The sequence below is a fragment of the Roseateles sp. P1_C6 genome (assembly GCF_056406315.1).
Window position 1 is genome coordinate 1 of record NZ_JBFUAK010000014.1, and the last position, 115,343, is coordinate 115,343.

The following is a 115,343-nucleotide window of genomic DNA, read 5'->3' on the forward strand; positions in this document are numbered from 1 at the left end:
GCACCTGCACCTGCACCTGCACCTGCACCTGCACCTGCACCTGCACCTGCACCTGCACCTGCACCTGCACCTGCACCTGCACCTGCACCTGCACCTGCACCTGCACCTGCACCTGCACCCACGCCTGCGCCCACACCTGCACCTGCACCTGCACCTGCGCCTGCGCCGGCACCCGCGCCCACACCTGCACCCGAACCTTCGCCGGCTCCCACGCCATCGCCCACGCCATCGCCCACGCCTGCACCAACGCCCGCGCCCGCACCTTCCTTGACCAACGTCACGACCGGCCTGGTCTGGGCCAACGACAAAGGCGAAAGCTCATCCGGCGTGATGACAGCCACCGCGCAGTTCAATGCGCAAGGCGGCCTGCTGGAGTTGAACGACGCAGCCGGCAAAAAGCTGATCGAGAAGGGCACGCCCGTCGACGTCGGCGCGAACGGCACTCTTGCCTGGGGCCGTTGGATCGGCGGACAGAGCAAGGTGCACGACTCCAGTGGCCCGGGCAGCGGCGTGGGCAACGGCAACGTCGCCACGCTGCACTACGTCGCCGCCCTGTCCACGCCCACGGGCTCCACCGCCGGGCAGTTCACGTCGTTCGCGTCGACCTCACCCACCGTGGTGAAGTCCAACGGCGACTTGGTCGCGACGGGCACGATCAACAGTGCCGGCGGCACTTTCACGGCGGCCTTGCTCCTGCAGGCCACGGGCGGTGCCACCTACTTGCTGACGGTGCCGGTGTCGGGCCAGATCTTCACGCTCTCCGGAACGGCGAAGCAGACGTCGCAGTCGACGTTCTCCGGCGTGTCGCTCATCGCCAGCACGGGCACGGGCTGTGTGCCTGGCTGCACGGGCAGCCTGGGCAACAATGTCTCGGTCATCGGCCAGATCGCCGGCGCGCAGGGCACCCAAGCCGGCGTGCTCTACGGCTTCGACAGCCGCCTTGGCAACGTGTCTGGCGTCATCGTCTTCAAGCGCTGAGTTCATGAACCCGTCCGGTCTGGATCGCTCACCCCTGAAAGCCGGCCCCTTCGGCCCGGAGTTCACGACTGGGGTGGGCGGTGTCTTGATCGTCCGCGGCCCCGCGCCACGGGATCACCAAGGGCTCGTCGTTGGCCTGCGCCAGGCCCGCTTCGTCGTGCGCGACTGCGATGCGCAGGACGCGCTCGCGCAGGTGGACCGCGGTGACTGGGATGTGGTGGTGCTGGACGCACAGGCCGCGTTCGACGACGCCGTGGCGCTTGCCTCCGCCATCCGCGCGCGCTACCCCGCGGCCGTGCTGCCCATCGTGATGCTCGGCAGCGCGGCCACCGGCAGCGATCAGCAAAGGGCCTTCGACGCCGGCGCCAGTGACTGGATCAGCACCCCTGCGGACACCGCGGACGTGGCCCGGCGCCTGGCGACGCTGGCCGAGCTGCGCCGCCTGCGCCGCAAGAGCGCGATGGAGCACAACCGCTTTGGCGCGGAGCTGTCGTCGCGCGCGCTGCGGCTCAACGGCCTGATCGAGACCTGCATCGCCATGTCGATGAGCCGCGACCGCCAGGCGCTGCTGCAACAGCTGCTGAGCGAAGGCCGGCACCTGCTGAACTGCGATGGCGGCACCATGTACATGGTCACCGAGCAGGAGACGCTGCGCTTCGAGATGCGCACGCGCAACGACGCGCTGCCCACCACGCAGATTCCGCTCTACCACCCCGACACGGGCGAGCCCAACGAGAACTACGTCTCCGTCTACACCGCACTGCACAACCAGTCTGTGCGCATCGACGACGTCTACGCCGAAACGCGCTTCGACCTGAGTGGCACGCGCGCCTTCGATGACGCCACGGGCTACCGCACGGTCTCGATGCTGACGGTGCCCATCGCACCGCGTGGCAGCGCACCCATCGGCGTGCTGCAGTTCATGAACGCGATCGACCCGTTCACGGGCGCCATCGTGCCCTTCGACCCCGAAGCCGGCGGCGTGGTCGAGGCGCTGGCCGCTCAGGCTGCCGTGGCGCTGGACAACATGGAACTGGTGGACGCGCAGAAGCAGCTCACCGAGAGCCTGATCCGCGTGCTGGCCACCACCATCGACGCCAAGAGCCCGCACACCGGCCGGCACTGCGAGCGCGTGCCCGAGTTGGCCCTGCGCCTGGCACAGGCGGCGTGCGACGCCACCGACGGCCCGCTGAAACACTTCGCCTTCCGCTCCGAGCGCGAATGGGAGGAGTTCCGCATCGGCGCCTGGCTGCACGACTGCGGCAAGGTGACCACGCCCGAGTTCGTCATCGACAAGGCCACCAAGCTCGACGCGCTGCACAACCGCATCCACGAAGTGCGCATGCGTTTCGAGGTGATGCACCGCGACCTGGAGATCGAACGCCTGCAGGCCCAGCTGGCCGGCAGCTGGACCGACGCAAGGCAAGCTGCCCACGACGCGGAGCTCGTCCGCCTGAAGCAGGAATTCGAGTTCATTGCCCGCTGCAACGTCGGCGACGAGACGATGGAACCGGAGGCGGTGGACGCGCTGGCCCGCATCGCCGCGCAGCGTTGGACACGGCACTTCGACGACCGCCTGGGCCTGTCGGCCGCGGAGCTGGCCGCACGCGCCAGCGAGCCGCCGCGCGCCCTGCCCTGCAGCGAGCCGCTGCTGGCCGACCGCGCGACCGACATCGTCAAGCGGCCCGACGACGAACAGCCGGACCCGGTGTTCGGCTTCCGCATGGAGGTGCCCGAGCACCTGTATAACCGCGGCGAGCTCTACAACCTGTCGGTGCGCAGCGGCACACTGACTCCCGAGGAGCGCTACAAGATCAACGAGCACATGGTGCACACGGTGATGATGCTGGAGCGCCTGCCCTTCCCCAAGCATCTGCGGCGTGTGCCGGAGTACGCCAGCACCCATCACGAGCGCATGGACGGCCAGGGCTACCCGCGCCAGCTGGGGCCGGAACAGCTGTCGGTGCCCAGCCGCATCATGGCCGTCGCCGACATCTTCGAAGCCCTGACCGCCGCCGACCGTCCGTACAAGAAGCCGAAGGCCTTGTCGGAAGCGCTGGGCGTCATGCAGCGCATGGCCGGCTCGCACATCGACGCGGAGATCTTCAACCTGTTCCTGCGCGAAGGCATCTACCTGGAGTTCGCGCACAAGCACCTGGGCGCGGAACAGATCGACGTCACCGACCCGACGCCGTTCTACGCCCCGGTGAAGCATGGCTGACGCCGCGCCCGGCGCGGCTCTGGCGCCCCTGCACGGCGCGCTGGCGGCCGGGTCGGCGGAGCGTGTGGCGGCAGCGCTGGTGACGCTGTTCGCGCACGTCGAGCCGCTGGCCGACAAGGTGCAGTGGGTCAACCACCAGCTGGCGGTCAGTCTCGCCGGCGACGCGGCCCTCGCGCGCGCCTGCACGGCCGTGGCTGCCGCCATCGACGCCGAGCCCGCCACCTTCGACCGGCATGGTTATCACAACCGCCAGCATTTCTGCGAGGTGGCGCTGACCGCCTACGCGCTGTGCCGGTTGAACGACCTGGTCACGGAGACGACTCAGTTCGTGCTGCTGGCTGCGCTGGTGCACGACGTGGTGCATGCGGGCCGACCGCAGCCCCCCTTCGTGCAAGAGCGCGCCAGCGTCAACCGCGTGCGGCCGTTGCTGCTGGCGGCGGGCGTCACGCCGGCGCAGGTCGACCGGCTGATGCTGATGGTGCTGGCCACCGACCCCGTCGCCGGCACCGCGTTCATGTCGGCGTGCTGTCGTGGCACCCGCCCCAACCCACCCACCGACGCGCCGGAGCTGGCCGCGCTGGCGCACGACGCCGAGCTGACCGAGCTGGCCCGCCTGCTGTGCGAGGCCGACGTGCTGCCCTCCATCGGGCTCGACGCCGCACACGCGCTGCACGTGCAGCGGCGCCTGGCCCGCGAGTGGCAACGCCCGCTGAGCGTGCGCGACAAGCTGGCCTTCCTGGACGGCGTGCTGCAGCAGGGCTACCTCGGCCGGTTCTTCCTGCCGCGCGTGCAAGCCACCCGCGCGGCACTGGCCGCCAGCCTGCATGCGGTCGCCGAAGGCTGAGCCGCGGCTGGCGCGCTGGGCCTGGGCGCTCCCCGTGGCGGCGCTGGCCCTGGCGCTGCTCACATCCTGGGCCGACCCGCCGGCGCTGCGCAGCCTGCGCAACGCCACGTTCGACCAGTTCCAGCGCTGGCACCCGCGGCCGTACGGCGACCCGCCGGTGCGCATCGTCGACCTGGACGACGACAGCCTGCGCCGCGTGGGCCAGTGGCCCTGGTCGCGCGACCAGGTGGCGCGGCTGCTGTCCGAGATCGGCAAGCAAGCCCCCGCGTCGGTGGCGGTGGACATGATGTTCGCGGAACGCGACGGCAGCGCCGTGCGCGACGGCGATGCCGAACTCGCCCACGTGCTGACACAAGGCCGCGTGGTGCTGGGCTTCGGCATGACCCCGCAGCGCCCACCCGGCGCCGACCCGAACGACGACGGCCTGACGCTCAAGGCCGGCTTCTTTGCGATGGGCGGCGATCCGGCGCCCTTCCTGCCCCCCTTCGCCGCCGCCGTCACCAACCTGCCCGACCTGCAGCAAGCGGCCGCCGGCCAGGGTGCGATGACCTTCATCCCCGACGTGGACGGCATCGTGCGCCAGGTGCCGCTGGTGCTGAGCCTGGACGGCCGGCTGGTGCCGTCGCTGACCGCCGAGGCGCTGCGGCTGGCCGCCGGCGTGGGCCACTACACGGTGCACAGCGAGGGCGACCACGGCGGCGTCATCGACGTGCGCATCGGCGAACGCACCATCGCCACCGACGCCAGCGGCGAGTTCTGGGTGCACTACACGCGGCCGCAGCCCAAGCGCTCCATCCCCGCCTGGCAGGTGCTGGCGCACCAGTTGCCGGCCGACGCGCTGAAGGGCAAGGTCGTGCTGGTGGGCACGTCAGCCCAGGGGCTGATGGACCTTCGCTTCAGCCCGCTGGGCGGCATCATCCCCGGCGTGGAGGTGCACGCCCAGGCGCTGGAACAGGTGTTGAGCGGCCAGCGCCTCAGCCGCCCCGGCTGGGCGCCCGCGGTGGAGTGGCTGGCGCTGCTGCTGGGCGGCGCGGGGGTGGGCCTGCTGGCCATGAAGCGCAGTGCTGCGGTGTCGTCGGCCGGCTTCGTCGCGCTGTCGGGTGCCCTGTCCGCGGCCGCATGGGTCGCGTTCGTGCAGGCGCAGGTGCTGGTCGATCCGGTCGCGCCGCTGCTGGGCCTGGCGCTGGTGTTCATCCCCACCACGGTGATGCGCTACCTGCAAAGCGAACGCCGCCAGCGGTGGATGAAGCAGACCTTCTCGCGCTACGTGTCGCCCAACCTGGTCGACTACCTGATCGCCCACCCCGACGCGCTGGTGCTTGAAGGCCGGCGCCAGCGCTGCAGCTTCGTCTTCACCGATCTCGCCGGCTTCACCCAGCTGATGGAAGGCATGGACCCGGCGACCGCCGTGGGCCTGGTCAACGGCTATTTGGACCGCATGATCGCCATCGCCTTCGAGCACGATGGCACGCTGGACCGCATCGTCGGCGACGCGGTGGCCATCATGTTCTCCGCCCCGGTCGAGCAGGCCGACCACGAGCAACGCGCGCTGCGCTGCGCGCTGCAGATGCAGGCGTTCTCGCGCCGCTACGTCGACGAGCTGGCGGCGCGCGGCATCGCGTTCTCGGAGACGCGCATCGGCGTGCACACCGGCGAGGTGACCGTGGGCAACTTCGGCGGCGAGGCCATCTTCGACTACCGCGCGCTGGGCGACCCGGTCAACACCGCCGCCCGGCTGGAGGGCGCCAACAAGCACCTGGGTACGCTGGTGTGCTTGTCCGAGGCGACGCTGGCCGGTTGTCCCGGCGCGCCAGCGCGCCCGATTGGCCGGCTCCGCCTGGCCGGTCGCAACAGTTACCTGATGACCTACGAGCCGCTGCAGGACGGACGCGACGACGATTACCAGCGCGCCTTCGAGCTGCTGCGCGCCGGCAGCGACCAGGCACTGGCCGCGTTCGAGGCACTGGCCAGCGCGCGGCCGCAGGACCCACTCGTGCGCCTTCACCTGGCGCGCCTGCGCGCCGGCAAAACGGACGACGCCATCGAGCTGCTGGAGAAATAGCCCGCGGGTGAGGTGTCCATCGGCACGGCGTACCCCGGCTCCTACAATCCCGGCCACCCTTTTCACGGCTGCGAGCCGACCCGGCACGCGGCCCCATCCGAGGTCCTGACACCATGGACACACGCACCTCCGAAACCCGCCTGCGCATCGAGCGCCTGCGCGATGCCCTGATCGCCAACGACGTGCACGCCGTGCTCGTGCCGTCCAGCGACCCCCACCTGTCCGAATACCTGCCCGGCCGCTGGCAAGGGCGCGAATGGCTGTCGGGCTTCACCGGCTCGGTCGGCAGCCTGGTCGTCACGCGCGACCGCGCCGCGCTGTTTGCCGACAGCCGCTACTGGGCGCAAGCCGAGGCGCAGCTGGCCGGCAGCGGCATCGCGCTGGAGAAGATGAACTCGGGCGCGTCCACGCAGTACATCGACTGGATCGCCAAGGAGCTGCAGCCCGGCCAGGTGCTGGCCGTGGACGGCCAGGTGCTGGGCCTGGCGCTGGCCAACGCGCTGCGCGCGGGCCTGGGCCGCAACGGCGTCACGCTGCGCACCGACGTTGACCTGCTGCACAGCGCCTGGGACGATCGCCCCGAGCTGCCCGGCGATGCCGTCTACGAGCACCTGCCGCCGCAGGCCGCCGTCAGCCGCGCCGACAAGCTGGCCCGCGTGCGCGCCGCGATGGCCAGCATCGGCGCGACCCACCACCTGGTGTCCACCGTGGACGACGTGGCCTGGCTGCTGAACCTGCGTGGCGCGGACGTCGAGTGCAACCCCGTCTTCATCGCCCACCTGCTGCTGGACGCCAGCGGCGGCCGCCTCTTCATCGGTGACGGCAAGGTGCCGGCCGACGTGGCGGCGCGCTTGGCCGCCGATGGCATCACGCTGGCGCCCTATGCGCAGGCCTCGGCGGCGCTGGCCGCGCTGCCGGCGGAGGCCAAGCTGCTGATCGACCCACGCCGCGTGACGCTGGGCCTGCGCGAGGCCGTGCCGGCCGGCGTGAAAGTCGTCGAGCAGATCAACCCCAGCACATTGCTGAAGAGCCGCAAGACGCCGGCCGAGGCGGTGTTCATCCGCGAAGCCATGGCCGAGGACGGCGCGGCGATGTGCGAGTTCTATGCGGAGTTCGAGGCGTCGCTGGCGCGCGGCGAACGCTGGAGCGAGCTGGACGTGGACGCCAAGCTGTCCGCCCAGCGCCGCAAGCGCAAGGGCTTCGTCGGCCTCTCCTTCTCGACGATCGCCGGCTGGATGCCCAACGGTGCCCTGCCCCACTACCGCGCCACGCCCGAGTCGTTCGCGCAGATCGAGGGCAATGGCCTGCTGCTGATCGACTCCGGCGGGCAGTACCTGGGCGGCACGACCGACATCACGCGCGTCTGGCCCATCGGCACGGTGAATGCGGCGCAGAAGCGCGACTACACGCTGGTGCTCAAGGGCACGCTGGCGCTGTCGCGCACGCGCTTTCCGCGCGGCACGCTGAGCCCCATGCTGGACGCGATCGCCCGCGCGCCGCTGTGGGAGCACGGCCTGGACTACGGCCACGGCACCGGCCACGGCGTGGGCTACTTCCTGAACGTGCATGAAGGCCCGCAGAGCATCAGCAAGGCCATCGCCGAGCCGGCCATGGCCATGGAGCCCGGCATGATCACGTCCATCGAGCCGGGCCTGTACCGGCCGGGCCAGTGGGGCGTGCGCATCGAGAACCTGGTGCTCAACGTCGCCATCGACACGCCCGAGAACAACGCCTTTGGCGAGATGCTGGCGTTCGAGACGCTGACGCTGTGCCCCATCGACACTCGCTGCATCGACTTGAGCCTGATGCGTGCCGACGAGATCGCCTGGCTGAACGACTACCACGCCACTGTGCGCGAGCGGCTGCAGCCTCTGGTGAGCGGCCCGGCGCTGGCCTGGCTGCTGGCACGCACCGAACCGTTGGTCGCATGACGCGGCTGGCCGCGCTGCTGCTCTGTGCGGCCGGTGCGGCGGGTGCGCAGACGCGCTACGACGGGCTTTGCGACGCGTCCGCGGCCGTCGCGTTGGACGCGCGTCATTTCATCGTGGCGGACGACGAGCACAACCGGCTGGCCATCTACAAACGCGGCGAGCCGGCGATGGTCGGCCAGGTCGAGCTGGACCCGTTCCTGAAGGCCAAGAAGGAGTCTGACCTCGAAGGCTCGGCCCAGGTCGGCTCGCGCATCTACTGGATCGCCTCGCACGCGCGCAACAGCGCGGGCAAGGTCCGTGAGGACCGGCACCGCTTCTTCGCGACCGAGATCGACGGCACGACGGTCGCGCCCGTCGGCAAGCCCTACACCGCGCTGCTGGCCGACCTGCTGGCCACGGCGGCGCTCGCACCCCTGAAACTGGCCGACGCGGCCCTGCTGGCGGCCGAGGCCGACGGCGGCCTCAACATCGAAGGCCTGGCCGCCGCGCCCGATGGCAGCCTGCTGATCGCACTGCGCAACCCCATCCCGCAGAGCAAGGCCATCGTCATTCCGCTGCTGAACCCGGCCGAGCTGGTCGACGGCCAGGGCCCGGCGCGCTTTGGCACGGTCATCCGCCTGGACCTGGGCGGCCGTGGCGTGCGCTCCATCGAGCGCGTCGGCAGCGGCTACCTGATCGCCGCCGGGCCGCCGGCCGACGTGGGTACGTTCGCGCTGTTCCGCTGGAGCGGCAAGGCGGCCGACGCGCCCACGCCCGTCAAGGCCGAGCTGGGCACGCTGCGGCCGGAGGCGCTGTTCGCCTGGCCCGATGGGCAGGTGACGCTGCTCAGCGATGACGGCGGCGTCATGGTGGGCAAAAAGGCCTGCAAGGACGCCGCACCGGCCAAGCGCTCGTTCCGCGCGCTGGACGTCAGGCCTTAGCCGGCGCCGTCGGGTAGCGCCACACCAGCGCCGCGCTGGCCAGCAGCATCAGCAGCACGCCGGCAAACAACGGCGCCGCGCTGTCGGCCCGGCCCATGAACGGCGCCACGACTTGCGTGCCCAGCGCGCCGGCCGCCAGCAAGGCCAGGATCAACATCGCCGTGGCCCGCCCCATCTGCGCCGGCGGCAGCGCCAGCGCGTCGCCGAAGGTGGCCGGCCCACGGATGGCCAGCGCGCCGCAGAAGCAGAACCAGTAGCCCACCACGGCCGCATAAGGCAGCGGCCCCGATACCAGCGACGCCAGCAGCGCAAGCGAGCAGGCGACCACCTGCACCGCGTTGCCCAGGTGCACAACGCGCGCATGGCCCAGCCGTGCCGCCAGCCGGCCCGACTGCGTGGCGCCCAGCATGAAGGCGCCGACGCCGATGACCTGCTGCAGCGCGAAAGCCCCCGATCCCAGCCCCAGCGAGTGCTGCAGCAGCTGCGGCGAGCTGGCCAGGAAGGTCAGCAAGGCGCCGATGCACAGCGCATGCGACAACGCCAGGCGCAGGAAGCGCGGGTTGCGCGCGATGTCCAGGTAGCTGGCGTGGTGCGCCATGTCCAGCCCGGGCAGGCGGCGTGGTGCGATCTTGACGACCCAGGGCAGCACGAGCAGCGACAACGCCATCAGCACCCAGAAGGTGCCGCGCCAGTCCACCACGTGCAGCAGCGCGGCGCCGATGACCGGACCGGCCGCGGGCACGATGGCCTCGACCATGGAGATGGCCGCGATGCCACGCACGACGTCGGCGTCAGCCAGCGTCGCGCGCACGACGCTGGGCGCCACGATGGTGGCCGCAGCCGCCGCCACCCCTTGCAGCAGGCGCATGAGCAGCAGCGTCTCGATGTTGGGCGCCAGCGCGCAGCCCACGCTGGTCAGCGCCAGCAGCACCAGGCCCACCTCCATGCAGCGCCGCGGGCCCAGGCGGTTCAACAGCTCGCCCCACAGCAGCTGCGCGCCCGCCAGCCCGGCCAGGTAGACGGCCACGGTGGCCTGGGCGAGCGGCACGCTGATGCCAAGGCCAGTCTGCAGCGCCGGCACGGCGGGCAGGTAGAGGTCCATCGCGGCCATGCTGACGCCGGTGACGAAGGCCAGCGGCAGGATGGTGCGTATGGAGGCGGAACTTGAATGCATGGACAACCCTTTTCACAAAGGGCGCCCTTGAACCAGCGTCGCCACCGAGCGTGGCGGAGGCCCCCAAGGCCTTCCGTCGCAGCACCCCTCGGCAGGACGGCACCGCGGGGCTCAAGCCCGGCGCGGCGCGAGGCGGATTCTACGGACCGACGCGAACGTCAGCGCCCTGGTTGGAGCGACGCGTCGGCCGCGGCAAAGCTGGCTGCCAGCTGCGTCTTCACGCCCGCCAGCTCGGCCGCGGGCCGGCCCTGGGCCTGCAGCGCCTGCAGCAGCCCGCGCAGTGCCCAGCCGCTGGTGGGGTGCTCGGCCAGGTCGGCGCGAAAGCTCTGCTCGGCCTGGGCCCAGCGCTGCGCCTTGAGCTGCAGGTCGCCCAGCGCCAGCCGCGAGCCGGCGGCCAGCATCGGCGGCTCCATGCGGTCGACGAACTTCGCGGCCGCGACGCCTTCGGCCTGCAGCTGCAGCGCCGCGTCGGCACGCCCTTCGGCCAGCGCGACCTCGGCCGCCAAACGGGCCTTGGCCACCTGGGCCAGGCCGCGCAGCGTCTTCTCCCTGAAATCGTCACGGGCGTTCTCGCTGATCAGCCGGTCCGCGACGGGCGCGAGCTGCGCCAACGCCTGCTGCGCGTCGGCCAGGCGCCCGGTGCGCGCGAAGGCCACGCCGCGCGCCTGCTGGCCCAGCACGGTCGCCACGCCCAGGCCACCGCTGGGCATGGGCTCAGCCAGCACGTCCTCCCATCGCTCCAGCCGCATCAGCGTCAGCACCGGCCGGCTGCGCAGGTATTCGCCGGAGGGGTGGGTCCAGCTCGCGGCATGCTCGGCGGCGGCGCGCGCGTTGGCCAGGGCCACATCGCCGCGGCCCTGCATCAACGCGGCAAACCACAGGTAGGACCGGTTGTGCATGCGCCAGTCTTTGCCGACGCTGAAGCCCTGGCGCTCCAGCTCGGCTTCACGGGCGTCGTCCAGCGCCAGCGCGCGTTCGTTGACGGCCGCCGCCTCACCGTACCGCCCCAGCAAGCCGAAGGTGTGCGAGGGCATGTGCACCAGGTGGGGCGACTGCGGCGCCAAGCCGCCCAGGCGCTCGGCGGCCCCGACGGCGCGGCTGGCCTGGGTGGGTGTGTCCACCGCGTGGATCAGGTAGTGGTTCACGCCGGTGTGCCGCGGGTGGCGGGCCACGACCGCTTCCAGCCGCGCGGCCAAGTCGCCGACGCGGCCGCGGGGCTGGCCCGTGTCGTCGTCCCACCAGTCACCGCGCGTGGCGACCAACTCGGCCTCGGCCCACAGGGACAGCAGGTCAGGGTCGCCGGGCGCGCGGTCGGCCAGCGCATGCAGGCGGTCGGCGTAGGCCAAGTCCAGCGGGTCGGCGCGCTTGCCGGAAGTCTGGCCGCAGACGGGCGCGCTCAGCACGGCGACTTCCGCGCGCTGGCTGGCATGCGCATAGCGCAGCGCCATCGCGGCGATCAGCTCGCGCTCGCGCGGGCTGGCGTTCTCGCGCAGGTGCACGGCCAGGTCCACGTAGCGCCGGGCTTCGGTCAGGTCGCCACGGTCCGGCGCGTTGATGTTGGGGCCCAGCTGCCAGGCCACACCCCAGGCGCACATCGCGCAGCCGGGGTCGGCTGCCAGCGCGGCCTTGAACATGCGCACGGCTTCGTTCTCGTTGAAGGCATAGGCCTGCGCCACGCCCTGGCCGAACAGCCGGCGAGCTTCGTCGACGCGCGTCGTCGGCGCGAAGTCGACGCTGCCATAGCCCTCCAGCCGCGGCGCACGGGCGCTGCGGTCCACCTGCAGCGGCAGCCCCGAGCAGGACGCCAGCACGCACAGCGACACCAGGCTCAAGCGCCAAGAAGACCGAAGGGCGCGACCGGAAAAAGGCAGGGGCATGCAGGGCTCCGCAGCAGAGGAACGACGGGTTAGCCTAAAGGCGGCCGCGACGGCCCGCCACCGGTCATGCCATCAAGTCAGAGGAACCTGACCTTGCAGCGCACGCCCGCCGGGATCTCGCCGGTCGGGTTGGGCAGCTCCAGCCGCACGCCGAAGGAGCCACTGGCCGAATCGAACACGCTGTCGACGACCTTGATCTGCGCGCGCCACACGCCCTTGAGCGGCGACTCCGGCGTGATCTCGGCGGCGCGGCCGGCCTTGATCTGGCCCATCAGGCCCACCGGCAGCACGACCTCCACACGCAGCGGGTTGGTCTGCGCCATCTTCAGGATGGGGCGGGAGCCTTCGCCCGTGAAGGCCAGCTCGCCCGGGTTCTGCAGCCGGTCGGTGACGACACCGTTGAAGGGGGCCCGCAGCGCCCGCTGCCGGAGCACGGCGTTCAGCCGCTGCGACTCGATGCCGGCCAGGCGGCGGTTGTCGACGGCCAGCGCCAGCTCGGCCTCGGCGACGCGCAGCTCGGCCTGGGCCTCGTCGCGGTCCTGGGCGGTGATGTAGTTCTGCTCGCGCAAGTCCTCACGGCGGCGGAACTTCTCGCGCGCGTAGTCGGCGCGGGCGCGGGCCACGCGCAGCTCGGATTCGGACTCGGCGCGCTGCTGGGCGCCGGCCAGCGCCTCGCGCTCGACGCTGCCGTCCAGCAGCACCAGCGTGTCGCCGGCGCGCACATGGCTGCCGCGCTCGACCAGCACCTTGTCGATCAGGGCATTGGCCGGGCTGCGGATCTCGATGCGCTGGTTGGGTTCGATCAGGCAGTCGTAGCCGGCGGGCGCCGCCGGTGCGACGAGCGCTGGCTTGGGTGCCTGGGCCAGCGCGGCGGACGAGAGCAGCAAGAGAGGCAGGGCTTTCATATCTGGTTTCCGGCGAATCCAAGCAGATTGTCGAGTTGGCGGTCGGCCTTGAGCGTGCGGCGGCGCATGGCCGCGTGCAGCCGGCCGGCATGGCCTTGCGCGGCACGGCGCAGCAGTTCCAGCGCCCAGCCGGGCAGCTCGTCGCGGCCGGCGAAGACGCGACCCAGCAGCGCCTGCAGCGCGGCGGCATGGGCGGTGAAGATCTCGTCGTCCAGCGCGACGATGGCCAGCGCGACGCCGGGGTCGCCCTGGCGCGCGCCGCGGCCGACGAGCTGGCGGTCGATGCGGGCGGAGTCGTGGAACTCGGTCAGCAGCACGGCCAGGCCACCCTTGGCGACGACGCTGTCGCTCAAGTGGATGTCGGTGCCACGGCCGGCCATGTTGGTGGCCACCGTCACCGCGCCGGGCTCGCCGGCGGTGGAGACGATGTCGGCCTCCTCCTTGTCCTGGCGGGCGTTCAGCACACGGTGCACCTGGCGGGCGCCAAGCTCCTCGGACAGCGCGACCGATGCGCGCACCGAGCGTGTGCCCACCAGCACCGGCCGGCCGGCGGCCAGCTCGCCGCTGACGGCTTCATGCACCGCCGCCCATTTGGCCGCCTGCGTGCGCAGCAGCCGCGGTGCGCGCGTGATGCGCTGGTCGGGCTTGTGCGTGGGCAGGCGCACGACGTCCAGCCGGTAGACCTGGTTCAGCTCCCCGGCCACCTCGGCCGCCGTGCCGGTCATGCCGGCCAGGCGCAGGTAGCGGCAGAAGAAGCGCTGGAAGGTGATGCGGGCCAGCGTGCGCGCCGGCTCGGTCAGGTCCAGCCCCTCCTTGGCCTCGATCATCTGGTGCAGGCCGCCTTCCCAGCTGCGGCCTTCCAGCACGCGGCCGGTGTATTCGTCGACGATCTGCACGGTGCCGTCGATGACGACGTAGTGCTGGTCGCGGTGGAACAGATGCAGCGCGCGCAACGCCTGGCCCACGAGGTGTTCGCGCCCGCGCGCGACGCCCCAGACACCGCCCAGGCCTTCGGCAGCCTCGCGCACGGCGGGCAGGCCGGCGGCCTCGAAGTGCAGGCTGTGGCGGGCCGCGTCGATGCCGAAGTGCTCGCCCAGCTTCAGCGTGGCGGCGATCTTCAGCGCCTGCTGGTAGTCGGTCGCGTCGGGCGGCTCGCCCTGCTTCTCGGACAGGATCAACGGCGTGCGCGCCTCGTCGATGAGGATGGAGTCGGCCTCGTCGACGATGGCGAAATGCAGGCCGCGCAGCAGCAGCGGCTGCGGCAGCCGGCCATGCAGCTGGCGGGCCTGCATCTGCGCCGGGCTGACGCGGCCACCGGCGGCGACGCGGTCGCGCAGGTAGTCGAACACCAGGCTCTGGTTGGTGCAGTAGGTGATGGGCCGCTGGTAGGCCTCGCGCTTGGCCTCGTGCTCCAGTGTGGCCCAGACGACGCCGGCCGTCAGGCCGAAGAAGGCGAACAGCGGCGACATCAGCTCGCAGTCGCGACGGGCGAGGTAGTCGTTGACGGTGACGACGTGGGTGGGGAGTCCTGCAGCGCCGGCGATCGCTGCGGCGAGGCCGGCGGTGAGGGTCTTGCCCTCGCCGGTCTGCATCTCGGCCAGCCGGCCTTCGATGAGGACGGCCGCGCCCATCAGCTGGGTGTCGAAGGGGCGCTTGTCCAGCGCCCGGCGGGCGCCTTCGCGCACCAAGGCCATGACTTCGGCAAGGCCCGAGGCGCGGCCGGCCTGCACGGCGGCAGGTGCCGCGGCGAACAGGCGGCGACGCAACTCCTGGTCCGACTGCTGCTGGATCTCGGCTTCGAGTTCGCCGGCCGTCTTGGCCATCGCGCGCAGCGTCGGCACGGCGGGGATGAAGCGGCGCTTCAGCCGCCAGATGACGCCGCGGGCGAAGCGGTCGTGCACGGGCTCGTCGACGTCGCGGCGCTCGGGAAAGATGCCGTGGGCGAGGGACTCGCCGATGTCGAGGGGGAGCGTGGCGGTGGTCATGGCGTCAAGCCGCTGCAGCGCCCGTCACAGCTGGAAACGCGACAGGAACAAACGCCGCAGCCCGTCCCACACCCGCAGCGCCACCGGCTCCGACTCATGCTCCAGCCGCACCAGCACGCGCGCGCCGATCTGCCGGTAAGGCATGTCCTGCCCCAGTTGCAGCTCGTGCTCGAACAGTGTCTGCAACGCCTGCAAGCCCTTGGGGTCGTGCGGGTCCAGTGGAATGTCACCACCCGCCGCCGTCCCCAGCGCCGGGCTGGGCAGGTCGCGCGCTGCCGCCGGCACGCTGCGCGCGAGCTTCGCTTCGTAGCTCTGGCCCGGCTGCTGCGGCAGCCTCACCTCGAAGCCCCGCACCGCCGCGCTCTGCCACTGCGGCAGCACGACGCGCACCAGCGGCGGGCCGGCGGTGTCGATGTGGCCCAGCACCTCGCCGCGCTTGAAGAAGCGGCCGGGCAGATCGTCGGGACGCGTCAGCAGCAGGATGCCGGCGACCTCGGCGCGCACGATGAGCTTGGCGGCCTCACCTTCCAGTGACACCAGCGCCGCCTGCTCGCGCCTGACCTCCTCGGCCAGCAAGGCCGCCCGCGCCGGGGCGATGCCGATGACACCGAAGGCCGCGTCGTGCTTGGCCTGGGCCAGCTCCAGGCGTCCGCGTTGCTCGCTCAGCCGCGCCTGCAGCGCCGGGTCGACCAGCTCGGCCACCGGCTGCCCCTCCAGCACCACGGCGCCCGGCCGCACCAGCAGCTTGGAGAAGAAGCCCGCCGACTGCGAGCGCAGCACGGCGTTGTCGCTGGGCCAGACGACGCCGGTCGCGACCGAATGGTGCGGCATAGGGATGACGAACAAGAGCAGCACGACCAGCGCGCCCGACACCCACAGCACGCGGCGCACGCGGCCGGCCTGCGGCTCCAGTGCCGGGTCGCCGGCCAGCCGTTTCAGGCCGCGCGCCCACGGCAGGATGACGCTGGCGATGATGCCCCAGGCGGCGATCAGCACGCCGATGAAGAAGTAGCGGCTCGCGATGAAGACCGCGATGCTGAACATGACGAAGAGCCGGTAGGCCAGCGCCAGCGGCGCGTAGACGAGGAACCAGCGGCGCTCGCCCGGCGTGGACGGCGGCGGCTCGGCCTGGTGCTGGCCGAACAGGTGGTAGCGCAGCAGCCAGCCCCAGTAGTCGGTGGCGCGCTGGCCGAGGTTGGGGCTCTCGATGGCGTCCGCGAAGATGTAGTAGCCGTCGTAGCGCAGCAGCGGGTTGGCGTTGAACATCAGCGTCGTCATGCTGGCCAGCACGATGACGTTGAAGGCCAGCGAGCGCACGAAGCCCGGCTCCAGTGCCAACCACAGGTAGAAGGCGATGGCCGCGATGAAGAGCTCGGTCAGCATGCCCGCTGCGCCCACCAGCATGCGCGGCCAGCGGCTGCCGAAGGCGCTGGAGCTGCTGGCGTCCACATAGGGCACCGGGAAGAACACGAGCAGCATGACGCCCATCTCGTGCACCTCGCCGCCGAAGCGCTTGGCCGCCAGGCCATGGCCGATCTCGTGCGCCGCCTTCAGCAGCGGGAACAGGATGGCCAGCAGCAGCAGGTTGTCGACGGCCAGCAGGCGCTCGTTGATGTTGCCGGTCAGCTCGCGCCAGTGGCTGGGCGCGAGCAGCACGGCGGGCAGCACCACGGCCAGCCACAGCGCGACACCGACCCAGCCCTTCAGCGGCCCGGCGGCGGCGATGACGCGGCCCAGCCAGGCGTCCGGATCCACCAGCGGGAAGCGCAGCGACACGGGGTTGGCGAAGCGCTGCAGCAGCTTGGAGCGGCGCTGCTTGCCGCCGCGCTCGAACAGCTCCGCCACGTCGGGCGTCACGTCGCACTGGATCAGGTCGGCGGCGTAGAGCTGGCCGAACAGCTGCACCAGCTCGTCCTGGCTGGGCGTGTGCTCGTCCATCGCCGCGGACAGGCGATCCCACACCTGCTGCAGCGTGCGCTCGCCGTCCAGCAGGCCGATGACGCGGTAGCTGCTGGGGTTGAAGCGGTGGTACTTGCCGGAGACGCGATCCTCGACGACATACCAGATCTCGCCGCGGTAGACGTGGCGGTGGATGCGCACATGGCCGCGCAGCCGCGGCTTCAGCGTGGCGACGCGGTACCAGTTGGCCGAGAAGAGCGCGTCGCCCAAAGGACGGTCTTGACGCGCGGGAGGGCCTACGGCGTCCATTGCCACAGGGCCAGCTTGACCCAGTCCGTGAAGCGGTGCGTCCACACCCACAGCAGGCTGCGCTCGCCGACGACGACCTTGGCCACGCCTTCCATGTTGGGCTTGAGCTTCAGGCCTTGCTGGCTCTCCAACTCGGCGATCTGCGCTTCGGCGCGGAAGTAGTTGCGGCCTTCTTCCACCACCGAGACCGGCGTGACCGACTTCAGCTTGAAATGCCAGCGCTGGCCCGGCGCGCCGGTCAGCACCAGCTCGCCGCCCTGCCCCGGCTCCACGCGCGCGATGTCTCGCTCGTCGATCTTCAGCATGACGCGCCAGCTCGCCAGCGGCGCCAGTTCGAACAGTGTCTTGCCCATTTCCAGCGGCGCGCCCAGCTGCTGCGACAGGTCGCCCTTGACGACGACCGCGTCGAACGGCGCAGTCAGCTCCACGCGTGACAGCTTGGACAGCGTCAGGTCCAGCTGCGCGCGCGCCTGGTTGGCCTGGGCGGCAGACAGGCGCTGGTTGACGCGATCAGCCTGCGACATGGCCTCGCGCTCCTTGCGCTGCGCCATCTCCAGTTCGGTCTCCCAGCGCACCTTCTCGAGTTGCAGGTCGCGGTCGTCCATGCGCGCCAGCACCTGGCCAGCCTTGACCGTGTCGCCGGCGCGGGCCGGCGCGTCGCGCAGGAATCCGTCGAAGGGCACGACGGCCGAGCGCTGAACGGCGCCTTCGACGATGGCCGGCGCCGACACGCGGTGGTCCACCGGCACGAGGGCGGCGATCAGCAGCAGCAGGGCCAGCACGGCAGCACCCAGCTTGAGGCCGGGGTGGGAGGCATCGGTCAGCCGCGCGGCCGCGTGGCGCAGGCTGCGCCGCGCATGCTGGGCCAGGCCTTCGTCGCGCGCATGCTTGTGCTCCAGCACCGGCGCGAGCACGCCGGCGAGCAGCGCCATGCCCTTCAGCTCGGCTGGCTGGAAGACCGTGTTGCGTTCGAACAGCAGCACCGCGAACGGCGGCGCGGCGCCGATGGCCAGCGGCTGCGACACCAGGGCCAGGCTGCCGGAGTCGGCCGCGTAGCGCGAATGGGCCATGCGCAGCACGCGGCTGTCCGACGTGTCGTCCTCGGGCCAGACGACGGCACTGCGCTGGTCGAAGGCCTCGGTCATCGCGGCCCGGGCCAGCGCGGTCAGGTTGGCGCGCTCGTCGAACCAGGCGGAGTGCGACACGGCGGCCGTCTGCAGCGTGGGCCCGTCGGCCAGCGCCAGCTGCACCTGGTGGCAGCCGAAGCGCGCCGCGAGCTTGTTGACCAGCGTCAGGCCGGCCTGGCGGAAATCGGGCTCGGCCAGCGCCGCGAGCGACACCTCGAACAGGAAGGCCGATTCGTCCAGCCGCTGACGGGCCTGGGACAGCTCGCGCTGCGCGAACAGGTCGGCCATCCAGCCGGCGCCCCAATGCGTGAGGCGGGCGCACAGGCGGATCGCTTCCGGGCTGGCGTCGAGTAGCTCGATGACGACGGCGCCATGCAAGGCCTCGCCGGCGGCCAGCGGATAGGCGAGCTGCGTCGGGTGGCCGGCATGCTGGCGGCGCACACCCTGGCGCGTACCGAGGCACTCGCGGGCGATGTCGGCCAGGCGCTGCAGCTCGGTGCCTTCGGGCCAGGCGGCGGCGGGAACGTAAGAGCCGCCGGCGTCCTGCAGCAGCAACAGGCCCACCTGGGCGCCCGGCACCAGGCTGCACAGCACGGCCAGCCAGGCGCGGCACAGCGCTTCGGCGGAGCTGGCCTCGGCGAGCGATGCCCAGGCGGCGTCAGCGCCCAGGGCGGGGTTGGATGCGGGGAGGTCTTGGCGGGCGTTCATAGACGGTCAGCGGACGAGCGGCGCGGCACCCGGCCCGCCCGGACGCGACGCACCGCCTCCGGAAAGTTCAACGCGCGCGACGACGGGCGATGCCGCCCACGACGCCAAGGCCGGCGAGCAGCAAGGCCAGCGACGCGGGTTCCGGCACGGCGGAGACGTTCACCAGACCGCTGCCGGTGATGCTGATGGGCGTGTCAGCGTTGGCATCGATCAGGTCGAAGGCGTAGCTCACCGAATGATTACCCGCGCCCAGCAGTTGGAACGACATGCCGACCGTGTAGTTGCCGGCTGGCAGCGTCATGGCTTGTATCAGCATGGCGGAGGCGCCGAACTTCCCGGCCACCGGGTCGATGGTGATCTGCGTGAGCAAGGGATCGGGCTCGAACAGCGCGGCGAATGTGGGCCAGGACATGCCCAGTGCCGTGGATGCCGAAGGGTCCAGCGCCAGGCCTGCAGACGGCCAGTCGATGGTCAGCGTCAGCGCCGACAGGTCGAAGGCGGTGGGCACGTTGAAGCTCAGGCTCAGCACGGCGGTGCCACCCAGCGTGCCGCTGACGGTCGGCGCATTGATCACCTCGGCGCGAGCCGGCAGCGAAAACGCAAGGGCGGTGGCCGCGGCGAGCGTGGCGAGGCGAAAAGTCGTCATGGTGTTCTCCTGATATCCGTTCATCTTCAAAGCGTGACCTTCCAGTCATTGGGCACCGTCTGGCGCGTTCCCGCAACCCAGTCATTCACCCAGACGCTGCTGGGCAACGGGGCCTTCAACCCGAAGTCCAACGCGCCGCTCAACTTGACCACCGGCGCCGGTGCAGCCGCCACAGAGGCGGACGATGCAGTGCCGGCCGACGGCGCGCCACCCGCAGTCGCGGGGGCCGTCGCCTGTGCAGGCGACACGAGTGACGGCTCGGGCACCGCCGTCTGGACCATCGAGGCCTGCTGGCTCAGGCGCAAGGCGAGCAGCGCATCGGCGGCGGTGATGCGGCCGTCGCGGTTCAGGTCGGCCAGCAGCACGGGATCCAGCAGCGGCTGGGCGGCAAAGCCGGTGTCGGCGCGCGCGGCGACGGCCTGGATCAGGCCCACGTCCTCGCGTTCCACCTTGCCGTTGCCGCTGGCATCCCCCAGCACACCCACCACCTGCACGCCCAGGTCGGCGCGGGCGGCGGCGCCGTCCACGCTGACATCCATCAGGCGCAGCAGGCGGCTGCTGCCGGCACTGGAGCCGGCCGGCACGCTGGTGGTGAGCGTGACCAGGGCACGCTGCGTGGCGTCGGGCAGCGCGCTGCCCAGCGTCAGTTGCACGCCCAGACGGCCGGCAACGCTGGTGTCCAGGCTCATGACGCTGCCGGCCGGCGCACCGGCGCCCAGGTTGACGGCGTCGATGTGCAGGGCCGCCGGGTCGTAGGCGAGTTGCAGGTAGACCGTGCGCGCACCGGCCGCTTCGCGGATCTGCAGGCTCAGCGCCTGGTTCGCGGCGCCAGCCGGCATGACGAGGTTGCCGACGCTGACGACGGCGCCGCTGGCGGCACCGACGCTGAAGCCGGCGACGAAGTCGTCACCCGTCGTGCCATCGGCATTGCCGTCCAGTTGCTGGCCGTCGGCCAGCGCCGTGAAGCCGGCGGCACCGGACTTCAGCGTCAGGCTGTAGTTGCCGGCCGGCAGCACACCGCTGGTGACGACAAAGCGCAGGCCCTGGCCGTCGGCGTCGAAGAACACGCTGCCGCCGACCCGGCCGGACGGCCCGTCCAGCCACAGGTCTTGTACGCTGCCGGTGCCATAGGCCTGGATCAGCGCCGTGTTGATGGCGCGGTCGAAGCGCAGGCTGAAGCCATCGGCCTCGGGCGTGACGCGCGAGACGACCGGGCCCACCGGCGGCGCCACCGGGGCCGGGATGGCCGCCACGGCCAGGCCCTTGCTGGCGTTCAGCACCAGCAGCGCATCGGCCGCCGTGAGGCGTCCGTCACGGTTGACGTCCGCAACGCGCGTCGGGTCGATCAGCGTGTAGGCCGCAAAGCCCGTGTTGGTGCGCGCCGCCACGGCCTGGATGAGGCCCACGTCGTCGGTCGTCAAGCTGCGGCTGGCGTTGGCATCGCCCAGGTTGGCCACCACATGCAGGCCGTCGTCGGCACGCAGTGCACCGCCGTTGCCGCTGAGGTTGGCCAGGCGCAGCACCTCGGCCGCGCCGTAACCGGCGGACAGTGGCACCGTGGCCTGCACCAGCACCAGGTTGCGCAGCGCCGCGTCGGCGATGGCCGCGCCCAGCGTGACCTGCACATGCAGCCGACCCGGCTGGGCGAGGCTGCTGGTGATGCTGCTGCCGGCCGGCAGGCCGCTGGCCAGCGTGGCGCCCGTCACTTTCAGCAGGGCCGGGTCGAAGTCGAGGTCGAAGCTCAGCGTCTGGAAGCCGGCGCCGCGCTCCAGGCTGACGGCGAAGGCGCCGAGGGCCGGGTCGTAGCTGGCCGCCTGGCCGGGGCCGCGGGCGAACTCCTGCACCGCCAGCACGGCGGCGCTGGAAGCGGCCACCGTGAAGCTGCGGGTGTAGGCGTCGCCGGCGACGCCGTCGCCGTTGCCGTCCAGGCGCAGGCCGCCCAGGCTGACAAAGCCGTCGGCACCGGCCTTCAACGTCAGCTGATAGCTGCCGGCCTCGAGCAGGCCGCCGGTCTTGACGAAGCTCGCGCCGCGGCCGTCGGCGTCGAACACCAGGCTGCCTGCGACCCTGCCCTGCACGCCGTTGACCGGGCCGGTGAAGTCGACATCGGGCACGAGGGCGCCGACGCCGTAGAGCTGGATGAGGCCCTGGTCGATGGCCTGCTCGAAGCGCAGGCGGAAGCCCGTGTCGGTGGCCTGGAAGCTCTGCACATGCAGCGCCGGCAGTGCCGGCAGCACGTTCAGGTCGACGCGCGCGGTGGTCGTGCCGCCAACGCCGTCAGCCAGGCGGTAGGTGAAGCTGGTCGCGCCGCTGAAGCCCGCCGTGGGCGTGAACTTCATGCGGCCGTCGGCAAAGACCTGCAGCGTGCCCGCCAGGCCGGTCGTGTCGACCGACTGGATGGCCAGCACGTCGCCGTCGGCGTCGCTGTCATTGGCCAGCAGGCCCGGTGCAGGGATGTCCAGCACCTGGCCGGCGATGACGGTGTAGCTGTCGTTGGCGGCCACCGGCGCGGTGTTGGTGACGGCGATGCGGACGATGCCGGTCGCCGTGCCGCCGAAGCCGTCGCTGACCTGGTAGCTGAACTGCGTGTTGCCGATGAAGTCAGCGGTCGGCGTGAACGCCATGCGACCGTCCGCGAAGACCTGCACCGTGCCGTTCAGGCCGGTGGTGTCGACGGACTGGATGCTGAGCGCGTCGCCGTCGGCATCACTGTCGTTGCCCAGCAGGCCCGGTGCCGCGATGTTGAGCACCTTGCCGGCATGCACGCTGTAGCTGTCGTCGGCAGCCACGGGGGTGGCGTTGCCGACCGTGATGCGGACGATGCCGGTGGACGTGCCACCGACGCCATCGCTGAGCAGATAGCTGAACTGCGTGTTGCCGGTGAAGCCCGCCGTGGGCGTGTACTTCATGCGACCGTCGGCAAAGACTTGCACCGTGCCCTGCAGGCCGGTGGTGTCGACGGACTGGATGGCCAGCGCATCGCTGTCGGCGTCGCTGTCGTTGCCCAGCAGGCCCGGCGCCGGGATGTCCAGCGCCTGGCCAGCCCGCGTGGTGTAGCTGTCGTCCTGCGCCACGGGCGCGGCATTGGTGACGGCGATCTTGACGATGCCCGTCGTGGTGCCGCCAAAGCCGTCGCTGAGGCGGTAGGTGAACTGCGTGTTGCCGGCAAAGCCCGCCGTCGGCGTGAAGCTCATGCGGCCATCGGCGAAGACCTGCACCGTGCCATTGAGGCCAGTGGTGTCGATGGACTGCACGGTCAGCGCGTCGCCGTCGGCGTCGCTGTCGTTGCCCAGCAGGCCCGGCGCCGGGATGTTGAGCACCTGGCCGGCGTGCACGCTGTAGCTGTCCTGGGCCGCGACCGGCGCGGTGTTGGTGACGGCGATGCGGACTATTGCCGTGGACGTGCCGCCGACGCCGTCGCTGAGCCGGTAGCTGAATTGCGTGTCGCCGGTGAAGCCCGCCGTCGGCGTGAACGTCATGCGGCCGTCGGCAAAGACCTGCACCGTGCCCTGCGTGCCGGTGGTGTCGATGGACTGGATGGCCAGCGCGTCGCCGTCGGAGTCGCTGTCGTTGGCCAGCAGGCCCGGCGCGGGAATGTTCAGCACCTGGCCGGGGCGCAGCGTGTAGCTGTCGTCCACCGCCACCGGCGCCGCATTGCCGACCGAGATGCGGACGATGCCGGTGGCCTGGCCGCCCAGGCCGTCGCTGAGCTTGTAGCTGAACTGCGTGTTGCCGGTGAAGCCGGCCGCGGCAGTGAACTGCATGCGGCCGTCGGCAAAGACCTGCACCGTGCCTTGCGTGCCGGTGGTGTCGATGGACTGGATGCTCAGCGCGTCGCCGTCGGAGTCGCTGTCGTTGGCCAGCAGGCCCGGCGCCGGGATGTTGAGCACCTGGCCGGCGTGCATGGTGTAGCTGTCGTCGGCGGCCACCGGGGCTGCGTTGCCGACGGCGATGCGGACGATACCGGTGGACGTGCCACCCAGGCCGTCCGCCAGCCGGTAGCTGAACTGCGTGTTGCCGGTGAAGCCCGCCGCGGCGGTGAACTGCATGCGGCCGTCGGCAAACACCTGCACGGTTCCCTGCGTGCCGGTGGTGTCGATGGACTGGATGCTCAGCGCGTCGGCGTCGGCGTCTGTGTCGTTGGCCAGCAGGCCCGGTGCGGCGATGTTCAGCACCTGGCCGGCGTGCATGGTGTAGCTGTCATCGGCGGCCACGGGGGCCGTGTTGGTGACGGCAATGCGGACGACGCCGGTGGACGTGCCGCCGTTGCTGTCCTTCAGCGTGTAGCCGAACTGCGTGTTGCCGACGAAGCCGGCGTTGGGCGTGAAGACCAGCTTGCCGTTGGCATCGATGCTGGCCGTTCCCTGCAGGCCGGTCGTGTCGATGGCGCTGACGGAGAGCGCGTCACTGTCGGCGTCGCTGTCGTTGGCCAGCACACCCGGGGCGTTGATGGTCAGCACCTGGCCGGCGTGCACGCTGTAGCTATCTTGCGCGGCGACGGGCGCCGTGTTCGTGACCGCGATGCGCACGATGCCGGTGGACGTGCCACCGTGGCTGTCCTTCAGCGTGTAGCCGAACTGCGTGTTGCCGACAAAGCCGGCATTGGGCGTGAAGACCAGCTTGCCGTCGGCGGCAATGGTGGCCGTGCCCTGCAGGCCGGTCGTGTTGATGGCGGTGACGCTCAGCGCGTCGCCGTCGGCGTCGCTGTCGTTGGCCAGCACGCCCGGGGCGTTGATGGTCAGCACCTGGCCAGCGTGCACGCTGTAGTCGTCTTGCGCGGCGACGGGCGCCGTGTTGGTGACGGCAATGCGCACGATGCCGGTGGACGTGCCGCCCTGCCCGTCGCTGAGCGTGTAGCTGAGCTGCGTGTTGCCGACGAAGCCGGCGGTGGGCGTGAAGACCAGCCTGCCGTTGGCATCGATGGTCGCCGTGCCCTGCAGGCCGGTCGTGTTGATGGCGGTGACGGTCAGCGGATCGCTGTCGGCGTCGCTGTCATTGGCCAGCACGCCCGGGGCGTTGATGGTCAGCACCTGGCCGGCATGGACGCTGTAGCTGTCGTCCGCGGCGGCAGGGTTGTGGTTGGTCTGCTCGACGGTGACGGCGAGGTTGGGCGCCGCGAACGTGCCGTCCTCGTTGGTGGCGGAGGCCTTGATGGTGAAGCCGCCCGCCGCGCCGTAGACGTGGGTGGCGCTGGTCGCGGTGCCGGCGACGTTGCTGGTGTTGCCGTCGCCCCAGTTGATGGTCCAGCCGCTGAGCGTGTCCAGGCCGGGGTCGCTGGACGCCAGCGCCAGCGTGTAGACCTGGCCGGCGCCAATCGTGGCGGGGCCCGAGGCGGACAGCGTCGGGGCGACATCGTGCACGACGACGTTGAACGTGGCCGTGGACAGGCCGCCCGCGCCGTCGTTGGCCTGGATGTTGAAGGCGTAGGTCGCCTCGCCGTCCGTGGCCGTCCAGGTGATGAGACCGGACGTGGCGTTGATGGCCGCGCCCGCGGGGCCGTTCAGCAACGACCAGGTGATGGGGCCGGGACCGTCAACGTCGGTGGCCGTGGCGGTCAGGCTCAGCGCCTGGCCTTCGTTCAGCGTCTGCTGCGCGATGGCGGCGATGACGGCCTTGTCGTTGACCGGGTTGACGACCAGGTTGATGGTCGCGTTGCCGCTCTTGCCACCGGCGTCGGTGACCTTGAAGACGAAGCTGTCGATGCCGTTGTAGTCGGCGTCCGGCGTGTACGTGACGGCACCAGTGCCGGCGTTCAGCGTGCCGAGCGTGCCGTGGGCGGGGCCGCTGACGAGGCTGTAGGTGAGCGCACCACCCTCGGGGTCGGTGCCAACCAGCGTGATGGGCTTGGCGACGTCCTCGCTGACCTGCACGGTCTGGCCGTTGGCCACCGGCGGGTCGTTGAACTCCATGTGCAGGGCCAGCGTGCTGGGGGCGTGGGCGCCGTCTTCGTCGGTGGGCGTGACGCTGACCGTGTAGTTGCCATCCACGTTGGCGAAGGTGTGGGTCAGGCTGCCAGGGTTGCCGGCAATGGCCTGGGTGCTGCCATCGCCCCAATCGACGAACAGCGACGTGATGGTGTCGGTGCCGGGGTCGGTGACCGTGTAGGTGAAGGTGTAGGCCTGGCCGGCAACGCCGTTGCCCACACCGCCCACCGAACCGGGCGCGGTGAAGTTGAGCTTGGGATCGACGTCCTTGACGAGGATCTTGAACGCCAGGTCGGCGCTGCGGCTGGGCGTGCCGCCGTCGCTGACGCGCACCAGGATGTCCACGTTGCCGGGGCCGTCGGTCGGTGTCCACGAGAACAACCCGGTGGTGGCGTTCAGCGTGGCGCCGGCCGGGCCGCTGAGCAGCGTCCAGGTCTTGCCCGGGCCGTCAGGGTCGGTGGCGCTGAGCTGCACCTGGATCTGGCTGCCCTCGTTGACCTGCTGGTCGGCCACAGGGGCGATGACCGGCGGATCGTTGACGTTGACGACGTTGAGGCTGAACGTGGCCGTGGCCGACGTGACGGCGTTGCCGGGCGTGCCGTCCGGGTCGCCGCGGTCCTTGGCGCGCCAGGTGAAGCTGTCGGCGCCGATGTAGCCGGCGGTGGGCGTGTAGACCCAGGCGCCGCCCGCGCCTTGCGTCAGCGTGCCGTGGGCCGGGCCGGTGACGAGCTCGAACGTCAGGTTGGCGCGCGCGGTCTCCTCGTCGGTGGCGGCGAGCAGCAGGTTGACGCTGCCGTTCTCGTTGACGCTGCCGGACTGGTTCTGCACGACCGGGGCCGTGTTGGTCGGCGTGATGTTGAGCGTGATGGTCGCGGAGGACACGCCGGTCTTGCCGTCATCGACCTTGAAGACGAAGCTGTCGGCGCCGTTGTAGTCGGCGTCGGGCGTGTAGGTCAGCTTGTGCGTGACCGGGTCGATGGCCGACAGCGTGCCGTGCAGCGCATCGGTCGGGATGGAATAGATCAGCGCGTCGCCGTCAGCATCCGTCGCGGCCAGCGTGATCTCGATGCTGCCGTTCTCGGCCACGTTGACGGTGGCGGGCGCGGCGACCGGCGCATGGTTGGTGCTGCGGTCGATGGTGAAGGTGCGGATGTAGTCGCCACCCGGCGTGCCGTTGGCGTCACCGTCCAGCGCGTTGCCCGCGGTGTCGTAGATGGCCTTGGTGCCGGACAGCGTCAGGCGGTACTTGCCCTCGGCCAGCACGCCGCCGAAGTTCAGCGTCAGGCTGGTTTCGGGGAAGGAATAGAACGGGTTGAGCTTGACGACGACGTCGTCGCCGGTGTCGAACTGGCCGTCCACGCCGGCGCGGCGCAGCTCGTAGTTGGCCGGGCTGCGGGCGGACACGCCGTTCAGCGCCTCGTTGAAATCGATCTGCACGGCCGAGAACGCCAGCGCCGTCGTGCCCCCATTGACGGGCAGTTGCGAGATGCTGGCGACCAGCGGGCCGGTGGTGTCACCGGACGCGCCCTGGAACTCGTAGGCGCCGATGTCGTAGTAGACGAGGCCGGGCGTGGGTGTCCACAGCAGCGAGCTGGCGCTGGCGAGGTTGGCCTGGCCGTCGTAGCTGGCCAGCACGTAGGTGGTGCCGTTGCCGGCCGACATGCCGATGGTGGGCGTGAGGCCGGTGTTGCCGGCGCCGTAGTCGAAGCGCACCTTGCCGTCGGCGAACAACGTCATCGCGACATTGACGTCGGTGGCCGTGCCCTGCAGCTTGGCGGCCCAGCGCACGGTGATGCTGGTGGCCGTCTGGCTGATGAAGATGTCCTTGCCGGCGGGGCCGGTGTCGAGGTCGTCCCACAGCGGCGCGATGCGCACGTTGCGCAGCAGCGTGTCGGTGGAATTGGCGTTGCCGTAGTAGTAGGACGAGTCGGTGCCGGTGTCGAACGACACGTAGCCGTTCGCGTTGACCCACATCTTGGTGTAGGTCTTGCCGTAGAACGTGAAGTTGAAGCCGAGGGCCTGCTCGAAGGCACCGTCGCTCGTCCTGAACGGCTTGGCGGTGCCGGTGGCGGCGAACTGCGCGCCGGCGTCGGACGCGACGAACAGGTCCCAGCCCGTGCCCTTGTTGCTCACATCGGGGTCGTTGCGGCGATCGCGGCCTTCGATGTCCTTGGCCGGGGCCAGGTAGGCGTTGCCAGCGTCGATGGCCGCCGAGAAGGCGTCCAGCTCGAAGTTGTCGTCGAAGCCGTTGCCGGTGGAGACGCCCTGCTCGCCGAGGATGTTGTCGGCGCCGTCGATGTCCAGGAACAGCGGATTGCCGGTCTGCGAGTTGGCATCCTTGCCCGAGGCCGTCTGCCAGGCGGCGAGCGTGGCCTGCGTCGCGCCGTTCCACAGGCCGATGAAGGCATTGGCAGCCGGGCCGCGGTACAGCAGGTTGTAGTTGCTCTGCAAGCCGACCTGGCTGTTGGCGTCCACGGCAATGCCGTAGCCGGCATCGACGCGCAGGATGTTGTTGACCAGCAGCACGTTGGCGGCGTTGGCCGTCAGGCGGATGCCCTCACCCACCGTCTGCAGGATGGTGTTGTTGTACAGGCCGTCACCGGATTCGATGGTGTGGCCGCCCTGCACGCGCACGCCCTGGTTGGTGTTGGCATAGATGACGTTGTTGAAGATGCGGCTGTAGCCGGTGTCGATGACGCCGACCGAGTTGCTGTAGATGCGGTTGCCCTCCAGCACGCCGTCGTAGAACTGCACGCCGGTGGTGTTGGCGTAGATGGCGTTGCCGCGGATCGTCGTGCCGTACTGGCCTTCGATGCCGGTACCGTTGTGGTGGACGAGGTTGCCCTCGATCAGCAAGGTGCCGGAGTAGTACTGGATGCCGTAGTTGGCCTGGTTGTAGACCTCGTTGTCGCGGAAGACGGCGTTGCTGCCGCCGTAGTTGTAGAGGCCGAAGCCGCTGTTGTCGTGGACCTTGTTGCCCTGGGCCAGGTTCCCGGTGCCGCCGTAGAAGTACAGGCCGTTGGCGTTGTTGCGGATCTCGCTGTTCTCGACGCGATTGTTGGTCGCGTTCTCGAAGTAGATGCCGCGACTGGCGTTGTTGCGCAGCACGTTCTCGGTGAACAGGTTGCCGTCGTTGCTGGTGCCCAGCCAGACGCCGTCGTTGGTGTTGCTGTTGATGTCGTTGGCGCGCAGCGTGTTGTTGTCGCTGTCGGTGTTGTTGTTGAACACGACGCCATAGGCGGCACCGGTGATGCTCAGGTGGTCGACGGTGACGTTGTCGGCGCCGGAGAACTCCAGCGTGTAGGCGCCCGTGTTGGTGTTGCCGCGGCTGATTGCCGTGATGTGGCCCACGCCGCTGGCGCCGCTGATCTGCACGCCGGAGTCGCTCGCCTCGAACGGTGCATTCGTGTAGAGGCGGTAGCTGCCGCTGTCGACGTGAACGACGTCGCCCGGGTTCAGGTCGTAGGCACGCAGCAAGGCGGCCAGGCTGGACATCGGGTGGGCCGCATCCTTGCCGCTGTTCAGGTTGTTGCCGATGGCCGTGGTGCTCTCGTCGCCGACGAGGCTGGCGTCGTTGATGAAGAACTCGGTGCCGCCATTGGCGATCAGGAAGGGTTCGTTGGAGACGTCCTGCGCCGCGACACTGCCATCGCCATGGCGCACGACGGCGCGCACGAGGGCGGTGTTGCCGTTGGTGGTCTGGTCCGGTGTCCAGCTGTAGTGGCCGTTGCCGAAGCGGTCCATGCCAAGGCCGGTGGCCAGTGTCTGCCAGGTGGTGCCGTTGTCCAGGCTGGTCTGCAGGTCGACGGTGGCCTGCAGGTCGGCACCCGGGACGACGCGAAGGACCTCGATGCCGCTGATCTCGGCGCCCCAGCCACTGTTCTTGGTGATGAGGTCGAGGTTGATGCCGTTGCCACTGCTGGCGACGACGTTGAACTCCCTGACGACCGCCTTGAGGTTCGCCCCCGCTGCGGTGCGGATGTCGAAATTGCTCTGCACGGTGTTGCCGTTGAGCTTGATGTCGAAGGGGCGGTTGCCCGGCTGGGCGTAGATGTAGCTCTCGGCGAAGTGCAGTCGGATGACGTACTGGCCGTCGGCCACCGGCAGGGCATAGCTCAAGCCCTGGCCGACGGTGCCGTTGGCATAGACGTTGGTCTGGTAGACGCTGGCAGGCGCCGGGTTGGTGACGCCACTCAGGTCGACCGGGTCGGCAAAGCTGGTGTAGCTGTAGGCCTGGATCTGGTAGGCGTTGCGCACCCAATTGCCCAGCACCGGGTCGCCGACCGGGCCGGCGTTGCCGGCGTTGATCAGCAGCGCGGCCTCGGTCGTCGTGATGCCGGCGGTGTGCCAGCTGATGTCCGTGGCGGTGCCGACCTCCAGCTTGGCATAGCCGTCGGGGCCGGTGACCTGCACCATCGGCACGGTCGTGGCCGTGGCCTGCGGCGTGTTGCCGTAGGCACCCATGTCGATGCGGCCGCCGTTGTTGGTGGGTTCCCTGACGTAGGCGAAGGCCGGGTCGCCGGCATCGACGCCGGCAGCACCGACCGGCAGGCGGAAGTTGTCGTCGCGGCCGGTGTCGCCCTGCACGCGCTGCAGGCGCAGCGCATCGGCGCTGAACTTGCCGTAGGCAGCAGCGTCGCTGACGCGCACGGTCAGCGTGGTGCCGGTGACGACCACGGTCGAGATCTCGCGCCACTTGGCACCGTCGGCCGTGAAGTCGTTGGGCAGGCTGTTCTGGCCGGTGCGCTGGAAGCTGACCAGCCGGTCGGGATCGACCAGGCCGTCGTAGATCTCGTACGGCGTGTTGCTGGCGTAGCCGCCGCTGACGTTGTGGTTCCAGGTCGCGGCGACCTGGTAGGTGCCGGGCGTCAGGTCGGTGAAGGTGTAGGTGGCGTAGTTGCTGCCGGTGCCGTAGAGGTTGCCGCCGGCCTCGCGGCGGTCGCCGGCGTAGCCAGGCGTGCCTGACGTGACGGTCGTGAAGCTGCCGCTGAAGCTGACGCCGATGTCGCCGTCGTCCAGGATGATGGCGCTGCCCAGCGGCGCCATGGACCAGCCGTAGGCGTTGTCGGCGCCGTCGACGTCGATGAACTGCACCGGGGCGACCTGGCTGTGCAGGTCGTTGCCGGTCTCGAAGCGCCAGGTCAGCAGGTTGCTGAAGTCGGCGGCCTCCCAGTTGATGCCCAGGAAGTCGGTCGGGTCGCTGCCGCTGAACAGGTTGTAGTCGCTGTCGAAGCCACGCTCGGCACTGGCCGGCACGAAGATGGCCGTGGCGTCGGTCAGTGCAAAGATGTTGTTGCGCAGGCGGGCGTTGGTGGCATTGGCCTCCAGCTCGACGGCGCGACCACCGTTCTGGCGGATGGTGTTGTTGTAGAAGCCCTGCTGGTCGTTGCCGGTGCGGCCACCGGCGATGCGTGCGGCCGTCACGTTGGCCCAGAAGACGTTGTTGCTGACGAAGTCGGAGCCGGTGTCGCGCAGGCCCGTCGTGTTGCTGTAGATGCGGTTGCCGGTGATGGTGCTGCTGGAGGCTTCAACGCCCAGCGTGTTGGCGTAGATGTGGTTCTCGAAGATCTCGGCGCTGCTGCCGCTGACGCCGGTGCTGTTCTGGCGCAGCACGTTGTTCTCGCCGCGGGCGCTCTGCAGGTACAGGCCGGTGCTGGAGCGCCAGACCTCGTTGTTGCGCGCCACGCCCTCGTAGTAGAGCTGGATGCCGGTGCTGGTGTCGTGCACGCGGTTGCCGCTGATGACGGGCGCGTCGTTGGCCTCGTCGCCGGCCGAGTACGTGTAGATGCCGGTGGACTGGTTGTAGACCTCGTTGCCGGTGATCTGCAGCCTTGTCGTGTACTGCCCGTAGATGCCGGTGCCGCCGTTGTCGTGAACGGTGTTGCCCAGCACCAGGATGTCGTCGACGTTCTGGCCTATCCAGAGGCCGCCGCTGGTGTTGCCGCTGACCTCGAGGTTCTTCAGCGTCAGGCGGTGCGAGCCGCTGTTGTCGCCGACGACGAGGCCATAGGTGCCGCCGCTGAGCTTGAGGTTTTCCAGCGTCACGTCCGTCGCGCCAGCGACGTTGATCGAATACTGGTTGCCGTTGGTGTTGCCGCGGTTGAGTTCGCTGACGGCGTGCAGCGCGCCGACGATGCGCACGCCGGAGTCCTTGGCCGTGAGCGTGAAATTGGTGATGAGGTTGTAGCGGCCGCTGTCGACGAAGACGGTGTCGCCCGGGCCGAGGTCGTAGGCGCGCAGCAGCGCCGACAGGCTGGCCATCGGGTGGGCCGCGTCCTTGCCGCTGTTGGCGTTGTCGCCGATGGCCGTCGTGTACTCGTCGTTGGTGGTGGTGCCGTCGTTGACGTAGTAGACCTTGCCGCCGTTGGCGATCAGGAAGGGTTCGTCCGACGTGTCGGTCGCCGCGGTCGTGCCATTGCCGTGCACGGCGATGGCACGGATCAGCGCCGTGTTGCCGGCGGTCGCGAAGTCGGGCGTCCAGGTCGTGCGGCCATTGCCGAAGCGGTCCATCGTCAGGCCGCTGGCAATCGTCGCCCAGGAGAGGCCGTTGTCCAGGCTGACCTGCAGGTTGACCTTGGCGTTGGCATCGCCGGCGGGCACGACGCGCTGGACCTCGATGCCGCTGATCAGGGCACCCCAGCCGCTGACCTTGGTGATGAGGTCAAGGTTGATGCCGTTGCCGCCACTGGCCGACACCGTGAACTCGCGCACCACGGCCTTGAAGTTCGCCCCCGCGGTCGCGCGGATGTCGAAGTTGGTTTGCACCGTCGTGCCGTTGAGCTTGATGTCGAACGGACGGTTGCCGGCCTGGGTGTAGACGTAGCTCTCGGCGAAATGCAGTCGGATGACGTAGTCGCCATCGGTCACCGGCAGCGCGAAGCTCAGGCCCTGGCCGACGGTGCCGTTGGCGTAGACATTGCTCTGGTAGACGCCGGCCGGCGCGGGGTTGGTGACACCGCTGAGGTCCACCGCTTCGGAGAAGCTGGTGTAGCTGTAGCTCTGCGTCTGGTAGGCGTTGCGCTGCCAGTTGCCCAGCTCGCCACCGGCGATGGGCCCGGCGTTGCCGGTGTTGATGGCCATCACGGGCTCGGTCGGCAGCAGGCCGGCCGTGTGCCACTCGATGGTGGTGGGCGTGCCGACGGTCAGCTTGGCGTAGCCGCTGGGGCCGGTGACCTGGATCATCGGCGACGGGCTTTGCGTTGCGCCGGCGGTGTTGCCGTAGGCGCCCTGGTCGACGCGGGCGCCGTTGTTCAGCGGCTCCAGGCTGTAGGGCGAAGTCGGGTCACCGCCATCCACGCCAGCGGACCCGGCGACGAGGTGGAAGTTGTCGTCCGCGCCGTGGTCGCCGCCGATGCGCTGCACGCGGATCGCATCGGCCACGATCTTGCCGTAGGAGGCGGCGTCGCTGACGCGCACGGTCAGCGTGTCGCCGGTGATGACGACGGTGGCCAGGTCGCGCCACTTGGCACCGTCGGCCGTGTAGTCGGCAGGCAGGCCTTGCAGGTTGGTACGCATGTTGCGCACGAGGTTGGCCGCCGTCGCCGCGCCGTCGTAGAAGTAGAAGGGCTGGTTGCTGGTGTTGCCCGACGTGCTGTTCCAGGTCGCGGCGATGACATAGGTGCCCGCCTGCAGGCCCGTGAAGGTGTAGGTCGCCTCGTTGCTGCCCGTGCCGTACTGGTTGCCGTTGGCCTCGCGGCGATCGCCGCCGTAGCCCGGCGTGCCGGTCGAGACCGTCGTCCAGGTTCCGCTGAAGCTGACGCCGGCGTCCCCGTCGTCGAGGATGACGGCACTGCCGATGGCCGAGTCGTCCCAGCCGAAGCGGTTGTCGGCGCCGTTCAGGTCGACGTAGTTGGGCGTGGCGACGCGGCTGTGCACGTCGTAGCCGGTCTCGTAGACCCAGTCGGGGCGGCTCGTGAAGTCACGCCCTTCCCAGCGCGTCAGCACGGTGCCGGCGAGCTGGCTGAACAGGTTGTAGTCGCTCTGGAAGCCGTTCTCGCTGTTCGGCGTGACCGAGATGCCGGTCGCGCCGCTGCGCAGGTCCAGGATGTTGTTGAAGATGCGGGCGTTGCTCGCGTTCTCGACGAAGACCGCCGTGCCGCCGGTCTGCACGATGGTGTTGTTGGCCACGCCATGCAGCTCGGTGCCGCTGTAGCTGCCGGTCATGCGCAGGCCGGTGGTGTTCTCCCAGAACAGGTTGTTGGTCAGCAGCGTGTTGCTGCTGATGTTGGCGCCCAGCGTGTTGTCGTAGATGCGGTTGCCACTGGCCGTCAAGCTGTTGATGCTGAGACCGGTCGTGTTGGCATAGACCGTGTTGCCGGTGACCGAGACGCTGCTGGCATCGATGCCGGTCGTGTTGCCCCAGGCGGTGTTGCCGCTGACGTCGTAGTTGCTGATGGCGTTGATGCCGGTGCTGGCCGCCCAGACGGTGTTGTTCCTGATCCAGCCCTCGTAGTACTGCAGGATGCCGGTGCTGACATCGTGCACCAGGTTGTTGATGATGGTGGCGCCGTCATTCACCTCGTCGCCCGCCGAGTAGGTGTAGATGCCGGTGCTCTGGTTGTAGACCTCGTTGCCGCTGATCAGCAGGCGGGTCGTGTACTGGCCGTAGATGCCGGTGTTGTTGCCGTTGTCGTGGACGATGTTGTTGAGGACCTTGCCGTCGTCAACGTTCTGGCCGATCCAGACGCCGCCCGCGCTGTTGCCGCTGACGTCGCTGTTGCTCAGCGTGAAGCGGTGGGCGGTGGAGTTGTCGCCGACGACGAAGCCGTACTGGCCGCCGGTCAGCGTCACGCGGTCCAGCGTCACGTCGGTGGCGCCGGTGCCCAGGATGAAGGCGTACTGGCCGCTGTTGGTGTTGCCGCGGTTCAGGATGGAGGCGTGGCTGACCGCGCCGCGGATGATGACGCCGCTGTCCTGCGCATCGACGATCAGGTTGGTCGACAGGTTGTAGACGCCGGTGTCGATGAGGATGAGGTCGCCCGGCTTGAAGTCGTAGGCGTTCAGCAGCGCCTGCAACGAGGCCTTGGGCTTGGACGCACTGCGACCGTCGTTGGCATCGCTGCCGATGGCTGTCGTGTACTCATCGCCCGTGATCGCGCCGTCGTTGACGTAGAAGATGCTGACGGTGGAGGCGAGGTTGAAGGTCGCGTCGGAGCGGTCGTTGACGGCCGGCTGGCCGACCGAGCTGACGCGCAGCACGTAATCGCCACCCGGGAACTGGCCGGCCGTGGGCGTCCAGTCGTAGACGCCGTCATTGGCCTCGTTGGCGGCCAGCGACAGCCAGTTCGTTCCGTCCAGGCTGATGTCGAGGTTGACGTTGCCGCTGAAGCCGTCGGAGCGCCAGCGCACGGTGAAGGTCTCGCCCTCGGCCACGGTCTCGCCGCCGTTCGGCGTCATGACGCGGATGTAGACGGCCGGGCTCAGCGAGGCGTAGATGGTGTTGCCATCGGAGCCGATGTTGACGTAGCCGCCGCGCGGTGCGGGTTCCTTGTCGAAGGGCTGGTCCAGCGCACCACGGTCGATGCCGGGGCTGTCTTGCGCGTCGTTGGTCAGCGTGCCGGTCAGCAGCAGGGGCTGGCCGCCCGCGCCGAGCACGGGCGCGAGCGACGCACCGTGGAAGCTGCCATGCGTGCTGCGCAGGTGGAAGTCGTCGTCACGTCCGTCGCTGGCCGCGCTGAAGTAGCCCAGTTGGCCATCCGCGCCGTCGATGTCGACGAACAGCGGGTCCGTCGCCTGGCCGTCCAGGTCCTGGAAGTTGGCCTGGCGCCAGGCGGTCAGCGTCGCGCGCTGCGTGCCCTGCCAGATGCCCACGGCGCCCTGGAAGATGTTGAAGTTGGACGTGAAGCCATTCTGCGAGTTGGCGTCGATGTTGAGCGCCACGCCGCCGGTGCCGGCCCACAGGATGTTGTCGACGAACTTGGCGTTGCTGGCCGAGCCGTAGAGCTGGATCGCGTCACCGGTGGTCTGGTAGACCGTGTTGCCGATGAACTGCGGCGCACTGCCCTGCAACTGCACGCCCACCGCCGTGTTGGCATAGATGAGGTTGCTGCGCAGCACGCTGTTGCCCTGGCTGTAGACGCCGACGCGGTTGCTGTAGACCGTGTTGCCGGTCGCCGTCGCGGTGCTGAGCCACAGGCCGACGCCGTAGCTGCCGGCCGTGCCCGGGTCGTTGTTGTAGATGCGGTTGTCGGCCACCAGGCCGCTATACATGTACAGGCCGTTGGCGTTGCCGTAGACGACGTTCTGGCGCGCCTCGCCGCCGCTCATGCCGATGCCGTAGTTGCCGTTGCCCAGGTTGCCGGTGGCCACGTTGCCCTGCAGCAGCGCGTTGCCGTTGACGATCACGCCGCCGTTGCCGTTGCCGATGAAGCGGTTGCCCAGGCCCGAACCAAGCGCGCCGCCCACCAGCGCCTGGGTGCTGCCGCCGACGTAGAAGTTCAGGCCGGTGTTGCTGTTGCCCTGGAACAGGCTGCCCTGCACGCGCACCGCGCCGGGGTAGTAGAAGTAGGCACCGTGGCCGGTGTTGTCGGTGAGCTGCGAGTTGGTCAGGAAGCCCAGGCTGCCCTCGGCGTAGAGACCGCCGTTGCCGCGGTTGTGCGTGGCCGTGAGCTGGTCGATGCCGCCCAGCGTGCCGGACACGTAGAGGCCGGTCTGCGTGTTGTCATGCACGTTCAGGCCGGTCCACGTCGCCAGCGGCGCGTTGATCTGGGCTGCGTAGATGCCTTCGTTCACATGGCCGTAGGCCTCGATGTGGTCGAGGTCGATGGCATCGGCGCCGCCGGTGATGAGCACGCCGCGGTTGGCGTCGCGCAGCACGAAGTTGCTGACCGTGACGAAGTCGGTGTCTGACAGGTCCAGCAGCGCCCACTGGCGCTCGTTGGGCACGATGGGGAACAGCGTCGCGGTGTGGCCGGCCTGCGTGGGGCCGGTCATCACGAAGCCCTCGTCGATGCCGAAGCCGCGCGTGGCGGTGCCCGACAGCGTCAGCGACTCCAGGAAGGCGTAGTTGCCGGTGTCGACGTAGAGCGTCGCGCCGGCCTGCAAGTCGTAGGCGCGGAACAGGTTGGTGACGTTGGGCTTGGCCTCGCCCGGCGCCTTGCCGGTGTTGCGGTTGTTGCCCACCACGGTGGCGTACTCATCGCCGGCGGTCGAGCCGTCGTTGACGTAGTAGGTCAGCCCGTCCTCGGGCACGGTGAAGGTTTCCTGGCTGCGGTCCAGCACGGCCGCGTTGGTCACCAGGCTGACCTGGATGCGCAGGCCGTGGGTGTTGTAGTCGATGCCGCTGTTGCCCGGGATCCACGTGAACTGGCCGGAGTCGGGCGTCGCGCTGACGACGTTGGCGACCCACTTCGGGCCGTCCACCGTGTCCTGGTAGACGTCGATGCGCACCGGCGAGTCGTCGGCGTTGCCGAAGGTTTCCCAGGTGATGTTGAGCGGCTTGAACTTTTCCCAGTCGATGTAGAGGTCCGGGCTGCGCAGGTTGATGCGCGGCGCACCGGCGGCGGGGATGGGCAGGTCGGTGGCCGCATGGCCGTAGGCGCCGAGGTCGCTGGCCTGGTTCTCACTGACCTTGTAGAGGAAGGCCTGGTCGAAGTAGCCGTCGGCATTGCCGCCGGTGATGCGGTTGGTCTTGAAGACGTACTCGACTGACCGGGTGCCGAAGGGCACGTCGGCGCGCTGGCCGACCAGCTCCCAGCGGTTGGTCGTGCCGCTGGCCTTGGCCACGGCCGTGGCGATGACGTCACCCCCGGCGTTGCGGAAGATCAGCTGCACCTCGGCGCTGTCCACGGGGCTTTCCACGCCCAGGCGGATGCGGCCGCCGAACAGCAGCTCGAAGTCCTGGCCATCGGCCTGCGCGGGCGTGATGCCCAGCTGCGCCAGCGTGAAGGTCTGGCGCGCGAAGCCACCGGCCACGCCACCGGCGAAGAAGAAGTTGCTGCCCTCGTAGGCCTTGGGCGCCGAGCCCGTGGGCGTGTACGAAGACGAGCCGGCGTTCACGTCCCAGCCCGCCAGCGAACCTTCGAAGCCCGCGTTGGCGATCAGGTTCTGATCGGCCGGGTTGCGGCCGTTGTCCATCAGCACGGTGCCCATGTCGATGCCGGGCGAACTGAAGCGCTGCCCCGCGACCGGGTCACGCAGGCGGAAATCGTCGCCCAGCAGGCTGACGAACTCGGGCCGCGCCCAGGTCGGGTTGACGACGGTGGCGCCGATGGAATGCAGGTCGAAGCGGGCGATGTCGGCCTGCCAGTCGACGATGTCGGTGAAGTCCTTGGTCCAGAAGCCGACCTTGCCGGTGCCGGACGCGAACAGGTTGTTGTAGTCGGAGTAGAAGCCGTAGCGGCTGTCGTTGGCCACGTACAGGTCGTAGCCGGACATCGCCCACATCAGGTTGTTCTGCACCTCGACTTCGGTGCTGCCGCCTTCGCTGCGCAGGTTGTCGCCGGTGACGGCGTAGAAGGTGTTGTTGAACACCCGCACGTCGGCCTTGCCGTTGATCTCGACGCCGACCAGCGTGTTGCGGTAGAACAGGTTGTGCAGGATGCGCTGCTCGCTGGCCGCGTTGATGGCGGTCTGGTTGGCCGAGAAGCGGTTGAACTGGATGGTGCCGGTGAAGGCGTTGACGCCGGTGACGTTGGCCTCGACCAGGTTGGCATGCGTCAGCGTCTCGCCGCCGAGCTGGCCGGTGCCGCTCACGCCCACCGTGTTGCCGCGCACGACCTGGCCTTGCATCAGCGCGCCGCTTTGCAGCTGCACGCCGGTGGCGTTGCCTTCGATGGTGTTGGGGCGGTCAACGGACGCACCCACCCAGCCGAGCGCCGCGGCGCCCGTCAGCGCGCTGCGCAGACCCACGGTGGCACCGCTGATGGTGTTGCCGGCCAGTTGGTTGGCGGCGGCGTAGTTGACGCCCAGGGCGCCGCCCTGCACGCGGTTGTCCTCGATGAGCCCGTTGAACGTGGCCAGCAGATCCAGGCCGGTGCCCGTGCCGGTGGCCACCAGCGTGTTGCCGGCGATGCGGCCACTGGCGGCAGCGCCGCTGGCGATGCGCAGCGCGGCGATGGAGCCGGTGATGCGGTTGTCGCGGATCTGCACGCCGGTGGCGCTGTCCAGCAGCAGGCCGACGGCGCCGGAGATGGTGTTGAAGCGCAGGCTGGCGCTCTGCACGCCCGCGGCCACGCTGACGCCGCCGCTGAACGTGTTGCCGAACAGGCGTGCGCCCTGCCCCGCCGTGAGGCTGACCAGGCCGGTCACGCTGGCGTCGCTGACACCGACGCCGTTGCCCGAGATCGTCAGCGTGGACTGCAGCTTGACGTTCTGCAGCGTCACGTTGGCGCCGTTGACCGTCACCGCGCCGGTGATGCTGCTGCCCGGTGCGCCCCAGATGGTCACGCCGGCGTCGGCGGCCGACACGGTGAAGCCCTCCTGGCTGCCATTGACGACGATGACGTCGCCCGCGCCCAGCGTCTGGCCGTCGAGGATGTCCTGCACCGTCGTGCCACCACTGGCCGTGAACACACGGCTGACCGGCGCGGCGTCGGCGCGCACCAGGATCTCTGGCGAGCCGACGCTGGCGTCCTGCCAGGCCAGCACGGCGCGGCCGCTGCTGTCCACGGCGAGGGCCAGCTGCTGCGGCTCGCCGCCGGTCTGGCTGATGCCGCTGCCGACACCAATGCCGCTGGCCTGGCCGGGCAGCACTTCCTCGAAGTGCTGCGAGGTGGCGTTCCATTGGCGCTCGTACAGGCTGCTGGATGCATCCAGCAGCGGGGTGTTGACCCACACCAGGCGCAGCGAACTGCCGCCGGCCGCCAGCTGCGGCAGGCCCGGGCGGCTCTGGTCATTGATGACGTCGCGCACGGTGACGCCGCCGGCGCCGAGCTGGGCGGTGACCACGGCGGCGCCCTGGTCGGCCCAGGCCTGCCAGGCGACGAAGAGGCCGCCGCCGAAGTAGGCGACGCTGGGTTGGGCGTGATAGGTCGTGTCGAGGCCGAGCGCCGTCTTGACGGCCGCGCCGCCGCTGACGCCGCTGCCCGTGTCGGAACCGGCCAAGCCGGCCCAGGTGCCCGTGCTGGGTGTGCCACCCGATGTGAACTCGGTGACGTAGACCTGGCGCAGCGAGCCGCCGGCCTGCACCGCCGAGTAGGCGATGGCGACCTTGTTGCCGCTGGCCGCGATGCTGAAGTCGCGCAGCTCGGTCCCGACGCCCAAGCCGGTGCCGGTGGTCGCAGCCTGCGCGCCCAGGGCGACCCAGGCGCCGCCGGTGTAGATCTTGGCGTACAGGCGCAGGTTGCCGACCGAGTCATCCGTATAGACGACGACCGGCCCGTTGGTCGTGTTGACCAGCTTGGCCTGCACGGCATGGCCGTTGTTGGTCGCATTGCCCAGGCTGACCCAGGCAGAGCCGTTCCAGCGCTTGGCGACGATGTCGTGGCTGCCGTCAGCCAGCGTCTCGGTCCAGGCGACGACGGGCGCACCTGTGCCGTCGACGGTCAGCGTCGGCTTGGCGGACGCCGCCGCGCTGCTGGCGGACACGCCGCCCTGCGCGGCGCTGGTGCCCAGCGTGACCCACTGCGTGCCGTCGTGCTTGGCAACATAGATCTCGAGATTGCCGTTGCGGCTGTCGCTCCAGGCGACATAGCGCTCGCCGCTGGGGCCGGTCGCGACGGCTGGTTGCTGTGACAGGCCCAGATCGCCGGCGAGGCCATGCAGCGCAGCGGAATCGGCCGAACTGCCGTTCAGGTCGGCCCAGCGGCCGCTGCCCACGACGCCGTCCGGCAACGAGCCGGCCGCGCGCGGGCTGGTGTCGTCCACCGGGACCGCAGCGGGTGCCGGCGTTGCAGTGACCGTGCCATTGAAGGTCGAGTCATCACCCGCGCCGCCGAAGTCGATCAAGTTGGTCGTGCCGCCGCCGGTCTCGGCCACGGCCATGCCGGCCGTGCCCTGGATCAGGTCGTCGCCGCCTTCGCCGTACAGCAGGTCGTTGCCGCCCTGGCCAAAGAGCCGGTCACGTCCGGAGCCGGCTTCGTTGCCGTTGGTGCCGAAGTCGCCATAGAGGTAGTCGGCCGCCTTGTCGTCGCCCGCGCCGCTGGCCGAGTGGCCGTACAACGTGTCGTTGCCGGCACCGCCCACCATCAGGTCGGCGCCCGCACCGCCTTCGAGCTGGTCGTCGCCCTCGCCGCCTTCGAGGATGTCGGCACCCGCGCCGCCATCCAGCGTGTCGTTGCCGGCCAGGCCTTGCAGGCGGTCCTCGCCGTCGCCGCCGGACAGGCTGTCCGCGCCGTCGTTGGAGCCGACGAGCAAGTCGTCACCGGCACCGCCGCTGAGTGAGCCGCCCTGGCCGTAACCCTGGTTCAGCTCGTCGTTGCCGGCCTCGCCAAAGATCCGGTCAGCACCGAAGCCGCCGTCGATGACATCGTCGCCGCCGTTGCCGTGCAACTCGTCGTCGCCCTGTTCGCCGTAGATGCGGTCGGTGGCGTCGTCGTCGGCTGGCTGGCCAGCCTGCTCGGGCAAGGCGTGGCCCCAGATCGTGTCGTCGCCGCGGCCACCGTAGAGCTGGTCCTTGCCGGCGCCACCCAAGACGGCGTCGTCGCCCGAGCCGCCGTCGACGAAGTCGTCGCCCGCGCCGGCATCGATGCTGTCGGCGCCGCCGAGCGCCCAGATCTGGTCGTTGCCATCGCCGCCGAGGATGGTGTCGCCCTGGGCGCCATCGCCGCCATCGTCGCTGCCGTAGATGCGGTCGTTGCCCGCGCCGCCGGAGAGCGTGCCACCGGCGCCCGCACCGGCGTCGATGAAGTCGTCGCCCGCGCCGCCGGCGATGGTGTCGACACCGTCGCCGCCGTAGAGGTCGTCCGCGCCGGAGCCGCCGGTGATGGCGTCATTGCCGCCACGGCCGTAGACCGTCCAGCCTTGCGACTGGGCGGACACGTCCAGCGTGTCGGCCTGGTCGTCGCCATACAACTCGGGACGGTCGCCCGTCACCGTGCCGCCGATCAGCGCACTGCCGCCCTCGGCATCGGCACTGTGATGGTCCACGCTGAAGAACAACCGGTCGCCCGACGAGACCGTGCCGTTGATCGTCAGGTTGTCGCCGGCGCTGAGCGTGACGCTCTTGCCGGCCTGAACGCTGCGGCCCTCGCCGATGATGATGTGCTCGCCCGTGGCCTGGCTGTCGCGCGAGGTCAGGCGCACGTGGCCAGCGCCACTGACGATGGCGCCAACGTACAAGGCCTGCACGACCTCGGTCAGCTGCACGCCGGCATTGCCGGTCGCGTTGACGAAGCCGCCGGCCGCGCTGAAGCGGCTGTCGATCTCGACGTCGTTGTAGTAGCTGCCGATGCTGCCGCTGACGGTCATCGTCAGGTTGTTGCCTTCGACGTCGGCGAGCAGGTCGGACAGGTCATCGACCAGGTCGCCGCCCAGCACGGTCAGCTCGACGTCGGCGCTGCTGGAGCGCACGCGGTCGAGGTTGAGGTCACCCGCAACCTCAGTCATGACGATGCTGCCGTCGGCAAGCGCCCAGACATTGCCGTGACTGGGTCGCGAGGAGTCGATCTCCAGCGCGTTGGCATTCGTGCCGATGCCTGCGCCGCCCGCGGTCAGGCGCAGATTGATGCCCAGCACGTCGGCCGCGGCGTCGCCACCGATCTCCTGGATGCCGCCGTTGGCCGCGGAGATGGTGACGTTGTTGTTGGCCGCCTCGACCCGCTCCAGCAGCACGCTGCCGCCGGTGGAGGTGATGCTGATGGCGCCGGCCTGTGCCAGCACCAGGCGCGGCAGCGTGATGTTGCCGCCAGCCAGCATGGTGATGCTGTCGCCCGCGGTGACGAGGTTGTCCGGGTAGAGGTTGAGGCGGTTGCCGGTCTGGCCACCGGTCACGTTGGAAATGGTGCCCTGGCTGGCCGTGATGGACACGTCGCTGCCGGCGACGACATGGTCAACCTGCACCGAGCCATTGGTGCTGACGATGGTCACGTCGGCGTTCTGCGACCACAGCGACGCAGGCGCCAGCACCTGCTGGCCGGCCTGGATGCTAAGGTTGCCGCCGGACTGCACGATGCGCGGCAGCGTGACGTCGCGACCGGCCGTCAGCTGGGCGGAGCCACCCGCGGTCAGCAGGTTGTTGGTGTAAAGCGCCAGCCAGGTGTGGGCGTAGCTGGCCAGCACATTGGAGATGTCCAGCGCGGCCGTGACCGTCGCGTTGCCGCCGGCGATCAGGTGGTCAGCATAGACGGAGTTGTTCAGGCTCTGCACGGACAGGTTGCCGGTGCCGGCCTGCACGGTGCTGGGCAGCGTGATGTCGCCGTTGGAGCGGATGGTGGCGTTGCCGCCGGCCGTCCAGGTGTTGCGCTGGAAAAGGTCCATGCGCTGGGCCGGCGTCTGGGCGATGACGCTCAGGTCGGTGCCGGCGCTGAGTGTGCCGATGGTGGTCGTGGACGCGATGGCCTCGTTGCCGGTGCCGAAGAAGCCGACAGGGAAGTCGACGATGGCATTGCCCGCCTGGTCGGGTCGGAAGTGGCGTATCCAGTTCGTCGTGCCGAGGTCGATGCCGCGGCTGGCGTAGTCGATGTTGACCTGGACCTGGTAGGTCGGCGGCGTGCCGTTGACGGTAACCTGGCGCTTGGCTTCGCGCAGCAGCAGGTTCAGCTCGCCGCCCGCCGACAGGTTGCCCAAGCTCAGCGTGAAGCTGGCCGCGTTCGGGTCGCGCTGCAGGCCGCGGATGCCCAGGAAGGTGCTGCCGCCGGAGATGCTGGCCAGCGTCGCCAACCGGCCCTCGCTTTGCACCAGCTCCAGCTCCAGGCGCTGGCCGCTGCTGCCGATGGCGCTGCCGGCACTGAGGTTGGCGGTGTTGGTGCGCACCAGCGCACCGGCACTGAACGGCACGATGCTGCCGCCCACGGCGGCGATCAGCGTGGAACCCAGCGGGTTGTCGATGACGCCGTTGAGCTGGATGTCCGCGCCATTGAAGGTGTTGGTGTTGCGGATCAGCAGCTCGGTCGCGCCGTAGCTGTGGCGGATGTTGAACTCGAACGGCGTCGCGTCGGTGGCCGGGCCGCTGACGTTGTCGACATCGATGTGGACCTGCGGCACTGCCGTCGTGTTGACCGGCGCGATGTTGTTGATGCGCAAGTCCTTGGTCGACTGGTTCGTCAGCGTGATGCGGTTGAAGGTGTGGACGAAGGTGAAGGTCGACTGCGTGCCGGCGATGGTGCCGGCCTGAATGTCCTTGCCCGGGTCGTAGACGCCGTTGGCGCGGAAGTTGGCCGTGCCGACGCTGTTGTTGGCGATGTCGTTGACGATGACGGTGCTGGCCGTGTTGTTGACCGTCACGTTCTGTGCGGTCACGACATTGCCGGCGCCGTCCACCAGCAGCACCGGGTTGGGGCCGGACGACAGGCGCGCATCGGCGTTGAAGTCGATGTGCTGGTTGTAGGTGTGCGGCGTGCCGACGTTGACGTCGCCGTCGTCCACCCAGGCGCCGTCCTGCACGTAACGGTAGCTGGTGGAGTAGCTGCCCAGCTCGGCGCGCACGTCCAGCGCATGGGTCTCGAAGGTGGCGCCCGCCTCCGCGTTGATGAGGGAGTTGAGGCGCTGCTCGATGGTCAGGTCCACGTCGGTGTCGCCACCGGCCGCGTCGGCCTCGCCTTCGGAGTAGGCGTAGGCGTTCAGGCCGCCATGCGAGGCCTGCACATTGATGTTCTCCAGCGAGCTGACCAGGGCGCCCGTGCGGACGTTGACGACGGCGTCGGAGTACATGCGCGAATAGGCATGCGAGTCCGGGTTGGCACCCGCTGCGGCCGAGTAGGCATCTGCGGTGACGCGGCTCTTGGCGTGCGTCATCGCCGCGTCGAGCGTGATGTCGTCGCCGGCCTTGACGACGGCGTTGTTGCCGACGTTGACCGCCGTCTGCTGCTGCGCGCCGCTGCCGCCCACATGCCAGTACATGTCGGTGTCGGAGCCGGCGCCGAGGCCGCCGCTGGAGGCCTTGCCGTAGACGTCGCCATCGAAGCGCGACTCGGCCTGGATGCTGACGTTGTGCGCCGCCGTGATGCTGCCGCCGTTGCCGATGCCGGCATTGGTGTCGTGGTTGAGCTGCACGCCGCCCGACACGTCGGACGAATTGATGAAGCCGCCGCCCTTGGAGTTGGCGTCGATGGTGCCGTTCTGCGTGCTCTTGGACAGCATGCTGACCGAGCCGCCTGACGTCAGCTGCGCGCCGCTGCCGGCCGTGGCCTGCACCGCCTGCGTCGCATTGACATAGGCCTCGGAGTAGCCGACCGCGATGAAGGCGCCGCCGCCCGATCCCGCCGTGGCGGCGCCGTTGGCCGCCGAGAAGGCGTCGAGCTTGATGTCGCCGCCGGCCTGCACGACCGCGTTGTCGCCCACCGTGGCGCGCACGTTGGTGACCACGTCGACATGCGATTCCGAGCCCTTCTCGCCGAAGATCAGCGCACCCGCCGCGCCCGAGGTCTTGCCGCTGGACACGCCGTTGTCGGTGACGCTGTTGACCAGCTGCAGCGCGCCGCCGGCGCCCAGCAGCTGGTGGCCGTTGCCGCTGCCGGTGCCGGTGATGTCGACCTCCAGCTGGTGCATGCCGGTGGTGCTGGCGCCCGACAGCTCGATGCCCTCGACGCCGATGGTGTGCTTGCCGCCGCCCGCGCCAAGGTTGATCGCCGCGCCGCCCGCCGTCGCGGCGAGCTGGAAGGTGTTGGCGTCGATGAACTTGACGTAGTAGGTGTTGCCGCTGGTCAGGCCGGACAGCGGTGCCGCGCCGACGCGCGTCAGCACATGGCCGCTGGCCGCGGACTCGGCCGTGTTGCCGATGTCGATGGCCGTGCCGTTGGTGGCGTTGGTGGCGTTGGTGGCCAGCTTGATGTGGTCGGCGTCGATGCGGATGACGTAGTAGGTCGCGTCGCCGGCCAGGCCGGTGATGGCCGCCGGCGGCTTGTTGGGGCTCTCGATGACGATGTCGCGCAGGCTGTACTTGACCTGGTCGCCGGTGTTGAAGCCGTGGCTGCTGATCGTGATCTGGTCAGCGCCGGCCGACTCGACGGCCGAGCCCTCGAACTGCTCGGCGCCGGCCGTGCGATAGGTGACCGCCTGGCCCTCGGCAAAGCCGTGGCCGCTGACGGTGATCTGCTCGGTCGTCGCATTGACGGCGCCGCTGAGGAAGCTCCGGGGCGCCACGGTGGCCGCGCCCGCGCTGGTGGCCAGCTTGATGGTCTGCGCGTCGATGACGCGCACGAAATAGGCCTGGCCGTCGGCCAGGCCGCTGATGGCCGCGTTGCCGGCCGAGTGGTAGATGACGCGCTGGCCGTTGACGAAGCCATGCTCGACGTCGAACTTGATCTCATCCTTGGCCGCGTCGACCGTGGTCGACTTGAACACCGAGCCCAGCTTGACGGCGGTGGCCGACTGCACGATGACCTGGTAGTTGCGCCCGTCCCCCAGGCCGCCGACGGCGCCGTTGCCGTCCAGGCCGATGCTGTAGGTGACCGTGTCGCCGGTGGCCAGGCCATGGTCGCCGTTCAGCGTGATGACGTTGCTGCCGGTGTTGACGCCACCGGCACCGAAGGTCGTGTCACCGGTGCTGACGGTCTGGCCCTGGTCGGCCTTCAGCTCGACGCTGCCACCGGCCTTCACGCGTGCGCCGGCCAGGATGTCGGCGTGCACGCTCGGGTTGATGTTGATGTCGGCCTTGGAGATGCTGGCCGTGCCCAGGCCGGCGAACGAGCTGCCGTCGGCCACGCCGTCGCCCTCGGCATTGCCGTGCGCGCGGATGGCCACGTTGCCGCCCACATCCACATTGGCACCGCCGAACAGTTCAGCGGTGATGTTCGGGTTGACGTTGACGACCGGTGCCGCGCCATTGCCGGACACCAGCAGGCCGCCCGTGGTCGCCACGGCCGTCGCCGCGCCGCGGCCGCCGCCAGCGGCGTCAACCGTCAGGCTGGCGCCGGTGATCTGGGCATTGCCCACCGTCGCTCGGCTGTTGGAGTTGGCGTCGGCACGCGCATCGGTCGTGCCGATGGCGACGCCGAAGGAATAGGCCTCGCCGTCCGAGCGCGCGCTGGCCTTGTCAGACACGGCGGACAGCACCTCGGTGCCGCCGTCGGCGTTCACCGACGCGCCGTTGCGGATCTCGGCACTGACGGCCGCCGCGGTGGCGGCGCGCGTGTCGGCGCCGTTGATGCTGGCAAAGCCGCTGCCGCCGCCGGCCTCGCCCTTGGCCGTGGCACCTTGCGAACCGTCGTGCGCGGCGCGGATGGTGATGCGGCCGCCGGCGTCCAGCACGCCGCCGACGCTCGTCGCGACGGTCGGCGTGACCTGGGCGTTAGCGACGGCCTTGCCCAGCGAGATCAGGCCGAAGGATGTGGCATCCGACGTGGCGCGCGCGCCGCCGCTGGTGGCGCCGCCCAGCAGGATGTTGCCGCCGGCCGTGATGCCGCTGCCGAGCATGGATGTGCTCAGGTTGCGCGCGACGACGGCGTTGGAGTCATTGGAGGCCGCGCCAATCAGGCCGCCGGCCGGTGCGGTCGTGTCGGTCGTCGCGCCCTGGTCGCTGATGTTGTCGATGGCGACATTGCCGCCAGCGGCGATGCCGGTGCCGGCCGCGATGGTGGTGGCCTGGTTGTCGTTGCCGTAGGTGTTGTTCTGGGCGTTGGTGATGGAGCCGCCGGCGATGCTGTCGGCGCGGGCGTTGCCCTTGCCCAGCAGGCCGCCGATGGACAGGCCGTAGCCCTCGGCGCTGGCGACGTTGCCGGAGCGCGTCGTGACGGTGAAGTCGCCGGTGCCGGCGGACAGGTCGCTGCCGGCGCCGCCCAGCGAGGTGTTCATCTCGGCCGAGGACTGGGCCAGGCTGTTGGCGCCGACGCCGCTGAAGCCGAAGGAGCCACCGGACGCGTTGGCGTAGGCATGGGCGTCCTGGCCGCTGGCGCCGCCGCCGGTGTGGTTGTGGCTGGCCAGCACGGAGAAGTTGCGGCCGGCGCTGACATCGGCGTTGCCGATCGTCGTGTCCATGTCGGGGCGCACGCGCGCCGTCGCGTCGGAGCCGCTGAACGAGCCCAGGCCGCCGATGGAGATGCCGTCGGCGCGCGCATCGGCGTCGCCGGTGGAGACGTTGTTGATGATGACGTCGCGGCCGGCGGCGATGCTGCCGCCGCCACCGATGCCGACATTGATCGTCGGCGTGATGACGGCGCTGGCCGTGTTGCTGCCACCCGAGCCGAGCAGGCCGCCGGCGGCGGCGTTGCTGTCGGAGGTCGCGCGGTAGTTGCTGGCCGTGTTGATGATCAGGTCACCGCCGACGTTGCCGGAGATGGCGCCCGTGGTCGCGTTGGTCGTGCCACCCATGGTGGCGCTGGACTTGGCCACGCCGCCGGCGCCGATCAGGCCCAGGTTGAGGCTGTCACCGACGGCGTCGGCCGTCAGGCCGGCCAGCGTGTCGAAGCGGACGTTGCCCGACGTGTCGAAGACGACGCCGAAGCCGGTGTTGTTGGTCAGATTGGCGACCGTGGAGGCCGTCGAGTTGCTGCCCGAGACCGAGATCGCCGAGCCCGCGCTGGCGCTGGAGCGCGCGGTCGCCTTGCCGGCGGCGGCGTCGCCGTTGTTCAGGCGCACGGCCATCTGCACGTTGCCATTGCCACCGTGCGTCGTGATGCGGGCGTTGTTGCCGATGTTGGCCGTCATCGTCGGGTTGATGTCGACGTCGGCGACCGAGCCGCCCGCACCGACACCGCCGGAGAACTGCACGCCGTCGGCAATGCCGGTGGACGCCGTGTTGGCATTCGCGCCGACGCTGACAGCGCCGTTGACGTCGATGACGGCACCCGCGCCGATGCCGGCGTTGACCGTGGGCGTCACCGCGCTGGTGGCCTTGGCACCGGAGCTGGCGACGACCAGGCCGCCCGACGCGGCCGAGCTGGTGGCCGAGGCGTTCTGGTTGGCCGTCGCGTCGATGACGAGGCCGGCGCCGTTCACCTTGGACGCGCTGTTGGCGTTGGTCGTGCCGTTGGACGTGGCCGTGGCCGTCATCGCGCCGCGTGCCAGGCCGCCGCCGCCGAGCGCGGAGCCATCCGCGGTGACGTTGTTGTTGGCCAGCGCCTGCACGGTGGCGACACCGCCGTTGCCGTTCAGCGTCGCGTTGACCAGCGTCGTGGCGCTGGTGTTGGCGCCCGATTTGGCGGTCGCGTTCGCGCCGGCCACCGTCACGCCGGCACCGATGCCGGCGCTGTCGGCCTTGGCGCGCGCGTTCTGGCCGCCCTGGTTGTGCTGGGCCAGCACGCTGACGCCCTGCCCGCTCAGCGTCGTTGTGCCCTGCACGAGGTTGGTCACGTTGGGCGAGACCTCGGCGTTGGCCGACATGACGCCGACCGCGCCCAGCAGGCCGATGGACAGGCCGCGCGCCTGCGCGTTCGCGTCCATCTCGGACAGCGCCAGGATGTTGATCAGGCCCGAGCTGTTGACGACGCTGGCCGAGCTGGCATTGCCCGCGCCGGCCACGACGCCGCCGGCCGCCTTGGCCGTCGCGTCGCCGCTGTTGACGCCCGCCGCCAGGCCGCCGCCGGAGGCGTTGGCCTGCGCATCGGCGTAGTTGTGGCCCAAAGCACGCACGTCGACGAAACTGCTGCCGCCCGAGCCGCCGGCAATCTCGGCCGTGGTCGTGCCGTTGGCGTTGGAAGCCGCGACGGACTTGCCGGCCGCAACCACCAGGCTGATGGACAGGCCCGAAGTCTCGGTGTGGGCGATGTTGGCCGCGTCGGCACGGATGGCGATGGAGCCGCCGGCCGTCAGCACGCTGCCGGCGCCGCTGCGTGCGGTGGTCGCGGCATTGGCGTTGGCCGTGGACGAGGCGCCCGCCACGCTCAGCAGCGCGCCGCCCGAGGAACTGCGCGCCAGTGCGTTGGTGTCACCGCCGGTCGAGCCCGCGCCGTCGTGGTTGTGGCTGGCGCGGATGCTGATGTTGCGGCCGACGTTGGCCGACTCGTTGGCCGTCAGCGCGTTGATGCTGGGGCTCATCGTCGCGGACGCGAACGAGCCGCCCATGCCGATGCCGCCGCTGATGGCAGCACCCTTGGCCGTGGCCGTCGTGTCGGCGGTGGACAGCGACGTGACGATGAGGTCGCGGCCCACGTTGATGGCCCCGCCGCCGCCCAGGTTGGCCGTCAGGGTCGGGCTGAAGTTGGCCGTCGCCGAGTTGATCTGGCCCGAGGCCAGCAGGCCGATGGTGGAGGCCAGCGAGGTCGCGTCGACCAGGTGGTTGGCCGTCGTCTCGACCTTGAAGTCGATGCCCTGTGTGCCGCTGACGGCGCCCAGCGTCTGGTTGACCGCGCCGGTGACGGTGGCGCTGGACAGCGCACCGCCCAGGCCGCCGACGACGCCGAAGCCGCGGGCGTCGCCATCGGCCTCCACGTGGGCGCCGGTCTGTGCCGCGAAGGACACGCCGCGCGCCGCGTTCAGCGTGACGCCGGTACCGGTCGTCGCGTTGATGTTGTAGTTGACCGCGGCGGTCGCGTCGGCACCACCGCCGGCCGCGATGCCGCCACCGGCCGCGAAGGCCATGGACGTGGCGCCACCAGCCTGCGTGCTGCCGCCGTTGTGGCGCAGCGCGAAGTTGATGTCGCCCAGGTCGGTGGAATGCGTCGTCGCGTTGACGCCGGTGCCGACACGCAGTGTCATCGTCGGCGCCAGCGTCACGTCGGACTTGGACAGGCCCAGCGAGGGGCCGAAGGACACGGCAACGCCGGTGGCGGTGCCGTCGGCGTCGGTCGTGGCCGTGCCGGTCACGTTGATGCCGCCGACCACGTCGATGACGGCGCCGTCGCCCAGGCCCGCGCGCACGTCGGGGTTGACGGTGGTGGTCACGCCCGCGCCGGTGCCGGCAGCCAGCAGGCCGCCCGCCGTGCCTTCGGCGGTCGCGTTGCCGAGTTGCGTCGCGGTGGACTGCACGGTCAGCGACGTGCCTTGCACATCGGCGCCGCTGGTCGCCTCGGTGACGCCGCCGGAGCGGGCCGAGGCCGACACGATGCCGGCGGACACGCCCAGCGCGCCGCTGAAGGCGTCGCCCGTGCCGGTACCGACGTTGACCGCATTGGCCTGCACCAGCACGCCGCTGTTGCCGGCACTGAAGCTGGTGGCGTTGCCGGCCAGCGCCCTGGTGTCGGCCGCAGCGCTCGCGTCGGCGTCCGCGCCAGCGATGGACACGCCGCCAGCCACGCCGGCGGCGTCGGCCACGGCTGTGCTGTCTTCGCCGGCCTGGTTGTGGCGGGCGCGCACGGTGATGCCGTTGCCGCTGACGCCGGTGGTGCCGCGCACCTCGGCCGTGACGGCGGGCGACACCTGGCTGGTCGCGCTCATGAAGCCCAGCGCGCCGGCGAAGCCGAACGAGAAGGCCTTGGCCTTGGCGTCGGCGTCGGCGCTGGAGATCGCGTCGACGAGCACGGCGCCCGTTGTCGTGGAATTGCTGGCGACGCTGCCGTCGCCCATGCCGGCGGACACGCCGCTGTTGGAGCGTGCCGTGGCGCTGCCGCCGCTGGCGCCGGCCAGGCCGGCCGCGCCCGACGCGTTGGCGCTGGCCACCGCCGTGTTCTTGCCCTGGGCGATGACGTTGATGGACGTGCCGCCGCCCACGCCGCCGCGCAGGTCGGCCGTGGTGCCGCCGCCGACGACGGCCGAACTGGTGGACAGGCCGATGCCGATCAGGCCGCCGGCGCCCAGGCCCGCGGTGGTGCCGGTGGCCAGGTTGGCCGCGTCGGCCAGCACCTTGACGCTGCCGCCCGAGGTGAGCTTGCTGCCCGCGCCGACGGTCGCGTCGACATTGGCCGAGGCCGTCGCCGACGCGGACGCACCCGTGCCGCTGACCAGTGCGCTGCCGGCCGAGGCCAGCGCGGTGGCCAGCGTGTCCAGACCGGTGGCCGCGATGCCGTCGTGGTTGTGGCGGGCCTCGACAAGGACGGCGCCGCCGGCGGTCAGCTGCTGGTTACCTGTGCGGGCGAACACGGTCGGGCTCATCGTCGCCGTGGCGCTGGACGAACCGATGCTGGCGGCGACGCTGAGCGCCTTGCCGATGGCGCTGGCCGTCGTGTCCGAACTGGAGAGCATCTGCACCGTCGCGCTGCCGCCGACGCCGGTCGTGCCGCTGCCCAGGTTGATGCCCATGGTCGGCGTGAAGCTGGCCGTGGCGCTGTTGATCTGGCCGCTGACCAGGCCGCCCCCAGAGGCGCGCGCGGTGCTGGTGACGGGCTGGCTGGACACGCCCAGCGCGTTCAGGTTGCGCCCGACGGTGCCGCCGGCGCTGGTGAAGTTGCTCTGCGCGCTGCCGTCCACCGTTGCACTGGACACAGCGCCGCCGATGGCCGCAACCAGGCCGAAGGTGTCGCTGTTGGCAGTGGACTCGACGTGGTTGCCGAGCTTGAGCTCGACGTTCAGGTCGCGGCCAGCGTTCAGCGTGACGCCGCTGCCGGAGCTTTGCAGGACGTTGTAGGTCGTCTGCGCCGACGCGCCGGTGCCGCTGCCCGCGGCCAGGCCGCCGGAGGGCGCCGTCGCGGTGGCGGTGGCGCCGCCGGCGTTGCTGGCGCCGCCGTTGACGCGCGTCGCAATGGTCAGGTCCGAGCCCACGCCGGTGGCACTGAGGCTGGCGCCGGTGCCGATGCGGTTGGTCATCGTCGGGCTCAGCGTCGCGTCCGCGATGGAGATGCCCATGGAGAAGCCGGCCGACACGGCGACGCCGTTGGCGGTGCCGTCGGAATCGGCATTGGTCTCGGACACGACCGAGATCGGGCCGCCGACGCTGACCTGGGCGCCGTCGCCGATGCCGGCATTGACCGTGGGCGTGACCGTGCTGGTGCCACCGGCGCCGGTGACGCCCGCCGTGATGCCGCCGGCCGCCGCCTTGGCGCTGCCGACGGCGTCCTGGTCGGCATGGGCCAGCACGGCATAGCTCGCGCCGGTCACGTCCGCGCCGCTGACGGCACCGGTCGTGCCGCCGGTGGTGGCATTGGCCACCACCCCGCCGATGCCCAGCACCGCGCCGACCGCGAAGGCCGTGCCGGTCGCGTTGGCGATGTTGTCGGACAAGCCCTCGACGACAACGGCCCCGCTGCCGCCGGCCATCGCGGTGTTGTCGCCCACCAGCGCCTGCGCATTGGCCTGGCTCTTGGCGTTGACGATGGTGCCGCTGATCGCGCCGCCCAGGCCGCCGCCGGCCGCGTCGGCCGTGGCGTTGACGTCTTCGCCGCCCTGGTTGTGATACGCGCCTACCCGCACGCCGGCGCCCGACACGAGTTGGGTGTTGCCGGTCACCGTGGAGCGCACGTCCGGCGAAGCCTCGGCGCTGGCGGCCATGATGCCCACCGCGCTGCCGACGCCCAGCGACAAGCCGTAGGTGTTGGCCGTCGCGTCATTGCTGGAGCGCGACTCGATGACGATGGCGCCGCTGGCGTTGATCGCGGCGTCCTGCGCGGCAACGCCGACCGTCGCCTGCACATTGCCGTTGGCGCGCGCGGTGCTGCTGGCGCCGTTGGTGCCGGCCAGCCCGCCGCCGGAGGCGTCCGACTCCGCGTTGGCGAGGTTGCGCGCCTGCGAACGCACGGTCAGGTCCGTGGACGCACCGACGCCGCCCAGCAACTCGGCCGTCGTGCCGCCGTTGGCGCGCGCGTTGCCGACGCTGACGCCCACCGTGGCCCCACCCACCGACAGCGCGAGCGCCTCGGCTTGGGCCTCGTTGTTGTTGTAGGCCAGCACGTCGACGCGGCCGCCCGCGCTGATCAGCGAGCCCGAGCCGACGCTGGCCTTGACGCTGGCGTTGGCTTCAGCAGTCGGCACGGCGCCGTTGCCGGTGAAGCCGCCGAAGCCCGGCGCCGTGGACGACGCCCAGGCGCCCTTGTTGGCCAGTGCGGTCGTGCCGTTGTGGTTGTTGCGCGCCTGCACGCGGATCAGGCCGCCGGCGTTCAGCACCGAGGTGGCGCCGAACAGCGCCTGCACGGTGGGCGAGAACGTGGCCGAGGACAGGCTGACGCCGGTCGCACCGGCACCGGCGGTGACGGTCAGCACCGTGGCATCGGCCTTGCCGGTGGTGACGGCGTCGACGGTGGCCTCGCCGGTCGTCCTGATCAGCGAGGCGTCGCCCACGGATGCGCGCACCAGCGGCGTCACCTCGACGATGGCGAAGTTGGCGCTGATGGCAACGGCGCCGACCGAGAAGGCCAGCGTGTGCGCGTAGGTGTCGAAATCGGCCTGGGCGCTGACATGCAGCGCGCCGACGTTCTGGCCGGCATCCTGGCCGATGCGCGCACCGGGGTTCACGTCCGCGCTGACCTGGCCGTCGCTGGTCAGGCGCGTGAACGACGCGCCCGCGGCGATCGCGCCGGCGGCGCCCTGGTCGGTGTTGAGGTGGATGGCGCGGTTGGAGATGGCCGACACGTCCACGCTGGACGCGGCCTTCACGCGGGCGTTGTCGCCCAAGCCGGCCTGGTTGTAGCTGTGGTCGCTGAGCACGGACACGGCCGCGCCCAGGCCCACAAAGCCGGCGCCGCCGGCGAAGGCGATCGCATCGACCGTGCTGTCCAGCCGCGAGCTGACCTTGAAGACGCCGCCGGCCGAGTAGATGCCGCCGGCGTTGGCGTTGGTGTTGAAGGCGGTCGAGAACACGCCGATGCCGGCGCCGATGCCGCCTGCGCCGGCGCCGATGGCGCCGACGAGGAAGTCCACGTCCGCCCATTGCCTGGCGTTGACGGTGATGGCGTTGCCGGCCGTGATGCTGGTGCCGCCAGCGACCGTCGCCTCGGTGCCCTGGGCCGGGTTGGCCGCGTTGATGGCGGCCAGCCACTCGGCCTGCGTCGGGCCGGAGCCGCTGACCAGCGTGCCGGCTGCGCCGCCGCGGTCGTGCACGCGCTGCTGGCCGCTGCCGGCGGCACCGCCGCTGAAGCCGCCCAGCACGCTGCCGACCTGGCCCTTGGCCAGCGACGCCTGCTTGGCCGCGTCGCTGTCGCCCGAGCCCTGGCTGCCGTTGCCCTGGGTCTTGGTCAGGCCGTCGGCCGTCGCGCCGTCGCTGTTCTGGTAGCTGCGCTCCAGCGGCGTGCCGACGGACCACACGGTCACGGCAGCCGCCGCGCCGACGAAGCCGCCGGCGCCGGAGATGGTCAGCGAATCGAGGTCGATGCGCGACAGGCCGTTGACGGCCACGTCGGCCGCGGCCGCCACGTCGGCATTGCCGAGGATGCGCGCGGCCGTGTCGTTGCGAAGGCTGCCCACCTGCACCGCGCCGCCCACGCCGACGAAGCCGCCCGCGACCGCGCCGGTGAAGTGGGTGCCGCTGGCGCTGTTGGCCGCGGTCACGTAGACGCCCTGGTCGGCGTCCGCGCCGGCATTGCCGCCGTTGCGGTTGACCTTGGTGTTGGCGCCGATGATGGCTGTCGTGTCGGAGTCCAGCAGCGTCACGCCGACGCCGCCGCCCACGCCCACGTAGCCCACGCCGGCCGCGACGTCGAGGTGGAAGAAGTCTTCGCTGCTGTTCGCCTGCACGACCACGCCGTGGCGCTCGGCCGTGCCGACGCCGCCGGCGCCGACGCTGCCGTCCAGCATGCCGAGCAAGCCCGTGCCAGCGCCCTTGGCGTCGACGGACGCGCCCGTCAGCACGCCGGCATCGGTGTGCTTGGTGATGCTCATGACGCCGACGGACGCGCCGACGCCCACGGTGCCGCCGCCGAACGCGCCGGCGATCATGTTGACGTCCGTCACGTCCTTGGCCAGCACGCCGACGTCGCCGCCAGCCAGCACCGCGGACGCCGCGCCGATGGTCGCCGCCGTGTGGTTGTTCAGCACGAGCACATTGACCGCGCCGCCCACGCCCACCGTGCCGGCGGCGATGCCGGCGGAGATCAGCAGCAGGTGGTCCTGGTTGGCCGCCTGCACGACCACGTCGTCCTTGGCCTTGACGCTGGCATTGCCGCCGATGCTGGCGCTGGTGTCATGCGTCAGCACGCTGACGTCCACACCCGGGGCCACGCCCACGGTGCCGAAGCCCAGGGCGCCGGCCAGTGCCACGTGAGAGAAGTCGTCGCCTGCGCCAACGAGCACGGACTGGCCAGCGCCGCCCGCGCTGGTGTCGGCATTGACGTTGGCGCCCGCACCGATGCTGGCCGTCGTCGTCGTGGCGACCACGTTGGTGGCCGAGCCGACGCCGATACCGGCCGTGCCGGCGCCCAGCGCGACGGCGAAGGTCTCGATGTCGTCGCGGTTGGTGGCCGTGACGGCCAGGCCGGTGAAGCCGGCGCGCGTGCTGGGCGTGGCGACGCGGTTGCCGGTGAAGCTCTGGTCGTCGCTGGTCTGGCCGTTGCCGTCGGGGGCGTTGAAGGTCGGCGTGCCGACCTCGAAGGCCGCCGCGCTGCCCTTCTGGCCGGTCGCTGCGTTGGGCAGGCCGCTGGTGGACTGCGGCGTGGACGCGCCGAAGCCGACGCCGATGCCGCCGTCCTCGACGGTCAGGCCGGCACGCAGGCCGTCGGCCGTGACCTTGGCGCCGTCGCCGACGAGAGCCACGGTGTTCTTGGTCGCCGTGACGACGCCGACCGCCGCACCGACACCGGCCGAACCGGACGCGCCGACCGAGCCGGTGATGAGGTCGATCTCGGAGTTCTCGTCTGCCGCGACGACGATGCTGCCTTGCGCGTGCACGTCGCCCGCGCCGGTGCTGGCCTTGGCATCGGTCGGGTCGTCGCCAAGGATGGCGCGCGTCGTGATGGTGAGGACCTGCACGTTCGCGTCGGCCGCGACGCCAACGCTGGAGCTGGCCGCGACGCCGGCAGCGACCGTGGAGATGTCTTCGTTGGACGAGGACGTGACCAACAGGTCACCGTCCACCGTGCCGGTGGCGCCCGAGCCCAGGCGGGCCTCGGTCGTCTTGTTCAAGGTGTTGACGACGACACCCAGGCCCACGCCCACGCTGCTGGACGCTGCGATGGAACCGGCAACCGAGACGATGCTGCTCTCGTCGTCCGCCCTCACCTTCATGTTGGCCTGCGTCGCGCCCGACGCGGTGCCGACGGTGAAGGTGGCGCTGTCGTCGATGCGCGCCTTGGTCGTCTCGTTCAGCACGTTGACGACGACCGAGCCGGCCACCGCCGCGCTGCTGGACGCACCGCCGCCCACGGCGATGGTGATGAGGTTCTCGTGCGACGTGGCGGCCACGTCCACACCACCGGTCGAGCCGGCCGCGATGGCCGTGCTGGGGCCGACCAGGGCCTGCACCGTGTCGTTGTGGACCAGCACCGTGCTGGAGATGCCCACGCCGGCCGAGTTGCCGTAGGCCAGCGCGCCGGCGATCTGGTCGATGTCGAAGGGCGCATCGGCCGTCACGGCCAGCGAGCCGCCGGCCTGCAGCGCCGAGCCCGCGCCGCCGGCCGTCGTGGCCTCGGTGGCGTTGGTGACGATGTAGACGGACACGCTGCCGCCCACGCCGGTGCCGTCGGTCGCGACGCCCGCGGTTGCGGCCACGCTGGTGATGTCCTGGTCGCTGTTGGCACGCACGGCGATGTCGCGGCCGGCCTTGACCGCCACGCCCGAGCCCAGCAGCGTCTTGGTGTTCTCGACCAGCACGGTCACGTCCAGGCCGATGCCGACGCCGGCATTGCCGATGGAGATGCCGCCCGCGCCGGCGCCGCCCTCGATGTCGGTGCGGCTCTTGGACCCGACGATGACGTCCTGCGCCGCACCGGCGGTGACGCCCATGGCGGCGTCGTTGACCTTCACGCCGTTGTCCAGGCGCGCGATCGTGTCCAGCGTGTAGATGTTGACGGCCGCCGAGCCGGCGCCCGCGCCGCCGTCGGTGGAGATGCCGCCCGAGATGGCCAGGTTGCTGACCGTCAGGCCGCCGAGCGGATCGGGCAAGTCCAGCGTGGCCGGGATGACCTGGCCGTTGGCCGTGACCGTGGTCGCGTCACGCGCGGCCAGCGAGGCGCCTGCGCCAACGGTCGCGTTCGTGCGCTCGACGACGATGTTCAGCCCCACGGACGCACCGACGCCGGTGCCGCCCGTGCTGAGCGCGGCCGCGCCCGCTATTGATTGGATGGCGGTGCTCTGGTCGGCGACGACGTCCAGCTTGCCCGCATTGGCGCGGACTTGCGTGCCGGCGCCGACGCTGGCCGCGGTGTCCAGCGTGACGATGTTCATCGCGACGCTGCCAGCCACGGAGGTGTCCTTGCCGCCCGCGGCTGCGACGCCCAGGCTGCGGAACTCATGGTCACCGCTGTCGCCGGGACGGTCGGCGCGGATCAGCACCGAGGCGCCGCGCAAGTCGGCATTCGCGCCCACTTGTGCCGTGTTGCTGGCATCGACGACGCCCAGCGCCACGGCGGCGCCGACGTTGGTCTTCTTGCTCAGGTCGATGGCATCGCCCTGGGCCTGGTTGATGGCGTTGTAGTCGGCCGTCGCGTCGACGGTCATCGCGCCGGCGGACGTCAGCTTGACGCCGTCGGCCACGCTGGCCGTGTTGTCGGTGACCAGCACCTGCACGACCACGGCCGCGGCGACGCCGGTGCCGGACGAACCACTGCCACCGGTCTCGCCACTGGTCTGCGAGTTGGCTGAGTTGGTCTGGTCGTTGCTCTTGGGCAGCGCGCGGTCGCCGCCGTTGTTGGGGTTGTTGTTGAGCTGATTGCTGGACTCGCTGTCGGCACTGCGGCCGCCCGAACTGTTGCCCGACGCGCTGGCCTTGGCCGAACCGGTGGCCAGCACCGTGGCGCCGGACGACACGTCGGCCGCGCCGCCGGCCGTCACGCTGCGCGCCAGGCGGGCGCTGACATCGCCGTCCACGACGGTGACGACGACGGAGGCGCCGACGGCCGTGTCCTTGCCGGCCGCATCGGCCTTGGCGCTGCCGTTGACCTGGTCGAGGCGGAAGGCGCGCACGGCCATGTCACCGGCCACCGTGAGCGTGCCGGTCGCCGTGCCGGCCAGCGCATGGGTGTTGTTGGTGTCGACCGTGACGGCCGCGGCCACGCCGACGCCGGTGTCGCCCTTGGCGCCGTTCTCGGTCTCGGTCGTGATGGTGTCCTGAGCGGTCGACGTGACCGTCATCGCCGACACGTTGCCGCTGATCTGCGCGCCGTCGGCCAGCGTCGCGTCGAGGTTGCGGTCGACGATGTTGACGGCGACGGACGCACCGACGCCCACGTCGCTGCCGCCGGCCGTTGCGCCCTCGTTCTCGGGGATGGCCTTGGCCGTGTCGCTGGCGGTGGACTGGGTGATGGCCTGCAGTGACCCGCCGGAATCGGCGCCGGCCAGCGTCGCGCTGCCGCCGAACTGGGCCTTGGTGTCTTCGTTGACGACGTTGATCGCCACCGAGCCGGCCACGCCGATGTCGCCGCCGCCCGCGCCGCTCTTGGCGCTGGCCAGCGTCGTGTGCGTGGTGTCGCCGCCGACGTTGGTCATCGTCGCGCCGAGCTGCAGGCCGTCGGCGGTGATGACCACGCCGGTGTCGACCAGCGCTTCGTTGGTGGTCGCGGCGTAGTTCACCGCGACGGCGGCGCCGACGCCGGTGCCGCCGTCGTTGGTCGTCGCGCTGCCGTCAGCTATCGCCTGCGCGTCGGTGTTGGCGCTGGACTGGACGGAGACGTTCTTGGTCGGCGTCGTGATGGTGCCGGCGCTGATGCGGCCGCGGCTGGTCACGTCGGTGATGTTGACGCCCACGGCGGCGGCGACGCTGACGGTCTCGCTGCTGCCGCTGTCGCCGCTGGTGGAGTCGGTGCTGGCGACGCCGGCCGACGGCGTGGCGGCGCTGCTGCTGGAATTGCGTGCGCCGGCCGAGTTGGCGGCGGAGTTGCCCAGCCCGCGGCCGGCCGCGGTCTTCTGGTTGACGCCGTCGTTGTCGGCATTGCTGCCGCTGTCGTCCTGCTCACCGCCCACCGAGCTGGCCTCGGCCTTGCCGGTCGTGCTGACCTGGCTGGTGCCGGCGACGCTGACGGCGCCGCTGCTGCTCACCGAGCGGGCCAGCTCGGCGGTCGAGTGGTCCAGCTCGACATTGACCGCGACGGCAGCACCGACGGCTGCGTCCTTGCTGCCCTCGGCCTTGCCCTTGGCCGTGGTGTTGTTGGTGGAGCGCAGGTCGGCGGTGACCGCGAGGTCGCCGGTCGATGTCAGCGTGGCGCCCTGCCCGAAGCGCGCCTTGGCGTCCTGGTTGGCAACGGTGACGGCCACGACCGGCGCAACGGCCGTGCCGCCCTTGGCACCACCTTCGGCCGTCGTGGTGATGGCCGAGTCGGTCTTGGCATTCAGCGTCACGGCGCCTGCCGGCGTCAGCTTCGCGCCGTCCTCGATCTCGGTGCGGCTCAGGTGGTCCGCCACGTTGATGGCGACGGACGCACCCACGCCGGTGTTCTCGGCCGCCACGCCACCGCCGTCGGGCAGCGCCTTGACGGTGTCGCCGGTGGTGGAGCCGGCATCCAGCGCCACGGCGCCGCTGTGGGCGTTGACGTTGGCGGTGGGGCTGAGCGACGCCTCGAACTTGCTGACGCCCACGCCGATGGCCAGCGACCCGGCCACGCCGGTGTTGCCGGTCGCCGCGCCCGAGGTCGCGGTGGTGGTGGCGTCGTTGCGCTGGCCGGCGACCGTCGTCGCGCCCAGGGCCAGGCCCTGGCTGCTGACGCTGCCGGTGGCGCTGCCGCCCACGCGGGCGCTGCTGCCGACCTCGGCCACGTTGATGGCTACGGCCGCGCCAACATTGGTGCTGCCCTTGCTGGCCACGCCGCTGGCATCGGCCTGCGCGTCGAGGTCGCTTTCATTCTTCAGCGACAGCAGGCCGCTGGTGGTGATCTGGGCGTTGTCGCCGACGCGGGCGGTGCTCTGCGCGCCCAGGTGGTGGATGGCGATGGCCGCGGCCACGGTGACCGGGCCGTCGCTGGTGCTGGCGGACGGCGTGCTGCCGGTGGCGCCGCGCGCACCGTTGTTGCTGGCGGCCGTGTTGCCGGCGCCTTTCGCGCTGGCACCCTGCTGGTTGGCGTTGCTGCCGTTGTTGGCGGCGCCACGCGCGGCGGCCTTGGCCTCGCTGCGTGTCAGGCCGGTGTTCTTGCTGGACAGCAGCACGGCCGCGCCGGCCTGCAGCTTGCCGTCCAGCACGGCCTCGACGATGGGTGCCACGTGCGTGACGACGACCGACGCACCGACAGCCGCGCTGCTGCTGCCCTCGGCGTCGCCATGGCCCTTGGCCAGCACGTTGAGCGCGCTCTGCGCACTGCTGGTCAGGCCGTTGATCAGCGTGACGTCGCTCCCGGCCAGCGCGCCAACCTTGGCGCCGGTGTTGACGACGGTGATGGCGACGACCGGCGACACCGCCGTGCCGCCCGTGGCGCCGCCCTGGGCCTCGGTGTCGACATCGCCGGTGGCATTGGCGTTCTGCGTCAGCGTGCTGCCGGTGAACTTGGCGTTGGCATCCGCCTGAGCGCGGGTCGTCTCGTCGACGACGTTGATCGCCACGGACGCACCAACGCCGACGCTCTCGCCGGTCGCCCCATTGGTCTTGGGCAGCGCCTTGGCCTGGTGGTGGGTGTTGCTGGTGGCGTTGAAGGTGACGGCGCCGGTCGCCGAGGCGGTGCTGCCGGCCTCCTGGATGGCCTCGGTCTTCAGCACGCCCACGTGCAGGGCCAGCGAGCCGGCCACGCCGACGCCACTGGTGCTGCCCGCGCCGGATGTGGCGATGGCGCCGAAGTTGGCGTCGGTCGTCGTGCTGGCCGTGAAGCTGGCGCTGGGCGCCGTGATGGCGACGCCGTCGCCAAGTGAGGCACGCGTTGTGCCGTCGACGAAACTCAATGCGGCGGCCACACCCACGCCGGGGCTGCCGGTCGCGGCGCTGCCATCGGCCTCGGTGGTCGCGGCGGCACCGGCGGTCGTTGCCGTGGACGACGTGGCCGACACGGACAGCGCTGCGGCGCTCGTCACGTTGCCGCCCGCCAGGCGGGCCGTCGTGTCGCCGCCCACATGGGTCACGGCCACGGCGGCGCCGAAGTTCAGCGCGCCGTCGCCGGTCTGCGCGTTGTTGCTGGACAGCTGTTGCTGGCCCTGGGTCGGCGTGCCGCCGCTGGGCTGGGTGGCGCCGCCAGCCGTGGACTTGGCCGAGGTGTGCACCGTGCGCGCCGTCGTCGCCGTGGCGCTGACGCTGCTGCCGCTCAGGACGGCGCTGCCGGTCACGTCGACGGTGGTGTCACCGCCCAGCTGCGTGACGGCCACCGTGCCGCCCTTGGCGCCGTTGGCATTCGCGCCGGCCGTGCCATCGGCGATGGTGTCGACGCTGACCGTGTTGGTCGACTTCAGGATGACCGCGCCAGTGGCAGTCAGAGAAGCGCTGCCGCCGACGGTCACGCCGGCCGCGCTGCTGACGATGGCCGATGCGACGGACGCATCCTTGTCGGCCGCCGTGCTGTTCGCGTCGGGTTGCGTCGTCGCCTTGGCGGTGACGGTGGAGTTGGACGCCAGCGTGATCTTGCCGGCCGTCGCGTTCAGGTTGGTGGCGCCGGACAGCGTGATCTGCGCGTCGGACGTCGTCTGCACGAAGGCGACCTTGATCAGGTTGCTGGCGTAGCTGGAGTCCGTCGTGTTGACGTTGACACTGGTGGTGACGATGAGGCCGATATCGCCGGCCGTCAGGCTGGCGCCGGTCAGATTGATGGCGCCGCTGGCGTTGCCCAGCAGGTTGAAACCGTCCAGCAGCGTCACGCCGTCGGTGACGGCCTTGGTGACGCCCAGGAACATGTCGCTGGCTTGCAGCGTGACGCCGCCGGCGGAGATGGCTTCCTGCGAGTCGACGTTCAGCGTGCCGGTGGTCGTGAAGCCGCTGGCGAAGACGATGTCGTCGCTGCTCTTCAGGAACAGCGCGGTCGGGTTGTAGAAGTCGGGGCCGCTGCTCTGGAAGGTCAGCGTGTCATCGGTGACGAGCGGGATGTCGGTGCCGCCGTCCAGCTCCACCATGACGGCGAAGGGGCTGGTCGCATTGGTGCCCGCGGCGCCGTCGTCATAGCCCAGGTCGACCTGGATCTTGTCGCTGATGCCCGGCAGCCCGTTGATGCTGACCTTGACGTTTTGCGTCAGCGCCACCTGGCCCAGAGACGTGCCCAGCGTGTTGTCCCAGACGCGGATCTGCGGCGTGCCGCCGCTGTAGACGGTCTCGACCTTGAGGTCGCCGGAGTGCACGTTGATGGTCAGCGTGCCGGCCGGTGCGAACGTGGCCAGCGGGATGGGCGTGTCGGACAGCAGCAGGCGCGGTTCGAGGTGCTCGAAGACGAGCTTCTCGCGCGGCTCGACGGCCTTCTCGGTCGGTGGCGCTGACGCCGCGGCTTTGTCGTCTGTGCTGTGACGCAGACCGTGCTGAAGCTTCTGCCACCAATTCTTGCGCTTGGCCATATGCCGTCTCCACTGCCCTGTAGACATCCGCTGGGGCCTGGGCCTCGCATGCGCGCGCCCACGCCGCGCCCCTACGGACGCCGAAAATCAGATCTTGCGCCTGACGTGAGAAATGCACGAATGGGGTCGTCACCGTAAGGGGCGACAGCCGGCCCCCTCAGCTGAGGGGCAAGCGAATGTCCGGCTCATGGAAATCCCGAGGGTCAAGGGCAAACCCTAGGCACAAGCCGCAAAGAGCGATGCCCTAACCTCCACGCATGGAGCAGATTGAAGTCGCCGTCATCGGTGCCGGCGTCGTGGGCCTCGCGATGGCGCGCGAGCTGAGCCGGCGCGGACGCGAGGTCGTCGTCATCGAAGCTGCCGGCGCGTTTGGCACCGGCATCTCCTCGCGCAACAGCGAGGTCATCCATGCCGGCCTTTACTACCCCGCTGGCAGCCTGAAGGCGCGGCTGTGCGTACGCGGCAAGGCCTTGCTCTACGACTACTGCGCGGCGCGTGGCATCGCGCACCGTCGCTGCGGCAAGCTGGTGGTCGCGACGCGGGCGCAAGACCTGCCGCGGCTGCAGCAGCTCGCCGTGAGCGGCGCGGCCAACGGCGTCGACGACTTGCGGCTGTTGAGCGCAGCCGAGGTGCATGCGCTGGAGCCGGCGCTGCAGGCCGCCGGCGCGCTGCTGTCGCCGTCGAGCGGCATCGTCGACAGCCATGGCCTGATGACGGCGCTGCTGGCCGACGCCGAGAACGCCGGCGCGACGCTGGCGTTGGCCAGCCCCGTGACGGGTGGCGCACGCGATGGCGATGGCTGGCGGCTGCGCGTCGGTGACGGCTTCGAGCTGGGTGCACGCTGCGTCGTCAATGCGGCTGGCTTGTTCGCCGCGCAGGTGGCCATGTCGCTGGGCACGACGGCGCCCCGGTTGCGCTTTGCGCGCGGCCACTACTTCTCGCTGGCCGGCCGCACGCCATTCACGCGGCTGATTTATCCCTTGCCGGTGGATGGCGGGCTGGGCGTGCACCTGACGTTGGACCTGGGCGGCCAGGCGCGCTTCGGGCCGGATGTGCAATGGCTGCAGGACACGGAACCGACCGCGCTCGACTACGCAGTCGACCCCGCGCTGGCGCCTGCCTTCGAAGCCGAGGTGCGCGGCTACTGGCCAGGGCTACAGCCGGGCGCGCTGCAGCCGGCGTACAGCGGCATCCGGCCCAAGCTCAGCGGCCCGGGTGAGCCGGCGGCGGACTTCCGCATCGACGCCACGCCCGGCCTCGTCAACCTGTTCGGCATCGAATCCCCCGGGCTGACGGCCTCACTCGCGCTGGCCGAGCACGTCGCCAGCCTGCTCTGAGCAGGCTCAGGCCGTCGTGCTGACCAGGCTGGTAGCCTCGGGCTGCAGCCAGTTCCTGCTGATCTGGTCGTAGAGCTTCTGCGCCAGCGCGGCGATGTCGGCGTTCAGTCCTTGCGCGCCGTCCTCCGAACCCGCTTTCGCCAGCTCCTTCAACTCGCCCGCCAGCTTTTCGAGCTGGGAGACCGTGCCGTCCTGGTTCACATCCAGCGGGTCGTAGTCCGTGGACGTCGCACCCGTCTCGGTGCTGGACGCGGCGGCCGGTGGCATGCCTCCAGGCGGCGGCCCCGAGGGCCTGCCTGCCTTGAACTCGGCGCGCGACAACTGCCCGTCGCCGTCGGCATCGAGCTGCTCGAAGGCCGCGTCATCGTTCGCTGCGCCGCGCGACTGTGCAAAGTCCAGCGTCGAGGCCGGCGGCGGCATCAGGTCGTGCACGCCGTGGCTCAACTCGTCGCTGGACAGGCTGCCGTCACCGTTGCCGTCCATCTGCTTGAACAGCTCGGCGCTGTCGGCGGACTGGCCGGTGTGCTCCAGCATCGCGGCGAGTTCCGCCGCGTCCACGCCGCCGCTGCCGTCGCTGTCCACCTTGGCGAACATGCGGGCTTCATGCTCGGCCTTGCGGCTCTGGCCGTTCTGCGCGCTTGTGGTGCTTTGGGCGTTTTGCCAGGACCGGTTGCCACCGCCCAGGCCGCTGATCGTGCTCATGGCTACTCCTTCAGAAGACGTTGAGTGCCCCGCGAACCGGCTGGTTGCGGGGTGAATTCATTCTTCCGAGGGCGAGTAAGCCGTCCGTATGCGCTGTGTATCGAAGTGGACACAAAGCGGGTTTCGATGCCGCGAACTGGCAGGGGATCGCGGCCTGTCTGCGGCGATCTAGATGGCCAACGCGGCGTCGGCGGCCATGGACCGAGGCCACAGTGCCAGCCCGCCGCTCAGGCTCCAGGCCTGTTCATGGCCCAGGCGACGCAGCGCCTGCGCGGCCTGCGCGCTGCGGTTGCCGCTACGGCAGAAGAAGACGACGGGCGTCTCTGCCGGCAACGCCAGCCAACGGGTCAGCGCGTTGGGCAGCCCGGACAGCGGCACGGCCTCGCGGCGCACGGCGGCACCCAGCTCCGGGGCCTGGCCGAGGCGTTGCTCGTAGGGCTCGCGCACGTCGACGAGCAGCACGCCCGAGTGACCGGCCACCAAGCCGTTCAGCGCAGCGAGGCTCAGTTCGCTGGACACCAGTGCGCAGCCGCTGTCGACACGCGCACCGCAGGCAACGGTCTGGTACTCGGTCAACGCCAGGCCCTGCTCCAGCTGGGCCTTGGCGGTTGCGAAACCGGTCGCGTCGACGCGACCGGTGAGCACGTCGGCCAACAGCGGCTGGGCCGCGCATTCGACGGCCAGCGTGCTGGCGAAGCGGTCGTCGTAGTCATGCCCCGGCAGCAGCAGCGTGTGCGGGCCGACGGCCTGCTCCAGGCGGGCCAGCGAGCTGCCGTAGTCCAGCGGCGCGCTCTGCTCGAAGTCGCTGCGGCCCAAAGCGCCAGGCATCACCGTGTCGCCGACAAAGGCCAGCCGCAGTCCTTGTGCATCGTGCAGCAGATAGGCCGTCGAGTCCTGCGTGTGGCCGGGGATGGCGAGGCGGGTCAGCCGAAGAGCCCCCAGCTCGACAGCCTCGGTGTCGCGTGGCCAGCCGAGCGCATCCACATCACCTCGCGGCTGCTGGACGGCGGCCAGCAGCTCGGGTGCCGACGAGGCATGGTCGCCATGGCTGTGCGTGTCCAGAACGGCCGCGAGCCGATAGCCCTGACAGCCCAGCCACTGGGCGAGCCGTTCGGTCAGCTCGGGCAGCGGGTCCACCACGACGGCGCGGCGGCTGGCAGCGTCGGCCAGCAGGTAGCAGCAGGCACCATCGACGATGAAGCGCGTCAGCCCGTCGGCCGGCAAGGCCTGACCCGGAGCACTCGGGTCCAGGCAGCTTTCACGCAGCGACTCGCCGCAGATGCGGATGCGCGCACAGGCCTCGTCGATGAATGCACGGTCGGCCACCGGGCCGAAGGACAGCCGCACCGCCGAGGCTGTCTGCCAGGCCGGCAGACCCATGGCTTCGAGCACATAACTGGGCGCCGCCTTGGCCGCACTGCAGGCCGAGCCGCCGCTGACGCGCAGCTCGGCGGCGTCGAACAAGTCCAGCAGCAGCTTGGAGCTGATGCCCGGCACGGCGAAGTTCAGCGTCGTCGGCAGGCAGACGTCCAGCGGCGCGTTGAAGACCAGGCCGGGGAAGGCCTGCCGCAGCGCGTCGGCAAGACGGTCGCGGTAGTCGACCAGCGTCGCGGCGTCGCGGAAGACGCGGCCCTCCTCCAGCGCAGCCAGCACGGCGCCCAGCGCGGCGATGCCCGACATGTTCTCGGTGCCCGAACGCAGCGCGCCCTCCTGGCCGCCGCCGGCCAGCAGCGGCGTGAACGGCGCACCTTCGCGCACGTAGAGAAGGCCGATGCCCTTGGGCGCGTAGAGCTTGTGGCCGGAGAACGGCGCGTAGTCGACGCGACGCTCGGCCAGACGCAGCGGCAGCTTGCCGAGGGCCTGTACGCCGTCCACCATCCACAGCGCGGCGCTGCCGGTCAACGCGGCTGCAATGCCGTCCAGGTCGCTGATGACGCCGGTTTCGTTGTTCGCCGCCATCGTGCAGACGAGGCCGGCGCGTGGCGCATGCTCACGCAGCCAGGCCAGGTCATGGCGGCCGTCACGGCCGACGGGAATGGCCAGCAGCTGCAGGTTCAGGCCGAGCAGCGCATTCCAGTGCTTCAGCGCTTCCGGCACGGCCTTGTGCTCGGTCGCGCCGTAGAGCAGCAGCTCTGGCTTGACCGTCGCATGGCGCAGCGCGCTCAACGCCGACAGCACGGCCGTCTGTATGCCTTCGGTCGCGCCACTCAGGAAAAGCAGCTTGCCCGTGCCCGCACCCAGCACGCGCCGCGCGCGGGCCCTGACACCGTCCATCAGCGCCCGGGCCTTCAGCCCGGTGCTGTGGATGCTGCTGGGGTTGCCGAAGTCCTCCGCCATCGCGGCCATCGCGGCCTCGCGGGCCTGCGGCAGCACCGGCGTCGTGGCATTCGCGTCGAGATAGATTTCCATGGGCGCCAATGTTAGAGCGGCCGACCTGGCCAAACGGGCACGACGACGCTGCGAAGCCCGCCACAAGCAGCTGAGGGCGTTCGCATCGCCAACAAATGAAGAAAGGCCCGCAGGCTTTCGCCTGCGGGCCCTGGACTGGCCGAATCACCGCGAAGGCGATCCGGAATCAGCCGTGATTCAAATGTCGCGACGACGGCGCGCGGCGATGAAACCGATCATGCCCAGGCCCGCGGCCAGCATGGCGTAGGTTTCGGGTTCAGGAACCGGCACGGCCGTGGCAGAGGCCGAGATTGAGTAACCAGCCGGGCCTGCAGCCAGAGCAAAGACCTTGAAGTAGTAGTTGCCTGCTGCCAGGGTGTCGAGATGCGTCACCGACGTACCGGAGAAGTTGTACGACGTCGGGAAGACGGCGACGTCGTCGGCATCGCCAACGATGTTGTTGAGGCCGGCCGTGTAGATACCGTAGGTCGCGGGATTGATCGCCGCGCTGCCCAGGCTCGTGGTCACGTTGCTCTGCAGCCAGGAATTACTGCTCAGCGTGAACGTGTAGTTGTCATTGATCAAACCGCCGAACGAGATCGCACCGCTGCTCGTGATGAGCGGGGTCAACGTACCCAGAGACGCCGTAAGGGCGTTTGCAGCAAAGCTGCCCAGCGCGAGTGCCGATGCCAAAACGACTGCCTTCATCTTCATACCTCTCTCCTTGGTGAAAGCAAGCCTCCTGCAAATCTCATACCGTGCTCGAAAACCCTTGCAAATCAGCCACTTATCGGCGCGACCCACCCGGTAGCTTCCGTGTATGTAAAGAGTTTCGACACCAAGGACATGAGCTTTCGCGTCGTGAATGACGTCTAAGCGCAGCCAAAAGCAAAAAGGACCTAGAGGCTTTCGCTTCTAAGTCCTTCATTTACTTGGGGTGGCTGACGGGACTCGAACCCGCGACAACAGGAATCACAATCCTGGACTCTACCAACTGAGCTACAGCCACCGCAGAGCCAAAAAGTATAACCGAAAATCAGGGCGCGCTGGCAGCCGACGCCGGGGCGGCGACCTTGATGACGGCCTTGTACTGGGATTTCAGCGCGGCCAGATAGGCCTGGCCCTCGGCGCGGGCCCAGGCGCTGGCGTATTGCTGGGCGGCACGCTTGTCGTCGATGACGGCGGCGTCGCGCGGCTGCAGCTGGTTGATGCGCACGACGACGTAACCGCCGTCTTCCGCGGCAATGCCCACGGCGGCCGGCAGTTTGGCGGCATCGGCGCCCAACACGGCTTCGAGCTGCGCGCGCGACAGGCCTTGCGGTTTGGCGCGCGACACGCTGACGGCAGCGTCCAGGCCGGCGGTGTCGGCGGCATTGGCCTTCAACGCGGCGAGGCGGGCCTCGCCGGCCTTCTTGGCTTCGGCCGTGGCAAGCTTGTGGATCAATTGCTCGCGCACCTTGTCCTTCACGTCGGCCAGCGGCGGCACACGCGCCGGGTTGTGTTGCACGACCCGGGCCGACACCAGCTGGCTCGGGCCGGTCTCGACGGCTTCGGTGTTGCGCTTGTTGCGCAGCGCATCGGCGCCGAAGACGGCGTCCAGCAGCTTCGGTGCAGCCAGCGGGCCAAGGGCACCCGCCTGGGGCTGGCGCTGCACCGTGGCGGTTTGGATCTGCAGCTTGAGCTTGTCGGCCACCGGCTGCAGGCTGTCGGACTGCTCGTAGACCAGGTTGCCGAACTGCTCGGCGGCCTCGGCGTAACGACGCTGCGCGAGCTGCTTGCGCACTTCGGCCTCGACCTCGGCACGCACGGCCTCGAAGGGCTTCTTCTCGCCGCCGCGGGTGCCGGTCAGCTGAATGATGTGATAGCCGAACTCGGTCTCGACCAGATTGCTGATCTCGCCGGACTTCATCGCGTACGCCGCTGCGTCGAACTCCTTGACCATCGCGCCGCGCGCGAAGAAGTCGAGGTCGCCGCCGTTCGCAGCCGAGCCCTCGTCCTGCGAGTTCTTCTTGGCCAGTTCGGCGAAGGAGGCTGGGTTCTTGCGAACCTGGGCCAGGATTTCTTCGGCCTTGGCCTTGGCTTTGGCACGTTCCTCGGCCGGTGCGCTGCGCTCCGCCTTGATCAGGATGTGGCTGGCGCGGCGCTCTTCCGGCACGCCGTAGCGCGACGCGTTTTCCTTGTAGTAGTTCTGCAGGTCCTCGTCGCTGAACTTGACGTCCTTCTTCAACGCCTCGAGGTCGAGCACCACGTACTGGATCTGCGCGGACTCGGACAGCTGGAACTTGGCGGCGTTGGCCGGTTCCTTGTAGAAGGCGTCGATGTCGGCGTCGCTGGCACTGACCTTGGCGGCGAATTCCTTGATGTCGAAGCGCTGCAATTGCACCTCGCGTTGCTGCAGCAACGCGTCGAAGGCCAGCTTGGGCGCACTGGCACCAACCGTGACCGAGCTTTCAACCGGGTTGGTGACCTGGCGGATGGCGTAGTCCTGGCGCAGCCGCTCCAGGAAGCTCGACGGCGTCATGCCCTGAGCCGCCAGCAAGGCCTTGTTGACCGTGCCGTCGGGGTTGCGTAGGAAGGCGAACTGCGGGTCGGCCCAGAAACGGGCCGCGACGGCCTCGGCGCTGGGCGTGAAGTGCTGGTGCGTGGCCGCGGACTGCAGCGTGCGCTCGGTGACCAGGCCTTCGAGGGCCTGGCGCTTGACTTCCGGCGTGTCCAGCAGCTTGGCGTCGACGCCGGGGCTCTGACGGCGGATGCGTTCGGCCTGCTCGCGCTGGGCAAAGTCCCATTCGGCCTGGGTGATCTTGCGGCCATCGACGGTGGCGACACCGGCATTGGCGCCACCCATCATGCTGGTGTAGCCCTGCATGCCGACGAAGGCGAAGGACGGCAGGATCAGCAACAACAGGATGAACTGGAACAGGCGCGTGTGGGCGCGGACAAATTCAAACATCTCGGAAAGCCTTGAGGGTCGGACGCGACGAGTCAAACGCAAATCAAATGCGACGAAGGCGAACCGAGGTTCGCCTTCGAGGGGAGCCGCATTCTAAGTGCGGGACGGCGGGTGCCGTCCGAGGGGTCGGGTGGTGGGCGCTGACGGGCTCGAACCGCCGACAATCTCCGTGTAAGGGAGGTGCTCTACCAACTGAGCTAAGCGCCCGGGAAAACCGGGTCCGGCGAGGGTTCAGTTCACGGCGTCTTTGAGCGCCTTGCCGGGTTTGAACTTGGGCACCTTGGCCGACTTGATCTTGATCGTATCGCCGGTGCGCGGGTTGCGCCCGGCGCGCGCGGCGCGCTTGGTGATGCTGAAGGTGCCGAAGCCCACCAGCGACACGGTGCCATTCTTCTTCAGCGTCGTCTTGACGCCGCCAATCACGGCTTCGAGCGCGCGGCCCGCGGCAGCCTTGGAAATGTCGGCCTGCTTGGCGATGTGCTCGATCAATTCTGACTTGTTCACTCGTGCCCCCACATTGGACGATTCAGCGGACTGTTGGGCCCTGCACCCGTGGCCGAGGTGCAGAACTGCGATGCGAATGGCGATCCCGCGTACTGCGTCAGCCCGGATGAGGCCGTGATGTCAACGGCCAGAGCTCGCGCGGGAAGAGGATTCTAGACGCGCGCCTGACGGGATTCGGGGCGGGAAAAGTCCCGATACAACTCCCTGTCCGGTCTTGTCTGCGACGGCGTCTTAGCGCGCCTTGGCGCGAATCTCGGGCAAGGCCTTCTGCAGGTAATAGACCATCGACCAGATGGTCAGCACGACGGCCGCGTAAATCAGCCAGGTGCCCCAGAGCCGCGTCGGGATGAGGCCGAAGAGCCGGCCATCGAACAGCAGGAAGGGGATGGCCACCATCTGCACGGTGGTCTTCAGCTTGCCCACCATGTGCACGGCGACGCTGCGTGACGCGCCGATCTGGGCCATCCATTCCCGCAGCGCCGAGATGGCGATCTCGCGGCCGACGATGACCAGCGCGACGAAGGCGTTGACGCGGCCCAGCTCCAGCAGGATCAGCAGCGCCGAGCAGACGAGGAACTTGTCGGCCACCGGGTCCAGGAAAGCGCCGAAGGACGAGGTCTGGTTGAGCTTGCGGGCCAGGTAGCCGTCCAGCCAGTCGGTCAGCGCGACGACGATGAAGAGCACCGTCGCGAACAGGTTCTGGTGGACCGGTGCCAGGTCCAGGTAGAACACGCCGACGATCAGCGGGATGGCCACGATGCGGGCCCAGGTCAGCAGAGTCGGCAGCGTCAGGAACATTTCGGTGCCCGCGCGGCCGCCCGGAGGGCACTGACGCCCCCTCGGGGGGCAACGATCAAAGTGAGCGAGGGGGCCAGCATTCCTGCATTGTGCCCAAGCCCAAGGTCCGCCCCGGCGCGGTGCGCCGGCACTGTGGCGGCAAGCCGTCAGTCCAGGCTACGCGGCTTGAAGCGCCGGTCCTCGTCGAAAAGGAAGGTCTCGGTGAACTTCCAGGGCTCGGGCATGCGGCGCACGTCGCCGAAGGGCGCGGCGCGGTGGATGGCGTCTATGGCCATCTGCAGCGTCTCGGGGCCGTACCGGGGCGGGCGGACGATGTTGATCTTGCGCACGCTGCCGTCCGCCTTGACCTCCACGTCCACGACGATGACGGTCAGCAGGTGCGAGGGCGCGGGCGTCATGTAGCTGCGCTCCGGGTTGGCCATGACGAGGCGCTCCGCGGCCTGGCGGCGCAGTTCCTCATGCGTGCGCACCGGCTTGGGCGCCGGCATGCCTGGGGGTTTGGGTAAGGCCACGCCGGGCGGCGGCGCCAGCGTGACGGGCGCTGCGGCAATGACGGGTGCCGGCGTCGGAGCTGGCGTTGGCGCAGGGGAAGGGGCACGAGGTGCCGCGCCGCAGCCCACCAGCAGGGGCGCGATCAGCCACTTCGCGGCACGCATGAAACGGTTGACGATGGCCATGGCCGGTCTCCTCTCTCCTCGATGAGGCATTGTTGTGGGCCCTATCTTGCGTCAGTGCAACGCGCGGTAGATGTCTTCGGCCAGCTCACGCGAGATGCCTTTCACGCTGCACAGCTCATCGACGCTGGCGCCAGCCACGCCGCGCACGCCGCCAAAGCGCTGCAGCAGCTGCGAGCGCTTCTTGGGGCCGACGCCCGGCACGTCCTCCAGCCGTGAGCCGCCGGTGCGCGTGGCCGCGCGCTTGGCGCGCATGCCGGTGATGGCGAAGCGGTGGGCCTCGTCGCGGATCTGCGCGATCAGCATCAGCGCGGCGGAGTCGCGGCCCAGGTAGACCTTCTCGCGGCCGTCGGCAAACACCAGTTCCTCCAGGCCGACCTTGCGCCCCTCGCCTTTCTCGACGCCGGCGATGAGGCTGAGGTCCAGCCCCAGCTCCTCGAAAACCTCGCGCGCCATGCTGACCTGGCCGCGGCCGCCGTCGACCAGCACGAGGTCCGGCAGCCGGCCCGTGCCCAGCTGCGCGGCCTCGGCCATCTTGCTGTAGCGGCGCGTCAACACCTGGCGCATGGCCGCGTAGTCGTCGCCGCCGGTGATGCCCTCGATGGTGTAGCGCCGGTACTGGCTGCTCTGCATCTGGTGGTTCTCGAACACGACGCAGCTGGCCATCGTCGCCTCGCCGGCCGTGTGGCTGATGTCGAAGCACTCGACGCGGAACTTGTCGATCTCGGGCGGCGACAGGTCCAGCGCGTCCACCAGCGCCCGCGTGCGGGCCTGCTGCGAGCCTTCCTCGGCCAGCAGCCGCGCCAGCGCCAGCTCGGCGCCCTTGATGCACATCTCCTGCCAGATGCGCCGCTGGCCGCGCGGCTGGGCCTGCACCGTCACGCGGCTGCCGGCCTGCACGCCCAAGGCCTCGGCAAGGCCGGCGTCCACCGCATCGCTGACGACGATGAGGCCCGGCACCGGCGACGCCAGGTAGTGCTGGGCCATGAAGGCCTCCAGCACCTGCCGCTCAGCCGACAAGGCCTCGTCATCGTCCAAGCGCAGCGAGGTCGCATCGTCGACATGCTTGGGGAAGAAGGCGCGGTCGCCCAGGTGGCGCCCACCGCGCACCATCGCCAGGTTCACGCAGGCGCGCCCACCTTGCACCTTGACGGCCAGGACGTCGACGTCGCGCTCACCGCCGGTGGCGCTGCTTTCCTCGATGACCTGCTGCTGCAACACCTTGGACAGCGCCTGGATCTGGTTGCGCACCTCGGCCGCCAGCTCGTACTCGAAGCGCTCGGCGTAGGCGGCCATCTGCTCCTGCAGCGCGGCCATCACCTCGTCGGTCTCACCGCGCAGGAAGCGCTCGGCACTGCGCACGTCGCGCGCGTATTCCTCGGTCTGCCCGGCCGGCACGCAGGGACCCGAGCAGCGCTTGATCTGGTGCAGCAGGCACGGCCGGCTGCGGTTGTTGAAGACACTGTCCTCGCAGGTGCGAAGCTTGAACACCTTCTGCATCAGCTGGATGGACTCCTTCACCGCCCAGGCGCTCGGGAAGGGGCCGAAGTACTGGTGCCGCTTGTCCACCGCACCGCGGTAATAGGCCATGCGCGGCCAGGCGTGCGCGGTGATCTTCAGGTAGGGGTAGCTCTTGTCGTCGCGGAACAAGATGTTGAAGCGCGGGTTCAACGTCTTGATCAGGTTGTTTTCCAGCAGCAGCGCCTCGGCCTCGGTGCGTACCACCGTGGTCTCCAGCCGCGCGATGCGCCCGACCATCACGCCGATGCGCGTGCCGCCGTGGTTCTTCTGGAAGTAGCTGCTGACGCGGCGCTTCAGGTCCTTGGCCTTGCCGACGTAGAGCACCTCGCCCTTGGCGTCGAAGTAGCGGTAGACGCCCGGCATCGCCGGCAGCGCGTTGACCTCGGTCAGCAGCTTGTCGCGCATCTCGCGCGCGGCGGCCTCCACCTCGGCGGCGCGCTGCTGCTCCGCCGCTTCAATGACGGCGCGCTCGGCGGCCCGTTCGGTTTGCTGCTGTTCACCGAGGTCGGTGTTGGAAGGAGTCGTGCTCGACATGGCGGCGGATTTTGGCCTGGGACAATCAACGCATGCTTTGGGACCTCTTTTGCCGCGTCATCGACAACCATGGCGACCTGGGGGTCTGCTGGCGCCTGGCACGCGATCTGGCCGCGCGCGGCCATGAGGTGCGGCTGTGGATAGACGACGCCTCGGCACTGGCCTGGATGGCGCCGCAACGGCCGGCCGCCATCGCGGTGCGCACCTGGCCCGATGGGGATGTGGACGTGCAGCCGGGCGACGTCGTCATCGAAGCCTTTGGCTGCGAGCTGCCGCCCGGCTTCGTTGCGCGCATGGCCGCCCGGCAGTCTGCGCCGCAGTGGATCAACCTGGAATACCTCAGCGCCGAGGGCTACGTCGAGCGCAGCCACGGCCTGGCGTCGCCGCAGTTCAGCGGCCCCGGCACCGGCCTGACCAAGCGTTTCTTCTACCCCGGCTTCACGCCGCGCACCGGCGGCCTGCTGCGCGAGCCCGGGTTGCTGCAGAGCGCCCTGACCTTTGACGGCCCGGGCTGGCTGGCCCGCCACGGCTGGGCGCCACGGCCCGAGGAGCGTGTCGTCAGCCTGTTTGCCTATGCCAACGCCCGGCTGCCGGCCCTGCTCGACGAGCTGGCGACACAGCCGACGCTGCTGCTCGCCTGCCCGGGGCCGCTGCAGCCGCAGATCGCGGAACGGCCGGGGCTGCGCGTGACCGCCCTGCCCTATCTGCCGCAGGACGACTACGACCGCCTGCTGTGGGCCTGCGACCTGAACTTCGTGCGCGGCGAGGACTCGTTCGTGCGCGCCCAGTGGGCCGCCAAGCCCTTCGTCTGGCAGATTTACCCGCAGGACGATGGCGCCCATGCGGCCAAGCTGGAGGCCTTCATCGTCGCGGCCCGATTGCCCACGCGCTGGGCGGCGTTCTGGCGTGGCTGGAATGGCTTGGCGCCGCTGCCCGCGCTGCTGGTGCCGGACGCCGGCCATGCCCTGGACTGGCGTGCTCATTTGGCGCAACAGCCCGATCTGGTCAGCCAGCTGTTCGGTTTCCTGGGGGTTTCCCGCTAGAATGACGGGCTTTGCCGCGCCACGCCGGGGACATTGTTCTGGGAAGTCTGGTGCGCTTTTGCTGGCTCCCGCCCAGCCCAACACCCCAAGCAACACCCATGAAGATCGCTCAAGAAATTCGCGCCGGCAACGTCATCATGCACGGCAAGGACCCGATGGTCGTGCTGAAGACCGAATACAGCCGCGGTGGCCGCAACGCCGCCACCGTGCGCATGAAGCTCAAGAGCCTGCTGAACAGCTCGGGCACCGAAGTCGTCTTCAAGGCCGACGACAAGATGGACCAGATCATTCTGGACAAGAAAGAGTGCACCTACACCTACTTCGCTGACCCGATGTACGTGTTCATGGACGCCGAGTACAACCAGTTCGAGGTCGAGGCCGAGAACATGGGCGACGCCATCCAGTACCTGGAAGACGCGATGCCCTGCGAAGTGGTGTTCTACGACGGCAAGGCCATCTCGGTCGAACTGCCCACCTCGCTGGTGCGCGAAGTGACCTGGACCGAGCCGGCCGTCAAGGGCGACACGTCGGGCAAGGTGCTCAAGCCTGCCAAGATCTCGACCGGTTTCGAAATCCCCGTGCCCATCTTCGTGGCCCAGGGCGACAAGATCGAAATCGACACCCGCACGCACGAGTACCGCAAGCGCGTCTGAGCGCTCCCGACTCTCGCCAACAAAAAAGCCCGCTACCAGCGGGCTTTTTGCTTATTCGGCGTCGTCGGCCAGATCCGGCACTTCCGGCTCGGCGTCGATCTCGCTGTCGAAATCGGCCGTGGCCTTGACCGGGATCCAGGGGCGGTCCAGCGGGCGGTAGACGCGGCGCTGCAGGCGGCTGAGGCGGTCCGAGCGTTCGATGGCGTTCATCACCTGCTCGGGAGCGATCAGCATCGCGAAGGGGTCAGCCAGATTCGGGGTGGTGGACAGCATGGTGGGCCTCGTGTTGACGATGACTCCACTGTAGGCAGGCGGGCCGAGCCGCAACAGTCGGCTCAGCGCCCTAGGTGCTGTAAGACTTTGCCTTACACGGCCCGCACGAATGAGAACTAGTTGGCAGGGCGGGCTGCGTCCGCCGCGCGCTGGCGTTCCTGGATGATGCGCTTCAACTCCTTGGCCATCACGTCGCGGCCGCCACGGGCCGCGAAGTCGGCGGCCGTCAGCTCCTGCTCGTTGGCAGCGCGCGGCTCGGCGCCGGCCTTGAGCAGCAGCGGCACCAGGTCGCCCGCGCCGTAGCGGGCGGCCATCATCAGCGGCGTCGTGCCGTTCTCGGAGCGCGCGTTCAAGTCGGCGCCTTCGGCGATCAGGAAGGCGGCCACGCCGTTGTCCGGCCCGCTGCAGGCGTAGTGCAGCGGCGTCCAGCCCTTGCGGTTGACGGCGGCGCCGCGCTTGACCAGCGCCTGCGCCGCGGGCAGCAAGCCACGGATGGCCGCCAGCATCAGCGGCGTCTCGCCCTGGGCGTTGACGTTGTCCACCTGCGTCTGCGGAGAGGACAGCAGGCTCTCCAACGCACGCTGCGAACCCTCGCGCACGGCCGTGAAGATGGCCGTGCGGCCGCGCGCATCGACCTGGTTGGGGTCCACGCCCTTGAGCAGCAGGCTCAGCACGGCGCGTGGGTCGTTCAGCTCGGCCGCCATGACGAGGTCGTCGATGGGCGCGGCCTGGGCCGACAACACCGTGGACAGCGCCAAGGCGCCGAGCAAGTTCTTCATGCTGCCTCCGGCAGGCGGAACAGCCGCCGCGTGTTCGCCGTCGTGATGGCGGCCAGCTCAGGCACAGCCAGGCCGACGGCGTCCGCCACGGCCTTGGCCACGTGCGGCACGTAGGCGGGCGAATTGGTCTTGCCACGGAAGGGCACGGGCGCCAGGTAGGGGCTGTCGGTCTCGATCAGCACGCGCTCCAGCGGCAGCAGCTTCAGCAGATCGCGCAGGTCTTGCGCGTTCTTGAAGCTGACGATGCCGGAAAACGAGATGTAGTAGCCGCGCTCGACGGCGGCCAGCGCCACCTCGGCTGTCTCGGTGAAACAGTGGAAGACGCCGCCCGCCGCCTCGCCCCCCTCCTCGTCCAGCACGCGAAGCGTGTCGGCGGCGCTGGAACGGGTGTGGATGACCAGCGGCTTGCCGGCCTGCTTCGCGGCACGGATGTGCGTGCGAAAGCGCTCGCGCTGCCATTCCATGTCGGCGATGCTGCGGCCGTTCAGGCGGTAGTAGTCCAGCCCGGTCTCGCCGATGGCCAACACCTTGGGCAGGGCCGCCAGCCGCACCAGCTCGGCCACATCGGGCTCGCGCATGTCTTCGGTGTCCGGGTGCACGCCGACCGTCGCCCACAGTTGGGCGTTCTGCAGCGCCAGTGCGTGCACGGTCTCGAACTCCTCCATCTGCGTGCAGATGCAGATGGCCTGTTCGACCTGGGCAGCGCGCATGTCGGACAGGATGTCGGGGAGCCTCCCCTTCAGCTCAGGGAAGCTGAGGTGGCAGTGCGAATCGACAAACATCAGAGCGTCTGGGTCGGCTTGCTCGACGAGATGGCGGTACCGAGGATTTCCTCGATGCGCACGCGGATCAGCCGCGTCTTCTCATCGCCGGGGAAACGCACGCCCACACCCTGCGTTCGGCCACCGGACGCATTGGCCGGCGTCAGCCAGGCGACCTTGCCGGCTACCGGGTAGCGCTGGTTATCCTCGGGCAAGGCCAGCAGCAGGTAGACGTCCTCGCCGAGCCGGTAGTCGCGGTTGGTCGGCACGAACAGGCCGCCGTCGGTGAAGGCCGGGATGTACGCCGCGTACAGGGCCGACTTCTCGCGGAAGACGAGTTGGATGACGCTGGGCCGCGCGCCCGAGCCAGCCGCGCCACCCACGGTCGCCACCGGCAGCGAGCCGCCCAGCTGGCTGGGCTGGAATTGCGTGTTCGGTCCGGACTTGGAGTTGGCGTCGCTCATGCCTTGAGTGTATTCATCGTGCAGCCGCCGCCATCGCGGCACGGGCTTGCGCCACCAGCGCCTCTATCCACAGCCCGGCATTCAGTGGATGGTCGGCATGACGGGCGGCGCGACGCAGCTCGGCATCCCAGGCCAGCAGCGGCGCGGCGCGCTTCGGGGCAGGCAGCGCCGACGGTGCAAAGAACTGCCCCGGCTGGCCATGGCTGCGGCGCAGCAGATCGTGGCACAGGCGTTGCAGTGCATCGATGGCGCGCGGCGGGCCCCAATCGGACAGGGCGGCCACCTCGCCTCGGGCCACGCGTTTGGGGATGGCCTGCCAGACCGCGTCCGTCACGCCGGCCTCGAACCAGGCCAGCGCCTGCTGCGGCCGGCCGCCAGTCGCGTCGAGCAGCCCCTCGGCCGCGTCGACGCCCTTGGACCCCAGCCAGGCCAGCGCCGCGTCGCGCGGCGGCAGCGGCAGCGGCACCGGCTGGCAGCGGCTGCGGATGGTGGGCAGCAGCGCGGCGCTGTCGTGGCTGGCCAGCGCAAAGCGCAGCACGCCGGACGGCTCCTCCAGCGTCTTCAGCAACGCGTTCGCCGCGATGCCGTTCAGCGCCTCGGCCGGGAAGATGACCACCACCTTGGCGCGGCCACGGGCCGACGTGGCCTGGGCGAAGGACAGCAGGTTGCGCACCGCCTCCACCTTGATCTCGCGGCTGGGCTTGGCCTTGCCGGCCTTGGGCGCCTCGGCCTCTTCAAAGGGCAGGCCCAGCGACTCCCGGGCCGAAGCCTCCAGCGCTTCCGGCATCAGCATCTGGAAGTCCGGGTGCGTGCCGCTGGCAAACAGCTTGCAGCTGGCGCAGTGATTGCACGCCGGCTCGCCGGGCTTGGCAGCCTCGCACAGCCAGCTCTGCGCAAGCTTGACGGCGAGTTCCAGCTGGCCGACACCGGCCGGGCCCTGCACCAGCAGCGCGTGTGAGCGGGCTCGCTGCAGCGCGTCGGTCAGCGGCGCCTGCAGCCAGGGGAGATCGGCGTTCAGCATGCGGGGTAGCGCTCCGCCAGCGCGGCCAGCACCTGGGCGCCGACCTGCGCCACCGTGCCGCTGGCATCGACGCGCACCATGCGCTGTGGCGCCTGCGCCGCGCGGGCCGCATAGCCGGCGCGCACGCGCTCGAAGAACGCCAGGTCCTGCTGCTCGATGCGGTCGGCCTCGCGGGCACCGGCGCGGCGCGCGGCCGCCTGCTCAGCCGGCAGGTCGAACCACAGCGTCAGCTCGGGCTCGGTGCCTTCCTGCACCCAGTCGGCCAGCGGGTTCAGCACGCTCAACGGCAGGCCGCGTCCGCCGCCCTGGTAGGCAAAGCTGGCGTCGGTGAAGCGGTCGCACAGCAGCGTCTTGCCGGCGGCCAGCGCGGGCTTGATGACTGTTTCGACATGGTCGCGGCGACCGGCGAACATCAGCAGCAGCTCGGTCAGCGAACCCATGGGTTGGTTCAGCACGATGTCGCGCAGCGTTTCGGCCAGCGGCGTGCCGCCCGGCTCGCGGCTCAGCTGCACATCGGCGCCGCGGGCGCGGAACCAGTCGGCCACGGCCTGGATGTGGGTGGACTTGCCGGCACCGTCGATGCCCTCGAAAGAAATGAACCGACCAGTCACTTGCCGCCGCGTTGGTATTTGTTGACCGCGCGATTGTGCGCGGCGAGGTCGTCGCTGAACTCGCTGCTGCCGTCGCCGCGCGACACGAAGTACAGCGACTTGACCGGCGCCGGATTGAGCGCCGCCTGCAGCGACGCCGCGCCGGGCATGGCGATGGGCGTGGGCGGCAGGCCGCCGCGCGTGTAGGTGTTGTAGGGCGTGTCGGCCAGCAGGTCGCGCTTGCGCAGGTTGCCGTCGAAGGTCTCACCCAGGCCGTAGATGACGGTGGGGTCGGTCTGCAGCGGCATGCCCGTGCGCAGCCGGTTGACGAACACGGCGGCAACGCGGCTGCGGTCGGCCGGCGTGCCGGTTTCCTTCTCGACGATGGAAGCCAGGATCAGCGCCTCCTCCGCCGATTTCAGCGGCAGCTCGGCCGCGCGCTTGCTCCACGCGGCGGCCAGGCGCCCGCGCATCGCCGCATGGGCACGCTTGAGCACCGTCAGGTCGCTGACGCCACGGCTGTAGGCATAGGTGTCGGGAAAGAAACGGCCTTCAGGCGCGACGCCCGGCTCGCCCAGCGCGGCCATGATGTCGGCGTCGCTCATGCCGGCGGTCTTGGCCTTCAGTGACGGCGCAGCGGCCAGCGCCGCCCTCACCTGGCGCCAGTTCCAGCCTTCGATGAGGCGCAGCTGCTCCAGCACCTGGTCGCCGCGCACCATCTTGTCCAGCAGCTCGCGCGGCGTGACGCCGGCATGCACCTCATAGCTGCCGGCGCGGATCTGTTTGGCCTGCCCGGACCAGCGGAACCACTGGTAGAGGACCCGCGCATCGGTCTGCACGCCGGCCGCCACCCAGGCACGCGCGACCTCGACCGGGTTGGTGCCGGGCTCGATGGACAACTCCACCGACGGTGCGGCCAGCGCCAGCGGGCTGCGCAGCCAGTGCCACACGGCACCCGCGGCCAGCACCGCGATCAGGAACAACACGAGCACGGCTCGCAGCAACCAATTCATGCCCTTGCCTGGCGTCCGTCAAAAGGGCGCTGATGATAATTGGCCCATGCCTGAACCGACCCAACTCCGACTCAGCGACTGGGGCGTGATCCGCGCCCACGGCGCCGATGCCGCTTCCTTCCTGCACAGCCAGCTGACCCAGGACTTCGCCCTGCTGGACCGCGAGCACGCGCGGCTGGCCGGTTTCTGCACGGCCAAGGGCCGACTGCTGGCCACGCTGGTGGGCTGGCGCGGCGGTGAGGACGAGATCCTGCTCGCGCTGCCGGCCGAGACGCTGGCGGCGACGCTGAAGCGCCTGGCCATGTTCGTCATGCGGGCCAAGTGCAAGCTCAGCGACGCCAGCGCGGAGTTCGCGGTCCATGGCCTGCTGGGCGCACCAGCCGCCGCGGCGTGGACGCTGACGCGCGAGGGCGACGCGGTGCAGATCGCGCTGCCAGGTGCGGGCCGGGCGCTGCGCGTGCAGCCCGCGGCCGCGCCCGCACCGGCCGGCGCCGCGATGACGCCCGAGGACTGGGCTTTCGCCGAAGCCGAGGCCGGCATGGCCTGGGTGCGCGGCGCGACCGTCGAGGCCTTCGTGCCGCAGATGATCAATTTCGAGGTGCTGGGCGGCGTGAACTTCAAGAAGGGCTGCTACCCCGGCCAGGAGATCGTCGCGCGCAGCCAGTACCGCGGCACGCTGAAGCGGCGGCTGCAGGTATTCGAGACCGACGCGCCGGCCACGATAGGTCAGGAGCTGTTCAACAGCGCCGACCCCGAACAACCGGCCGGCATCGTGGCCGGCAGCGGCACGCGCGATGGCCGCACGCTGATCGCCGCCGAGATCAAGCTCGCGGCGCTGGACAGCGGCAGCCTGCACCTGGGCAGCGCCGCGGGCGCCACCCTGCAGCCGCGCGCCCTGCCCTACGAGATCCCGCCGCAGGACTGACCGTGCAGCTTTACGTCTACTACCGGGTGGCGTCCGAGAATGTGGACGCGGCGCTCACCGCGTTCCGCAAGGCGCGCGTGGAGGCACCACTGGAGCTGCTGCACCGGCCGGAACCGGATGCCGATGGTCTCTGGACGTGGATGGAGATCTACCCGGCTGGCTGGACCCACCGCGAACCGCAGGTGGCCGCGGCGATGGCGCCCTGGCTGGCCAGCGAGCGCAAGGTCGAGCGCTTCGAGCTGCTCGGCTGACCGCTCCACTACCAGATCGCGTCCCGCAGGAATTCCCAGAAAACACGTCCCCAGCGTGCAGCCGCATACGCAAATGCGACCGGCACAACGGTAAACAGCAGCAGGGTCGAGATCGGCCCCAATCCGCGCAATCCCAGATACACCAGACCGGCAGCGCCGAGGCCGACCAAGAACCCGCATACAGCCCCGACGAGGACAACAAGGCCGTTGGGCTCGGGGTTGGGTAGGAACAGCGGTTCGCCGCGCTCACGCTGATTCGTCACAGCGCTCGCACCATTTCAATGTGCCCGATGCCCGCCTCCTCAAACGGCTGGCCCCGCCGCTGGAACCCGGCGCGCAGATAAAAATTCTCGGCCGACACCTGCGCATGCAGCAGCACCTCACGGTAGCCCTGCTGCCTGGCCTCGCCCATCAGCGCGTCCAGCACCTGGCGGCCGATCTGCGTGCCGCGCATCGCGCGCTGCACGGCCATGCGGCCAATCTTGGCGACGCCGGGCACGTGTTCCAGCATGCGGCCCGTCGCCAGCGGCATGCCGAAGCGGTTGCGCGCCAGCGCGTGCAGGCAGGTGGCATCCGCCGCATCCCATTCCATGTCGGCCGGGATGCCCTGCTCCTCGATGAAGACCTCGCGGCGGATCGCACCAGCGGCGTCGCCCAGCTCTTTCCAGCCCCCCAGCGCCACATCGACGACGGGCTGGCCGGCCTCGAAGCCGTGGATCACGTCGCGCAGCGCATCGGGCAGGCGCTGCGGCGTCTGCGCCACCGCGTCGGCGAACACGTAGACCATGTCGGACTGCACCAGCAGTTGCTCGCCGCGGAACACGGCGCCGTCGACCTTCATGGAGCTGTTGCCGAACTCGCGCACGCGGATGCCGATGTCCAGCCGGTCGTCGTAGCGGGCCGAACCCAGGTAGTCCAGCGTGGCGCGGCGCACGAACAGGTCGCCGCCCAGCATCTTCATCGTCTCGGCGTAGGGCAGCGCCAGCGCGCGCCAGTAGCCGCTGATGGCGGTGTCCAGGTAGGTCAGGTAGTGGCCGTTGAAGACGATGCCCTGGGCGTCGATCTCGGCCCAGCGCACGCGCAGGGGCTCGCGGTGGCGGAAGTCTTGGCGTTTCATGGCTGCAGGTGCTCGCGGATGGCCGCCGCGCAAAAGGCGATGGCGGTGAGGGCTTCGGGCAGGCTGCGGCCCATCTTGATGAAGTCGTGCGTGACGCCGCGCGCCAGCTCCAGCTGCACCGGCACGCCGGCCGCGCGCAGTGTGTCGGCGTAGGCCAGGCCTTCGTCCACCAGCGGATCGGCCTCGGCCAGCAGCACGGCCGCGGGCGCCAGGCCGGCGTGGTCGTCGGCATGCAGCGGCGCAAAGCGCCAGTCGGTGCGCTGCGCTTCGTCAATGTACTGGGCGAAGAACCACTCGATGCTCTTGGCGTCGAGCAGGAAGCCCTCGGCGAAGCGGCGGTGGGAGTCGTGGCCCATGTGGCTGTCGGTGCCGGGCGTGATCAGCAGCTGCAGCGCCAGCGGCAGCCCTTGCTCGCGCGCGAAGAAGGCGCAGCCCGCGGCCAGCGTGCCGCCGGCGCTGTCGCCGCCCACGGCGAGACGGCTGCCGTCCAGGCCCAGCGACGCCGCCTGCTCGTGCAGCCAGGCCAGCCCGGCCCAGGCGTCGTCGACGGCGGCCGGGAAGCGGTGCTCGGGCGCCAGGCGGTAGTCCAGCGCCAGCACGGCGGCGCCGCTGCGCAAGGCCAGTTGCCGGCACAGGCTGTCGTGCGTCTCCAGGTCGCCGATGGTGAAACCGCCGCCGTGCAGGTACAGCAGCACGGGCAGCTTGGCGGTGCTGGGCGCGTAGAGCCGCGCCGGGCGGCCGGCGGCTTCGAGGTCTTCGACACGGGCCAGCGGCGCGCGCGGCAGGTCCAGGATCTCGGCGCCCATGCGGTAGGCGATGCGGGCCTCGCGCGGCGTCAGCGAATGAAACGGCGGGCGATTGGCGCGCTGGATGCGCGTCAGCAGCTCGGCCATGCGGGGCGTGAGCGGGGTGGGTGCGGTCATTGCGGCCGCATTGTCCGCGGCGGCACCCAGGGGTCGCGCAGCGGTGCCTGGAAGGCCGGCTCGGCCGTCGGCATCACGCTGCCCGGCGCCTGCGGCGTGCCGGCGCGGTCGACGGCGACGACCGGCCGCGCGGCCAGTGCGCGGCGCTCGGCGCCCAAGTCGGCGGCGGCGCGCAACGCCAGCGTGTTGGCGAAGAAGGCTTTCAGGTCGGCCAGTTGCGCGGCACGGGTCGCATCGTCCAGATAGCTCATGTGGCCGCCCGCGTAGTTGCGGATCTTCACGCGGCTGGCATCCACGCGGGCCAGGTCGGTCTCGGTCAGGTGGAAGGGCGTGGCCAGGTCGTGGTAGCCGCTGACGGCGAGCACGCGCAGCCGCGCGTTCTGCGCCAGCGCCACCGACAGGTCGGGCAGCGTGTCGGGCAGCGCGAGGCCGCCATGGCCGAAATTCCAGATGTTGATCGCGCTGCTCAGCACCACGTAGGTGGAGGCATTGCGGTAGCCAAGCTGGTCGCGCAAGTGCGTTGCGATGCCTTGGGCAAAGCTGTCGTTGATCCAGGTGCTGGACGGGTCGCCTTCCGCGGCGAGCGCGCTGCCGGTGTTTGCCTTCATGCGGCCGTCGTAGCGGCCGATCAGGCTGCCGCCCACGAGTTGCTGGCGGTAGGCGTCGGCCGAGAGGTTGAGATTGGCCTGCCACTGCGCCGGCGTCAGACCCGTCAGGTCGGCCAGCGGTTGCCACAGCGCGGGCGTCGGTTGATGGTTGTTCAGCCAGGCTTGCAAGGCCGGCGCATAGACCTGGTCGGCGTAGTTGCGTGCCTGGGTGGCCCAGGCATCGAGGTCGGTAGGCACCGGCTGCGTCAGGCGGTGGAAGGCGCCCACGGCCGCGAAGCTGGGAAGGTAGCCGCCGCAGCCTTGGGCCGAGGTGATGCCGCAGTTGCTGTTGTAGTCCATGGCCGGCGACTGCAGCACCAGGCCGTCCAGCATGACGCCGGCCTCCTGCAGCCGCCGCGCCAGCACGGCGGTGCGCGGGCCGCCATAGCTTTCGCCATACAGGTACTTGGGCGAGGCGGCGCGGTTGTTGACCGCGAGGTAGCGCTGGATGAAGTCGCGGAACAGCGCCGCGTCGCTGTCCACGCCCCAGAAGCTGCGGTTGGTGAACGGCGCGATGGCCTGCGAGTAGCCGGTGCCCACCGCGTTGATGAAGACCAGGTCTGTCTGGCCCAGCAGGTGCTGGGCGTTGTCCACCATCGCGAAGGGCCGCGCGGCGGTCGTGTCGGGCACGCCGCTGACCAGGCGCTTGGGGCCGAAGCTGCCCAGCTGCAGCCAGAGCGACGCCGAGCCCGGGCCGCCGTTGTAGAGGAAGGTGACGGGGCGGGTCGCCACGTCGGCGCCGGGCAGCGTGTAGGCGACGTAGAAGACCGAGGCCTGGGCCGCGCCGGTGGCGTCACGCGCGATCAGGTGGCCGGCGATGGCCGTGTAGCTCAGCGTCTGGCCGTTGGCGCTGAGGCTTTGCGTGCTGACCGCGGCGGCCTCGACGGCACCGGGCAGCGACGCGTCGGCGGCCGAGGAATAGACCGTCGTGTCGGTCAGCCCGGGCAGGCTGTCGACCGGCGGCGTGGGCGCGGGCGCCCCGCCCCCTCCCCCGCCGCCACACGCGGCCAGCAGCAGGGACAGCAGCAGGGGTGTGACAGTCGCGCGCATGACGGCAAGTCTAGACAGCCGCCACTACCATGCACAAAGACATTGCGGAGAGCACCATGGCCCAGATCCTCTACCTGACCCGCATCGAGATCGAGTTCGGCGCGGCCAAGCTGCTGCCGGCCGAGTGCGAACGCATCGGCATCCGCCGGCCGCTGGTGGTGACCGACGCCGGCGTGCGCGCGGCGGGCGTGCTGGACGAGGCGCTGGCCGCCTTCGACGTGAAGCCGCCCGTGTTCGACCAGACCCCCGCCAACCCGACCGAGGCCGCCGTGCGCCTGGCCGTGCAGATGTGCAAGGACATGGCCTGCGATGGGCTCATTGCCATCGGCGGCGGCTCCAGCATGGACCTGGCCAAGGGCGTGGCCATTGCCGCCACGCATGAAGGGCCGCTCAAGCGCTGGGCCACCATCGAGGGCGGCGCCGTCAACATCAGCTCGCGCGTGCTGCCGCTGATCGCCGTGCCGACGACCGCCGGCACCGGCAGCGAGGTCGCGCGCGGCGCCATCATCATCGTGGACGACGGTCGCAAGCTGGGCTTCCACAACTGGGAACTGCTGCCCAAGGCCGCCGTCTGCGACCCCGCGCTGACGCTGAAGCTGCCGCCCGCGCTGACGGCCGCGACCGGCATGGACGCCATCGCGCACTGCATCGAGACCTTCCTGGCGCCGGCCTTCAACCCGCCGGCCGACGGCATCGCGCTGGAAGGCCTGCGCCGCGGCTGGGGTGCCATCGAACGCGCCACGCGCGACGGCCAGGACCGCGACGCGCGGCTGGACATGATGCTGGCCAGCGTGCACGGGGCGATGGCCTTCCAGAAGGGCCTGGGCGCCGTGCATTCGTTGAGCCATTCGCTGGGCGGCATCAACCCGCGGCTGCATCACGGCACGCTGAACGCGGTGTTCCTGCCGGCGGTCATCCGCTTCAACGCCGAGGCCGACAGCGTGAAGCGCGAGCGGCGCATGGCCCGCCTGGCCCAGGCCATGGACCTGGCCGGCAACGATGCCGACGCGGTGGCCGACGCCATCGGCGCAATGAACGCCCGGCTGGGCCTGCCGTCCGGCCTGGCCGCGATGGGCGTCGGGCCCGACCTGGACGAGCGCATCATCGAGCACGCGCTGCTGGACCATTGCCACAAGACCAACCCGCGCATCGCCAGCCCCGAGGACTATCGCGCGCTGCTCGCGGCCTCGCGCTGACGACGTTTGCAGGCATCGCCGCGCAGCCTCTTGTGCTGCGTTTGCGCGCCAAGCGTGATCGAAGTCCCTCTTTTGCCCTGCCCGGCCCGGCGCCCGGGCACTAGCATCCCAGGCTGCCCGACGCCCACGAGGCACGGGAGGCCATGAGCGAGGAGATGACGATGAAGCTTTCAATTGGGAACCGGCTGGCGCTGGGATTTGCGCTGGTCCTCGTGCTGGCGGCCTGCGTCATCGCGCTGGCGTCCTGGCGCCTGACTGCCACGGCCGCGGCGACGCGCCAGATGATGGACGAGCCGCTGACCAAGGAACGCCTGATCGCGGACTGGAACCGCAACATCAATGCCGGCGTGCGCCGCACGATCGCGATCGCGAAAAGCTCGGACGCCTCGCTGGTGCCGCTGTTCGCCGAAGACCAGGCGCAATCGACCAAGTCCTCCGGCGAGATGCAGGAAAAGCTCAAGACCCTGATCCGCTCGCCTGAAGAACAGGCGCTGTTCGACGCGGTCGGCAAGGCGCGCCAGGTCTACATCACGTCGCGCGACGAGATCGTCAAGCTGAAGAAGGACGGCCAGGCCGAGGCCGCCGACAAGCTGCTGACCGAGGTCTTCGTGCCCGGCTCCAAGGTCTATCTGCAGCGCATGCAGGATTTCCTCGACCACCAGCGCAAGAGCATCGACCAGACCGCCGCCGACATCGACTCGGCCAACGGCAGCGGCCGCTTGCTGCTGCTGCTGTTCGGCCTGGCCATGCTGGGCCTTGGCGTGGCCGCGGCCTGGCACATCACCCGCAGCATCACCGTGCCGCTGGCCGCTGCCAACGAGCTGGCCGAGCGCGTGGCGGACGGCAACCTGATGCGCTCCGGCGCCGGCATGGCCGCGCGGGCCGACGAGATCGGCCAGCTGCAGACGACGCTGCGCCGCATGCGCGAGACGCTGTCCCAGACCATTGGCGGCATCCGTGATTCGGCCGAGTCCATCAGCACCGCCTCGGCCGAGATCGCCAGCGGCAACCAGGACCTGAGCGCGCGCACCGAGAAGGCGGCCTCCAGCCTGGAACAGACGGCCAGCGCGATGGAACAGCTGACCGGCACCGTGCAGCAGTCCGCCGCGTCGGCCGATCAGGCCAACAAGCTCGCCGTGTCGGCGGCCAGCGTGGCCCAGCGCGGCGGCGAAGTCGTCGGCCACGTGGTGCACACGATGGACGAGATCAACACCAGCTCGCGCAAGATCTCTGACATCATCGGCGTCATCGACGGCATCGCCTTCCAGACCAACATCCTGGCGCTGAACGCGGCCGTCGAGGCGGCGCGCGCCGGCGAACAAGGCCGTGGCTTCGCGGTCGTCGCGAGCGAGGTGCGTTCACTGGCCGGCCGCTCGGCCGATGCCGCCAAGGAGATCAAGAGCCTGATCGGCAGCAGCGTGGAGCGCGTCGAGGCGGGTTCCCGTCTCGTCGCCGAGGCGGGCCGCACGATGGATGAGCTCGTCGGCGCCGTGCAGCGCGTCAAGGACATCATGGGCGAGATCACGACGGCGACCGCCGAGCAGTCGGACGGCATCGCGCAGGTCAACATCGCGATCACGCAGCTCGACCAGGTCACTCAGCAGAACGCGGCGCTGGTGGAGGAGTCGACCGCCGCCGCCGAGAGCCTGCGCGAGCAGGCCTTGACGCTGAACGGCGCCGTCGGCACCTTCCGCGTGTCCGGCTCCTAACGCCGCTCAGTCGCCGCCGCAGCCGGACCCGCAGCTGCTGCCGCCGCTGCAGCCGCCGCCGTCACTGCCGGCATCGCAGCCGCTGTCCGAACTCGAACTGCCGGTGCTGCCGCTGTCGCTCTGACGTCGGCGCAACGCCTCCTGCAGCTCCGCGTCGCTGAGCAGGCCCAGCGCCACCAAGCTGCTGGCCGCGACGGCCGCATGGGTCACCGGCACGCCGCTGGGCCTGCCAAAGCCGTCGATCTGGCGGTGCACCAACGCGCCGCGCTCATGCCGGTAGGCCCAGCCGGTGGGCAGACCCAGCAGGCCGTCCAGTGCGAAGACCAGCGGCAGTTGCGGCCCCAGCAGGCTCTGGCCTTCGCTGCGACAGGCGCCGGCCCAGGTGCGGGCCAGGCTCTCGTCCAGGGGTGCGCCCAGGGCCTCGGCTTCGCGGTGCTCGACGACGCGGCCGAAGTAGCGCTGCTGCCAGTCGGCCAGCCCGGCCGGGTCCGCGCTGAGCCAGACATGCCAGACCGAATCGGCCGCCTTGCTGGGCAGCGCGCACGGCCCCTGGGCCTGCTGCAGGCGGCTGGCCTCGAAGAACTGCGCCAGACCGACCGAGCAACGCAGCCAGGCGCCGTCATCGACGGCCAGGCCGGGAAACTCGTCGGGGGCCTGACTGGCCCAGGCCGCGCGGACGGCGGGCGGGATCTGCTCGGCGGCCACCGTGGCCGGCGGGCAGCGCCGACGCAGTGCCAGGCGCTGCTTGGTCTCGCGGCGCTGGACCCACCAGGTGCCCATGCGGGACACGACACTGAACTTTGTAGTTGTTGTTGTGTTGTTCATGGCCACGAGTGTTTGACACCAATATGACACGACCATGAAAAAAGGCCCACCGAGGTGGGCCATGAAGGTCAGGAGTTGAAGCTGACGATTTAACCGTGCTTGGCGTCGAAGAACTGTTCGTCTTCCGTCGAGCCCTTCAGCGCTGCGGTCGAGGCGTTGGCTTCGATGGTGGTCGTGACGGCGTCGAAGTAACCGGTACCGACTTCGCGCTGGTGCTTGACAGCGGTGAAGCCCTTCTCGGCGGCGGCGAACTCCTTCTCCTGCAACTCGACGAAGGCGCTCATCTGGTTGCGGGCGTAGCCGTGGGCCAGTTCGAACATCGAGTAGTTCAGACTGTGGAAGCCGGCCAGCGTGATGAACTGGAACTTGTAGCCCAGCGCACCCAGCTCGCGCTGGAACTTGGCGATGGTCGCGTCGTCCAGGTTCTTCTTCCAGTTGAACGACGGCGAGCAGTTGTAGGCCAGCAGCTTGCCGGGGAACTTGGCGTGGATGGCATCGGCGAAGGCCTTGGCGAAGGCCAGGTCGGGCTTGCCGGTCTCGCACCAGATCAGGTCGGCGTAAGGCGCATAGGCCAGGCCGCGGCTGATGGCCTGGTCGAGGCCGTTCTTCGTGCGGTAGAAGCCTTCCACCGTGCGCTCGCCGGTGCAGAACGGCTTGTCGTTGTCGTCGATGTCGGCCGTGACGAGGTCGCCGGCTTCGGCATCGGTGCGGGCCACCAGCAGCGTGGGCACGCCCATGGTGTCGGCGGCCAGGCGGGCGGCGACGAGCTTGGCGACGGCTTCACGCGTCGGCACGAGCACCTTGCCGCCCATGTGGCCGCACTTCTTGGCGCTGGCCAGCTGGTCTTCGAAGTGCACGCCCGAGGCGCCGGCTTCGATCATGGCCTTCATCAGTTCGAAGGCGTTCAGCACGCCACCGAAACCGGCTTCCGCGTCGGCCACGATGGGGGCGAAGTAGTCGATGTCGTCCTTGCCTTCGCTCCACTGGATCTCGTCCGCGCGCTTGAAGGTGGCGTTGATCTTCTTGACGACCTTGGGCACCGAGTCCACCGAGTACAGCGACTGGTCGGGGTACATCTCGCCATTGCTGTTGGCGTCGCCCGCGACCTGCCAGCCGGACAGGTAGATGGCCTTCAGGCCGGCCTTGACCTGCTGCATGGCCTGGTTGCCAGTCAGCGCGCCCAGCGCGTTGACGAAGGGCTCGCTGTTCACCAGGCCCCAGAGCTTTTCAGCGCCGCGCTTGGCCAGCGTGTGCTCGATCTCGACGGAGCCGCGCAGGCGGATGACGTCGGCGGCGGTGTAACCGCGGGTGATGCCCTTCCAGCGGGGGTTCTCGGCCCAGTCTTTTTCCAGGGCGGCGATCTGTTGTTCACGGGTCAGGCGGGTCATGGAGGGCTCCTAAAAGACAGTCAGAAACATCGAAAACTGATGCCGCAAGATTAGTCCTTTGCTGCTCGCCATGGGCACTCAAGTCTTATACAAGACAAAAAACATTACCTTTTAAAAACAACAACTTGCGTTTTGATTTTCAAATCACAAAACGCAATTCGCCATAATGAGAAATCTTGCGGCGCCGCAACATGGCGGCATTTCACGATTTGAAAAGTGACTTTCGAATCGTGAGAGCGATCGGTTTGAGAATGTTGGGCATGACTGTGCTGACCACCCCTCGCCTTCGCCTTGAACCGCTGGAGGACCGCCACTTCGACGGTCTGTACCGCCTGAACAGCGACCCCGTCGTCATGCGCTACATCACCGGCCGGCCCGACACGCCCGAGGACACGCAGGCCATGATCGACCGCGTGAAGGCGCGCTGGGCGGAGTTCGGGTACTCCTGGTGGGGATTCATCCGCCAGGACGACGGCGAGCTGATCGGCACCGGCTGCATCCAGCATCTGAACCGCGACCCGGCCGGCCCGCTGGAAACCGGCTGGCGGCTGCGCCAGGACGTCTGGGGCCAGGGCTATGCCAGCGAGGCGGCGCGGCACATGGTGGGCTGGGCGTTCAGGACCTTGAAGCCAGACCTCGTCTGCGCCGTCTGCCAGCCGGAGAACACGCCCTCCTCCGCCGTCATGCAAAAGATAGGCATGCACTTCGTCGGCCTGGGCCGCTGGTACGACATGGACTGCGAGCGCTACGACGTCACAGCCGGCGAATGGGCGGTCAGCGCTGCCCGTGCGCGGGCCGACGCTGAGGCATAGTTCAATTTTTCACCAACCCACGGAGGACCCGATGGCGAACACAGAACAGCGCGGCAACAAGATGGCAAAGAAGCCCAAGAAGGACTCGGGCCCCGGCAAGGCCGCCGGCTCGGACCGCCCCGTCGCGCCGATGACGGCCGTCCTGCCCAAGGGCAAGGAAGCCAAGCTGAAGAACAAGTGAGCCAGCGGTGCTGGCTGGGCTTCACAGGCCGCCAACGAAGTAGCGCTTTAGCCCCGCCAGCACCATCTCGACGGCGATCGCCGTCAGCACCAGGCCCATCAGCTTCTCGATGGCCGACACGACCGAGTCGCCCAGCAGCTTGCGGATGCGGTCGGCCATCACCAGCACGGTGCCCGACACCAGCATGGCCGCGCTGAGCGCGCCAATCCACTCGTAGATTCGATCAGGCTGGCGGGATGCCAGCAGCAGCACCGTCGCCATCGCCGACGGCCCGGCCAGCAGCGGCACGGCGAGCGGAAAAATCAGCGGCTCCTTGCCCGGCTCCAGCCCGTAGGCCGAGTCGCCCGAACTGCCGAAGATCATGCGGATCGCAATGATGATCAGGATGACGCCGCCGGCCACCTCCAGCGAGCGCTCCGACAAGTGCATCACGCGCAGAAAGCCTTCGCCCAGGAACATGAAGGCGAACAGCACGCAGAAGGCAATGCCCACCTCGCGCATGGCCACGCGCGTGCGGCGCTCCTTGGGCACCGCCCGCATGATGGGAATGAAGATGGGCAGGCTGCCGAGCGGGTCGAGGACCAGCAGCAGCAGGATCAGGGCCGAGAGGAAGCTGTGGTCCATCGGCCCGGATTGTCCGCGACCGCTTTAGAAGCGGTAGTGCGCCCGCGCGAAGTAAGACGCGCCATTCAGGCCGAACTGCACGCTGTCGTAGTAGAAGCCGTTGTCGGTCTGGTCGGGATCCTGGCGGGTCGGCTTCACGTTGAAGACGTTGTTGCCGCCCACGCTCAACTTCAGCGCCGGCGTGGCCTGCCAGGTCACGCCCAGATCCATCGAGGTCTTGGGCTTGTAATGCAGATGTAGCCCGTCTTCGAAACTGCCCTGCGTCTGGCTGCCGAAATGGACGACCTTGGCCTCGCCCGTCCAGGCGCCCTGGCTGTACTCAAAGCCCAGCGTCGCCTTGGCACGCGGGCCGCCCTGCTCGAGGAACAGGCGCTCGCGCTCGGACAGCAGCACGTTCTCGAAACCCTTCAGTGATGCCGGCGCGTTGATGCCGGTCACCGTCGTGCGGCTGACGTTCAACGCCAGGAAGGTGGCGAGCTGACCCGCGCCCAGCTTCGTGCGATTGGACGCCGTCAGGTCCAGGCCGCGGGTGCGCGTGTTGACGGAGTTGACGAAGAACTGCGCCTGGCCCACGCCCAGGCCTTGCAGGATGGCGCCCAGGGCCGGGTAGTTGTCGGCGTCGAAACGACCCGTCAGTACGATGCGGTCCTTGATCTTGATCTCGTAGAGGTCGGCCGTGATGGCGGTGTCGGCACTGGGCTTGACGGTGAAGCCGACCGAGAAGTTCTTGGACTTTTCCTGCTTGAGCGCCGGCACGCCGGCGGCGTTGGCCACCGTGCTGCCATTGGGCGCCAACACGACGTCCATGGGCTGGCCGGCAATGAAGTCGGTGAAGGTGGACGAGAAATAGAGCTGCTGCAGGCTGGGTGCGCGGAAGCCCGTGCTGGCAGCGCCACGCAGCAGGAAGGCGTTGCTGATCTTGTAGCTGCCGGCCAGCTTGGCCGTGGTGGTCGAGCCGAAGTCACTGTAGTGCTCGGCGCGCACGGCAGCGTCAAGCGTCAGCGCGGGCGTCAGGTTGGCTTCCCAATCCACGTACAAGGCCTGGCTGCTGCGACTGCGGTTCGTGGCGTCCGACGGGAAGAAGCCCGGGAAGCCCTGGCTGCCAGCATTGCCGCCAAAGCCCACGCCATCCGCGTCAACATAGGAGCCGGGCTCGCCGGCGACGATGTCGTATTTCTCCTTGCGGTACTCGGCACCGAAGGCGATGTTGCTGCCGCCGAGCAGGTCGGGGAAGAAACGGCTGATGTCCAGGTTGGTCGTCGCCTGGCTGAAGCCGAAGCCGCCGGCATCGAAACTGGTCGGGCTGACGCCCTTGCCACCGGCCAGCAAGTCCTTGTTGGCGATGGACGCATTCATCGAGTTGCTGATGTTGTAGCGCAGCTTGTTGGAGCCGTAGGTCTGGGACAGGTCCGTTTCCCAGCCAGCCATGGACGACTTCCAGCCGACGATGAGGTAGCGGTCCTCGACCTTGCCGTTGATGTAGGGCACATAGCCGTTCGGATACATCGCCTCGGAGTTGCGCGAGGGAATGTCCTCGGAACCGACGCCCTCGCGCGCCCACGCGCCAGATGACGCGTCGCGGTTCTGCGCGCCGGCCGTCACGTAGAACTTGCTGTCGCCGGCGATGGGGAACTCGCCGTTCAGGTAGACCGTCTTGTTCTCGACCTTGGTATCGCCGATGGTGCGCAGGCTGCCGGGGTCGGCGCGGTTGGAGCGGCCCCGGTCCTGCCATTCGCCGGTGATGCCCAGCGTGCCGCCGCCGAGCTTGACGCCGCAGTAGGCCGAGGCGAGGTAGTTCTTGCCGTCACCCGCCGAGTACTGGCCATAGCCGGCCACTGCCTCGCAGCCGGCCTTCTTCTTCAGCTGGATGTTGATGACGCCGGCGATGGCGTCCGAGCCGTACTGGGCCGCGGCACCGTCGCGCAGCACCTGCACGTTGTCGATGGCCAGCAGCGGCAGCGAGTTCATGTCCGTGCCCGTCGTGCCGCGGTTGCGCGCGCCGAAGATGTTGACCAGGGCGACGGTGTGGCGGCGCTTGCCGTTGACGAGCACCAGCGTCTGGTCGGACCCCAGGCCGCGCAGCGCGGCGGAGTCGATCAGGTCGGCGCCGTCCGCGCCGGTCTGGCGCGTGGAGTTGAAGGACGGCGACAGGTATTGCAGCGTCTGCGCCAGGTCGAACTGACCACCGCCCTCGGCCACCTTGCCCATGGAGTAGATGTCGACCGGCACCAGCGTTTCGGTGTTGGACGCGGCGGGCAGGCTCTTGCGCGAGCCGACGACGGTGACGCGTTCGAGGCTGCTGGCCTCCTGGGCCAGGGCGGCTGCGGTGCTGAACAGGCTGAGCGCGGCCAGAGCGATCGGCAGCATGCGGGGGGTGGGCATGGGGGGCTCCGTGAACGGGTTTGTGATGGCGGCGGAGTTTGCCCCCGCCCGCACCGCCCGGCGGCGCCGGTGTTGTGGCCCGCAGACAGGTTGAAACCATCGAAACTTTCGAAGCCGCCCTGCAACGCGGCCGGCCGTAAACGCGCTAGCCGCGCGGATGATGCTCGGCGTGCAGCGCCTTGAGGCGCTCGCGCGCCACATGGGTGTAGATCTGCGTCGTCGACAGGTCGGCGTGCCCCAAAAGCAGCTGCACGGCGCGCAGGTCCGCACCATGGTTGAGCAGATGAGTTGCAAACGCATGCCGCAGCGTGTGCGGCGACAGCGGCACCGTGATGCCGGCCGCCAGCGCGTGTCGCTTGATCAAGGTCCAGAACATCTGCCGCGTCATGCCGGCGCCGCGTGCGGTGACGAAGAGGTCGTCGCTGCTCTGCCCGGCCAGGATCTCGCCACGCGCCTCGCGCAGATAGCGGGCCGTCCAGTCGCGTGCATGCTCGCCGAAGGGCACGAGGCGGGCCTTGCTGCCCTTGCCCGTCACGTGCAGCACGGCGTCCTTGAACGCGACATGAGCGCTCTTCAGCGTGACCAGCTCGCTGACGCGCAGGCCGCTGGCGTACATCAGCTCCAGCATCGCGCGGTCGCGCAGGCCCAGGGGGGTGTTGACGTCGGGCGCGGCCAGCAGCGCGCTGACCTGCGCCTCGCTGAGCAGCTTGGGCACACGCAGCGGCTGGCGCGCGGCGGTCAGCTTGAGCGTCGGGTCGGCCTGGATGCGGCCCTCGCGCAGCGCCCAGCGGAAGTAGCGCTTGAACACCGACAGCCGCCGGTTGGCGCTGGTGGCCTTGCCGGCGGGCCGGGCCACCGCGTACTCGAACAGGCGGGCCTCGCTGCAGGTGTCCAGCGCCTGCGGTGCCAGCCAGGTGGCCAGCGCCTGCAGGTCACGCCGGTAGGCCGCCTGCGTGTTGGCGCTCAGGCCGTCTTCCAGCCAGAGCGCCTCGATGAAAGACTCGATCCCGGCGTCAATCAAGTTTCAGCTTTTGCTGGGCCACGACCTTCTTGTAGACCTCGAACTCGGCCGCGATCTGCGCAGCGAACTGCTCGGGCGTGTTGGCCACGATCAGCGAGCCGGTGTCCTCGATGCGCTTCTTCGCGTCCGGGTTCTCCAGCGCCTTGCGCACCGACGCGTTGATCTTGTCGACGATGTCGCGCGGCAGGCCCTTGGGGCCGTGGACACCGTAATAGGCCATGCGGTTGACAGGCTCCAGGCCGACTTCCTTGAACGTCGGCACATTGGGCAGCGAAGCCAGGCGCTGCGGCGCCGCGACGACGATGGGAATGAGGCGCCCGTCCTTGATGAAGGGCAAGGCCGACGGCAGGTTGTCGAAGATCATGGGCACCTGGCCGGCCACCGTGTCGTTCAGCGCCGGGCCGGCGCCGCGGTAGGGGATGTGCAGCACGAACACACCGGCCAGCGTCTTGTACAGCTCCATCTGCAGATGGCCGATGCCACCCGTGCCCGAAGTCGCGTAGCTGTGCTTGGCCGGGTTCTTCTTCAGTTCGGCGACGAAGGACTTGTAGTCCTTGGCCGGGAAGCTGGGGTGCACGGCGATGATGTTGGGCGTCGCCGCCATGTTGATGATGGGCGTGAAGTCGGTCAGCGGGTTGTAGGCGATCTTGGGGTTGATGGCCGGGTTGGCCGCCGTCGTCGACACCGTGGCCACGCCCAGCGTGTAGCCGTCCGGCGCTGCGCGCGAGATCTCGGTCGCACCGACCGTGCCACCGCCACCGGCCTTGTTGTCCACCACCACCGTCTGACCCAGGACGCCCGACATGCGCTCGGAGACGATGCGCGCAATGATGTCGGTCGTGCCGCCAGGCGCGAACGGCACGATGAGGCGCACGGTCTTGCTGGGGTAGGTGTCGCCCCACGACAGCGTGGCCAGCGGGCTCAGGCCCGAGAGTGCGGCGGCTTGGATGACGGAACGGCGTTGCATGAGGTCGGTCTCCTGGGTGTGTGTTGTGGCGCGATGCTAGCCCGGCTGGCCCAGCAGCCCGGCGCGCAGCCGCGCATCGCTGTTGTGCTCGCCGATGAAGACTTTCAGGAAGGCGCTGTAGAAGTCCTGGCCTTTAATGGGCTTGCCCCAGACCTTGCCGTTGACGCTCAGCACCGTGCCGCCCTGCGCGGGCAGGTAGTCGATGACCAGCACGTCCCCCTTCTTCACGCGGCCCACGTCGCTGATCGCGGCGTTGAACTGCTTCACGCGGTCGGCCAGCGCGGCCTTCTCGGCGTCGGTGCTGTTGCGCTGCACGCCCTTGTTGATGGCCTTGACGAACTCCTGCGTCGACACGTCCTTGACCAGCGGGATGACGATGCGCATTTCCAGCCGCTTGGGGCCGGTGTCGGCAAGGATGTCCTCCGGGGCCGTGGCCTTGCGCGGCACGTAGAGGGCGGCCAGATAGAGCGGGTAGATGGCGACCTGGCGCTTGCCGGTGCCATTCAGCGCCAGCGTGTTGCCGCCGAGTTGCAGCGTGTCGGCAAAGTCCTGGCCTTCGTAACGCACCGCCTGGGCGGGAAGGGAAGCAGCCACGGCCAAGGCCAGAACGGCGGCGCGGATCGACAAACTCATGCAGGGGCTCCGTTGGTGAGCGTTGCGGACGATAACGCGCCAGGCAGGGGTGGCGCCGACAAGGCCCATTCAATGTGTTCGGCCACCAGCGCACCCGCCCTCTGCCCCGCCCGCTGCAGCGCGGCACGAAGCGCGGAGTCGTCGCGCAGCCGCAGCGCATTGCCGGCCGCCACGGCCAGGTTGCGCTGCCAGCGCGCGAAGCCGATGCGGCGGATGGCCGAGCCCTCGGTGTGGCGCAGGAAGTGATCCTCGTCCCATGCCAGCAGGTCGGCAATCGGCGTGCCGGCCATGCCCGGGCGCACGTCGAAATCGGCCAGCGTCGCAGGTTGGGCGAACTTGTTCCAGGGGCAGACCAGCTGGCAGTCATCGCAGCCGTAGATGCGGTTGCCCATCAGCGGGCGCAGCTCCACGGGGATGGCGCCGTCATGTTCGATGGTCAGGTAAGAGATGCAACGCCGCGCGTCCACCCGGTAGGGCGCGGTGATGGCAGCCGTCGGGCAGACATCGATGCAGGCACGGCATTCGCCGCAGTGCGCGCTGACAGGCTCGGTCAGCGGCAGGTCCAGGTCGATGAACAGCTCGCCGAGGAAGAACATGGAGCCGGCGTCGCGGTGCAGCGTCAAGGTGTGCTTGCCACGCCAGCCCAGGCCCGAGCGCGCGGCCAGCTCCACTTCCAGCACCGGCGCCGAATCGGTGAAGACGCGGTAGCCGCGCGGACCGACCTCGTCCTGCAACCGCTCGGCCAGCTTCTGCAGTCGCTGGCGCAGCACCTTGTGATAGTCGCGGCCACGGGCATAGATGGAAATCTGCGCCTGCTCAGGCGTGGCCAGGCCGGCCCATTCGACGGCCTGCCAGCCCGGCCCGGTCGACGGCGGCAGGTAGTCCATGCGCGCCGTGATGACGCGCAGCGTGCCCGGCACCAGCTCGGCTGGCCGCGCGCGCTTGAGGCCATGCGAGGCCATGTAGTGCATGCGGCCGTGGTGGCCGGCGTCAAGCCAGGCCTGCAGCCCGGGCTCGGCGCTGCTGAGGTCCACGTCGGCGACGGCGATCTGTGAGAATCCCAGCTCATGCGCCCAGCCGCGCAAACGCGTCAGCAGCGCAGCGGCATCGACAGTGGACGGGACCTCTTGCATTTGTCTGCGATTCTAGAAACCGATCTCCTGTGGCCCGACGAGGCCGCGGCCCAGGCCACCGCCGAACGTCTCGCGGGGGCGCTGCTCCCCTCCCCTGACGCGATCATCGAGCTGCATGGCCCCCTGGGTGCCGGCAAGACGACGTTCACGCGGCTGCTGTTGCGCGCGCTGGGCGTGGAGGGCCGTATCAAGAGCCCGAGCTATGCCGTCATGGAGGTCTACCACCTGCCGGCCGGAGGCACCGCCAGCCATTTCGACTTCTACCGCTTTGGCGACCCGCGCGAGTGGGAGGACGCCGGCTTTCGCGACGTGTTCGCCGCGCCGGGCTTGAAGCTCTGCGAATGGCCCGAGAAGGCCGCCGGCCAGTTGCCCGCGCCCGACCTGCAGCTCTTCATCGAGCTGATGCCAGACGACAGCCGCCGGGTGCGGGCCGTCGGTGTTGCGCGACTCGTGGAGGCCCTGGCATGAAGCGCCGCACCTCCCTGGGCCTGCTGGCGCTGCTGCTGAAGGCGCCCGACACGCTCGCCGCGCCCGCGTCGCCCAGCCAGGCCAGCATCGTCGCCGTGCGCGTCTGGCCCGCGGCCGACTACACGCGCGTGACCATCGAATCCGACCAGCCGCTGGCGGCCAAGCACTTCCTTGTCGACTCGCCGCACCGACTGGTCATCGACGTCGACGGGCTGACGCTGAGCCCCGGGCTGCGCGAGCTGATCGGCAAGGTCAAGGCCGACGACCCCTACATCGCCGGCGTGCGCGTGGGCCAGAACACGCCCACCGTCGTGCGCATCGTGCTGGACCTGAAGCAGCCCGCGGCGCCCGAGATCTTCACGCTGGCGCCGGTCGCGGCGTACAAGCACCGCCTCGTCTTCGACCTGCACCCCAAGGTGGAGGCCGATCCGCTGGTCGCGCTGGTGCGCGAGAACGACAAGCCACCGGCTGCCGCGCGCCGCGCCGAGGCCGCCGCCAGTGCTGTCAACGATGCGCTGGAAGAACTGATCCAGAAGATCGAGCGCCCCGCGCAGCCTTCGCTGCCCCCGCCGCCGGCTCCCGCCACGCCGCCGGTCGCCGCCGCACCCAAGCCGGCACCGGCGCCCGAGCCCAAGCCACCGGCCGCGTCCGTGGACCGCCTCATCGTCATCGCGCTGGACCCCGGCCACGGCGGCGAGGACCCCGGCGCCGTCGGCCCGTCGGGCTTGAAAGAAAAGGACGTCGTGCTGGCCGTGGGCCTGAAGCTGCGTGAGCGGCTCCAGACCAACCCCAACATTCGCGTGCTGATGACGCGCGACGCCGACTTCTTCGTGCCGCTGCAGGACCGCGTGCGCAAGGCGCGCCGCGTGCAGGCCGACCTGTTCGTGTCCATCCACGCCGACGCCTTCTTCACGCCGCAGGCCAAGGGTGCGTCCGTCTTCGTGCTGAGCGACGGCGCGGCGACCAGCGCCGCCGCCCGCTGGATGGCCAACCGCGAGAACGCGGCCGACATGGTCGGCGGCGTCAACGTGGGTGCGGCCACCAAGGACGCCAACGTGCTGCGCGCGCTGCTGGACATGAGCACCACGGCGCAGATCAAGGACAGCCTCAAGTTGGGCGGGGAGGTGCTGGGCCAGATCGGCAAGATCGGCAAGCTGCACAAGGCCAAGGTCGAGCAGGCCGGCTTCGCGGTGCTGAAGGCGCCGGACATCCCCAGCATCCTGGTCGAGACGGCCTTCATCTCCAACCCCGAGGAAGAGAAGAAGCTGCGCGACCCGGACTACCAGGACCAGCTGGTGGACGCGCTGGCGTCGGGCATCGCCAAGTACTTCAGCAAGAACCCGCCGATGGCCAGGAAGCGCAGCACGACGCTGTGACGCCGGCAGCCGCCGGGTCCACCTGTCTGGAGGACGCAGCCGAGCGGCCTGAGCGGCACCGCCAGCCAGCATCACCAGGCCGGCACTTCGTTGACGGCGAGCAGGTCGGCTGCAGATGTCAGCCCGCGCGAGGCACGTGTCCACCACTGCGAAAAGGAATCGCAGCGCCGGTCGACCGGCGGGAACAGCGCCGGCGCGGGCATGCATTCCGCCCAGCGCATCAACCAAGGTGCGAGGTGCGGTTCGGCAATGCTGCGCACGCTGCGCGCGCCATGCAGCGCCGCGCCGACGACCGTGGCGTCGCCGTGCCACGACACCGCCACCAGCTCCCGCATGCGGCTGCCGACGAAGCGCCAGCGGCGCTCGCTCCACGGCCATACGCAATGGAAGTCGGCCAGCCACAGGCCGATCACCACGGTGTCGGCCGGCAGCGTGGCGGGCAGCTCGCCCAGGCACCAGGGATGGACGAGCCAGACGTCGCGGCCGGCGACGGCGGCAGCGTGCGGCGCGGCGGCGCCCAGCATCACAGGCGGTGCCCCGCTGACGCCGGGTTCGACACCGCTGCCGGCGACACCGGACGCGGCCTGAAGCGGCCGATGCTGGCGCGCCAGCCGGTCCAGCGCCTCGTACGAGGTGTCGATGACGCTGCCCGGGCTGTGCCAGGCCGCAGGCGCGTACCGGGCCACGTTCTCGGCATTGAACAGGTAGGGCTTGCGGCTGCCGGTGGCGGCCACCCATTGCCAGCTCAGGTGGTTGCTGGCCAGGTCGCCGTCGAGCAGGTGGGCGTACAGCCAGTCCGCACCGGCGCGCCAATGCACCTGCCGCACGTGCACCACGTAGCTCGCCAGCCACATGCGGGCGTGGTTGTGCAGCATGCCGGTGGCGTACAGCGTGCGCACCGCCTGGTCCACCACCGGCACGCCGGTGCAGGCCTGGCGGATGTCGTCCGGCAGTTCGCGGGCATAGGCCTCGTCGGGCAGCAGGCCGGCGTGCAGCGACTGCAGGATGGCGTCGCCGCGGTGTTGCCAGACATGGCGGAAGTAGGCGCGCCAGCCGAGTTCGTAGACGAACTTGTGCTGCACGTCGAGCGGGTGGCGGGCCGCGACACCGGCCAGCACCTCGGGCAGCGTCACGAAGCCATGCGTCAGGTAGGGCGACAGGCCGGTGACGGCTCCATCGAGCGCGTTGCGGGTGCGCACATAGGCGGCCGGTCGAACGGCGGCGATGCGCGCGCGGGCGGCGGCCAGCGTGGGCGCAAAGGGATCAGCCATGCCCGGCATCCACGCCCACCTCGCCGCGGCGGATGGCAGCGGCGCGCGCCGTCACCGCCAGCCGCTGCTCGTCGCTGAGCCGCGCCACGTTCTTCACCTGCAGCGCCATGCGCGGGTTGCGGGCCAGCGTCGCCTCGTGCCGCATCAGGAAGTCCCAGTACAGCGTCGTGAACGGGCAGGCGAGGTCGCCGCTACGCTGCGCCGGGTCGTACCGGCAGCCCTGGCAGTGCGGGCTCATGCGCTGGATGTACTTGCCGGTGGCGACATAGGGTTTGCTGCCCATCAACCCGCCGTCGCCATACTGGCTCATGCCCAGTGTGTTGGGCAGCTCCACCCATTCGACGGCATCCACGTACACGGCCAGGTACCAGGCATGCACCTGCTGCGGCAGCACGCCCAGCATCAGCGCGAACAAGCCGGTCACCATCAGGCGTTGGATGTGGTTGGCATAGCCGTGCGAGAGCGTCTGCGTCAGCGCGTCGCGCAGGCAGGCCATGTCCGTGCCGCCGGTCCAGTACCAGGGGGGCAGGTCCTCCCGTGCGCCCAGGGCGTTGAGGTCGGCGTAGTCCGGCATGCACGTCCAGTAGATGCCCCGCACGTACTCGCGCCAGCCCAGGATCTGGCGGACGAAGCCCTCGACGCTGGCCAGCGGCGCCAGCCCCGCGTGGTACGCCGCCTCGGCCGCGGCCACCACCTCGCGCGGGTTCAGCAGCTTCAGGTTGAGCGCCGCCGACAGGTGCGAGTGGTACAGCCAGGGGTCGCCCGGCCACATCGCGTCCTGGTAGCGCCCGAACATCGGCAGGCGCTGCGCGATGAAGGCCTGCAGGGCCTGCAGCGCCTGCGCGCGCGTGACCGGCCAGGCGAAGTCGTCCAGGCGGCCTGGGTGGTGCTGGAAGCGGGCATTGACCAGCGCGATGACGTCGCGGGTCATGGCATCGGGCTGGAACGCGGTGCGCGCCGGCACGGCGCCGGGGCCTGCGGCGCCGAAGGCTTCGCGGTTGTCCGCGTCGAAGTTCCACTGCCCGCCCACCGGCTGGCCGTCCCGCATCAGCACGCCATGGCGCTGGCGCTGCTCGCGGTAGAAGTACTCCATGCGCAGCGACTTGCGGCCCTTGGCATGCGCCGCGAACTCGCGCACGGTGCCGAAGAAGTGCCGGTCCTCGCGGATGTCCAGCGGCAGGCCGGCCGAGGCCGCCACGGCCTTGATGGCCTGCAGCACGCGCCAGTCCCCCGGCGCGGTCATCACCAGGCCGGCGGGGCGCAGGCGCTGGATGTCGGCCTGCAACTGCGCCGCCAGCGTGCCGGGGTTGCCGTCGTCGTCCAGCCGGGTGTAGTGCAGCGCACGGCCGGCGCCCCGCAGCGCCAGCGCGAAGTGCCGCATCGCCGCGAGGAACATCGCCGTGCGCGGCTTGCCGGACCAGACATGGGTGGATTCCTCAGCCACCTCGGCCATCCAGACGGCGTCGGTCGCGACGTCGAAGCCGTCAAAGCCGGACGCGTCGAGGTCGAGCTGGTCGCCCAGCACGATGACCAGCGTGCGCAGTTCAGCCACGGCCCGCCCCCTCGCGACGGCAGGCCTCGGAGCAGTACTTCACGTCGGCCCAGGTCCTGGCCCAGCGGCGCCGCCAGGTCATCGCCAGCCCGCAGGCGGCGCAGGGTTTGCTGGGCAGCGCGGCCTTGTTGCCGCGGTAGCCGGGGCCGGCACGCGTCACCACCGCACCTCCTGCCCAGGCGCTGCCTGGCGGGCGGCGGTCTCCAGGCCGGGCCGTGGCGCCTCCTCCGTGGACCGCAGCAGCGCCGCCGTCAGCGACTGGGCCGACATCCAGGCGCCTTCCGCGCCGCTGCCGCCCAGAAAGTCGCCGCACACGCCCAGGCCTTGCGCGGCGTCCCACCAGAACGATTCGCCCGGCGCCGTCAAGCGGGCCTGCGGCAAGGCATAGCGCCAGCGGTGCACGGTGGCGTGCAGCCAGTCCACCGGCCGGCACAGCGTGTCGGCGACCGCAGCCTGCAACTGCTGCTGCACCCACTCCGGTGCCTGCTCCAGGTGCTGGCGGCTCCACCCTGCCCGCGCATGGACGATCCAGTGCGCCTGCCCCGGCACGCGCGCCCGGCCGGGCCGCGCGTCGCTGCGCATCAGCCAGGCCAGCGGCCCCGTGAGCGGCCGGGCCAGGTCCCAGGCGGGAACCGCCGGCTCGGCAGACTCCGCCGCCACGCCCATCAAGGTCCAGCAAGGCTGCATGGGTGCCAGCGCGGCGTGCCGGGCCCAGTCCAGCCGGTGTGCGGCCAGCAGCGGCGCGGCCTGGGCCGGCGGCAGCGCCAGCAGCACCGCGTCGAAAGGTCCGCCCAGACGTTGTCCGCCGGCCTCGACCTGCCAGCCCGGCGCGCTCCAGTGCAGCCGGTCGACAGCGCATGACCAGGTGGTCACCACGCCGACCAGCAGGCGGCGGCACAGCTCGGGGCTGTCGGGCACGGGCACATGGAAACCGGCGGCATCGTCCAACGGCACGCTGCCGGGGGCCAGCGTCGGCCGCCATTCGGCCAGCCAACCGGCCTGCCAGGCCTGATCGATGAAGGCGCGCCAGGGGGCGGCGTGCGCGGTGAGGCCCAGCGCGCCATGGTCCAGCCGCGTGGTGCACGGCTGGCCATCGGCGTCCACCCAGGCCATGCGGCGCGTCGCGAGGCGCCCGCCCGGCCCGCGGGCCTTGTCGAACACCTGCACCGCATGCCCCGCCTGCGCCAGCGCCTGCGCGCACGCCGCCCCGGCGATGCCCGCACCGATGACTGCCAACCGTTGAACCCCGCTGCCTACCATCGCCGCATCGTACGCGTTATCGATTCATTGCGAGTTCATCTTGGTGTAGTTGGGCTTGCAATGCGGATAATCCGCTTCAACCTCGATTCATCGAATGGAATGCCATGCCGCAGCCTCCTGCTTCACCCACCTTGCACCGCAGCGGTGCCGTGGCGCGCATGCTGCGCATGCCCGTGGCGACGCTGCGCAACTGGGAGCGCCGCTACGGGTTGACGCAGACCGCGCTGTCGCCCAGCGGCCAGCGCCTGTACTCGGCCAACGACGTGCGGCGGCTCGCGCTCATCAAGCAGCTGACGGACCTGGGCCACGCCATCGGCGCCCTGGCAGCGCTGGACATGGCACAGCTGCAGCAGGTGGCGGCCACGCACGCCACGACGCTGGCTGCCACGCAAGCTGCCGGCCACGTGGCGCCCGTGGGAAGGCCGGCCGCCCGCGCGCCGCGGCTGCTGGTCATGGGCGCCGCGCTGGGCGCGCGCCTGCGCCGCCCCGGCCTGCTGCGCCATCTGGCGATGGCGGTGGAGCTGCTGGGGCCGTTCGACGATGCGGCGCAGGCCGCGGCGGCCTTGGGTGACGCCCCGGTCGACGCGGTGCTGGCGCACGAGCCGCAGCTGCACGCGGGCTGGCGCAGCGCGTTCGACCGCGCCGCGCCCGCGCTCGCCGGCGTGCCCAAGGCGGTGCTGTACAGCTTCGCGGCCGACGCCGCGTGCGACGCCCTGGCGCGTCAAGGCACCCAGCTGTTGCGCGAGCCGCAGCCCGACGCCGTCGTCGCGCAGTGGCTGCAAGGCCTGCTCGCGGTCCGCCAGGCCGTCGGGCTGTCGGCACCCGCAGCGCCTGCGCTCGCGGCCGCGCCGCCGCGCCGCTGGAGTGACGCCGCGTTGGCCGATTTCGCCGGCCTGTCGTCGACCATCGCCTGCGAGTGCCCGCGCCACGTGGCCGAACTGCTGGTGCAGCTGTCGCACTTCGAGGCCTACAGCGTCCAGTGCGGGCATCGCAGCCCGGCCGACGCTGACCTGCACGCCCACCTGGCCCAGGTCGCCGCAGGTTGCCGCGCCCGCTTCGAAGCCGCGCTGGAACACCTAGCACTTCACGAAGGACTGTTGCTGCCGACCTGAATGGGCCTCCCGCACCAGCCAACGGCACGGGGCGCCCCAGCACAATCGGCCGCTCACATGGAGACCGGACATGACTACGAGCCCGCTGCAACCGTCCGACTTCATTCCCCTGGCCAGCGACGAACGGGGCGACTGCGGGGGCTGTGGCTCTGCGGACCGGCTGGGCTTCCAGTTCGACTACGCCTACCAACCCATCGTTGACGTGGACAAGCACCGCATCTACGCCCATGAAGCGCTGGTGCGCGGACCGCAGGGCGAGGGTGCGATGTCGGTGCTGGGCCAGGTGACCGAAGCCAACCGCTACCGCTTCGACCAGGCCTGCCGCGTCAAGGCGATCAAGACCGCCGCGCAACTGGGCATGACGGAACGTGTCTCCATCAACTTCCTGCCCAACGCGGTCTACAAGCCGGAGGTGTGCATCCGCACGACGCTGGAGGCCGCGCGCACGCATGGCTTCCCGACCGAACGCATCATCTTCGAGGTGACCGAAGGCGAACGCGTCGAGGGCGGGCCCTGGCTGGCGTCCATCCTGCGCGAGTACCGGCGCTGCGGCTTCCTGACCGCCATCGACGACTTTGGCGCCGGCTACGCGGGCCTGACGCTGCTGGCCGATTTCACGCCGGACCTCATCAAGCTGGACATGGCGCTGGTGCGCGGCGTGGACGCCAGCAAGACGCGCCAGGCGATCGCCCGCGGCATGGTGCGCATCTGCGAAGAGCTGGGCATCCAGGTCATCGCCGAAGGCATAGAAACGGCCAGCGAGCGCGACTTCTTCCTGAGCGAGGGCGTGACGCTGATGCAGGGCTATCTGTTCGCGCGGCCGGCGTTCCGCGCGCTGGCACAGGCGCGGGCGATCAACTGGGGCAGCGCGACCACCGCCATTTGACGATCGCTTGACGGCCGGGCTGCTTCAGCCCGCGCTCAGCAGCATTTGCCAGCGCGCGACGCGTAGCGCGCCGCCTGACGCTCGTTGAAGAAGGCCTCGTAGCTCATCGGCGGCCGATCCGGGTGCGTGGCCTGGTGGTGGGCCAGGTAGCTGCCGTAGTCCGGCACGCCCACCATCAGGCGCAGGCTTTGCGTGAGGTAGCGGCCGGCCTGGGCCAGATCGCGCATCTCAAGCACGTTGCCCCGCCGGCAGCAGCACGAAGGCGGTTTCCTGCGCGGTGGCCTTGCCGCTGCGACGCGCGGCCAGGATGGTCTTGACGCTGTAGATCAGCACGCTGATGACCACGCCCATGAACAGCGCGCACAGCGCCGCGTCCAGCCGGTCGTTGAACACCACGCGCTCCATCGCCGCCAACGACTTGGCCGGCGCCAGCACCTTGCCTTCGGCAATGGCCGTGGCGTACTTGTCGGCGTGGGCCAGGAAACCCAGCTTGGGGTCGGCCGAGAAGATCTTCAGCCAGCCGGCCGTCATCGTGCAGACCAGCAGCCAGGCGGCCGGCACGATGGTGACCCAGGCGTAACGGTCCTTCTTCATCTTGAAGATGACCACCGTGCCCAGCAGCAGCGCGACGGCAGCCAGCATCTGGTTGCCGATGCCGAACAGCGGCCACAGCGTGTTGATGCCGCCCAGCGGGTCGATGACGCCCTGGTAGAGGAAGTAGCCCCAGGTCGCCACGCACAGGCCCGTGGCGATGAAGTTGGCCACCCAGCTTTCGGTGCGCTTGAGCGACGGCACGAAGCTGCCCAGCAGGTCTTGCAGCATGAAGCGGCCGGCGCGCGTGCCAGCGTCCACGGCGGTCAGGATGAACAGCGCCTCGAACAGGATGGCGAAGTGGTACCAGAAGGCCATCAACGCCTTGCCGCCCACCACCTGGTGCAGGATCTCGGCCATGCCCACGGCCAGCGTCGGCGCGCCGCCGGCACGGGCCAGGATGGTCTTCTCGCCGACGTCCGCGGCGGCCTGCGTCAGCATCTCGGGCGTGACGACGAAGCCCCAGGTGGACAGCGTCTGCGCGACCGTGGCCGCGTCCTTGCCGACGACCGCGGCCGGGCTGTTCATCGCGAAGTAGACGCCCGGCTCGATGCACGAGGCCGCGACGAGCGCCATCACCGCGACGAAGCTCTCGGCCAGCATGCCGCCGTAGCCGATGTAGCGGGCGTGGGTCTCGTTCTCCAGCAGCTTCGGCGTCGTGCCCGACGAGATCAGCGCGTGAAAGCCCGACACCGCGCCGCAGGCAATGGTGATGAACAGGAAGGGGAAGAGGCTGCCGGCCCAGACCGGCCCGTTGCCGGCGGCGAACTGCGTCAGCGCCGGCATCTTTAGCGGCGGCGCGACGATGACGATGCCGATGGCCAGCGCGATGATGGTGCCGATCTTCAGGAAGGTGCTCAGGTAATCACGCGGCGCCAACAGCAGCCAGACCGGGATGCAGGCGGCGACGAAGCCGTAGCCGATCAGCAGGCCCACCAGCGTGGTCGGTGCCAGCGTGAAGATGGGCGCGAGCGTGGCGCTCTCGCTGACCGCCTGGCCGCCGAAGATGGCCGCCATCAGCAGCACGAAGCCGATCACCGACACCTCGCCGATGCGGCCCGGGCGTAGGAAGCGCAGGTAGACACCCATGAAGAGCGCGACCGGAATCGTCGCCGCGACCGTGAACAGACCCCAGGGCGAATCGGCCAGCGCCTTGACGACGATCAGCGCCAGCACGGCCAGGATGATGATCATGATCATGAAGGCGCCGAACAGCGCGATCAGGCCCGGCACCGTGCCCATTTCCTGCTTGACGAGGTCGCCGAGGGACCGGCCGTCACGGCGCGTGGAAATGAAAAGAACGATGAAGTCCTGCACCGCGCCGGCAAAGACGACGCCGGCCAGGATCCACAGCAGCCCCGGCAGATAACCCATCTGCGCCGCGAGCACGGGACCCACCAGCGGACCGGCACCGGCAATCGCCGCGAAGTGGTGGCCGTAGAGCACGTGCTTGTTGGTGGGCACGTAGTCCAGGCCGTCGTTGTACTTCCAGGCCGGCGTCTGCCGCTTGGCGTCCAGCCCCAGCACCTTGTCGGCGATGAACAGGCTGTAGTAGCGGTAGGCGATCAGGTAGGTGCACAGCGCGGCGGCGACGACCCACAGTGCGCTGATCGTCTCGCCGCGGCTCAGGGCCACGGTAGCGAGGGATGCGGCACCCAGGATCGCGACACCCGCCCAGGCGAGGTGGCGGCGCAGATTCGACATGGTTTGTCTCCGTTGCGGTGCAGACCTCGACGTGGGGCGCGACCGTGGTGCAAGTCTCGGAAAACATGCACCAGGTGGCATCGGTCAAGCCACGCGGGGCAGGCGCGCGGGACCACCTAAGGGTCAACCCGACCCGTCGCGCATCACACCCGCTTACGAATGCCTCGACGCCAATGGTCAACGCCGGACGCGACCCCGCGTTGTTCTGTACATCGCAGGCCAGCTGTTTGGCCGTGTAGGAGGTTCCACATGCTTCGTCCCATCCTTGCCGCCATGGTTGCCAGCGCCGCACTGCTCGGCGCGACCGCCGCGCAGGCCGGCACGCACTGGTCCATCGGCATCAACCTGCCGCCGGCCGGCATCGTCGTGTCCGACGGCGGGCGCTACTACGAGCCGGCCCCGGCCTACTACGCGCCGCCACCGGTCGTCTATGCGCCCGCGCCCCGCTACGTCCAGCGCGACGTCTACTACGCGCCGCCGCCGCGGGTGATCTACGAGACGTCGTACCGTGACCGCCGATGGGATGGCCGCGACGACCGTTGGCACTCAGGGCGCGGAAACGAGCGTCATGACCGCCACGACCGTTGGGATCACGACCGCGACGACTACGGTCCGCGTCGCGGGCGCTGAGGTCAGGCGCTCACCGGAGCGCCACCGCAAGCCTCGACGGCCGCACACAGATTGCTGAACCAGCTGCCGTCGATGTCCGCCCGCCCTTGCGAGCGGGCCAGCAAAACCTGCAGTGCGGGCAGCAATCTGGGGCTCGCCAGCTTCTCCGCCGCATGCAACTCCTGAATGCGGCAGTCGTCGTCCAGATGCGTCAGCAGGTGGTCGATGGCGCGCGGATCGTGGCGCTGCGCCAGCCCCACGATGGCTTCGCCGCGCACGTCGGCCACCGGGTCACGCAGGTTCAGCCACAGCCGCTCGCGGATCTGCGGCGTGTCCGCCTCATGCAGCGAGCCCAGCCCGAACGTGGCCCAGTCGCGCACCTCATCGGCGCTGTCGCAGGCCAGGATCAGCAGTGCCTCGACGGCCGCCGGCTCGTCATGGTTGCCCAGTGCAAAGGCGACGTCGAAACGCAGCGAAGCATTCGGATGGGATGCAAGCCGCACCAAGTCATGCAGCGCCGCGGGGTGCGGCCGGTGCCCCAGCCCTGAAGCGGCCGCACCCACGACCTCATCGTGCGGGTCACGCAGGCCTGAGAGCAGCAACTCGCGGGTCTCGTCCAACGCATAGGCGACGCCGGAGGACTTGCCTTCGCGGCGGCGCTGTTGCAGTTGGGACGCGATGTACAGCCCCAGCGCACGTCGCCGCCAGCTCGCACTCGCCGCCAGCGATCGGGCCAGCGCCAGCGTGTAGGCACTACCGCGCATCCGCAGCACGTGGATCGCCCGCCAGCAGCGGTCGCCATCCCACCCGCGCAGCGCGATGCGCACCAGCCGCCGGGCGCTCAGCGCTCGCAAGCGCGCGGGTGTGGCGCGGCGCTTCATCGTTGCGACGCCGCGCGCCTACCCGGGCCGCCGCGCGCGGATCTCGGCGGTCAGCCGCTGCAAGTCCGCGATCTCGAACGGCTTCAGCAGCGCACGCACATTGGGGCCGAAGCTGCCCAGGTCATCGCCCATCGCATAGCCGGACGAAAACACGACCCAGGCCTGCGGATCGCGGCTGAGGATCGCGCGGGCCAGGTCGACGCCGGACATCGCCGGCAGGCTGACGTCGGTCACGACGAGGTCGAACCTGGCCGGCTCGTAGAGCGCCAGCGCCTCTTCGGCCGTCGCGCAGCTTTCCAGCAGCAAGCCCTCTTCTTCCAGCAGCCACGCGATCTGCTCGCGCAGTTCGGCGTTATCTTCGACAAACAGCGTGCGCAGCACCGTGGCGCGCGCCGGGCGGCGGTCGAGCGCCAGCTCGGCAACCGTGCGCGCGAGCAGCCGGGGCGACACGGGTTTTTGCAGGCAACGCTGAAAGCCCGCGCTCAAGGCCGCGTCGCGGTCCGCCGAGCGCACGTAGGCGGTCACGGCGGCCGCGGCCAGCACATCGGCGTCCAGGTGCATCTCGGTGCGCACATGGCGGATCAGGTCGTAGCCGCCCATGCCGGGCATGCCCAGGTCGCTCAGCAGCACGTCAAAACTCTGCAGGCTCAGCAGCGCGATGGCAGCTTCGGCCGATTGCGCGGTGACGACGTCCGCGCCGCGCTCGGACAGCAGCCGCCCATGGGCTTCCAGCACGTCGGCATGGTCGTCGACGATCAACACCCGCACGCCGTCAATCGGCGGCTCGACACCGGCTTCGGGCTCCACCGGGTCGACGGGCGGGGTCTGCGAGGGGTCGGCCCGCGGCAGGCGCACGCTGAAGATGGCGCCCTGGTCGGGCCCGGCACTTTGGGCCGACACCTGACCGCCGTGCAGCTCGACGAGGTTCTTGACGATGGACAGGCCCAGCCCCAGGCCGCCATGCATGCTGGTGGCGCTGCCGTCGGCCTGCGTGAAGCGGTCGAACAGCCGCGGCAGGAAATCGGGCGCGATGCCTTTGCCGTTGTCGCTGATGTCCAGTTCGACGAAATCGTCGCGCACGGCCGTCGCGAGCGTCACGGTGCCACCGGCGGGCGTGAACTTCATCGCGTTGGTGACGAGGTTCATGACGACTTGCGTCAGCCGCCCCGCGTCACCGAAGACCTCGGCCGTTTCGGGCGACAGCTGCAGCACGATGTCGAGCTGGCGCGACTGCGCGGTGGGGCGGGCCGTGTCGGCGGCGCCGGCGACGAGGGAGTTCAGGTCCACGCGCTCCAGATTCATCAGCTGCTTGCCGGCGACGATGCGGCTCATCTCGAGCAGGTCGTCGACCAGCACGGACTGCGCCTGGGCGTTGCGCGCGATGGCCTGCACGCCGCGCTGCACCATGCCAGGCTGCACGTTGGGGTGCGTCAGCACATTGACCCAGCCAATGATGGCGGCCAGCGGCGTGCGCAGCTCATGGCTGATGGCCGCGAGGAATTCCTCCTTGGCGCGGGCGGCGTGGTCGGCAGCGCTGCGGGCGGCCTGTTCGGCGGCCAGCAATTGCTCGCGGCGCAGTTGCAGCTCGCGGCGGTCCGTGATGTCGTGGAAGTAGAGAGAGAGCCCCTCGTGCGACGGGTAGCAATGGCATTGCAGCCAGCGCTCGGTCGCGCCGGGCGCCGTCGCCTCGAAGGACACGGCCTGCCCGCTCGACACCGCGCGCTCGAACCCGGCCTCGGCCTCGCCGGTACCGAACACCTCGGTGCGGTGCCGCCCGATCAGCTCTTCAGCACAGCGGCCCAGCAGGCGCGCGCCCTGCTCGTTGACGTAGCCGATGCGACCGTCGCGCTCGGCGAGCAGCAGCCCGTCGGTGATGCTGCTCATCATGGCCTTCAGCCGGCGGTCGGCGTTGAGCAAGGCCTCCGTGCGCTCGGTGACACGGCGCTCCAGCGTCTCGTTGAGGTCGCGCAGCAGCTCCTCGGCGCGGCGGCGCTCCTCCACCTCGGCCAGCAGCGCGAGGTTGGTGCGCTGGATCTGCCGGCTCTTGCGGTCCAGCTCGGCAAACACGGCCACCTTGGAGCGCAGCACGGCCGGGTTCACCGGCTTGTGCAGGTAGTCCACGGCGCCCGAGCCATAGCCTTGCAGGCGGTACTGGTCCTGGTCGAAATAGGCCGTCAGGAAGATGATGGGCAGGTGAGCGTTGCGCTTGCGCTCCTTGATCATCTGCGCCAGCTCGATGCCGTTCATGTCGGGCAGCTGGATGTCCAGCACCATGACGGCGAACTCCTGCGCCATCAGCGCCAGCAGCGCCTGGTCGGCGGACAGCGCGCGCACGATGCGGTAGCTGGGGTCGTTGAGCACGCTCTCCAGCACCAGCAGGTTGGCCGGCTCGTCGTCGACGATGAGGATGTTGGTGAGTTCACCCGCATCCGTCGGCACCATCGGCTCGCTTGGTTGCATCGTCATCACCGGTACAGCCACACGCGCATCAACGACAGCAATTGCGCGGTGTTCACGGGTTTGGAGATGTAGTCGCTGGCGCCGGCCTCGAGGCACTTCTCACGGTCGCCCTTCATGGCCTTGGCCGTCAGCGCGATCATGGGCAGGTTGCGGAACTCGGCGTGCGAGCGGATCTCGCGCATGGTTTCGTAGCCGTCCATGTCCGGCATCATGATGTCCATCAGCACCAGGTCCAGGTCGGACGTGTGCTCAATGATGTCGATGGCCGCCCGCCCGCTGGTGGCGGTCAGCACCTGCATCTCCTGATTCTCCAGCAGCGTCGTCAGCGCAAAGATGTTGCGCGCGTCGTCGTCCACGACCAGCACCTTGCGGTCGCGCAGCATCTCGGAGGCGCCATGCAGGCGCTGCAGGATGTCCTGCTTGTCGGCCGGCAGCTCGGTGACGACGCGGTGCAGGAACAGCGCCGTCTCGTCCAGCAGCCGCTCGGGGCTTTGCACGTCCTTCAGCACCACGCTCTTGGCGAGCGCGCGCAGCTGCTTCTGCTCGGCGCTGGAGAGGTCCTTGCCGGTAAACACCACCACCGGCACGGCCGCCAGCGCGGGGTCACCATGCAATTGCTCCAGCAGCTTGAAGCCGCTGACGTCGGGCAGGCGCAGGTCCAGCACGATGCAGTCGAAGGTCTGCTCGCGCAGCGCCTGCAGCGCATCGGCGCCGGTGCCCACCGCCTGCAGCTCGATGTCGTCGTGGCCCAGCAGTTCGACGATGGCCTGGCGCTCGATGTCGTTGTCCTCGATGACCAGCAGCCGGCGCGTGCGCGGCACCGTGAAGTCGCGGATGCGGTCCAGCGCGGCTTCCATCTCCTCGCTGGTGGACGATTTCACGACGTAGCTGAAGGCGCCGTGCGCCAGGCCATGGTTGCGGTCCTCCTCGGCGACGCTGAAGATCTGCACCGGGATGTGGCGCGTCAGCGGGTCGAGCTTGAGCTGGTTCAGCACCGTCCAGCCCAGCATGTCGGGCAGGAAGATGTCCAGCGACACGGCAGTCGGCCGGAAGCGCCGCGCCAGCTCCAGCCCCAGGCTGCCCTTGAGCGCCACCAGGCCCTTGAAGCCGCGGTCGCGCGCCAGGCCCAGCACGATGCGGGCGTAGTGCGGGTCGTCCTCGATGATGAGCAGCACCGAGTCGCCGTCGACGATGATGTCACGGTCGTCGGGCACCTGCGTCTCGCGCACCAGCGGCACGCTGCCCCGCAGCGCGGCGGTCGGGCGGGCGTGCTCGGGCACGGGCGCCATGCGGGCGCTGTCGGCGCCGGCGAACTGCAGCGGCAGGAACAGCGTGAACGTGCTGCCATGGCCGTGCACGCTGGCCAGGCGGATTTCGCCGCCCAGCAGCGCCGCCAGCTCGCGGCTGATGGCCAGGCCCAGGCCCGTGCCACCGTATTTGCGCGACGTGCCGGCATCGGCCTGCTGGAACGCCTCGAAGATCAGGCGCTGCTTCTCGGGCGCGACGCCGATGCCGGTGTCCTCCACCGCGAAGGCCAGCACATGCGGCGCCTTGGACAGCACCGGGTGCTCGGTGCTCCAGCCCTCCCGCGCCAGGCTGACGCGCAGCTCGACATGGCCGTGCGCCGTGAACTTCACCGCGTTGGACAGCAGGTTCTTCAGGATCTGCTGCAGCCGCTTGGCGTCGCTCTCCATGCTGCGCGGCAGGTCGTCCGCGAACAGCAGGCGCAGCGGCAGGCTCTTGGCCTCGGCGACGTGGCGGAAGTTGCGGTCGATGCTGTCGCGCAAAGACGCGAACGAGATGTCCTCGATCTCGACCGTGACGGTGCCGGACTCGATCTTGGACAGGTCCAGGATGTCGTTGATCAGGTGCAGCAGGTCGGAGCCGGACGAATTGATGTTGCGCGAGAACTCGACCTGCTTGCCGCTGAGGTTGCCGTCGTTGTTGCTGGCCAGCTGCTGGCTGAGGATCAGGATGGAGTTCAGCGGCGTGCGCAGCTCGTGCGACATGTTGGCCAGGAACTCGGACTTGTACTTGGACGTCAGCGCCAGCTCGGCCGCCTTGTCCTCCAGCGCGTGGCGGGCCTGTTCCACCTCGGTGTTCTTGCGCTCCACTTCCTCGTTCTGCTCGGCCAGCAGGCGTGCCTTGGTGCCCAGCTGCTCGTTGGTCTCCTGCAGCTCGCTCTGGCGCGATTGCAGTTCCACGGTCAGCTGCTGCGACTGCGCCAGCAGCGACTCGGTGCGCATCGTCGCCTCGATGGTGTTGAACACCGCGCCGATGCTCTGCGTCAGTAGCTCCAGGAAGGCCAGCGAGCCGCTGCTGAAGGGTTGCAGCGTGGCCAGCTCGATAACCGCCTTGGTCTCGCCCTCGAACAGCACCGGCAGCACGATGACGCTGACGCGCTGGGCATGGCCCAGGCTGGACGAGATGGCGACGAAGTCGGAGGCGATGTCGGCCAGCAGCGTGCTGCGCTTCTCGATCGCGCACTGGCCCACCAGGC

General features: G+C 69.9%; 65 protein-coding genes, 2 tRNA genes and 1 riboswitch (1 of these 68 running past the window's edge). Of the genes, 20 read left to right on the forward strand and 47 right to left on the reverse strand.

Annotated elements, in window-relative coordinates; translation table 11 throughout:
* A partial coding sequence (locus AC1D29_RS26750; RefSeq protein ID WP_477903284.1) for a hypothetical protein occupies positions 1-229 on the reverse strand: 229 nt, incomplete at its 3' end.
* A gap of 38 nt (positions 230-267) precedes the next feature.
* On the opposite strand from AC1D29_RS26750, the gene AC1D29_RS26755 reads away from it, so the two are divergent.
* The 6 genes from AC1D29_RS26755 (at position 268) to AC1D29_RS26780 (ending at position 8,956) form a co-directional block, all read left to right on the forward strand.
* Positions 268-978, forward strand: a complete 711-nt coding sequence (locus tag AC1D29_RS26755; protein ID WP_477903286.1) for a hypothetical protein — start codon at positions 268-270, stop codon at positions 976-978.
* Between the two features lie 4 nt (positions 979-982).
* Positions 983-3,199 (forward strand): HD domain-containing phosphohydrolase, encoded by a 2,217-nt coding sequence (locus AC1D29_RS26760; protein WP_477903288.1) that lies wholly within the window; start codon positions 983-985, stop codon positions 3,197-3,199.
* Positions 3,192-4,043: a hypothetical protein gene (locus AC1D29_RS26765; RefSeq protein WP_477903290.1), complete on the forward strand. Its 852-nt coding sequence runs from the start codon at positions 3,192-3,194 to the stop codon at positions 4,041-4,043. Before AC1D29_RS26760 ends, AC1D29_RS26765 begins: the two co-directional genes overlap by 8 nt.
* The gene (locus AC1D29_RS26770; protein ID WP_477903291.1) at positions 4,024-6,105 is read left to right on the forward strand and encodes a CHASE2 domain-containing protein; all 2,082 of its coding nucleotides are present in this window, start codon (positions 4,024-4,026) and stop codon (positions 6,103-6,105) included. Before AC1D29_RS26765 ends, AC1D29_RS26770 begins: the two co-directional genes overlap by 20 nt.
* 113 nt (positions 6,106-6,218) lie before the next feature.
* Positions 6,219-8,036: an aminopeptidase P family protein gene (locus tag AC1D29_RS26775; RefSeq protein ID WP_477903293.1), complete on the forward strand. Its 1,818-nt coding sequence runs from the start codon at positions 6,219-6,221 to the stop codon at positions 8,034-8,036.
* Complete coding sequence (locus tag AC1D29_RS26780; RefSeq protein ID WP_477903294.1) at positions 8,033-8,956, forward strand: DUF3616 domain-containing protein; 924 nt, start codon at positions 8,033-8,035, stop codon at positions 8,954-8,956. The genes AC1D29_RS26775 and AC1D29_RS26780 overlap by 4 nt, the downstream gene beginning before the upstream one ends.
* Here AC1D29_RS26780 and AC1D29_RS26785 read toward each other — a convergent pair.
* The 8 genes from AC1D29_RS26785 to AC1D29_RS26820 form a co-directional block, all read right to left on the reverse strand.
* On the reverse strand, positions 8,946-10,130 hold the full coding sequence (locus AC1D29_RS26785) for an MFS transporter (protein ID WP_477903295.1): 1,185 nt from the start codon (positions 10,128-10,130) through the stop codon (positions 8,946-8,948). The two genes, AC1D29_RS26780 and AC1D29_RS26785, sit on opposite strands and share 11 nt — an antisense overlap.
* Before the next feature lie 12 nt (positions 10,131-10,142).
* Positions 10,143-10,226, reverse strand: a riboswitch (S-adenosyl-L-homocysteine riboswitch).
* A 62-nt stretch (positions 10,227-10,288) separates the two neighbouring features.
* Positions 10,289-12,007 carry a hypothetical protein gene (locus AC1D29_RS26790; RefSeq protein ID WP_477903296.1) on the reverse strand — a complete coding sequence of 573 codons (1,719 nt, stop codon included), beginning with the start codon at positions 12,005-12,007 and terminating at the stop codon, positions 10,289-10,291.
* A 77-nt stretch (positions 12,008-12,084) separates the two neighbouring features.
* Positions 12,085-12,912, reverse strand: coding sequence for an efflux RND transporter periplasmic adaptor subunit (locus tag AC1D29_RS26795; protein ID WP_477903298.1), 828 nt, complete (start codon positions 12,910-12,912; stop codon positions 12,085-12,087).
* Entirely contained in the window at positions 12,909-14,897 is a 1,989-nt protein-coding gene (locus AC1D29_RS26800) for a preprotein translocase subunit SecA (protein WP_477903300.1), read from the reverse strand. Before AC1D29_RS26800 ends, AC1D29_RS26795 begins: the two co-directional genes overlap by 4 nt.
* Positions 14,898-14,921: 24 nt before the next feature.
* Entirely contained in the window at positions 14,922-17,066 is a 2,145-nt protein-coding gene (locus AC1D29_RS26805) for a PqqD family peptide modification chaperone (protein ID WP_477903302.1), read from the reverse strand.
* Between the two features lie 26 nt (positions 17,067-17,092).
* Positions 17,093-18,940 (reverse strand): hypothetical protein, encoded by a 1,848-nt coding sequence (locus tag AC1D29_RS26810; RefSeq protein WP_477903304.1) that lies wholly within the window; start codon positions 18,938-18,940, stop codon positions 17,093-17,095.
* Positions 18,941-19,007: 67 nt separating this feature from the next.
* A complete protein-coding gene (locus tag AC1D29_RS26815) occupies positions 19,008-19,586 on the reverse strand; it encodes a PEP-CTERM sorting domain-containing protein (protein ID WP_477903306.1) in 579 nt (192 codons plus the stop codon).
* A gap of 26 nt (positions 19,587-19,612) precedes the next feature.
* The gene (locus AC1D29_RS26820; RefSeq protein ID WP_477903308.1) at positions 19,613-62,884 is read right to left on the reverse strand and encodes an Ig-like domain-containing protein; all 43,272 of its coding nucleotides are present in this window, start codon (positions 62,882-62,884) and stop codon (positions 19,613-19,615) included.
* Between the two features lie 257 nt (positions 62,885-63,141).
* Between AC1D29_RS26820 and AC1D29_RS26825 the strand changes: the two genes are divergently transcribed.
* Positions 63,142-64,221, forward strand: coding sequence for an NAD(P)/FAD-dependent oxidoreductase (locus tag AC1D29_RS26825; protein WP_477903310.1), 1,080 nt, complete (start codon positions 63,142-63,144; stop codon positions 64,219-64,221).
* Positions 64,222-64,227: 6 nt separating this feature from the next.
* On the opposite strand, the gene xopAW is transcribed toward AC1D29_RS26825, so the two are convergent.
* The 10 genes from xopAW to uvrC all read right to left on the reverse strand — a co-directional run bounded on the left by xopAW (position 64,228) and on the right by uvrC (position 74,163).
* Complete coding sequence (gene xopAW, locus AC1D29_RS26830) at positions 64,228-64,923, reverse strand: XopAW family type III secretion system calcium-binding effector (protein ID WP_477903312.1); 696 nt, start codon at positions 64,921-64,923, stop codon at positions 64,228-64,230.
* Positions 64,924-65,091: 168 nt separating this feature from the next.
* On the reverse strand, positions 65,092-67,332 hold the full coding sequence (locus AC1D29_RS26835) for an aminotransferase class V-fold PLP-dependent enzyme (protein ID WP_477903314.1): 2,241 nt from the start codon (positions 67,330-67,332) through the stop codon (positions 65,092-65,094).
* A 177-nt stretch (positions 67,333-67,509) separates the two neighbouring features.
* Positions 67,510-68,025: an FxDxF family PEP-CTERM protein gene (locus AC1D29_RS26840; protein ID WP_477903316.1), complete on the reverse strand. Its 516-nt coding sequence runs from the start codon at positions 68,023-68,025 to the stop codon at positions 67,510-67,512.
* Between the two features lie 219 nt (positions 68,026-68,244).
* Positions 68,245-68,320 (reverse strand) — tRNA-His (locus AC1D29_RS26845).
* A gap of 27 nt (positions 68,321-68,347) precedes the next feature.
* Complete coding sequence (locus AC1D29_RS26850) at positions 68,348-70,261, reverse strand: SurA N-terminal domain-containing protein (RefSeq protein ID WP_477903318.1); 1,914 nt, start codon at positions 70,259-70,261, stop codon at positions 68,348-68,350.
* Positions 70,262-70,392: 131 nt separating this feature from the next.
* A tRNA-Val gene (locus AC1D29_RS26855) sits at positions 70,393-70,468 on the reverse strand.
* Positions 70,469-70,492: 24 nt separating this feature from the next.
* Complete coding sequence (locus tag AC1D29_RS26860) at positions 70,493-70,765, reverse strand: HU family DNA-binding protein (protein ID WP_056201680.1); 273 nt, start codon at positions 70,763-70,765, stop codon at positions 70,493-70,495.
* A 231-nt stretch (positions 70,766-70,996) separates the two neighbouring features.
* Positions 70,997-71,563 carry a CDP-diacylglycerol--glycerol-3-phosphate 3-phosphatidyltransferase gene (gene pgsA, locus AC1D29_RS26865; RefSeq protein ID WP_477903321.1) on the reverse strand — a complete coding sequence of 189 codons (567 nt, stop codon included), beginning with the start codon at positions 71,561-71,563 and terminating at the stop codon, positions 70,997-70,999.
* Between the two features lie 146 nt (positions 71,564-71,709).
* Entirely contained in the window at positions 71,710-72,240 is a 531-nt protein-coding gene (locus tag AC1D29_RS26870) for a hypothetical protein (RefSeq protein ID WP_477903323.1), read from the reverse strand.
* A gap of 51 nt (positions 72,241-72,291) precedes the next feature.
* Positions 72,292-74,163: an excinuclease ABC subunit UvrC gene (gene uvrC / locus AC1D29_RS26875; RefSeq protein ID WP_477903544.1), complete on the reverse strand. Its 1,872-nt coding sequence runs from the start codon at positions 74,161-74,163 to the stop codon at positions 72,292-72,294.
* 161 nt (positions 74,164-74,324) lie between these two features.
* On the opposite strand from uvrC, the gene earP reads away from it, so the two are divergent.
* On the forward strand, positions 74,325-75,335 hold the full coding sequence (gene earP, locus AC1D29_RS26880) for an elongation factor P maturation arginine rhamnosyltransferase EarP (protein ID WP_477903325.1): 1,011 nt from the start codon (positions 74,325-74,327) through the stop codon (positions 75,333-75,335).
* A gap of 98 nt (positions 75,336-75,433) precedes the next feature.
* Entirely contained in the window at positions 75,434-75,988 is a 555-nt protein-coding gene (efp, locus tag AC1D29_RS26885; protein ID WP_477903327.1) for an elongation factor P, read from the forward strand.
* Positions 75,989-76,039: 51 nt separating this feature from the next.
* Here efp and AC1D29_RS26890 read toward each other — a convergent pair whose 3' ends face one another.
* The 7 genes from AC1D29_RS26890 to mltG form a co-directional block, all read right to left on the reverse strand.
* A complete protein-coding gene (locus tag AC1D29_RS26890; RefSeq protein WP_477903329.1) occupies positions 76,040-76,261 on the reverse strand; it encodes a hypothetical protein in 222 nt (73 codons plus the stop codon).
* A gap of 116 nt (positions 76,262-76,377) precedes the next feature.
* On the reverse strand, positions 76,378-77,040 hold the full coding sequence (locus AC1D29_RS26895; RefSeq protein ID WP_477903331.1) for an ankyrin repeat domain-containing protein: 663 nt from the start codon (positions 77,038-77,040) through the stop codon (positions 76,378-76,380).
* A complete protein-coding gene (locus AC1D29_RS26900) occupies positions 77,037-77,822 on the reverse strand; it encodes a TatD family hydrolase (RefSeq protein WP_477903333.1) in 786 nt (261 codons plus the stop codon). The genes AC1D29_RS26895 and AC1D29_RS26900 overlap by 4 nt, the downstream gene beginning before the upstream one ends.
* Positions 77,822-78,265 (reverse strand): PilZ domain-containing protein, encoded by a 444-nt coding sequence (locus AC1D29_RS26905; protein WP_477903335.1) that lies wholly within the window; start codon positions 78,263-78,265, stop codon positions 77,822-77,824. The genes AC1D29_RS26900 and AC1D29_RS26905 overlap by 1 nt, the downstream gene beginning before the upstream one ends.
* Positions 78,266-78,278: 13 nt before the next feature.
* The gene (locus AC1D29_RS26910; RefSeq protein WP_477903337.1) at positions 78,279-79,286 is read right to left on the reverse strand and encodes a DNA polymerase III subunit delta'; all 1,008 of its coding nucleotides are present in this window, start codon (positions 79,284-79,286) and stop codon (positions 78,279-78,281) included.
* On the reverse strand, positions 79,280-79,897 hold the full coding sequence (tmk, locus tag AC1D29_RS26915) for a dTMP kinase (RefSeq protein WP_477903339.1): 618 nt from the start codon (positions 79,895-79,897) through the stop codon (positions 79,280-79,282). Before tmk ends, AC1D29_RS26910 begins: the two co-directional genes overlap by 7 nt.
* The gene (gene mltG / locus AC1D29_RS26920; protein ID WP_477903341.1) at positions 79,894-80,889 is read right to left on the reverse strand and encodes an endolytic transglycosylase MltG; all 996 of its coding nucleotides are present in this window, start codon (positions 80,887-80,889) and stop codon (positions 79,894-79,896) included. Before mltG ends, tmk begins: the two co-directional genes overlap by 4 nt.
* 46 nt (positions 80,890-80,935) lie before the next feature.
* On the opposite strand from mltG, the gene ygfZ reads away from it, so the two are divergent.
* Positions 80,936-81,814: a CAF17-like 4Fe-4S cluster assembly/insertion protein YgfZ gene (gene ygfZ / locus AC1D29_RS26925; protein WP_477903343.1), complete on the forward strand. Its 879-nt coding sequence runs from the start codon at positions 80,936-80,938 to the stop codon at positions 81,812-81,814.
* 2 nt (positions 81,815-81,816) lie between these two features.
* The gene (locus AC1D29_RS26930) at positions 81,817-82,065 is read left to right on the forward strand and encodes a DUF4936 family protein (RefSeq protein WP_477903345.1); all 249 of its coding nucleotides are present in this window, start codon (positions 81,817-81,819) and stop codon (positions 82,063-82,065) included.
* 8 nt (positions 82,066-82,073) lie between these two features.
* Here AC1D29_RS26930 and AC1D29_RS26935 read toward each other — a convergent pair whose 3' ends face one another.
* The 4 genes from AC1D29_RS26935 to AC1D29_RS26950 are packed head-to-tail and all read right to left on the reverse strand — an operon-like array spanning position 82,074 to position 85,802.
* The gene (locus tag AC1D29_RS26935; RefSeq protein ID WP_477903347.1) at positions 82,074-82,328 is read right to left on the reverse strand and encodes a hypothetical protein; all 255 of its coding nucleotides are present in this window, start codon (positions 82,326-82,328) and stop codon (positions 82,074-82,076) included.
* Entirely contained in the window at positions 82,325-83,182 is an 858-nt protein-coding gene (locus AC1D29_RS26940; RefSeq protein WP_477903349.1) for a YbgC/FadM family acyl-CoA thioesterase, read from the reverse strand. The genes AC1D29_RS26935 and AC1D29_RS26940 overlap by 4 nt, the downstream gene beginning before the upstream one ends.
* Positions 83,179-84,105, reverse strand: a complete 927-nt coding sequence (locus AC1D29_RS26945; protein WP_477903351.1) for an alpha/beta hydrolase — start codon at positions 84,103-84,105, stop codon at positions 83,179-83,181. The genes AC1D29_RS26940 and AC1D29_RS26945 overlap by 4 nt, the downstream gene beginning before the upstream one ends.
* On the reverse strand, positions 84,102-85,802 hold the full coding sequence (locus AC1D29_RS26950) for a S10 family peptidase (protein ID WP_477903353.1): 1,701 nt from the start codon (positions 85,800-85,802) through the stop codon (positions 84,102-84,104). Before AC1D29_RS26950 ends, AC1D29_RS26945 begins: the two co-directional genes overlap by 4 nt.
* 56 nt (positions 85,803-85,858) lie before the next feature.
* Between AC1D29_RS26950 and AC1D29_RS26955 the strand changes: the two genes are divergently transcribed.
* Positions 85,859-86,998, forward strand: coding sequence for an iron-containing alcohol dehydrogenase (locus AC1D29_RS26955; RefSeq protein ID WP_477903355.1), 1,140 nt, complete (start codon positions 85,859-85,861; stop codon positions 86,996-86,998).
* A gap of 161 nt (positions 86,999-87,159) precedes the next feature.
* Positions 87,160-88,707, forward strand: coding sequence for a methyl-accepting chemotaxis protein (locus tag AC1D29_RS26960; RefSeq protein ID WP_477903357.1), 1,548 nt, complete (start codon positions 87,160-87,162; stop codon positions 88,705-88,707).
* Positions 88,708-88,713: 6 nt separating this feature from the next.
* On the opposite strand, the gene AC1D29_RS26965 is transcribed toward AC1D29_RS26960, so the two are convergent.
* Both AC1D29_RS26965 and aceA read right to left on the reverse strand, forming a co-directional pair.
* On the reverse strand, positions 88,714-89,487 hold the full coding sequence (locus AC1D29_RS26965) for a hypothetical protein (RefSeq protein WP_477903359.1): 774 nt from the start codon (positions 89,485-89,487) through the stop codon (positions 88,714-88,716).
* A 134-nt stretch (positions 89,488-89,621) separates the two neighbouring features.
* Entirely contained in the window at positions 89,622-90,920 is a 1,299-nt protein-coding gene (aceA, locus tag AC1D29_RS26970; RefSeq protein WP_477903361.1) for an isocitrate lyase, read from the reverse strand.
* A 260-nt stretch (positions 90,921-91,180) separates the two neighbouring features.
* On the opposite strand from aceA, the gene AC1D29_RS26975 reads away from it, so the two are divergent.
* Together AC1D29_RS26975 and AC1D29_RS26980 are read left to right on the forward strand one after the other, a co-directional pair.
* Positions 91,181-91,732, forward strand: a complete 552-nt coding sequence (locus AC1D29_RS26975) for a GNAT family N-acetyltransferase (RefSeq protein WP_477903363.1) — start codon at positions 91,181-91,183, stop codon at positions 91,730-91,732.
* Between the two features lie 31 nt (positions 91,733-91,763).
* Positions 91,764-91,913 carry a hypothetical protein gene (locus tag AC1D29_RS26980; protein WP_477903365.1) on the forward strand — a complete coding sequence of 50 codons (150 nt, stop codon included), beginning with the start codon at positions 91,764-91,766 and terminating at the stop codon, positions 91,911-91,913.
* 21 nt (positions 91,914-91,934) lie between these two features.
* On the opposite strand, the gene AC1D29_RS26985 is transcribed toward AC1D29_RS26980, so the two are convergent.
* The 6 genes from AC1D29_RS26985 to queG all read right to left on the reverse strand — a co-directional run bounded on the left by AC1D29_RS26985 (position 91,935) and on the right by queG (position 98,673).
* A complete protein-coding gene (locus AC1D29_RS26985) occupies positions 91,935-92,537 on the reverse strand; it encodes a MarC family protein (protein WP_477903367.1) in 603 nt (200 codons plus the stop codon).
* A gap of 24 nt (positions 92,538-92,561) precedes the next feature.
* Complete coding sequence (locus AC1D29_RS26990) at positions 92,562-94,919, reverse strand: TonB-dependent receptor plug domain-containing protein (RefSeq protein ID WP_477903369.1); 2,358 nt, start codon at positions 94,917-94,919, stop codon at positions 92,562-92,564.
* Between the two features lie 145 nt (positions 94,920-95,064).
* Positions 95,065-95,940 (reverse strand): site-specific tyrosine recombinase XerD, encoded by an 876-nt coding sequence (gene xerD, locus AC1D29_RS26995; RefSeq protein ID WP_477903371.1) that lies wholly within the window; start codon positions 95,938-95,940, stop codon positions 95,065-95,067.
* Positions 95,933-96,907 carry a tripartite tricarboxylate transporter substrate binding protein BugE gene (locus AC1D29_RS27000; RefSeq protein ID WP_477903373.1) on the reverse strand — a complete coding sequence of 325 codons (975 nt, stop codon included), beginning with the start codon at positions 96,905-96,907 and terminating at the stop codon, positions 95,933-95,935. The genes xerD and AC1D29_RS27000 overlap by 8 nt, the downstream gene beginning before the upstream one ends.
* A gap of 36 nt (positions 96,908-96,943) precedes the next feature.
* On the reverse strand, positions 96,944-97,540 hold the full coding sequence (locus AC1D29_RS27005) for a chalcone isomerase family protein (RefSeq protein WP_477903375.1): 597 nt from the start codon (positions 97,538-97,540) through the stop codon (positions 96,944-96,946).
* On the reverse strand, positions 97,537-98,673 hold the full coding sequence (gene queG, locus AC1D29_RS27010) for a tRNA epoxyqueuosine(34) reductase QueG (RefSeq protein WP_477903377.1): 1,137 nt from the start codon (positions 98,671-98,673) through the stop codon (positions 97,537-97,539). The genes AC1D29_RS27005 and queG overlap by 4 nt, the downstream gene beginning before the upstream one ends.
* Here queG and tsaE point away from each other — a divergent pair, their 5' ends adjacent.
* Together tsaE and AC1D29_RS27020 are read left to right on the forward strand one after the other, a co-directional pair.
* A complete protein-coding gene (tsaE, locus tag AC1D29_RS27015; protein WP_477903379.1) occupies positions 98,674-99,141 on the forward strand; it encodes a tRNA (adenosine(37)-N6)-threonylcarbamoyltransferase complex ATPase subunit type 1 TsaE in 468 nt (155 codons plus the stop codon).
* Positions 99,138-100,517, forward strand: coding sequence for an N-acetylmuramoyl-L-alanine amidase (locus AC1D29_RS27020; RefSeq protein WP_477903381.1), 1,380 nt, complete (start codon positions 99,138-99,140; stop codon positions 100,515-100,517). Before tsaE ends, AC1D29_RS27020 begins: the two co-directional genes overlap by 4 nt.
* A gap of 71 nt (positions 100,518-100,588) precedes the next feature.
* On the opposite strand, the gene AC1D29_RS27025 is transcribed toward AC1D29_RS27020, so the two are convergent.
* The 4 genes from AC1D29_RS27025 to AC1D29_RS27040 are packed head-to-tail and all read right to left on the reverse strand — an operon-like array spanning position 100,589 to position 104,576.
* The gene (locus AC1D29_RS27025) at positions 100,589-101,788 is read right to left on the reverse strand and encodes an FAD-binding domain-containing protein (RefSeq protein WP_477903383.1); all 1,200 of its coding nucleotides are present in this window, start codon (positions 101,786-101,788) and stop codon (positions 100,589-100,591) included.
* Positions 101,781-103,340, reverse strand: coding sequence for a cryptochrome/photolyase family protein (locus tag AC1D29_RS27030; protein WP_477903385.1), 1,560 nt, complete (start codon positions 103,338-103,340; stop codon positions 101,781-101,783). Before AC1D29_RS27030 ends, AC1D29_RS27025 begins: the two co-directional genes overlap by 8 nt.
* Positions 103,333-103,500: a DUF2256 domain-containing protein gene (locus AC1D29_RS27035; protein WP_477903387.1), complete on the reverse strand. Its 168-nt coding sequence runs from the start codon at positions 103,498-103,500 to the stop codon at positions 103,333-103,335. Before AC1D29_RS27035 ends, AC1D29_RS27030 begins: the two co-directional genes overlap by 8 nt.
* Positions 103,497-104,576 carry an NAD(P)/FAD-dependent oxidoreductase gene (locus AC1D29_RS27040; protein ID WP_477903389.1) on the reverse strand — a complete coding sequence of 360 codons (1,080 nt, stop codon included), beginning with the start codon at positions 104,574-104,576 and terminating at the stop codon, positions 103,497-103,499. Before AC1D29_RS27040 ends, AC1D29_RS27035 begins: the two co-directional genes overlap by 4 nt.
* A 128-nt stretch (positions 104,577-104,704) precedes the next feature.
* Here AC1D29_RS27040 and AC1D29_RS27045 point away from each other — a divergent pair, with 128 nt between their 5' ends.
* Positions 104,705-105,712, forward strand: a complete 1,008-nt coding sequence (locus tag AC1D29_RS27045) for a MerR family transcriptional regulator (RefSeq protein ID WP_477903391.1) — start codon at positions 104,705-104,707, stop codon at positions 105,710-105,712.
* Between the two features lie 70 nt (positions 105,713-105,782).
* A complete protein-coding gene (locus AC1D29_RS27050; protein ID WP_477903393.1) occupies positions 105,783-106,598 on the forward strand; it encodes an EAL domain-containing protein in 816 nt (271 codons plus the stop codon).
* A 35-nt stretch (positions 106,599-106,633) separates the two neighbouring features.
* Here the strand turns inward: AC1D29_RS27050 and AC1D29_RS27055 are convergent, their stop codons facing one another.
* Complete coding sequence (locus AC1D29_RS27055) at positions 106,634-106,825, reverse strand: YbdD/YjiX family protein (RefSeq protein WP_477903395.1); 192 nt, start codon at positions 106,823-106,825, stop codon at positions 106,634-106,636.
* 1 nt (position 106,826) lies between these two features.
* Entirely contained in the window at positions 106,827-108,893 is a 2,067-nt protein-coding gene (locus AC1D29_RS27060) for a carbon starvation CstA family protein (protein WP_477903397.1), read from the reverse strand.
* A gap of 249 nt (positions 108,894-109,142) precedes the next feature.
* On the opposite strand from AC1D29_RS27060, the gene AC1D29_RS27065 reads away from it, so the two are divergent.
* Complete coding sequence (locus AC1D29_RS27065; RefSeq protein ID WP_477903399.1) at positions 109,143-109,523, forward strand: hypothetical protein; 381 nt, start codon at positions 109,143-109,145, stop codon at positions 109,521-109,523.
* 2 nt (positions 109,524-109,525) lie between these two features.
* Here AC1D29_RS27065 and AC1D29_RS27070 read toward each other — a convergent pair whose 3' ends face one another.
* The 3 genes in view from AC1D29_RS27070 to AC1D29_RS27080 are tightly spaced (at most 18 nt apart) and all read right to left on the reverse strand, a layout consistent with a single transcriptional unit that may run on beyond the window.
* Positions 109,526-110,383, reverse strand: coding sequence for a HEAT repeat domain-containing protein (locus AC1D29_RS27070; protein WP_477903401.1), 858 nt, complete (start codon positions 110,381-110,383; stop codon positions 109,526-109,528).
* An 18-nt stretch (positions 110,384-110,401) separates the two neighbouring features.
* Positions 110,402-112,843, reverse strand: coding sequence for a response regulator (locus AC1D29_RS27075; RefSeq protein WP_477903403.1), 2,442 nt, complete (start codon positions 112,841-112,843; stop codon positions 110,402-110,404).
* A gap of 5 nt (positions 112,844-112,848) precedes the next feature.
* A protein-coding gene (locus tag AC1D29_RS27080; RefSeq protein WP_477903405.1) for a HAMP domain-containing protein crosses the window boundary here: on the reverse strand, positions 112,849-115,343 show its final stretch. 4,651 nt of this gene lie beyond the right edge of the window; 2,495 of the gene's 7,146 nt are visible here — the last part of the coding sequence; its start codon lies beyond the right edge, outside the window; it ends in the stop codon at positions 112,849-112,851.

Coding starts and splice junctions, on each gene's coding strand:
- AC1D29_RS26800 (WP_477903300.1), bottom strand. CDS start 14,897: ATGACCACCGCCACGCTCCCCCTCGACATCGGCGAGTCCCTCGCCCAC.
- AC1D29_RS26950 (WP_477903353.1), bottom strand. CDS start 85,802: ATGCGCGCGACTGTCACACCCCTGCTGCTGTCCCTGCTGCTGGCCGCG.
- AC1D29_RS27050 (WP_477903393.1), top strand. CDS start 105,783: ATGACTACGAGCCCGCTGCAACCGTCCGACTTCATTCCCCTGGCCAGC.
- AC1D29_RS26850 (WP_477903318.1), bottom strand. CDS start 70,261: ATGTTTGAATTTGTCCGCGCCCACACGCGCCTGTTCCAGTTCATCCTG.
- queG (WP_477903377.1), bottom strand. CDS start 98,673: ATGCAAGAGGTCCCGTCCACTGTCGATGCCGCTGCGCTGCTGACGCGT.
- AC1D29_RS26835 (WP_477903314.1), bottom strand. CDS start 67,332: ATGGAAATCTATCTCGACGCGAATGCCACGACGCCGGTGCTGCCGCAG.
- AC1D29_RS26790 (WP_477903296.1), bottom strand. CDS start 12,007: ATGCCCCTGCCTTTTTCCGGTCGCGCCCTTCGGTCTTCTTGGCGCTTG.
- AC1D29_RS27065 (WP_477903399.1), top strand. CDS start 109,143: ATGCTTCGTCCCATCCTTGCCGCCATGGTTGCCAGCGCCGCACTGCTC.
- AC1D29_RS26960 (WP_477903357.1), top strand. CDS start 87,160: ATGAAGCTTTCAATTGGGAACCGGCTGGCGCTGGGATTTGCGCTGGTC.
- AC1D29_RS27045 (WP_477903391.1), top strand. CDS start 104,705: ATGCCGCAGCCTCCTGCTTCACCCACCTTGCACCGCAGCGGTGCCGTG.
- uvrC (WP_477903544.1), bottom strand. CDS start 74,163: ATGCGCGACAAGCTGCTGACCGAGGTCAACGCGCTGCCGGCGATGCCG.
- AC1D29_RS26775 (WP_477903293.1), top strand. CDS start 6,219: ATGGACACACGCACCTCCGAAACCCGCCTGCGCATCGAGCGCCTGCGC.
- AC1D29_RS27055 (WP_477903395.1), bottom strand. CDS start 106,825: ATGCGCGATCTGGCCCAGGCCGGCCGCTACCTCACGCAAAGCCTGCGC.
- AC1D29_RS26965 (WP_477903359.1), bottom strand. CDS start 89,487: ATGGGCACCTGGTGGGTCCAGCGCCGCGAGACCAAGCAGCGCCTGGCA.
- AC1D29_RS26840 (WP_477903316.1), bottom strand. CDS start 68,025: ATGAAGATGAAGGCAGTCGTTTTGGCATCGGCACTCGCGCTGGGCAGC.
- AC1D29_RS26765 (WP_477903290.1), top strand. CDS start 3,192: ATGGCTGACGCCGCGCCCGGCGCGGCTCTGGCGCCCCTGCACGGCGCG.
- AC1D29_RS26820 (WP_477903308.1), bottom strand. CDS start 62,884: ATGGCCAAGCGCAAGAATTGGTGGCAGAAGCTTCAGCACGGTCTGCGT.
- pgsA (WP_477903321.1), bottom strand. CDS start 71,563: ATGTTCCTGACGCTGCCGACTCTGCTGACCTGGGCCCGCATCGTGGCC.
- AC1D29_RS26975 (WP_477903363.1), top strand. CDS start 91,181: ATGACTGTGCTGACCACCCCTCGCCTTCGCCTTGAACCGCTGGAGGAC.
- AC1D29_RS26760 (WP_477903288.1), top strand. CDS start 983: ATGAACCCGTCCGGTCTGGATCGCTCACCCCTGAAAGCCGGCCCCTTC.
- AC1D29_RS26825 (WP_477903310.1), top strand. CDS start 63,142: ATGGAGCAGATTGAAGTCGCCGTCATCGGTGCCGGCGTCGTGGGCCTC.
- AC1D29_RS26900 (WP_477903333.1), bottom strand. CDS start 77,822: ATGTTTGTCGATTCGCACTGCCACCTCAGCTTCCCTGAGCTGAAGGGG.
- AC1D29_RS26985 (WP_477903367.1), bottom strand. CDS start 92,537: ATGGACCACAGCTTCCTCTCGGCCCTGATCCTGCTGCTGCTGGTCCTC.
- efp (WP_477903327.1), top strand. CDS start 75,434: ATGAAGATCGCTCAAGAAATTCGCGCCGGCAACGTCATCATGCACGGC.
- AC1D29_RS26810 (WP_477903304.1), bottom strand. CDS start 18,940: ATGAACGCCCGCCAAGACCTCCCCGCATCCAACCCCGCCCTGGGCGCT.
- AC1D29_RS26870 (WP_477903323.1), bottom strand. CDS start 72,240: ATGGCCATCGTCAACCGTTTCATGCGTGCCGCGAAGTGGCTGATCGCG.
- AC1D29_RS26905 (WP_477903335.1), bottom strand. CDS start 78,265: ATGAGCGACGCCAACTCCAAGTCCGGACCGAACACGCAATTCCAGCCC.
- AC1D29_RS26990 (WP_477903369.1), bottom strand. CDS start 94,919: ATGCCCACCCCCCGCATGCTGCCGATCGCTCTGGCCGCGCTCAGCCTG.
- AC1D29_RS26895 (WP_477903331.1), bottom strand. CDS start 77,040: ATGAAGAACTTGCTCGGCGCCTTGGCGCTGTCCACGGTGTTGTCGGCC.
- AC1D29_RS27070 (WP_477903401.1), bottom strand. CDS start 110,383: ATGAAGCGCCGCGCCACACCCGCGCGCTTGCGAGCGCTGAGCGCCCGG.
- AC1D29_RS26770 (WP_477903291.1), top strand. CDS start 4,024: ATGCGGTCGCCGAAGGCTGAGCCGCGGCTGGCGCGCTGGGCCTGGGCG.
- AC1D29_RS27020 (WP_477903381.1), top strand. CDS start 99,138: ATGAAGCGCCGCACCTCCCTGGGCCTGCTGGCGCTGCTGCTGAAGGCG.
- AC1D29_RS26910 (WP_477903337.1), bottom strand. CDS start 79,286: ATGCTGAACGCCGATCTCCCCTGGCTGCAGGCGCCGCTGACCGACGCG.
- AC1D29_RS27005 (WP_477903375.1), bottom strand. CDS start 97,540: ATGAGTTTGTCGATCCGCGCCGCCGTTCTGGCCTTGGCCGTGGCTGCT.
- xopAW (WP_477903312.1), bottom strand. CDS start 64,923: ATGAGCACGATCAGCGGCCTGGGCGGTGGCAACCGGTCCTGGCAAAAC.
- aceA (WP_477903361.1), bottom strand. CDS start 90,920: ATGACCCGCCTGACCCGTGAACAACAGATCGCCGCCCTGGAAAAAGAC.
- AC1D29_RS26945 (WP_477903351.1), bottom strand. CDS start 84,105: ATGACCGCACCCACCCCGCTCACGCCCCGCATGGCCGAGCTGCTGACG.
- AC1D29_RS27075 (WP_477903403.1), bottom strand. CDS start 112,843: ATGCAACCAAGCGAGCCGATGGTGCCGACGGATGCGGGTGAACTCACC.
- AC1D29_RS27000 (WP_477903373.1), bottom strand. CDS start 96,907: ATGCAACGCCGTTCCGTCATCCAAGCCGCCGCACTCTCGGGCCTGAGC.
- AC1D29_RS26785 (WP_477903295.1), bottom strand. CDS start 10,130: ATGCATTCAAGTTCCGCCTCCATACGCACCATCCTGCCGCTGGCCTTC.
- AC1D29_RS27025 (WP_477903383.1), bottom strand. CDS start 101,788: ATGGCTGATCCCTTTGCGCCCACGCTGGCCGCCGCCCGCGCGCGCATC.
- AC1D29_RS26890 (WP_477903329.1), bottom strand. CDS start 76,261: ATGCTGTCCACCACCCCGAATCTGGCTGACCCCTTCGCGATGCTGATC.
- AC1D29_RS27060 (WP_477903397.1), bottom strand. CDS start 108,893: ATGTCGAATCTGCGCCGCCACCTCGCCTGGGCGGGTGTCGCGATCCTG.
- earP (WP_477903325.1), top strand. CDS start 74,325: ATGCTTTGGGACCTCTTTTGCCGCGTCATCGACAACCATGGCGACCTG.
- AC1D29_RS26780 (WP_477903294.1), top strand. CDS start 8,033: ATGACGCGGCTGGCCGCGCTGCTGCTCTGTGCGGCCGGTGCGGCGGGT.
- AC1D29_RS26955 (WP_477903355.1), top strand. CDS start 85,859: ATGGCCCAGATCCTCTACCTGACCCGCATCGAGATCGAGTTCGGCGCG.
- ygfZ (WP_477903343.1), top strand. CDS start 80,936: ATGCCTGAACCGACCCAACTCCGACTCAGCGACTGGGGCGTGATCCGC.
- AC1D29_RS26980 (WP_477903365.1), top strand. CDS start 91,764: ATGGCGAACACAGAACAGCGCGGCAACAAGATGGCAAAGAAGCCCAAG.
- AC1D29_RS26815 (WP_477903306.1), bottom strand. CDS start 19,586: ATGACGACTTTTCGCCTCGCCACGCTCGCCGCGGCCACCGCCCTTGCG.
- AC1D29_RS26795 (WP_477903298.1), bottom strand. CDS start 12,912: ATGAAAGCCCTGCCTCTCTTGCTGCTCTCGTCCGCCGCGCTGGCCCAG.
- mltG (WP_477903341.1), bottom strand. CDS start 80,889: ATGAATTGGTTGCTGCGAGCCGTGCTCGTGTTGTTCCTGATCGCGGTG.
- AC1D29_RS26940 (WP_477903349.1), bottom strand. CDS start 83,182: ATGAAACGCCAAGACTTCCGCCACCGCGAGCCCCTGCGCGTGCGCTGG.